The organism is Microlunatus antarcticus (assembly GCF_014193425.1).
Lineage (GTDB): Bacteria > Actinomycetota > Actinomycetes > Propionibacteriales > Propionibacteriaceae > Microlunatus > Microlunatus antarcticus.
This window is the reverse complement of the sequence record NZ_JACHZG010000001.1, coordinates 567415-682757: the sequence shown is the minus strand read 5'-3', so window position 1 is coordinate 682757 and position 115343 is coordinate 567415. Positions and strand designations below refer to the sequence as shown.

General features: G+C 73.6%; 100 protein-coding genes (2 of these 100 only partly in view). 32 read left to right on the top strand and 68 right to left on the bottom strand.

Going from position 1 to position 115343, the window contains the following annotated elements:
* The 3 genes in view from FHX39_RS03120 to FHX39_RS03110 are tightly spaced (at most 44 nt apart) and all read left to right on the top strand, a layout consistent with a single transcriptional unit that may run on beyond the window.
* Window positions 1-269: the 3' end of an SDR family NAD(P)-dependent oxidoreductase gene (locus tag FHX39_RS03120; RefSeq protein WP_183336733.1), read on the top strand. It extends 691 nt beyond the left edge of the window; the window shows 269 of its 960 coding nt (coding positions 692-960); its start codon lies off the left edge, out of view; its stop codon occupies window positions 267-269.
* 44 nt (window positions 270-313) lie between these two features.
* Entirely contained in the window at window positions 314-1126 is an 813-nt protein-coding gene (locus FHX39_RS03115) for a purine-nucleoside phosphorylase (protein ID WP_183336731.1), read from the top strand.
* 10 nt (window positions 1127-1136) lie between these two features.
* Entirely contained in the window at window positions 1137-2813 is a 1677-nt protein-coding gene (locus FHX39_RS03110) for a phospho-sugar mutase (RefSeq protein ID WP_183336729.1), read from the top strand.
* A gap of 11 nt (window positions 2814-2824) precedes the next feature.
* Here FHX39_RS03110 and FHX39_RS03105 read toward each other — a convergent pair whose 3' ends face one another.
* From FHX39_RS03105 to FHX39_RS03090, 4 genes are all read right to left on the bottom strand, one after another.
* On the bottom strand, window positions 2825-3691 hold the full coding sequence (locus FHX39_RS03105) for a hypothetical protein (protein WP_183336727.1): 867 nt from the start codon (window positions 3689-3691) through the stop codon (window positions 2825-2827).
* A gap of 111 nt (window positions 3692-3802) precedes the next feature.
* Window positions 3803-4129 (bottom strand): hypothetical protein, encoded by a 327-nt coding sequence (locus FHX39_RS03100; protein ID WP_183336725.1) that lies wholly within the window; start codon window positions 4127-4129, stop codon window positions 3803-3805.
* A gap of 528 nt (window positions 4130-4657) precedes the next feature.
* Window positions 4658-5320, bottom strand: coding sequence for a response regulator (locus tag FHX39_RS03095; RefSeq protein WP_183336723.1), 663 nt, complete (start codon window positions 5318-5320; stop codon window positions 4658-4660).
* The gene (locus FHX39_RS03090; protein ID WP_183336721.1) at window positions 5317-6648 is read right to left on the bottom strand and encodes a histidine kinase; all 1332 of its coding nucleotides are present in this window, start codon (window positions 6646-6648) and stop codon (window positions 5317-5319) included. The genes FHX39_RS03095 and FHX39_RS03090 overlap by 4 nt, the downstream gene beginning before the upstream one ends.
* Window positions 6649-6752: 104 nt before the next feature.
* On the opposite strand from FHX39_RS03090, the gene FHX39_RS03085 reads away from it, so the two are divergent.
* Both FHX39_RS03085 and FHX39_RS03080 read left to right on the top strand, forming a co-directional pair.
* A complete protein-coding gene (locus FHX39_RS03085; protein ID WP_183336719.1) occupies window positions 6753-8489 on the top strand; it encodes an ABC transporter ATP-binding protein in 1737 nt (578 codons plus the stop codon).
* Between the two features lie 364 nt (window positions 8490-8853).
* A complete protein-coding gene (locus FHX39_RS03080; protein ID WP_183336717.1) occupies window positions 8854-9714 on the top strand; it encodes a serine/threonine-protein kinase in 861 nt (286 codons plus the stop codon).
* Here the strand turns inward: FHX39_RS03080 and FHX39_RS03075 are convergent.
* Window positions 9677-10930 carry a sodium/calcium exchanger protein gene (locus FHX39_RS03075; protein WP_183336715.1) on the bottom strand — a complete coding sequence of 418 codons (1254 nt, stop codon included), beginning with the start codon at window positions 10928-10930 and terminating at the stop codon, window positions 9677-9679. The genes FHX39_RS03080 and FHX39_RS03075 overlap by 38 nt on opposite strands.
* Before the next feature lie 101 nt (window positions 10931-11031).
* On the opposite strand from FHX39_RS03075, the gene FHX39_RS03070 reads away from it, so the two are divergent.
* From FHX39_RS03070 to FHX39_RS03060, 3 genes are all read left to right on the top strand, one after another.
* Window positions 11032-11391, top strand: coding sequence for an ArsR/SmtB family transcription factor (locus FHX39_RS03070; RefSeq protein WP_183336713.1), 360 nt, complete (start codon window positions 11032-11034; stop codon window positions 11389-11391).
* Window positions 11392-11506: 115 nt separating this feature from the next.
* Window positions 11507-12841, top strand: coding sequence for an L-lysine 6-transaminase (gene lat / locus FHX39_RS03065; protein ID WP_183336711.1), 1335 nt, complete (start codon window positions 11507-11509; stop codon window positions 12839-12841).
* 34 nt (window positions 12842-12875) lie between these two features.
* The gene (locus tag FHX39_RS03060; RefSeq protein WP_183336709.1) at window positions 12876-13478 is read left to right on the top strand and encodes a uridine kinase family protein; all 603 of its coding nucleotides are present in this window, start codon (window positions 12876-12878) and stop codon (window positions 13476-13478) included.
* A 3-nt stretch (window positions 13479-13481) separates the two neighbouring features.
* On the opposite strand, the gene FHX39_RS03055 is transcribed toward FHX39_RS03060, so the two are convergent.
* From FHX39_RS03055 to FHX39_RS03040, 4 genes are all read right to left on the bottom strand, one after another.
* Window positions 13482-14660 carry an MFS transporter gene (locus FHX39_RS03055; RefSeq protein ID WP_269778571.1) on the bottom strand — a complete coding sequence of 393 codons (1179 nt, stop codon included), beginning with the start codon at window positions 14658-14660 and terminating at the stop codon, window positions 13482-13484.
* Window positions 14661-14881: 221 nt separating this feature from the next.
* The gene (locus FHX39_RS03050) at window positions 14882-15247 is read right to left on the bottom strand and encodes a DUF2256 domain-containing protein (RefSeq protein WP_183336705.1); all 366 of its coding nucleotides are present in this window, start codon (window positions 15245-15247) and stop codon (window positions 14882-14884) included.
* Window positions 15248-15342: 95 nt separating this feature from the next.
* Window positions 15343-15999: a hypothetical protein gene (locus tag FHX39_RS03045; RefSeq protein ID WP_183336703.1), complete on the bottom strand. Its 657-nt coding sequence runs from the start codon at window positions 15997-15999 to the stop codon at window positions 15343-15345.
* A gap of 141 nt (window positions 16000-16140) precedes the next feature.
* A complete protein-coding gene (locus FHX39_RS03040; protein WP_183336701.1) occupies window positions 16141-17049 on the bottom strand; it encodes a hypothetical protein in 909 nt (302 codons plus the stop codon).
* Between the two features lie 124 nt (window positions 17050-17173).
* Between FHX39_RS03040 and FHX39_RS03035 the strand changes: the two genes are divergently transcribed.
* On the top strand, window positions 17174-18028 hold the full coding sequence (locus tag FHX39_RS03035) for an NAD(P)-dependent oxidoreductase (RefSeq protein ID WP_183336699.1): 855 nt from the start codon (window positions 17174-17176) through the stop codon (window positions 18026-18028).
* Between the two features lie 33 nt (window positions 18029-18061).
* Here FHX39_RS03035 and FHX39_RS03030 read toward each other — a convergent pair whose 3' ends face one another.
* From FHX39_RS03030 to FHX39_RS03010, 5 genes are all read right to left on the bottom strand, one after another.
* Window positions 18062-19297: an MFS transporter gene (locus FHX39_RS03030; protein ID WP_332836928.1), complete on the bottom strand. Its 1236-nt coding sequence runs from the start codon at window positions 19295-19297 to the stop codon at window positions 18062-18064.
* Between the two features lie 131 nt (window positions 19298-19428).
* Complete coding sequence (locus tag FHX39_RS03025) at window positions 19429-19839, bottom strand: PPOX class F420-dependent oxidoreductase (RefSeq protein WP_183336695.1); 411 nt, start codon at window positions 19837-19839, stop codon at window positions 19429-19431.
* A gap of 57 nt (window positions 19840-19896) precedes the next feature.
* Window positions 19897-20748, bottom strand: coding sequence for a phytanoyl-CoA dioxygenase family protein (locus tag FHX39_RS03020; RefSeq protein ID WP_183336693.1), 852 nt, complete (start codon window positions 20746-20748; stop codon window positions 19897-19899).
* A gap of 227 nt (window positions 20749-20975) precedes the next feature.
* Window positions 20976-22766 (bottom strand): methionine--tRNA ligase, encoded by a 1791-nt coding sequence (gene metG, locus FHX39_RS03015; protein WP_408631478.1) that lies wholly within the window; start codon window positions 22764-22766, stop codon window positions 20976-20978.
* An 11-nt stretch (window positions 22767-22777) separates the two neighbouring features.
* Window positions 22778-23773, bottom strand: a complete 996-nt coding sequence (locus tag FHX39_RS03010) for a helix-turn-helix transcriptional regulator (protein WP_183336691.1) — start codon at window positions 23771-23773, stop codon at window positions 22778-22780.
* 89 nt (window positions 23774-23862) lie between these two features.
* On the opposite strand from FHX39_RS03010, the gene FHX39_RS03005 reads away from it, so the two are divergent.
* Both FHX39_RS03005 and FHX39_RS03000 read left to right on the top strand, forming a co-directional pair.
* Window positions 23863-24378 carry a DinB family protein gene (locus FHX39_RS03005; protein WP_183336689.1) on the top strand — a complete coding sequence of 172 codons (516 nt, stop codon included), beginning with the start codon at window positions 23863-23865 and terminating at the stop codon, window positions 24376-24378.
* 78 nt (window positions 24379-24456) lie between these two features.
* On the top strand, window positions 24457-25677 hold the full coding sequence (locus FHX39_RS03000; protein ID WP_198423241.1) for an ArgE/DapE family deacylase: 1221 nt from the start codon (window positions 24457-24459) through the stop codon (window positions 25675-25677).
* A 37-nt stretch (window positions 25678-25714) separates the two neighbouring features.
* On the opposite strand, the gene FHX39_RS02995 is transcribed toward FHX39_RS03000, so the two are convergent.
* The 8 genes from FHX39_RS02995 to FHX39_RS02960 form a co-directional block, all read right to left on the bottom strand.
* Complete coding sequence (locus FHX39_RS02995; protein ID WP_183336685.1) at window positions 25715-26137, bottom strand: hypothetical protein; 423 nt, start codon at window positions 26135-26137, stop codon at window positions 25715-25717.
* Entirely contained in the window at window positions 26134-27210 is a 1077-nt protein-coding gene (locus FHX39_RS02990) for an adenosine deaminase (RefSeq protein WP_183336683.1), read from the bottom strand. The genes FHX39_RS02995 and FHX39_RS02990 overlap by 4 nt, the downstream gene beginning before the upstream one ends.
* On the bottom strand, window positions 27203-27631 hold the full coding sequence (locus FHX39_RS02985; RefSeq protein ID WP_183336680.1) for a cytidine deaminase: 429 nt from the start codon (window positions 27629-27631) through the stop codon (window positions 27203-27205). The genes FHX39_RS02990 and FHX39_RS02985 overlap by 8 nt, the downstream gene beginning before the upstream one ends.
* Window positions 27621-28931 carry an ABC transporter permease gene (locus tag FHX39_RS02980; RefSeq protein ID WP_183336678.1) on the bottom strand — a complete coding sequence of 437 codons (1311 nt, stop codon included), beginning with the start codon at window positions 28929-28931 and terminating at the stop codon, window positions 27621-27623. The genes FHX39_RS02985 and FHX39_RS02980 overlap by 11 nt, the downstream gene beginning before the upstream one ends.
* On the bottom strand, window positions 28928-30142 hold the full coding sequence (locus tag FHX39_RS02975; RefSeq protein WP_183336677.1) for an ABC transporter permease: 1215 nt from the start codon (window positions 30140-30142) through the stop codon (window positions 28928-28930). The genes FHX39_RS02980 and FHX39_RS02975 overlap by 4 nt, the downstream gene beginning before the upstream one ends.
* On the bottom strand, window positions 30139-31743 hold the full coding sequence (locus FHX39_RS02970) for an ABC transporter ATP-binding protein (RefSeq protein ID WP_183336675.1): 1605 nt from the start codon (window positions 31741-31743) through the stop codon (window positions 30139-30141). The genes FHX39_RS02975 and FHX39_RS02970 overlap by 4 nt, the downstream gene beginning before the upstream one ends.
* 1 nt (window position 31744) lies before the next feature.
* The gene (locus tag FHX39_RS02965) at window positions 31745-32863 is read right to left on the bottom strand and encodes a BMP family lipoprotein (protein ID WP_183336673.1); all 1119 of its coding nucleotides are present in this window, start codon (window positions 32861-32863) and stop codon (window positions 31745-31747) included.
* Between the two features lie 168 nt (window positions 32864-33031).
* Window positions 33032-34282, bottom strand: coding sequence for an amidohydrolase (locus FHX39_RS02960; protein ID WP_183336671.1), 1251 nt, complete (start codon window positions 34280-34282; stop codon window positions 33032-33034).
* Window positions 34283-34446: 164 nt separating this feature from the next.
* Here FHX39_RS02960 and FHX39_RS02955 point away from each other — a divergent pair, with 164 nt between their 5' ends.
* Window positions 34447-35340 (top strand): siderophore-interacting protein, encoded by an 894-nt coding sequence (locus tag FHX39_RS02955; RefSeq protein WP_183336670.1) that lies wholly within the window; start codon window positions 34447-34449, stop codon window positions 35338-35340.
* 203 nt (window positions 35341-35543) lie between these two features.
* On the opposite strand, the gene FHX39_RS02950 is transcribed toward FHX39_RS02955, so the two are convergent.
* The gene (locus FHX39_RS02950; protein WP_183336669.1) at window positions 35544-37124 is read right to left on the bottom strand and encodes an acyl-CoA mutase large subunit family protein; all 1581 of its coding nucleotides are present in this window, start codon (window positions 37122-37124) and stop codon (window positions 35544-35546) included.
* A 46-nt stretch (window positions 37125-37170) separates the two neighbouring features.
* On the opposite strand from FHX39_RS02950, the gene FHX39_RS02945 reads away from it, so the two are divergent.
* The 3 genes from FHX39_RS02945 to FHX39_RS02935 all read left to right on the top strand — a co-directional run bounded on the left by FHX39_RS02945 (window position 37171) and on the right by FHX39_RS02935 (window position 40457).
* Window positions 37171-39075, top strand: a complete 1905-nt coding sequence (locus tag FHX39_RS02945) for a Na+/H+ antiporter (protein ID WP_183336668.1) — start codon at window positions 37171-37173, stop codon at window positions 39073-39075.
* 273 nt (window positions 39076-39348) lie between these two features.
* A complete protein-coding gene (locus FHX39_RS02940; protein WP_332836641.1) occupies window positions 39349-39948 on the top strand; it encodes an RNA polymerase sigma factor in 600 nt (199 codons plus the stop codon).
* Window positions 39945-40457, top strand: coding sequence for a hypothetical protein (locus FHX39_RS02935; protein WP_183336667.1), 513 nt, complete (start codon window positions 39945-39947; stop codon window positions 40455-40457). Before FHX39_RS02940 ends, FHX39_RS02935 begins: the two co-directional genes overlap by 4 nt.
* Before the next feature lie 190 nt (window positions 40458-40647).
* On the opposite strand, the gene FHX39_RS02930 is transcribed toward FHX39_RS02935, so the two are convergent.
* Complete coding sequence (locus FHX39_RS02930) at window positions 40648-41988, bottom strand: hemolysin family protein (protein WP_183336666.1); 1341 nt, start codon at window positions 41986-41988, stop codon at window positions 40648-40650.
* 219 nt (window positions 41989-42207) lie between these two features.
* On the opposite strand from FHX39_RS02930, the gene FHX39_RS02925 reads away from it, so the two are divergent.
* The 3 genes from FHX39_RS02925 to FHX39_RS02915 all read left to right on the top strand — a co-directional run bounded on the left by FHX39_RS02925 (window position 42208) and on the right by FHX39_RS02915 (window position 46865).
* Complete coding sequence (locus FHX39_RS02925; protein WP_183336664.1) at window positions 42208-43524, top strand: UDP-glucose dehydrogenase family protein; 1317 nt, start codon at window positions 42208-42210, stop codon at window positions 43522-43524.
* Between the two features lie 142 nt (window positions 43525-43666).
* Window positions 43667-45889: an NADP-dependent isocitrate dehydrogenase gene (locus FHX39_RS02920; RefSeq protein WP_183336662.1), complete on the top strand. Its 2223-nt coding sequence runs from the start codon at window positions 43667-43669 to the stop codon at window positions 45887-45889.
* Window positions 45890-45905: 16 nt separating this feature from the next.
* On the top strand, window positions 45906-46865 hold the full coding sequence (locus FHX39_RS02915) for a DNA polymerase domain-containing protein (RefSeq protein ID WP_183336660.1): 960 nt from the start codon (window positions 45906-45908) through the stop codon (window positions 46863-46865).
* Window positions 46866-46927: 62 nt separating this feature from the next.
* Here the strand turns inward: FHX39_RS02915 and FHX39_RS02910 are convergent, their stop codons facing one another.
* Window positions 46928-47503 (bottom strand): uridine kinase family protein, encoded by a 576-nt coding sequence (locus tag FHX39_RS02910; protein WP_183336658.1) that lies wholly within the window; start codon window positions 47501-47503, stop codon window positions 46928-46930.
* Window positions 47504-47588: 85 nt separating this feature from the next.
* Here FHX39_RS02910 and FHX39_RS02905 point away from each other — a divergent pair, with 85 nt between their 5' ends.
* The 3 genes from FHX39_RS02905 to FHX39_RS21640 all read left to right on the top strand — a co-directional run bounded on the left by FHX39_RS02905 (window position 47589) and on the right by FHX39_RS21640 (window position 49702).
* Window positions 47589-48590, top strand: coding sequence for a malate dehydrogenase (locus FHX39_RS02905; RefSeq protein WP_183336656.1), 1002 nt, complete (start codon window positions 47589-47591; stop codon window positions 48588-48590).
* Window positions 48590-48904 (top strand): hypothetical protein, encoded by a 315-nt coding sequence (locus tag FHX39_RS02900; RefSeq protein WP_183336654.1) that lies wholly within the window; start codon window positions 48590-48592, stop codon window positions 48902-48904. Before FHX39_RS02905 ends, FHX39_RS02900 begins: the two co-directional genes overlap by 1 nt.
* A gap of 72 nt (window positions 48905-48976) precedes the next feature.
* Window positions 48977-49702, top strand: a complete 726-nt coding sequence (locus FHX39_RS21640; RefSeq protein WP_198423240.1) for a hypothetical protein — start codon at window positions 48977-48979, stop codon at window positions 49700-49702.
* A 44-nt stretch (window positions 49703-49746) separates the two neighbouring features.
* On the opposite strand, the gene FHX39_RS20900 is transcribed toward FHX39_RS21640, so the two are convergent.
* The 5 genes from FHX39_RS20900 to FHX39_RS02870 are packed head-to-tail and all read right to left on the bottom strand — an operon-like array spanning window position 49747 to window position 54518.
* Window positions 49747-50061, bottom strand: a complete 315-nt coding sequence (locus FHX39_RS20900; protein WP_198423239.1) for a DUF3017 domain-containing protein — start codon at window positions 50059-50061, stop codon at window positions 49747-49749.
* On the bottom strand, window positions 50058-50912 hold the full coding sequence (locus FHX39_RS02885) for a bifunctional methylenetetrahydrofolate dehydrogenase/methenyltetrahydrofolate cyclohydrolase (protein WP_183336652.1): 855 nt from the start codon (window positions 50910-50912) through the stop codon (window positions 50058-50060). Before FHX39_RS02885 ends, FHX39_RS20900 begins: the two co-directional genes overlap by 4 nt.
* Before the next feature lie 48 nt (window positions 50913-50960).
* Window positions 50961-52538, bottom strand: coding sequence for a bifunctional phosphoribosylaminoimidazolecarboxamide formyltransferase/IMP cyclohydrolase (gene purH, locus FHX39_RS02880; protein WP_183336651.1), 1578 nt, complete (start codon window positions 52536-52538; stop codon window positions 50961-50963).
* Window positions 52535-53188 (bottom strand): phosphoribosylglycinamide formyltransferase, encoded by a 654-nt coding sequence (purN, locus tag FHX39_RS02875; protein WP_183336650.1) that lies wholly within the window; start codon window positions 53186-53188, stop codon window positions 52535-52537. Before purN ends, purH begins: the two co-directional genes overlap by 4 nt.
* 10 nt (window positions 53189-53198) lie before the next feature.
* On the bottom strand, window positions 53199-54518 hold the full coding sequence (locus FHX39_RS02870; RefSeq protein WP_183336649.1) for a cell division protein PerM: 1320 nt from the start codon (window positions 54516-54518) through the stop codon (window positions 53199-53201).
* Window positions 54519-54702: 184 nt separating this feature from the next.
* Here FHX39_RS02870 and FHX39_RS02865 point away from each other — a divergent pair, with 184 nt between their 5' ends.
* Window positions 54703-56415: a hypothetical protein gene (locus tag FHX39_RS02865; RefSeq protein WP_183336648.1), complete on the top strand. Its 1713-nt coding sequence runs from the start codon at window positions 54703-54705 to the stop codon at window positions 56413-56415.
* Window positions 56416-56466: 51 nt separating this feature from the next.
* Here FHX39_RS02865 and FHX39_RS02860 read toward each other — a convergent pair whose 3' ends face one another.
* The 4 genes from FHX39_RS02860 to FHX39_RS02845 form a co-directional block, all read right to left on the bottom strand.
* Window positions 56467-57699, bottom strand: coding sequence for an FAD-binding domain-containing protein (locus FHX39_RS02860; RefSeq protein ID WP_183336647.1), 1233 nt, complete (start codon window positions 57697-57699; stop codon window positions 56467-56469).
* 118 nt (window positions 57700-57817) lie between these two features.
* Entirely contained in the window at window positions 57818-58699 is an 882-nt protein-coding gene (gene sucD / locus FHX39_RS02855) for a succinate--CoA ligase subunit alpha (RefSeq protein WP_183336646.1), read from the bottom strand.
* A gap of 41 nt (window positions 58700-58740) precedes the next feature.
* Entirely contained in the window at window positions 58741-59925 is a 1185-nt protein-coding gene (sucC, locus tag FHX39_RS02850) for an ADP-forming succinate--CoA ligase subunit beta (RefSeq protein WP_183336644.1), read from the bottom strand.
* A gap of 73 nt (window positions 59926-59998) precedes the next feature.
* Window positions 59999-60439, bottom strand: a complete 441-nt coding sequence (locus tag FHX39_RS02845; protein WP_183336642.1) for a cobalamin B12-binding domain-containing protein — start codon at window positions 60437-60439, stop codon at window positions 59999-60001.
* 56 nt (window positions 60440-60495) lie between these two features.
* Here FHX39_RS02845 and FHX39_RS02840 point away from each other — a divergent pair, with 56 nt between their 5' ends.
* The 3 genes from FHX39_RS02840 (at window position 60496) to FHX39_RS21960 (ending at window position 63522) form a co-directional block, all read left to right on the top strand.
* Window positions 60496-61326, top strand: coding sequence for an esterase/lipase family protein (locus FHX39_RS02840; RefSeq protein ID WP_183336640.1), 831 nt, complete (start codon window positions 60496-60498; stop codon window positions 61324-61326).
* Window positions 61327-61425: 99 nt separating this feature from the next.
* Window positions 61426-62391 carry a M23 family metallopeptidase gene (locus FHX39_RS02835; RefSeq protein ID WP_183336638.1) on the top strand — a complete coding sequence of 322 codons (966 nt, stop codon included), beginning with the start codon at window positions 61426-61428 and terminating at the stop codon, window positions 62389-62391.
* Between the two features lie 222 nt (window positions 62392-62613).
* Complete coding sequence (locus FHX39_RS21960) at window positions 62614-63522, top strand: M23 family metallopeptidase (RefSeq protein WP_183336636.1); 909 nt, start codon at window positions 62614-62616, stop codon at window positions 63520-63522.
* Between the two features lie 210 nt (window positions 63523-63732).
* Here the strand turns inward: FHX39_RS21960 and FHX39_RS02825 are convergent, their stop codons facing one another.
* Window positions 63733-66177, bottom strand: a complete 2445-nt coding sequence (locus FHX39_RS02825) for a UvrD-helicase domain-containing protein (protein WP_183336634.1) — start codon at window positions 66175-66177, stop codon at window positions 63733-63735.
* Window positions 66178-66248: 71 nt separating this feature from the next.
* On the opposite strand from FHX39_RS02825, the gene FHX39_RS02820 reads away from it, so the two are divergent.
* Window positions 66249-67481 (top strand): phospholipase D-like domain-containing protein, encoded by a 1233-nt coding sequence (locus FHX39_RS02820; protein ID WP_183336632.1) that lies wholly within the window; start codon window positions 66249-66251, stop codon window positions 67479-67481.
* Window position 67482: 1 nt separating this feature from the next.
* Here the strand turns inward: FHX39_RS02820 and FHX39_RS02815 are convergent, their stop codons facing one another.
* The 3 genes from FHX39_RS02815 to FHX39_RS02805 all read right to left on the bottom strand — a co-directional run bounded on the left by FHX39_RS02815 (window position 67483) and on the right by FHX39_RS02805 (window position 69343).
* Window positions 67483-68373 (bottom strand): sulfite exporter TauE/SafE family protein, encoded by an 891-nt coding sequence (locus tag FHX39_RS02815; protein ID WP_183336630.1) that lies wholly within the window; start codon window positions 68371-68373, stop codon window positions 67483-67485.
* 111 nt (window positions 68374-68484) lie between these two features.
* On the bottom strand, window positions 68485-68931 hold the full coding sequence (locus FHX39_RS02810) for an RrF2 family transcriptional regulator (protein ID WP_183336629.1): 447 nt from the start codon (window positions 68929-68931) through the stop codon (window positions 68485-68487).
* 70 nt (window positions 68932-69001) lie between these two features.
* Window positions 69002-69343: a hypothetical protein gene (locus tag FHX39_RS02805; RefSeq protein WP_183336626.1), complete on the bottom strand. Its 342-nt coding sequence runs from the start codon at window positions 69341-69343 to the stop codon at window positions 69002-69004.
* A gap of 168 nt (window positions 69344-69511) precedes the next feature.
* Between FHX39_RS02805 and FHX39_RS02800 the strand changes: the two genes are divergently transcribed.
* Window positions 69512-69781, top strand: coding sequence for a GlsB/YeaQ/YmgE family stress response membrane protein (locus FHX39_RS02800; protein ID WP_183336624.1), 270 nt, complete (start codon window positions 69512-69514; stop codon window positions 69779-69781).
* Window positions 69782-69960: 179 nt separating this feature from the next.
* Here the strand turns inward: FHX39_RS02800 and FHX39_RS02795 are convergent, their stop codons facing one another.
* Entirely contained in the window at window positions 69961-70674 is a 714-nt protein-coding gene (locus FHX39_RS02795; protein WP_183336622.1) for a response regulator, read from the bottom strand.
* A complete protein-coding gene (locus FHX39_RS02790) occupies window positions 70671-72047 on the bottom strand; it encodes an ATP-binding protein (RefSeq protein ID WP_183336620.1) in 1377 nt (458 codons plus the stop codon). The genes FHX39_RS02795 and FHX39_RS02790 overlap by 4 nt, the downstream gene beginning before the upstream one ends.
* Window positions 72048-72221: 174 nt before the next feature.
* Between FHX39_RS02790 and FHX39_RS02785 the strand changes: the two genes are divergently transcribed.
* From FHX39_RS02785 to FHX39_RS02775, 3 genes are read left to right on the top strand one after another with little or no spacing between them, the layout of a single operon-like run.
* The gene (locus tag FHX39_RS02785; protein ID WP_183336618.1) at window positions 72222-73667 is read left to right on the top strand and encodes a PspC domain-containing protein; all 1446 of its coding nucleotides are present in this window, start codon (window positions 72222-72224) and stop codon (window positions 73665-73667) included.
* Window positions 73664-73840 (top strand): hypothetical protein, encoded by a 177-nt coding sequence (locus tag FHX39_RS02780; RefSeq protein ID WP_183336616.1) that lies wholly within the window; start codon window positions 73664-73666, stop codon window positions 73838-73840. The genes FHX39_RS02785 and FHX39_RS02780 overlap by 4 nt, the downstream gene beginning before the upstream one ends.
* A gap of 12 nt (window positions 73841-73852) precedes the next feature.
* Window positions 73853-74236, top strand: coding sequence for a PspC domain-containing protein (locus FHX39_RS02775; RefSeq protein WP_183336614.1), 384 nt, complete (start codon window positions 73853-73855; stop codon window positions 74234-74236).
* Between the two features lie 33 nt (window positions 74237-74269).
* Here FHX39_RS02775 and FHX39_RS02770 read toward each other — a convergent pair whose 3' ends face one another.
* The 5 genes from FHX39_RS02770 to FHX39_RS02750 are packed head-to-tail and all read right to left on the bottom strand — an operon-like array spanning window position 74270 to window position 81272.
* Window positions 74270-75964, bottom strand: a complete 1695-nt coding sequence (locus FHX39_RS02770) for a dipeptide ABC transporter ATP-binding protein (protein ID WP_183336612.1) — start codon at window positions 75962-75964, stop codon at window positions 74270-74272.
* Window positions 75964-77814, bottom strand: coding sequence for a gamma-glutamyltransferase family protein (locus tag FHX39_RS02765; RefSeq protein WP_183336610.1), 1851 nt, complete (start codon window positions 77812-77814; stop codon window positions 75964-75966). Before FHX39_RS02765 ends, FHX39_RS02770 begins: the two co-directional genes overlap by 1 nt.
* Window positions 77814-78728: an ABC transporter permease gene (locus FHX39_RS02760; RefSeq protein WP_332836640.1), complete on the bottom strand. Its 915-nt coding sequence runs from the start codon at window positions 78726-78728 to the stop codon at window positions 77814-77816. Before FHX39_RS02760 ends, FHX39_RS02765 begins: the two co-directional genes overlap by 1 nt.
* Window positions 78728-79681, bottom strand: coding sequence for an ABC transporter permease (locus FHX39_RS02755; protein ID WP_183336608.1), 954 nt, complete (start codon window positions 79679-79681; stop codon window positions 78728-78730). Before FHX39_RS02755 ends, FHX39_RS02760 begins: the two co-directional genes overlap by 1 nt.
* 4 nt (window positions 79682-79685) lie before the next feature.
* A complete protein-coding gene (locus FHX39_RS02750; RefSeq protein ID WP_198423238.1) occupies window positions 79686-81272 on the bottom strand; it encodes an ABC transporter substrate-binding protein in 1587 nt (528 codons plus the stop codon).
* Between the two features lie 272 nt (window positions 81273-81544).
* Between FHX39_RS02750 and FHX39_RS02745 the strand changes: the two genes are divergently transcribed.
* Entirely contained in the window at window positions 81545-82282 is a 738-nt protein-coding gene (locus tag FHX39_RS02745) for a YoaK family protein (protein ID WP_183336606.1), read from the top strand.
* Between the two features lie 288 nt (window positions 82283-82570).
* Here the strand turns inward: FHX39_RS02745 and guaA are convergent, their stop codons facing one another.
* From guaA to glmS, 21 genes are all read right to left on the bottom strand, one after another.
* Complete coding sequence (gene guaA / locus FHX39_RS02740; protein ID WP_183336604.1) at window positions 82571-84187, bottom strand: glutamine-hydrolyzing GMP synthase; 1617 nt, start codon at window positions 84185-84187, stop codon at window positions 82571-82573.
* Window positions 84188-84242: 55 nt separating this feature from the next.
* A complete protein-coding gene (locus FHX39_RS02735; RefSeq protein ID WP_198423237.1) occupies window positions 84243-84542 on the bottom strand; it encodes a chorismate mutase in 300 nt (99 codons plus the stop codon).
* 51 nt (window positions 84543-84593) lie between these two features.
* On the bottom strand, window positions 84594-87395 hold the full coding sequence (locus FHX39_RS21955) for a S8 family serine peptidase (protein ID WP_183336600.1): 2802 nt from the start codon (window positions 87393-87395) through the stop codon (window positions 84594-84596).
* Window positions 87396-87519: 124 nt separating this feature from the next.
* Window positions 87520-88629 carry a GuaB3 family IMP dehydrogenase-related protein gene (locus FHX39_RS02725; RefSeq protein ID WP_332836927.1) on the bottom strand — a complete coding sequence of 370 codons (1110 nt, stop codon included), beginning with the start codon at window positions 88627-88629 and terminating at the stop codon, window positions 87520-87522.
* 46 nt (window positions 88630-88675) lie between these two features.
* Window positions 88676-89557 carry a cytochrome c oxidase assembly protein gene (locus FHX39_RS02720; RefSeq protein WP_183336596.1) on the bottom strand — a complete coding sequence of 294 codons (882 nt, stop codon included), beginning with the start codon at window positions 89555-89557 and terminating at the stop codon, window positions 88676-88678.
* Between the two features lie 17 nt (window positions 89558-89574).
* The gene (gene guaB, locus FHX39_RS02715; protein WP_183340825.1) at window positions 89575-91137 is read right to left on the bottom strand and encodes an IMP dehydrogenase; all 1563 of its coding nucleotides are present in this window, start codon (window positions 91135-91137) and stop codon (window positions 89575-89577) included.
* Between the two features lie 85 nt (window positions 91138-91222).
* On the bottom strand, window positions 91223-91846 hold the full coding sequence (locus FHX39_RS02710; RefSeq protein WP_183336595.1) for a sigma-70 family RNA polymerase sigma factor: 624 nt from the start codon (window positions 91844-91846) through the stop codon (window positions 91223-91225).
* A 444-nt stretch (window positions 91847-92290) separates the two neighbouring features.
* The gene (groL, locus tag FHX39_RS02705) at window positions 92291-93904 is read right to left on the bottom strand and encodes a chaperonin GroEL (protein WP_183336593.1); all 1614 of its coding nucleotides are present in this window, start codon (window positions 93902-93904) and stop codon (window positions 92291-92293) included.
* 43 nt (window positions 93905-93947) lie between these two features.
* A complete protein-coding gene (gene groES, locus FHX39_RS02700; protein WP_091072411.1) occupies window positions 93948-94244 on the bottom strand; it encodes a co-chaperone GroES in 297 nt (98 codons plus the stop codon).
* 169 nt (window positions 94245-94413) lie between these two features.
* Window positions 94414-95598, bottom strand: coding sequence for a class I SAM-dependent methyltransferase (locus FHX39_RS02695; RefSeq protein ID WP_183340823.1), 1185 nt, complete (start codon window positions 95596-95598; stop codon window positions 94414-94416).
* 136 nt (window positions 95599-95734) lie between these two features.
* Window positions 95735-96787, bottom strand: a complete 1053-nt coding sequence (gene tsaD / locus FHX39_RS02690) for a tRNA (adenosine(37)-N6)-threonylcarbamoyltransferase complex transferase subunit TsaD (protein ID WP_183336591.1) — start codon at window positions 96785-96787, stop codon at window positions 95735-95737.
* On the bottom strand, window positions 96784-97365 hold the full coding sequence (locus FHX39_RS02685) for a GNAT family N-acetyltransferase (RefSeq protein WP_183336589.1): 582 nt from the start codon (window positions 97363-97365) through the stop codon (window positions 96784-96786). The genes tsaD and FHX39_RS02685 overlap by 4 nt, the downstream gene beginning before the upstream one ends.
* On the bottom strand, window positions 97362-98024 hold the full coding sequence (gene tsaB / locus FHX39_RS02680; protein WP_183336587.1) for a tRNA (adenosine(37)-N6)-threonylcarbamoyltransferase complex dimerization subunit type 1 TsaB: 663 nt from the start codon (window positions 98022-98024) through the stop codon (window positions 97362-97364). The genes FHX39_RS02685 and tsaB overlap by 4 nt, the downstream gene beginning before the upstream one ends.
* Window positions 98017-98955: a tRNA (adenosine(37)-N6)-threonylcarbamoyltransferase complex ATPase subunit type 1 TsaE gene (gene tsaE, locus FHX39_RS02675; protein WP_332836639.1), complete on the bottom strand. Its 939-nt coding sequence runs from the start codon at window positions 98953-98955 to the stop codon at window positions 98017-98019. The genes tsaB and tsaE overlap by 8 nt, the downstream gene beginning before the upstream one ends.
* Before the next feature lie 136 nt (window positions 98956-99091).
* Complete coding sequence (locus FHX39_RS20885; protein ID WP_183336585.1) at window positions 99092-101479, bottom strand: DEAD/DEAH box helicase; 2388 nt, start codon at window positions 101477-101479, stop codon at window positions 99092-99094.
* A gap of 397 nt (window positions 101480-101876) precedes the next feature.
* A complete protein-coding gene (locus FHX39_RS02665) occupies window positions 101877-102551 on the bottom strand; it encodes a nucleoside/nucleotide kinase family protein (protein ID WP_183336583.1) in 675 nt (224 codons plus the stop codon).
* The gene (locus FHX39_RS02660) at window positions 102548-103816 is read right to left on the bottom strand and encodes an alpha/beta fold hydrolase (protein WP_183336581.1); all 1269 of its coding nucleotides are present in this window, start codon (window positions 103814-103816) and stop codon (window positions 102548-102550) included. Before FHX39_RS02660 ends, FHX39_RS02665 begins: the two co-directional genes overlap by 4 nt.
* Complete coding sequence (gene alr / locus FHX39_RS02655; RefSeq protein WP_183336579.1) at window positions 103816-105006, bottom strand: alanine racemase; 1191 nt, start codon at window positions 105004-105006, stop codon at window positions 103816-103818. Before alr ends, FHX39_RS02660 begins: the two co-directional genes overlap by 1 nt.
* Window positions 105003-106430 carry an NAD(P)H-hydrate epimerase gene (locus FHX39_RS02650; protein WP_332836638.1) on the bottom strand — a complete coding sequence of 476 codons (1428 nt, stop codon included), beginning with the start codon at window positions 106428-106430 and terminating at the stop codon, window positions 105003-105005. Before FHX39_RS02650 ends, alr begins: the two co-directional genes overlap by 4 nt.
* A gap of 104 nt (window positions 106431-106534) precedes the next feature.
* Complete coding sequence (locus tag FHX39_RS02645) at window positions 106535-106885, bottom strand: holo-ACP synthase (RefSeq protein WP_183336577.1); 351 nt, start codon at window positions 106883-106885, stop codon at window positions 106535-106537.
* A gap of 143 nt (window positions 106886-107028) precedes the next feature.
* Window positions 107029-108873 carry a glutamine--fructose-6-phosphate transaminase (isomerizing) gene (gene glmS / locus FHX39_RS02640; protein WP_183336575.1) on the bottom strand — a complete coding sequence of 615 codons (1845 nt, stop codon included), beginning with the start codon at window positions 108871-108873 and terminating at the stop codon, window positions 107029-107031.
* Window positions 108874-108981: 108 nt separating this feature from the next.
* On the opposite strand from glmS, the gene coaA reads away from it, so the two are divergent.
* The gene (gene coaA / locus FHX39_RS02635; RefSeq protein ID WP_183336572.1) at window positions 108982-109944 is read left to right on the top strand and encodes a type I pantothenate kinase; all 963 of its coding nucleotides are present in this window, start codon (window positions 108982-108984) and stop codon (window positions 109942-109944) included.
* 221 nt (window positions 109945-110165) lie between these two features.
* Here the strand turns inward: coaA and FHX39_RS02630 are convergent, their stop codons facing one another.
* Both FHX39_RS02630 and FHX39_RS02625 read right to left on the bottom strand, forming a co-directional pair.
* Window positions 110166-110642, bottom strand: a complete 477-nt coding sequence (locus tag FHX39_RS02630; protein ID WP_183336570.1) for a hypothetical protein — start codon at window positions 110640-110642, stop codon at window positions 110166-110168.
* Window position 110643: 1 nt separating this feature from the next.
* Window positions 110644-115343, bottom strand: partial view of a DUF7507 domain-containing protein gene (locus tag FHX39_RS02625; protein WP_183336568.1) — the 3' portion only. 28186 nt of this gene lie beyond the right edge of the window; only the last 4700 of its 32886 coding nucleotides appear in the window; its start codon lies off the right edge, out of view; its stop codon occupies window positions 110644-110646.

The window sequence follows — 115343 nt, the reverse complement described above, 5'->3', positions numbered from 1 at the left end:
GCGAGGAGCAGCAGGGGCTGGGCTGGATCGACTCGAACGGCCACCCGCTCGTCGACTTCAAGAGCACCGAGCAGGGCGCGGCGACGACGGTGTGGGCGGCGACGAGCCCGCGGCTGGACGGGCTCGGCGGCGTCTACCTCGAGGACGTCGAGGTCGCCCGCGTGTCGACCGACGACCAGCCGGGCGTCCGGCCGTACGCGATCGACCCCGAGCAGGCGGCCTGGCTGTGGGACCTCTCGGTCGAGCTGGCGGGCGTCAACGCCTTCTGAACCCTTGGGCGGGCTCCGGGAACGTACGTCGCTAGGGTCGACCCATGCCTTCGCCGACCGGACCCGACCCGTACGAGCTCGCGAACCAGGCCGCGCAGGCGATCCGGGAGCGCTTCGGGATCGACGGGATCGACGTGTCGTTCACGCTCGGCTCGGGCTGGGCGGCGGCGTCAGACGACCTCGGCGAGGAGATCGGGAGCTGCCCGCTGGGCGACCTGCCCGGCTTCAGCGCACCGGTGGTGATCGGCCACGGCGGGCTGCTGCGGATCGTCCGGACGGCGTCCGGCAAGACGGCCGCGGTGCTCACCGGACGCACGCACTACTACGAGGGCCGGGGCGTCGCGCCGGTCGTGCACGGCGTCCGCACCGCGATCGCCGCAGGTGCGACGACCGTCGTGCTGACCAACGGCTGCGGCGGGCTCAAGCTCGACCGTCCCGCCGGCACCGTCGTGCTGATGCGCGACCACATCAACCTCACCGGGGCCAACCCGCTCGTCGGGGCCCGGTTCATCGACATGACCGAGGGCTACTCGAAGCGGCTGCGCGACCTCGCCCGCACCGTCGACCCCGGCCTGCCCGAGGGCGTCTACGCGCAGTTCCACGGCCCGTCCTTCGAGACCCCGTCGGAGGTCCTCATGGCCGGCGTGCTCGGCGCCGACCTCGTCGGGATGTCGACGGGCCTCGAGACCATCGCCGCCCGCGAGCTCGGCGCGGAGGTGCTCGGGCTGAGCCTGGTGACCAACCTGGCCGCCGGCATCTCCCCCACGCCGCTGCACCACGAGGAGGTGCTCGAGGCCGGCGCCGCCGCCGCACCGCGCCTCCGGAGCCTGCTCGCCGGCATCGCCGCCGCGCTCTGAGGAGGTCCGCGTGAGCACCGTCCCGCCGACCCTGCGCGAGGCCGTCGAGGCCTGGTCCGCGCAGGACCCCGACCCGCAGACCCGCGCCGAGGCCGAACGGCTGCTGCAGTCGGCCGAGAGCGGCGACGCCCAGGCCCTCGCCGAGCTGACCGAGTCGTTCACCGGTCGGCTCGCCTTCGGCACCGCCGGGCTGCGCGGCCGGCTCGGTCCCGGCCCGAACCGCATGAACCGCGTCGTCGTCACCCAGGCCGCGGCCGGCCTCGCCGCCTACCTGCGCGACCAGGTCGCGCTGCGCGACGCGCACGGCACGAAGGTGCTGGTCGGCTACGACGCCCGGCACGGCTCGGAACGGTTCGCCCGCGACACCGGCGAGGTGCTGGCGGCCGCCGGGTTCGAGGCCGTGGTGACCGCGGGTCCCGTGCCGACCCCGGTCGTGGCCTTCGGCATCCTGCACCTCGGCTGCGTCGCCGGCGTCGTCGTCACCGCGTCGCACAACCCCCGCGAGGACAACGGCTACAAGGTCTACCTCGCCGACGGCTCCCAGATCGTGCCGCCCGCGGACGCCGAGATCGCCGCCCGCATCGACGACGTGGCCCGCCACCCGCTCGGCCACGTCCGGCGCAGCGACGCGTACGCCCGCGTCGGCGCCCCGCTGCTCGACGCCTACGCCGCCCGCGCGGCCTCGCTCGTCGACGCGGACGCCCCCCGCGCGCTGCGCTGGGCCTACACACCGCTGCACGGGGTGGGCGGCGGCCTCGTGCTCGACGTCGTGGCCCGGGCCGGCTTCGGCGCGCCGTCGGTCGTGGCCGAGCAGGCCGAGCCCGACCCGGACTTCCCCACCGTCGCCTTCCCCAACCCCGAGGAGCCCGGCGCGATCGACCTCGCCCTCGCCCTCGGCGAACGGGTCGACGCCGACGTGGTCGTGGCGAACGACCCCGACGCCGACCGCTGCGCCGTCGCCGCCTCGTTCCCGGGGTCGGGCTGGCGGATGCTGACCGGCGACGAGCTCGGTGTGCTGCTCGGCGAGGACGCGCTGCGCCGCGGGACCACCGGCACGTACGCGTGCTCGGTCGTCTCCAGCACGCAGCTGGCCACGGTGGCGGCGGCGTACGGGCAGCCGAGCGCCACGACGCTGACCGGCTTCAAGTGGATCGGGCGTGTGCCGGGGCTGGCCTTCGGCTACGAGGAGGCGATCGGCTACTGCGTCGACCCCGCCGCGGTCCACGACAAGGACGGCATGACCGCGCTCGTCCGGGTGCTGGCCCTGACCTCCGCGCTCAAGGCGGCCGGGTCGACCCTGGCGGAACGCCTCGACGAGATCGCGACGACGTACGGCGTCGTGCTGACCGGTCAGCTCTCGGTCCGGGTCGAGGACCTCGACCAGATCACGCAGGCGATGGCCCGGCTGCGGGCCCGGCCGCCCGCGACGCTCGTCGGCGAGCCGGTCGCGGTGACCGACCTGTCGGGGGGCCTGGGTGACCTGCCGCCGACCGACGCCGTCCGGCTCGAGGGCGCGACCGTCCGGGTGGTCGTCCGGCCCTCCGGGACCGAGCCCAAGCTCAAGGCCTACCTCGAGGCGCGGGTACCGCTCGACCAGACCCGGGGCCTCGAGGACGACCGCAGGCGGGCCAGCGGGACGCTGACCCGCCTGCGGCAGGAGATGTCGGCCGCGCTCGGCCTGGGCTGAGCGCCGGCGCGTCAGCCGCCGATCGGGGTCGGGTTCGTCGGCAGCGGCGGGACGGGCAGCGAGCCACGGACCTGGTTCTGCGCCTGGCACTGGCTGGTGCAATTCGTGGCGCCCGCCGAGAGCTCGATGGCGTCCTCGCCCAGAACCCCACCCAGGCGTCCGCCGGGCTGGACGACCCACGTCGTGGTGGTCCGGTCCTGGCTCGTCTTCGTCGCCACCTGGGGGCTGTCCTTGCCGAGCAGCATCTGGTGCGCACCGCTGCCGGAGGTCACCGGGTCCAGGCCGTCGCCGAAGTTGATCTTGTTGGTGTACGGGTTGACGAAGTAGAACAGGTTCGGGCCGAGCACGTGGGTCAGCGTCACCGGACCGGCGAACTCCGGCTCCATCTGGAAGATGCCGCCGGCCGGGGCGTCCTTTGCCTGGACCTTGAGCTTGCCGGCCGAGGTGGTGAGGATCGCGGTGAGGGTGTCGTCCCTGACCTCGAGCTGCGACAGCCGCGCGCCGGAGCGCTGGGCTGCGGTCAGGGTGGGCACCTTCGACGCGAAGACGACGGTCGGCGTGGTGACCATGCGGTCGGCCGAAGGTGCTCCGGTCAGCGTGTAGTCGTAGACGCCGAAGGTCGACACGTCGAGGTCGAAGCGGACGTTGACGCCGCGTACGGCGATCCGTCCCGAGGGGGTGACGTCCTTGAGCTTGACGTCCTTGCCCGGCGCGGGGTTGTAGGTGGTGCCGTTGACGGTCACGGCGAAGTCGCCGGTCGGGTCCGCCTTGGCCGAGGCGGTCGGGGCGGTCGCCACGCCGAGCGCGGCGGTGGCGAGGACGGTGGTGGCCACGAGGGCGGCACGCAGGGCGGGCACGAGGGGGCGGGCGAGGGGCACGGGAGGCTCCTGGGTTCGGGGGGGCTGGCGGCGAGGTCTCGCCGGCCCGGCCATCCTCCAGACGTCGAGGTCGTAGCCGCCAGTGGACGATGGGACTACGACCCGCGGACGTCAGGAGCCCGACCCACCGCTCCCGCCGTCGCGCTCGCCGCCGGCGTCCTTGCCGGAGTGGCCCTTCCCGGACTCACCCTTGCCGGACTCGTCCTTGTCGGAGCCGCCCTTGCCGGAGCCGTCCTTGCCGCTCGAGTGCCCGCTCCCCGAGCTGCCGCGGCCCGAGCCACCGTCGTCGGCACCACCCCCACCGCTCGACCCGTGGTGATCGGCACCGCCGCCCGACGAGCCGCTCGACCCCTCGTCGTCGGACCCGCCGCCGTGGCCGCTCGAGGAGGAGGTCGAGTGCCTCGTCGGACGGTGGGAGTCGTCCGAGCCGGAGGCCAAGCGGGAGCCGGACGACGAGCCGCCGGAGGGCCCGTGGCCCCGCCGTCGCCGTCCGGTCCGCGTGGTGCGCCTCGCTGCTACGAGGCGCCACGGGGTGCGGCCCCGAGGTGGGGGCGGTCACCGGTGCCGGGGACACGCGGCCGGCGGTGGGGACCGGGGACGGCCGCGACGACGGCCTGGAGGCGTCGACCGCCCGGGCCTCGTCGACGGGCAGCGCGTCCGGCAGCCACAGGGGGACGGAGGCTCCCGCGGTCGGCGGCGCGATGACGTGCCAGGCCTGCACCGCGTACGCGAGGGTGAGGACGGCGGCGACCGAGGCCAGGACGAGACCGGCGGCGCGCCACGCGCTTCCGGAGCCTCTGCGACCACGCGTCGGGGACGAGCCCGCCGACCACACCACGGTCCTCCCGCGGACGTCCGGTGCGGGGTCGACGGGTGGGGTGGGCCTGCTCATCCCTCCAGCGTCCTCGGGTGCACCGCCGCTGTCTGCTGGACCAAGGTGCTAGTACCTGCCCGCGGTCGGGGCGCTCAGGACCCGGCGTCCAGGTCCCGCCGCTGGTGCCACAGGGCGGCCTGGGTGCGGTCGGCGACGCCCAGCCGGGCGAAGACGTTCGTGAGGTGTGCCTTGACCGTGCGCTCGGTGATGCCGAGCCGGCGCCCGATCGTCTTGTTGGGCAGCCCCTCCGCGACCATGGCCAGCACCTCCTCCTCGCGCTCGCTCAACGGCGAGGTCGCCCGGGTCGACGCGGGGACCGGCGCCGACCGCCGGCTGGTCAGGAGCGTCCGGGCGGCCTTCGGGTCCAACGGCGAGCCGCCGGCGACGACCTCGCGGATGCCGGCCATGATCACCTCGGGCTCGCTGTGCTTGAGGAGGTAGCCCTCGGCCCCGGCCTCGAGCGCGTCGAGGATCCAGCGCTGCTCGGCCAACGAGGTCAGGACGAGGACGTGGGCCTCCGGGTGCACGACCAGCAGGGCCGCCGTGGCCCGGACGCCGTCGGTCCCGGGCATGGACAGGTCCATCAGCACGACGTCGGGTCGCAGCTCCCGGGCGAGGCGGACCGCCTCGTCGGCGTCGCCCGCCTCCCCCACGACCACGAGGTCGGTGGTCGTCGAGAGCAGCGCGCGCAGCCCGCCGCGGACGATGGCGTGGTCGTCGACCAGCAGCACGGAGACGGTGCCGGTTCCGTTCATGCGACCGGCACCACGATCTCGACGCGCGTCCCCTGGCCCGGGGCGGAGCGGACGGACAACGTGCCCCCCGAGTCGTCGATCAGGTCGCCCAGCGACCGCAGCCCGATGTGCCCCTCGGCGAAGCGGCGGTCGAGGTCCGCCGCGTCGAAGCCGCGGCCGTCGTCGTCCACCACGAGGCTCGCCACCCCGTCGCGCCGACCGGCCTGCAGGGCGACGTGCCGGGCGTCGCTGTGCGCGACGACGTTGCGCAGCACCTCCTGCCCGCTGCGGAAGAGCACCGACGCCACGTCCAGCGGCAGGTCGGCGGAGTCCTCGACGTCGAGGTCCACGCGGAGACCCGCGCGCTCCAGCCCCGCGGCGAGATCGGTCAGCGCGGCGGGCAGCCCCTCGACGGCGAGGTCCGGCGGGTAGATCTCGACCAGCAGCGTGCGCAGGTCCGCGACGCTGGCCCGCAGCTGCTTCGCCGCCCGACCGACCAGCTCGCGGTGCCCGTCCGGCCGGTCGGGACCGAGTCGCGCCGCGTCGAGGGCGTACGTGAGGCCGGTCAGGTCCTGGACGACGCCGTCGTGCAGGTCCCCGGCGATGCGACGTCGCTCCACCTGGGAGGCGTCGACCGCCCGCTGGAGCAGGCGCTGACGCTCGCGCTGCTGACGCTGGAGCCGGCGGGCGAGCGACCAGGCGAACGGGATCTGCACCAGCTGGAGCGCGAGGAGCCCGGCCAGCGTGGGCGGCGCGTACTTGCGCCACTGCGCCTCGGCGGCGGTGACCACGGCGTCGTAGCGGAAGTACGCCTCGAAGAGCAGCCGCTCCCCGCTGGCGGAGGTGAGTCCGACGTACACCTCGAGCAGCTTGCCGAACGGCCGCTCGTAGACGTTCTCGGGTGCCGAGAGGTCGCTGATCTCGGAGTCGACGAGCCCCTGCTCGAGCGCCTCCGTCTCGTCCTCCTGGAGCGGGAAGCCCTGCCCCACCAGGCGCGGCTCGTCGGAGTAGAGGATGCGCCCGTCGGCACGCCAGAGCTTGACCCGCACCAGCGAGCCCTGCAGCACGTAGCGGTGCAGGTCGACGTCGAGCGCACGCAGGGCCGCGGGGTCGCCGGCGAGCACCGCGTCGGTGAGGCGGGGCTCGGCGATGCCTCGCCCGGCGACGTACGCCACCTGACGGGCCGAGTCGACCGCCTGCTCGGTCCCCGCCTGCCGGGCGAGCACGGCCAGCACCGTCCCCAGCAGCGCCATCACCACGAGCCCGGCCAGGCTGAACCGCAGCACGAGGCCGGCCACGGACACGGGCGCCTGCGGGTCGGCGCGCCGTCGCCGTCGTGGATCGACCATGGTCAGCGAGCGTAAGCCCGCGGACGTCCCCGCGCCGTCGGACGATCGGACTAGCCCGAAGGTCCGATGGCGGGCTGCACCGGGCCCGACCGAGTGTGGATGCCGTGAGCACCTCCTCCCTCCTCCGCCTCGTCGTGGAGCCGGCCCGAACGCACCGTCGTGCGCTGGTCGCCTCCTGCGGCCTGTCGGTGCTGCAGGTGGGGGCGGAGCTCGCCCGGCCCTGGCCGCTGGCGCTCGCCGTCGACTGGGCCATCGAGCGTGACGGCATCCCGCCCGTCCTCGCCGGCGTCGACCCCGCGCTCCTGCTGGTCGGCGCCGGGGTCACGACGCTCCTCACCAGCGTGCTGGTCAGCCTGCTCGACCTCGGCGCGACCCGCTCCGCCGAGCGGACGGCCGAGCGGCTGGGTGCCGGTCTGCGCCACGACGTCCTCAGCCGCAGCCTGCGGCTCTCCCTGCGCTGGCACGCGGGCACCCGCAGCGCCGAGGTCGTCTCCCGGCTCACCTCGGACGTCGGCCGGGTCCTCGACGCGGTCGCGGCCACGACGCTCAGCCTCGTGCCCGACGTGCTCATGCTCGTCGGCGTCACCGTCGTCCTGGTCGCGCTCGACCCGTGGCTCGCGCTGCTCGGCCTGCTCGTCGTCCCGCTGCTCGCGGTGCTGGCCGTCCACCAGCGCCGTCGCGTCCGCTCCAGCCAGGTCGCGGCCCGTTCCGCGGCCGGTCGGCTGAGCACGACGGCGACCGACCTGCTCCGCAACGTCGTCGCCGTCCAGGCCTTCGGCCGCGTCGACCGCGCGGTCGGCGACTTCGGCAGCACGAACGCCGACCTGCTCCGGACGAACGTCGCCGCCGTCGACGTCGAGACCCGCTGGACCCCGTACGCCGACCTCGTGCTGGCGCTCGGCGCCGCCCTGGTCCTGGTCGCCGGCGGCCTCCAGGTCACTAACGGGTCGCTGAGCACGGGCGGCCTGCTCGTGGTGCTCGGCTACCTGCGCGACCTCTACTCCCCCGTCCGCGCCCTCACCCGCCTGTCCGGCGTCTGGGCCCGGGCCGGCGCGAGCGCCGACCGGATCAACGACGTCCTCGAGGCCGAGCCGGAGGGACCCGACGCGGCCGGGGCCGTGGTGGCCCCGGCGCTGCTCGGGCCGGTGGAGTTCCGGGGGGTCGGGTTCGGCTACGAGCCCGGGCGCCCGGTGCTCGCGGACGTGGACCTGACGATCGAGCGCGGCGAGACCGTGTGCCTGTTCGGCCCGAGCGGGGTCGGCAAGAGCACCCTGCTCCTGCTGCTCCTCCGGCTGTGGGACCCCGAGACCGGGACGATCCTGGTCGACGGCACCGACCTGCGCCGCTGGACCCGGCAGAGCGTCCGCGAGCAGATCGCCTACGTGCCGCAGGACCCCTGGCTGCTGGACGCGACCCTCGCCCAGAACGTCGCCTTCGGGTCGCGGACCGCGACCCGGGCCCAGGTCGTCGAGGCGTGCGCCCGGACCCACGTGGACGAGTTCGTGGACCGGCTGCCGCTGGCCTACGACACCCCGCTGGGCGAGGGCGGCCTGCGGCTGTCGGGCGGTCAGCGACGCCGGGTCGCCCTGGCGCGGGCCGCCGTCTCGCCGGCCCGGCTGGTGCTGCTCGACGAGCCGACCGCCTCGCTCGACGCGGCCTCCGCGGCGCACGTGATCGACGCGGTCCGGGCCACGACCGCCCGGCGCACGACCCTCCTGGTGACCCATGACCCGGCCCTGGCGCGCGTCGCCGACCGCATCGTCCACCTGACCCAGAGCTCGACCGCACCGCTCGGTGCCGTCGCCCGCCACGAGACCCGGGAGGGGGTGATGACCTCATGATCATCCGCATCAAGCGCCTCGCGGCCGACCGGAAGCACGGCCGCTCGCGCAGCCGCAGCCGGTCCCGCAGCCGCAGCCGTTCGCGCTCCTGACGGGTCGGGCGGTCAGCCCCGGACCCCGGGAACGCCCGCTCGCCAGCACGTCCGACCAGTCCACCAGCTCACGAGGAGGTGAACACGCATGAAGATCATCCGCATCAAGGCCCTCGTGGCCGACCGGAAGCACGGCCGCTCGCGCAGCCGGAGCCGCAGCCGGAGCCGGAGCCGTTCGCGCTCCTGACGCACCCGACGGGCCGTCCCCACCCCGGGACGGCCCGTCCTACGCACGAGGGGCACCCCAGATCTCTGACGAGGAAGAGCAGGCGATGACGGTCGAGCAGCGGACCTCGACGACCGAGGTCGACGACGACGGCGACCCGGTCTGGGTCGTGGCGGAGGGAGCACCCCTGGTCCCGGACGTGCAGGCGTGGCGCCGGCTGGGGGTCGGTGGCCGCTGCGAGGCGTGGCTGGGCTGGTGCGGGCTCCTGTGGGCCCCGGTCGTGGTCAAGCTCCCGCGGCCGCACCAGGTCGACCACCCGCGCGCCCGGGCGTCCCTCGGCCGCGAGGTCCGGGCGCTGGAGGGCATCCTCCACCCGCACCTCCCGCACCTCTACCGCCACGACCTCGGCGCCGGGCTGCCGTACGTCGTGCAGGAGCACGTCGGCGGCTCCGACCTCGACGACCTGCTGGCTCGTCGTCGTATCCCCGCGGGGGCGGCGGCGCTGCTGGGCAGCCAGCTGCTCAGCGCGCTCCTGCCCCTGCACGCCCGCGGGGTCGCCCACCTCGACGTCACCCCCGCCAACGTCGTGGTCCGCGACGGCCACGCCGTGCTGATCGATCTCGGCAGCTCCCGTCGCCTGGGCAGCCGCCAGCCCGCGGGCCGTCCCGTGGGGACGCTCGGCTACGCCAGCCCCGAGATGGAGGCGTGCGAGCCGGTCAGCGCGGCCATGGACGTCTACGGCGTGGGCGCGGTGCTCCGCGAGACCCTGGCCCGACGTTGGCCGGGTCCGGGCTCGGCCGCGCTGGCCGACGCGGTCGAGCGCCTCACCGCGCCCGACCCCTCGACCCGCCCGTCGGTCCGGGCGGCGCTGGACCTCGTCGCGCGCTGCCTCCCGCGGCAGCGACCGGCGTGGCCGGGGTGGGCGAGGCCTACCGACCCGCCGATCCGCTCGGCTGAAGCTCTCTGACGTCCGCCGCAGCCGCGCTGACGACGCTCTGCGTCCGCCGGAACGGCGCGGCGAGGGTGGGCAGGACGCTGTGCCGGTTGATCACCAGCGCGACCGTTGCGAGCACGAGGTAGACGCCGGTCAGGACCAGCCGGCCACCCGTCCCGGGCACGCCGAACTGGATCCCGAACAGCGCCAGCAGGGTCCACGCGGCCCAGCGCGGGAAGCGCAGCGTGATCAGCACCGCGATCCCCATCAGGGTCTGCGCGACGGTCAGGGCGAACTCCTCGACCTGGCGGGAGTCCAGCACCAGGCTGGTCGAGCCGCCGCCGGCGAGGTAGGCGATCGGCAGGCTGCCGACGAGCAGCGTCCACTGGTTGACCTTGGCCGACACGAGCAGGCCGAGGGCGGCCCCGCCCTTGCCCCGCAGCGCGAAGATCATCGCGATGATCAGCTCCGGCGCCTCCGAGGACAGCGGCGCGAGCCACTGCACGAGCAGGAACTGGTCGATCCCCAGCGCCTGGCCGCTGTGCACCAGGGCGTCGGCGAACGGCTCGGCCGAGGCCAGGATGACCAGCGCGGCCACCACGAACATGGCCACCACCGTGATGCGTCGCGTGCGGGTGGGCAGGGCGCCGATCCGGGCCGCGGGTCCGACGAGGTCGTGCTCGTCGTCGGAGCCCGAGCGCGCCATGCGGACCAGGTAGAAGACGAAGACACCGAGCAGGACGAGCCCCAGCCAGAGGTGGATCTCCCCGGTCGCGGGCACGACGAGCGCGAGCAGCGACGCGAGCGCGAGGAACCCGATCTCGATGCGGTACGCGGGGTCGAGGACGAGCTCCTTCACCGGGCGGCCGGTGCGCCGCCGGGCCACGTAGAGGGCCAGCAGCACGACGAGCGACCAGCCGAGGCCGAGGAGCAGGCGGTTCGAGCCGGTCATGTTGGCGGCGGCGAACTGCACGTACTCGGGGCGCGAGCCGGCGGTGTAGGCGAAGTAGAGGTCGACCGCGTACTCGGGCAGCACGGCGATCACGGCGAGCACGGCGATGGCCAGCCCGCCCGCGATGTCGACCTCGGCCGCCTCGGCCGCCCAGGCCAGCACGAACGACGACGCCACGACCGCGATCCCGAACGTCAGCAGGGCCACGCCCGGGGCCACCTCGGTCCCGGTGAGCCGCAGGGCGACCGCAGGGACCGCCAGCAGCAGGCAGAGGAGGACCGGTCGGAGCGCGCGCATGCCCCCACCCTGTCACGTTTCGTCGTTCGCGCAAGTATCGAAGTGACGTGACGCGAGCCACGGACGCCTGACCCGGGGTGGGCGGCGGGCATGATCAGGGGGTGACGACCGAGCCCACCGGTGACCAGCTCGACGTCGCCGCCCGGACGTTCGCCCTGCTCGGGACGCCGGTGCGGCTGCACCTGGTCGCCCTGGCCGCCGCCGGGGAGCACGACGTCGGCACCCTCTCGGAGAAGGCCGGGGTGAGCATCGCCACGGCCAGCCAGCACCTGACCAAGCTCCGGCTCGCCGGGCTGGTCAGCGCCCGCCGGGACGGCCGCCGGCAGATCTACACGGTCGACGACCCGCACGTCCTGACGCTGGTGCACCAGATCTTCGACCACATCGCACCCGACGGCTCGCTCGCCCCGGACCCCGAGTTCCCGCTGGCCGACCCCCGAGCCGCCCTGCCGCCCACGTGACGGTCCCGCCACAGCCGGGTTAACTCTTGTCGTACGGGGCCTCACCCGCCGATTTTCCCGCGCTCCTCTGGTCTGGCAGGATATCTTTCTGCCAGACACGACCCAAGGAGCAGACATGGCCGAACAGACCCGACTGACGCCCGCCGAGGTGCACGAGGTGCTCGCCACGCACCTCCTGACCGACCCCGCCGCCCTCGTCGTCGACCTCGAGCGCAGCCGCGGCTCGCGCATCGTCGACTCCCGCACGGGTCGGCGCTACCTCGACCTCTACACGTTCTTCGCGTCGTCGCCGCTGGGCTTCAACCACCCCGGCCTGGCCGACGACCCGAGCTTCGTCGCCGAGCTCGGCCAGGTCGCGCTGCACAAGCCGGCCAACCCGGACGTCTACAGCACCGCGTACGCCGACTTCGTCGCGACGTTCGCGCGGGTGCTGGGCGATCCGGCCCTGCCGCACCTGTTCTTCGTCGAGGGCGGGGCGCTCGCCGTCGAGAACGCGCTCAAGGTCGCGTTCGACTGGAAGAGCCGCTGGAACGAGTCCCACGGCCGCAGCCGTGAGCTCGGGACCAAGATCATGCACCTGAGCCGGGCGTTCCACGGGCGCAGCGGCTACACGATGTCGCTGACCAACACCGAGCCGAACAAGACCGACCGCTTCCCGAAGTTCGACTGGCCGCGCATCGACGTGCCCGCCGTGCGCTTCCCGCTCGCCGACCACCTGGACGAGGTCGAGGCCGCCGAGGCGCACGCGCTGGAGCAGGCCGAGCGCGCGTTCCGGGCCCACCCGCACGACATCGCCGCCTTCATCGCCGAGCCGATCCAGGGCGAGGGCGGCGACAACCACGTCCGGCCCGAGTTCTTCGCGCGGATGAAGCAGCTCGCCCACGACCACGACGCCCTGATGATCTTCGACGAGGTGCAGACCGGCGTCGGCACGACCGGCAACGCGTGGGCCTACCAGCAGCTCGGCGTGACTCCCGACGTCGTCGCGTTCTCCAAGAAGGCGCAGGTCGGCGGGATCATGGCCGGCGGCCGGGTGGACGAGGTCGAGCAGAACGTCTTCGTCGTCCAGGGCCGGATCAACTCCACCTGGGGCGGCGGCCTGGTCGACATGGTCCGGTCTCGCCGGATGCTCGAGATCATGGAGTCGGACGGGCTCTTCGAGCACGCCGCGGCCATGGGCGAGCACCTCCTCGCGGGGCTGCAGCGCGTCGCGGCCGGCTCGCCGGTCATGGACAACCCGCGCGGGCGCGGCCTCTTCGCCGCCGTCGACCTCGCCGACCGGACGACCCGCGACTCCGTGGTCGTGGACCTCTTCGAGCACGAGCAGGTCGTCGCCCTCCCCTGCGGCGAACGTTCCATCCGCTTCCGCCCGGCGCTGGTCGTCACGGCGGAGGAGCTCGACGAGGCCGTCACCGCCCTCGAGCGCTCGGTGGCGCGCGTCTCGGCCTGATCCCGCGGGCGCCGGGCGGGCCTAGGATCGCCCGGTGCCCGCGCTCGTCCTGCTCGCCGGTCCCTCGGGGAGCGGCAAGTCCCGGCTCGTCTCCGTGGTCGCCTGCCCGCGGGTCAACCTCGACGACTTCTACCGCGACGAGGACGACCCGGCCAACCCCCGGACGACCACCACGGTGGGGGCCGACGAGGCCCCCGCCGTCGACTGGGACGACCCGGGCAGCTGGGACGCCGGGGCGGCGCTCGCGGCGCTGGTGTCGCTCTGCCGGACCGGGTCCGCGGAGGTGCCCGTCTACGACATCGCGACCAGCCGCCGTACGGGGCTGCGCACGGTCGAGCTCGGGGACGCAGCGACGTTCGTGGCCGAAGGCCTCTTCGCCCCGGACCTCGTCCCGGCCTGCCGCGCGGCCGGCCTGGAGATGGACGCGATCTACCTCGACCGGCCCCGCCTGCAGACCCTGCTCTTCCGCTTCGTCCGCGACGTCTCCGAGCACCGCAAGCCGGTCCCGGTCCTCCTCCGGCGCGGGCTGGCCCTGTTCCGGGCCGAGCCGGCACTGCGCGCCCACGCCCTGGCGTACGGCTGCCGCCCGGTCGGCTTCGGCGAGGCGCTCGCCGTCGTGCGCGGCACCCGCGCCTGAGCGCTAGACGCCCGCGCCGACCAGGTCCTCGACCGGCGCCTGCGTACGGCGGCCGAGGCGGCGAGCCAGGACCGCCATCCCGACCAGCGCGAGCGCGCTGAGCACGGCGGGGACCACGAAGACCCCCGGGATCCCGAGGCCGGAGACGAACGCGCTGCCGAGCAGCCCGCCGAAGGTCGAGGAGAAGACCAGCGAGCTCATGAACGTCGACGACGCCACGCCGACCCCGCTCGGGTAGAGCTCCTGGGCCACGGACACCCCGAGGCCGGCCATCCCGGCCCACATCGCGGAGAGCAGCACCTGGGCGACGACGAGGCCGACCACGGTCGTGCTCGTCGCGTAGCAGAGGTGCGCGGCGACGGCGCAGACCGTGCCCGCCATGACGACCTTCATCGGTCCGTACCGGCCGGCCAGCCGCGCCGCCAGCGGCATGAGCGCCAGCTCGCAGACGGGTTGCAGGGCGATGACGCCGCCCCGGACCGCCGCCGGGAGGTGGAGCTGCTCGCTCATGTAGAGCGGCAGGTAGGCGAACTTGACCGTGTCCCCGCTGGCCGCGACCATCACCAGCCCGCAGAAGGCGAGCAGCGGCAGCAGGGCCCGTCGGGAACCCCGCCGGGTCGGAGCGACGCCCGGCGCGGTGGGCGCCACGAAGCGCGGCGCCCGCACCCCGATCATCGGGACGAGCTGCAGGAGCGAGAGCGCGGCGGTCATGAAGAGCACGGCGCGCAGCCCCAGGACGCTGCCGACGACCGTGCCGAGGACCGGCCCGACGACCCAGCCGAGGGTGAAGCCCATCCGCACGGTGGAGATGACCTGGACGTCCAGCCCGGGAGCGAGCTCGGCCGTACGGCGGCTCAGCTCGTCGCGGACGGCCGCGTACACCTGGGCCCCGGCTGCCCCGGCGACGCCGAGCGCGACGACGCTGATGACGAACGGCATCCAGAGCGAGGTGACGAGACCCATGGCGGTCCAGCCCACCGCGCCGACGACGGCGCCCAGGCGGAAGAGGGTCAGCCGGTCCGGGCGCTGGTCCGACAGCCGGCCCAGCGCGAAGCCGACGACCGGCGCGGTGACGTTGGTGAGGTAGTAGAGCCCGGCCTGCGGCAGCGTCGCACCGAGCTCGGTGACGAAGAACGTCGTGAGCTGCGGGACCGCGGCGGACGTCGCCATCCCGGACAGCAGGAGGGCGAGGAGCGCCGACCGGTAGAACCGGTGGTGCAGGACGAGGGCGACGGGCAGGCGGGTGGACGTGCGTGCGGCAGACGTGGCGGGGTCTCGATCGGGCTCGACGACGGGGACGGGCGAGGCGGCTTCGTCGCGGCCAGCAGCCCGAGACCCGACCGCTTGCTTAGCCAGGCTCTCTTAAACGTTTTACCACACCGGGCAAGACCCGAACGGCGGGCTCAGGCCGGACGGATCCGAACGGCGCCCTTCGCCGTCGACGGGTCGACGACCCGTCCGTTCTGCACCATCACCGCGACCTCGGCCGCCACGAGCCGACGGGCGGCACGGCGGGCGGGCTCGTGCAGCGCCTGCCACGCCTGTGGGTCGACGCAGCGGGCGGCGTCGTCGGGGTCGACGCCCTGCCGGCCGCCCTTGCGGACGAGCACACGGAGCAGCTCCTCCAGCCGGACGTCCACCGAGGTGAGCTTGCGACGGCGGCAGGCGTCGCTGCAGTAGCGCACGTCGTCCCAGTTCTTGGCCCACTTCTGCCGCCACTCGATCCGACGGCCGCAGCTCGCGCAGGTCTTGTCCTCCGGCACGGCCACGCCACCAGTGTGGCGCGACGGTCGAAGGACCGGACGTGCTCCGCCCCGGCTGGTCGCAGCCGAGACGGAGCCTGCCCCGAGACCAGGGCGCTCGGTCAGCGCTCGACGGCCTGAACCGCCTTCTGCAGGCGGGTCGCGCTCGTCCGCTTGGCGCTCCGCCCGTCGATGACGGGCACGGAGGAGTCGAAGAAGAGCTCGCCACCGGTCAGGTCGAGCGTGACGTGGCTGGTGGAGGTCGCGAAGATCCGGACCGTGTAGCTGTCGCCGGTGGTCCCGAGCCCGACGAACGCGCTGTTCGTGGTCGTCTCATCCTTGCGGTAGGTGACCGTCGTGCCCGTCGGCTTCTCGCCCGGTTCGCTCACCACGAGCGAGCCGCCCTTGGTCGAGGCGAGGCTCTTGAGGTTGACGAACACCGCGACGAGGTCCAGCTCCGGGTCCTCGGCGGTCGTCGCGACGGCCACGTCGATCCAGGCACCCCCCTTGAGGCGGTTCTTGGAGTCCAGCGCCCCCTTGGAGGACGCCACGATGGCCTTCAGGCCCTCGGCGCTCCGCGTGTCGAGCAGCCGCTGCGGCGGGACGGGGATCGTGATCGACGCCCCGCCGAAGGGCAACGGTGCTGCGCTGGCCGGGAGCGCACTGGTGGCGCTCGCCGCGACAGCGCCACCGGCTGCCGCCGCCAGCAGGGCTCCACCTCGGAGGAAGCCGCGGCGCTGGAGGACGGCTTCGTCGGCGGCGGAGAGGACGTCGGACATTAGTGCTCCTGGGGGTTCGGGGGAAGCGAGGGCGGATATCTCGCGTCCCGAACGATAAGAGAGACCTGAGTGCCGCGCTGACATTTGGCCAGATCGCCGCCCCGGACCTGGTCCGAGGACCGGGGCAGCGACCGGCTCAGGTCATCGGGCCCGGCGCGCCTTGCGGACGGCAGCCCGACGGGCCGAGGAACCGGACCGACGCACGTCTGCCGCCCCGGTGTAGTCGGGCCCGGGGAAGCCGTAGCTCGTCAGCCCGCTCAGGTCGACGGTGACGTACGTCGTCTGGGACGCGTAGACGCGCACCGTGAAGGACGTGCCGTCGACCCCCAGCGCCGCGTACGCCGTCCCGGACATCGTCTTGCCCTTGAGGAAGAAGGCCGAGACCGTCCCGGTCGGCCGGTCCCCGGGGAGGTAGGCGCTGAAGAAGCCGTCCTTGCTCGACCCGCTGCTGGCCAGGGTCAGGAACGCCGCGACCGGCGAGGTCTCCTCGTTCGTCCCGGCGACCCGGAGGTCGACCCACTCGCCCTTCACCAGCCGACCCTTGGAGTCGATCGCCTTGGACGACGACTTGCCGACGACGGTGCCCTTCTTGGCCTTCGAGTCCCAGATCCGGCGCGGCTGGACAGGTGCGGTCGTCGTCAGGGCCGTGACGTCGTCCGCGGTGGCGAGATAGCTGAGGTACGTGCCGCCCTCCCCGTCCGAGACGCTGATGTAGGGGCCGTAGTCGCTGTTGACGATCGACCCGATCGGCAGGTCGAGGTCGCCGACCTCTTCGCCGTACGAGGTCAGCCGCAACGTGGCGCCGTTGGCGTTGGTCAGCTGGAGCGCCGCGACCTTCTCGCCGCTGGTGCTCAGGCCGGTCGTGGCCGTGCCCGCGTCGTTGAGCGCGCCGAGCTTGAGGTCGTCCCCGGTCGCGGCAGAGGCGGGGACCGCGGACGAGGCGGTCGCCAGCACGGCGCCTCCAGCGGCGGCAGCCGCCAGGGCCCCTCCGCGCAGGAAGCGGCGGCGCTGGACGACGGCGGCGTCAGCGACGGACACGAGATCGGACACGGGGCTCCTCGAGCTGAGGCGGGAGCCCGTCGCCCCCGCGCATAGGAACCCTAAGAGATCCCTGAGCCCTTCGCAGCCCGAAGCCCACATCCGTCGCCCCCGGAGCCCTGGAAGGATGACGAGCATGCGAGCAGCGGTCCTGGGGACGGGTGTCATGGGTGCGGGGATGGTGCGGTCGCTGCGGCGGGCCGACATCGAGGTGAACGCGTGGAACCGCACCCGCGACAAGGCGGAACCGCTGGCCGACGACGGCGCCCGGGTGTACGCGACCGCGGCCGAGGCGGTCGCCGATGCCGACGTCGTGCTGGTGATGCTCTTCGACACCGAGGCCGTGCTCGAGGTCATGGCCGAGGCGCTCCCCGCGACCGGGAACGGGGCGGTCTGGGTGCAGTGCAGCACCATCGGGCCGGAGGGGACGGAACGTGTCGCCGACCTGGCGAGCCGCTTCGGCGCCCCGTTCGTCGACGCCCCGGTGCTGGGGACGAAGCAGCCGGCGGAGCAGGGCGCGCTGGTCTTCCTGGCGTCGGGCGCCAAGGAGCTGCGCGAGCGGGTGGCCCCCGCGTTCGAGGCCATGGGGTCGAAGACCATCTGGGTTGGCACCGAGCCCGGCCGCGGGTCGGCGCTCAAGCTCGTCTGCAACGCGTTCGTCGGGACCCTGACCGCCGCGGTGGGTCAGTCCGTCGGGCTGGCCACGCAGCTCGGGCTCGACCCGCAGCTGTTCCTGGACGCCCTCGACGGGGGTGCGAGCGACTCGCCGTACGTGCACCTGAAGGGCGCGATGATGCTGAAGGACGCGTACCCGGCGTCGTTCGCGCTCGACGGGGTCCGCAAGGACCTGGGGCTGATCCGGGCCGTCGAGGAGCAGTCCGGGACCCGGACGACGCTGACCGAGGCGGTCGTGGCCTGCTTCGACGCCGCCGCCGCGCAGGGGCACGGTGCCGACGACATGGCCGCGGTGGTCACCGCGTTCCGCGACTAGCGCTCCCCAGGGGTACGACGATCCGCGGGCCGCTCAGCTGTCGGCGGCGGTGAGGACGGCCGCCTGCTCGTCCACCGGCTCCGGCTCGGGGTGGGCGTCGAGGTGCGCCAGGTGCTGCCGACCGACCAGCAGGACGCCGATCGCGACGACGAGCGCAGCCGCGCCGACCACGTACGGAGCGGCCGGGCTGATGGCCGCGGCCAGCACGCCGGCCAGGGCCGGGGCGATGGCGCCTCCGACGAAGCGGATGCCGGAGTAGGTCGACGAGGCGACGGCGCGGGGCAGCTCCGTGGCCTCCATGGCCGACTCCGTCAGCACCGTGTTCATCACGCCGAGGAAGAGGCCGCCCCCGATGGTGCAGCCGACCAGCACCCAGAGCCGGTCCACGAGCACGGCCATCGCGGCCAGGTCGAGGGCCAGCAGCACGAGCATCGCGTAGAGGGTCCGCTGCCGCCCGAGACGGGCCGTCAGCCGCGGCGCGACGAAGACCGAGGTGATGGCCACGCACAGCCCCCAGCCGCAGAAGATCAGGCCGAGCTCGTGCGCGCCGAAGTCGGCGTAGCCGGCGCTCTTCGCCGCGGTCTCGAGCGGGAAGGGCGTGTAGGCGAGGAGGGAGAAGAAGCCGAAGTTGTAGAAGAGCGCCGTCAGCCCGAGGGTCAGCAGCGCCGGGTTCCGCAGCGCTCGGAACGTGGCGGACAGCGGCACCCGAGTGGTCGGCGCGGGGATCTTCCCCAGCAGCACGACGATGGCCAGCAGCCCGACGCCCATCAGCACTGCAGTGCCGAAGAACGGCCCCCGCCAGCTGATGCTGCCCAGCGCTCCACCCAGCAGGGGGCCGATGGCGATGCCCAGGCCGAGCGCGGCCTCGTACAGGATGATCGCGCGGTCGGCGCCGCCGCTCGCCGCGCCGACGATCGTGGCCAGCGCGGTCGAGATGAACAGCGCGTTCCCGAGCCCCCAGCCCGCCCGGAAGCCGATGACCTCGTTCACCGAGCCGCTCGCGCCGGCCAGCGCGGCGAAGAGCACGATCAGGGCCAGACCGACGAGCAGCGTGGGCTTGGCGCCGAGCCGGCTGGAGACGAAGCTCGTGAAGAACATCGCGAGGCCGGTGACGAGCAGATAGCTGGTGAACAGCAGCTCCGTCTGGGCCGTCGTGGCGCCGAGCTGGGCGCTGATCGCCGGCAGGATCGGGTCGACGAGGCCGATCCCCATGAACGCGATGACGCACGCGAACGCCACGGCCCAGACCGACTTCGGCTGCCGCAGGATGCTGGGGGGCGCTTCCGCGCTCCTCGTCGTGGTCGTCGTGCCGGTCATCACCGCGGTCCTTCGCTCTCGTTCGTTAGCCTGACTATGTATAGTCTAGCGGACGAAGCCTGCGGGCGACCCGCGGGCCGGGCTCAGTAGGGCGAACGCACCTTGTCGACGGCAATCGTGACGATCAGGCGGACGCTCGGGCGGCCGCCGTAGTTCTGGTACGGACCGCCGGTGTAGCGCTGCGAGAGCTGCTCGATGTGCTCCCAGCCGCCCTCGGCGGTGATGTCGACGACGTGCCCGCGGACCTCGTAGTAGCGGCTGACGTCCGTCGGGTCGCAGACGTTGAGCGAGACGCGGGGGTCGCGGCGCAGGTTGCGCACCTTCTGGAAGCCCTCGACGGTGTTGATCACCACGTGCTCGCCGTCGGTGTCGACCCAGGTCTCGGTCAGCTGCGGCGAGCCGTCGGGCATCACTGTCGCGACGAAGCAGGGCGCGGTCCCGCGCAGCAGGGTCAGCAGGGCGTCGGGCAGGGGCGAGAGGGTCGGCGCGGTCACGAGCCCACCGTACGAGGCGGGACCGCGTACGGCGGGGCGTTCGGGGAGCTCGGGGGCCTACCCCATCACCAGGCCCTCGATGTCGTGCTTCTGCACGATCGGCACGAGCTCGTCCACCACGCGCGCGTGCAGGTGGCGGCGCAGCTCGGGCGGCAGCGCGTCGTGGAAGGCCCGCGTGACCATCGGGTCGTGCAGCGCGTCGTGCCCGGCGCCCGGCGCGTCGACGCCCAGGACGACGACGGGGCGGGCGAGCTCGGAGCGGTTCGCCGTGCCGCGGTGGATCGTCAGGGCGGAGCGGGCCGAGACGTCGCCACGCTGGGGCGTCTTGTAGACGCTGCCCGCCTCGTAGCGCGGCCACTCGGCGCGGTCCGGGAACTGCTGGTGGTCGAACTCGAGCCCGGCCTCGAACTGGGTGCCCAGCGAGATGTTGAAGGGACCCATGTCCTCGGTGGTGTCGACCGTGGTCACGTTGAAGGCGAGCGAGGTGAGCCGGCCCTGCTCGTACGTCTCCGGCGGCGACGGGAAGTCGCGGTGCCACGGCTGGTCCTTGGCCCCGGCGAAGGGGATGTCGAAGCCGATCTCCACGATCTCGTAGTCGGGCCCCAGCACGGTCTCGCAGACCTTCGTCACCCATGGGTGCGTCACCAGGTCGACGAAGCCCCGCAGCTGCTCGGGGTGCACCTCGACGTAGTAGCGGTTCGGGCCACGGCTGACCGCCCCGCCCTCGCGCTGCCGGGCCTCCTCGAACGCGGCCAGCACGTCCTCGTTCAGCTGGTCGACCCACGCGGTGGAGAAGGCTCCCTGGCGCGCGACGATCCCGTCGCCGTAGAGCCCCGCGACGATCGCGCGGGCCTCCTCGTCGAGGCCCTCGAGGGACGGTCCGGGCCTGGTCTGAGCGACGTCGGTCATGCGTCTGATGCTAGGACGCGACCCTCGTACGCGCAGGTGCGCCTCCTGCCCTGGCGTCCGCTTCCGGCACGCTCCCCCGTACCGGAGCGCGAGTCACAGGACTTTCACGTTCACGTGAAAAACCGGCACTTACCACGGCATATCTGCCGTGGTGAGTACCGGACTTTCACGTTGACGTGAAAGTCCTGAGGCCAGAGGGGACTCGGCTTGGGAGAGGTTGACGCCGGTCAGGCGGGAGGGGCAATTGGGGCCCAGGAGGGACCCGTCCGGCCGAGCTCCTCGTCGAGCTTGGTGAACAGCGGCGTCGGCTTGACCAGGGGCGTGCCGACGACGATCGGGCGGCTGGCCCAGACGGCCTGCTCGTTCGCGTAGTCGCCCATCAGCACCGGGTAGTCCGGGCCGCCCTCCTCGGCGACCGTCCGGATCTCCGGCTGCGCGGCCCACACTCCCTCGCCGCCCAGCGCCTCGAACACCTTCTGCGCCGCGTGCGGCAGGAACGGGGTCAGCATCGTGTTCGCGTCGCTGACGACCTGGAGCGCGGTGTGCAGGACGGTGTCGCGCCGGGCCGGGTCGTCCTTGAGCTTCCACGGCTCGGTCTCGGAGAGGTAGCGGTTGGCCGACTGCACCAGCCGCATCGCCTCGCTGATCGCGGCCTTGAACCGGTTGCGCCCGAGCAGGCCGCCGACCGTCTCGTACGACTGCGCCGCGGTCTCCAGCAGCGCGCGGTCGACGTCGTGCAGCTCGCCCGGCTCCGGGATCGCCCCGTTGTTCTTCCAGGCCAGCGAGATCGAGCGGTTGACCAGGTTGCCCCACTCGTTCGCCAGCTCGAAGTTGGTGCGGCGCACGAACTCGTCCCAGGTGAAGTCGGAGTCGGTGGTCTCCGGACCCGCGACGGCGATGAAGTAGCGCAGCGCGTCCGGGCCGAACTCGCGCAGGAAGTCGCCCACGTAGATGACCTGGTTGCGGCTGGTGGAGAACTTCGCGCCGCTCATCGTCAGGTACTCGCTCGAGACGACCTCGCTGGGCAGGTCGAGCACGCCGAAGCCGCCCGGTTCGCCGCCGTGGTCGCCCTCGCCGTTCTGCCCGAGCAGGATGCCCGGCCAGATCACCGAGTGGAAGACGATGTTGTCCTTGCCCATGAAGTAGTAGCTCCGGGCCTCGGGGTCGGTCCACCACTGGCGCCAGGCCTCGGGGTCGCCCGACCGCTTCGCCCACTCGATCGCGGCGGAGAGGTAGCCGATCACCGCGTCGAACCAGACGTAGAGCCGCTTCATCGGCTGGTCGCGCCAGCCGTCGAGCGGGATCGGCACCCCCCAGTCGATGTCGCGGGTGATGGCGCGCGGCTTGAGCTCGGCGATGAGGTTCTCGCTGAACTTGAGCACGTTGGGCCGCCAGTCGGTCCGGGTCGCGAGCCACGCACTGAGCGAGCCGGCCAGCGAGGGCAGGTCGAGGAAGAAGTGCTCGGTCTCGACGAACTCGGGCGTCTCGCCGTTGATCTTGGACCTCGGGTCGATCAGGTCGATCGGGTCGAGCTGGTTGCCGCAGTTGTCGCACTGGTCGCCGCGCGCGCTGCCGTAGCCGCAGATCGGGCAGGTGCCCTCGATGTAGCGGTCCGGCAGGGTGCGGCCGGTGGACGGGCTGAGCGCACCCATCTGCACCTTGGCCACGACGTAGCCGTTCTTGTGCAGCGCGAGGAACAGCTCCTGCACGACGGCCGCGTGGTTCAGCGTCGTCGTGCGGGTGAAGAGGTCGTACGAGAGCCCGAGCCCCTGCAGGTCCTCGACGATCACGCGGTTGTACTTGTCCGCCGCCTCGCGGTTGGTCAGCCCCTCGCGCTCGGCCTGGACGCCGATCGGGGTGCCGAACTCGTCCGTGCCCGACACCATCAGGACGTCGTGCCCGCTCATCCGCATGAAGCGGCTGAAGACGTCGGAGGGAACACCGAAACCGGAGACGTGACCGATGTGTCGGGGGCCGTTCGCGTACGGCCAGGCGACAGCGGTCAGGATGCGAGCCACGACGGTCGAGCCTAGTCGTGCGCGACGGCGGCAGCCTCCGAGTTCCGCGCGGCAGCGGTGAAGCGGTCGGCCCAGGCCCGGACCCTTGTGGCGAGCTCGGGCGGGCGGACGACGGTGAAGGGGGCGCCGATCATGGCAAGGGCGATCAGTGCGCGCCCGAGGTCGTCGGTCTCCATCCGGAACGTGCACGTCTGGTCGGTCCGTTCCTCGACCCGGGCCCAGCCCCCGATCCGTGCGGTCACCGCGGCCGCCGGGGCCTCGACGACCGCCTCGACCTCATGGGTCCCGGCACCGCGGGCCTCGGCCCCCTGCACGCCGGCGAGGACGAACGCGGCGACGTCGTCGAAGGGCGGCGTACGCGGCGCGAAGGGCACCCCGGTCCCCTCCGCGGCGCTGATCCGGTCGATCCGGAACGTCCGCCAGTCCGCCCGGTCCAGGTCGTAGCCGACGAGGTACCAGCGTCGGCCGAGCGGCACGAGCCGCAAGGGCTCCAGGCGCCGGAAGGAGGACCCTCGGGACACCGTCGCGTAGCTGAAGCGGACGCGTTCACCGTCGCGGCAGGCGAGAGCGAGCACGGCGAGCACCTCGTGGTCGAGGTGCTCGGTCGGCTCGTCGCCCCACCGCGCCGGCGTGGTCGCGGCCTGCACGGCGTCGAGGCGGAGCCGCAGCCGGCGCGGCATCACCTGCACCACCTTCGTGAACGCGCGGACGGCCGCCTCTCCCCCGGTGCCGGCGACCAGCTGGGACTGGATCGCCACCGCGAGCGCCATGGCCTCCTCGTCGTCGACGACCAGCGGCGGCAGGGCGGTCCCGGCCGCGAGCGCGTACCCGCCCTCGACCCCGGGCGCGGCGTCCACGGGGTAGCCGAGCTCGCGGAGCCGGTCGACGTCGCGGCGCAGGGTCCGCGGCGACACGTCGAGACGTTCCGCGAGCAGCGGTCCGGGCCACCAGCGCCGGGTCTGCAGCAGGGAGAGCAGGCGCAGGGTGCGCGAGCTGGTGTTCGCCATGCGCTGAGTCTGCGGCCATCGCGGTCAGGAAGTGGCCGCAATGGGTCCTAGCGTGGGTCTCGTCCTGATCGAGCCCGAAGGAGACGCAGATGAGCAGCACCGAGCGCGACGAGATCGTCGCCGTCCTCACGAAGCACCGCGGCCTGTTCCTGGTCACGGTGCAGGGGCTGGACGACGAGCAGGCCCGGCTGACCCCGACCGTGAGCGCGCTGAGCCTCGGCGGCCTGGTCAAGCACGTCACGGCCACCGTGGCGCAGTGGCTGGACTTCGTCGAGCACGGTCCGCAGGGTGGCCAGGAGATCGACTGGGAGAACCCGGACCCGGCGCTGTTCGAGGCGTTCAAGGACGGGTTCCGCCTGCTGCCCGACGAGACGCTCGCGGGCGCGATCGCCGCGTGGGACGCGGTGGCCGCGCGGACCGACGCCCTCGTGCGCGAGGTCGACCTGGACGAGACGCACCCGCTGCCGCAGGCGCCGTGGTTCCCGCCGGACGAGGTCTGGAGCAACCGGCGCGTGTTCATCCACCTGGTGGCCGAGATCGCCCAGCACGCCGGCCACGCCGACATCCTGCGCGAGACGATCGACGGCCAGAAGTCGATGGGCTGACGCCCTTCGGGCGGAACGATGCGGATCAGGCCCCGTACTCGGTGACGGATGCTCATCGTCGTCCGCCATGATCGGACCGTGCCGCTCCCACCACCCGTCGAGGGGATCCTGCGCGACCTGGTCGCCGTGCCGAGCGAGGGTGGTTCCGCGGACGAGGTGGGGATCCAGCACCTGCTCGCAGAGCGGCTGGGCGACCTCGGGCTGACCGTCGACCTCTGGCCGCTCGACCTCGACGCGCTGCGCTCAGACCCGGGCTACCCCGGCGAGGAGGTCGACCGGTCCGAGGCGTGGGGGCTCGTCGCGGTCAACCAGCCCGGCGAGGACGTCGGGCTCGTGCTGTCCAGCCACGTCGACGTGGTGCCGCCCGGCGACCTGACCGCCTGGAGCGGGGCGCCGTACGCGCCGGTCGTCTCCGCCGGCCGCCTCGTGGGCCGCGGCGCGTGCGACATGAAGGGCGGGCTCGCCGCCGTCCTCGGCGCGGTCGCGGCGCTGGGACCCGACGTCGCCGGGGTGCCGCCGTTCGCGGTGCACTGCGTGGTCGGCGAGGAGGACGGCGGGCTGGGCGCGTACGCGACCCTGGTCCGCGGTCACAGCGGCCGGGCGTGCGTGATCCCCGAGCCGACCGACCTCGGGCTCGTGACGGCGAACGCCGGGTCGCTCACGTTCCGCCTCGAGGTGCCGGGCCTCGCCACCCACGGCAGCACCGCGTACGCCGGGGTGTCGGCGATCGACGCCTACCTGCCGCTCCACGCTGCGCTGGCCCGGCTGTCCGAGCGGCGCAACCGCGTCCGCGAGCCGCTGCTGGACCACCTGCCCGTGCCCTACCCGCTCTCGGTCGGACGGCTGCAGGCCGGCGACTGGGCCAGCAGCGTGCCCGACCGCCTGGTCGCGGAGGGCCGCTACGGCCTCCGGGTCGAGGAGGACCCGGCGGCGGCAAGGGCGGAGCTGGAGGCCGCGGTCGCCGAGGCGGCGGACGAGCACCCGTACCTGCGCGACCACCCGCCGGTGGTCACGTGGCCGGGCGGCCGGTTCGCGGGCGGTCACCTGCCGACGGGGCACCCGTTCGCGGCCCAGGTCGGCGCGGCGCACGCGGCGGTGACGGGCGGTGAGGTCCCGGGGGTGCTGGGCGCGCCGTGGGGCAGCGACCTCCGCCTCTACAACGGGGCCGGCGTCCCGACGCTGCACTACGGCCCCGGCGACGTCCGCCTCGCGCACGGCCCGGACGAGAACGTCCCGGTGGCGCAGGTGGAGACCACGTCCGCGGTGTTCGTCGACCTGCTGCGCACCGGCGTGGCCTGAGGCTCGGGACCCAGGGCCCACGGTCCGAGAGACCGGGCTAGGTCCGCAGCAGGTGCCCGACCCAGAGGAGCACGCCGAGCACCACGAGGGCCAGGACCGTGCGGAGGACGACCAGCGACCAGGACCGCGTGTGCCGTGACGGCCAGCCCCGCCCGTCGGTCAGCCAGTTCTGCCGCGGGACGCCGCCGAGACCCACGAGCTCCACCGCCCGCTGCTCCTGCTCCGGCAGCAGCACGGCCCAGAGCTGCTCGCCGGCGCCCGTGCGGACCACGAGGTCCGGGTCGAGCCCGGCGAGCCGCGCAGCCACCCGGTCGGTCGCCGTGCGCTCGTCCTCGGCGGACACGACGAGCAGGTGGGGCTGCTCGGTGGTCACGTCCCGTACGCGGTAGACCGATCCGTCCGGCCCGAGCGCGAGCCGGTACGACACCCGGTAGGGAGCGATGCGCGGGGCCCGGCTCACCCGTAGGCCGGGAGGATCACGTCCTCGATGAGGCGACGGCGCTCGGGGTAGGACCAGAAGACGCTCTCGGCGGCATTGAGGGTCAGGCGGCGCAGGCCGGCGAGGTCGTAGCCCAGCTCGCTGACCAGCAGGCCCATCTCGCGGGTCAGGGTCGTGCCGCTCATCAGCTGGTTGTCGCAGTTGACGGTGACCAGGAACCCGAGCTCGTCGAGACGGGCGATCGGGTGGGCGGCCACCGAGGGCACGGCGCCCGTCTGGACGTTCGACGACGGGCACAGCTCGAGCGGGACCCGGCGGTCGCGGACGTACGCAGCGACCGACCCGAGCGCGGCGTCCCCGTCCAGGCCGGTGATGTCCTCGACGATCCGCACCCCGTGCCCCACCCGGTTGGCGCCGCAGGCGAGGACGGCGCCGGCGATCGAGTCGACGCCGGCGGCCTCGCCGGCGTGGATCGTGTACGGCCAGCCGTGCGTGCGGAGGTGGACGAACGAGGCGAGGAAGCGCTCGGGCGGGAAGCCGTCCTCGGCGCCCGCGATGTCGAAGCCCGCGACCGTCCCGCTCCGGTCGGCCAGGACCAGGTCGGCGGCGGTGAGGTTGGGCTCCACGTGACGCATCGAGGTGAGCAGCTGGCGGACGACGATCGTGCGGCCCCGGGCCCGGCTCGCCTCGATCCCGTCGCGGAGACCCTCCGACACGGCGGCGACGGCCTCGGCCTGGGTCAGCCCCTGCTGCGTGTGCTGCTCGGGCGCCCAGCGCGTCTCGCCGTAGACGACACCGTCGGAGGCGAGGTCCTCGACGAACTCCCGGGCGACGCGGCGCAGGTTCTCCCGCGTCTGCATGACCGCGACGGTGTGCTCGAAGGTCTCGAGGTAGCGGACCAGCGAGCCGGAGTCGGCGGCCTCGACGAACCAGCGCCCGAGGGCCTCCGCACCGGCGGCCGCGGCCGGCGGCAGCTCGTGCCCGACCTCGGCGGACAGCTCCAGGACGGTCGCGGCGCGCACGCCGCCGTCGAGGTGGTCGTGGAGCGAGACCTTGGGCAGCGCGCGGAGGCGTTCGACATCGAGCTCAGGCATGTGGGTCAGTCTCTCGCGGACCGACCTTGGCCAGGTCCTCCGTCCCGAAGGCCTGCGGGAGGACCTCGGTCATGGGCAGGACGCCAGCCGGGGTGTCGACGAGCAGCTCGGCGCCGCCGTGCTCCCACAGGAGCTGACGGCACCGGCCGCACGGCATCAGGCGCTCGCCGTTGGCGTCGCAGCAGCTGAACGCGACGAGCCGCCCCCCGCCGCCGGAGACGAGGTCGGAGACGAGCCCGCACTCGGCGCAGAGCGTGACCCCGTACGCGGCGTTCTCGACGTTGCAGCCGCCGACGAGCCGACCGTCGTCGACGAGCGCGGCCGCACCGACCGGGTAGCCCGAGTACGGCGCGTACGCCCGCTCCATCATCTCGACCGCCCGCGCCCGCAGGAGGTCCCAGTCGATCTCGTCACTTCTCATAGGGGACTCCGTCGGCCGCGGGCGGGCGTACGCGACCCACCAGCCCGGCGACGGCGATGATCGTGGCGATGTAGGGCAGGACGAGCAGCAGCTGGCTCGGCATCGGGGTGCTGAGGGTCTGCAGCTGCGAGGCCATCTGGGTCACGAAGCCGAAGAACAGGCACATGATCGTCGCCAGCACCGGCCGCCAGCGGCCCATGATCAGGGCGGCGAGGGCGATGAACCCGTTGCCGACCGTGAACTCCTTGGTGAACTGCCCCGTCGAGGCCAGGGTGAAGAACGAGCCGCCCAGCCCGGCGAGCACGCCACCCGCCAGCACCGCCGACCAGCGGACGCCGCGGACGCTGATCCCGACCGTGTCCGCGGCCTGCGGGTGCTCCCCCACCGACCGGACCCGCAGGCCCCAGGTCGTGCGGTAGAGCAGGACCCAGACCACGACGACGGCGATGATCGCGAGGTAGGCGAGGACGTTCTGGTCGAAGAGCACCCGGCCGAAGAACGGGATCGACGAGAGCCCGGGGATCGCGATGGGCTCCAGGACCGGGGCGTTGTTGTACGTGCTGGACGCTGGCTGCACGAGCTGGTCGAAGAGGAAGCCCGTGACGCCGACGGCGAGCAGGTTGAGCACGACGCCGAGGACGACCTGGTTGACCAGGTAGTTGATCGAGAACAGCGCCAGCAGGGCGGCCATGGCCAGCCCGGCGACGACCGCGGCGATCATCGCGGCGGGCACGGACTGGGTGATGCTGCCGACGACGGCGGCTGCGAAGGCGGCGGCGAGGAACTGGCCCTCGATGCTCACGTTCACCACGCCGGCCCGCTCGCAGAGCACGCCGCACAGGGCGCCGAAGACCAGCGGCGTGGCCAGCGACAGGGTGCCGGCGAACTGGTTGCTCACCGGGAACGGCAGGTCCCGTCCGGCGGCCGCCCAGGTCAGGAAGCCGAGCAGGACGGCGACGCCCGCGACGACGGCGGCGATGACGGCCCACCGACCGCGGACCCGGCCGCTGAGGAACGCGGCCGCCGCGGCGAGGCACAGCACCGCGCAGACGACGACCGTCGCGACGCCGGGCAGCGGGACGGTCGGCAGCTGGACCTCGTCGAAGGCGTCGGACAGGGCGAAGCGCGCCTCCCCCCGCGTCGAGCCCAGCGCGATCAGCAGCAGCACCCCGACGACGCCGATGAGCACGCCGGTGGAGAGCCGCTGGCGCCGCTTCTCGCCCGACTCGACGACCTCGGCGGACGGGAGGGCGGTCGAGGACGCGGCGTCCGTCCGCGGGGCGGGGTCGAGGGCGGTCACGCGAGGCCTCCCTCGGGCACGGGACCGGACGCGTGGGCCTTGCGGGTCCGGACGAACGGGATCAGCTTCGTGACCAGCGCGGGGGCGGCGACGAAGAGGACGATCAGCGCCTGCAGCGCCGTGGTCAGGGTGAGTGGCGTCTGCGCGACGCTCTGCATGGCCAGGCCACCGGCGTGCAGGGCCCCGAAGAGCAGCCCGGCCAGCACGGTGCCGAGCGGCGTGGACCGGCCGAGCAGGGCGACGGTGATGGCGTCGAAGCCGATCGAGCCGACGATGCCGGCCGAGAGCGGCACGGGCAGCCCCGACGCGGACGGGCCGAGGGCTGCCTGGACGCCGGCGAGGCCCGCGAGGCCACCGGCGACGGCCATCGTGATGATCGTGGTCCGCGCGACGCTCATGCCCGCCGTGGCCGCGGCGTGCGGGTTGGCCCCGACCGCGCGGATGGCGAAGCCGGTCGTGGACCGCTCCAGGAACCACCAGACGAAGACGGCGGCCAGGATCGCCAGGCCGAAGCCGAGGTGGAGCTGGCCCCCGACCAGGCGCGGGAAGGTGGCGCTGAAGTCGACGATCGGCGAGATCGGGTCGGTCCGGCCCGGGCGCTGGAACACGGTGGTGGTGAGGAGGTAGTCGAGCAGCCCGGCGGCGACGTAGTTGAGCATGATCGTGACGATCACCTCGTGCGCCCCGGCCCCGGCCTTGAGCCAGCCGACCAGCCCGCCCCAGATCGCACCCCCGAGGAGCCCGAAGACCACCGCGACCAGGAGGTGGATCCCCGGCGGCAGGTGAAAGCTGAAGCCGACGTACGCGGCGAAGATCGAGCCGATGATCGCCTGGCCCTGGGCGCCGATGTTGAACAGCCCCGCCCGGAAGGCGAGCGCGACGCCGAGCCCGGCGCAGATCAGCGGTGCGGCCTGCGCGGTCGTCTCGGTGATCGGCCCGTAGCCGCCGACGGACCCGGCGACGAGGGCCCCGTACGCGCCCCCGACCTTGTCGAGCGACGCGACGACGGCGTCCGAGGGTCGCGCGAAGAAGTAGGTGAACTTCGAGCGCACCTCGGTGTCGGACACGATCATCAGCACGGCGCCGACGAGGAACGCGAGCACGAACGCGGCGACGGTGGTGACCACGTCGGTCCACGGGAACGGCTTGCGCGGCCGCGGACGCGGTGCGGGTCTCGGCGCCGTGGGCCTCGGGGCCGTGGTGGTGCTCATCGCTGCCCTTCGACGGGTTGGGGAGACGTGCGCCCGGGAGACGCCGTGGCGAGGGCCTCGTCGGCGGGCACGCCCGCCATCATCAGGCCGAGGACCTCCCGCGAGGTGTCCGGGGGGACGACGCCGACGATGCGGCCGCGGTACATGACGGCCACACGGTCGGCGAGCGCGGCGACCTCGTCGAGCTCGGTGGAGACGATGAGGACCGCGGTGCCGCGGTCGCGCTCGGCGACCAGGCGCGAGTGCAGGAACTCGATCGCGCCGACGTCGACGCCGCGGGTCGGCTGGCTCGCGACGAGCGCGGCCAGGGGCCGGGACAGCTCCCGGGCGAGGACGACCTTCTGCTGGTTGCCGCCCGACAGCGAGCTGACGGGGGTGTCGATGGTCTGCGTCCGGATGTCGAACTCCCCCACCCGCTCGTCGGCGTTGTCGCGGATCCGGCCGAGGTCCAGACGGATGCCGTGGGCGTACGGGGCCTCGTCGTAGGTGTTGAGGACGAGGTTCTCGGCGACGGTGAAGCTGCCGACGAAGCCGTCGTGCTGGCGGTCCTCGGGCACGAAGCCGAGGCCGGCGTCGATGATCTCCTTCGGCGTACGCCCGCTGATCGGTCTGCCGTCCAGGGTGATCGAGCCGGAGGTGACGGGCAGGGTGCCGAGCAGGGCGTCGGCGAGCTCGCTCTGCCCGTTGCCCTGGACGCCCGCGACGCAGACGATCTCGCCGCCGTGCACGTCGAGGTCGAGGTCGTCGACGACGACCTGGCCCGCGGCGTTGGCGACGGAGACGCCGGACAGCTGGAGCCGGGCCGCAGCGCTGGGCTGCGCGGGCTCCTTGTCGACGACCAGGTTGACCGCGCGGCCGACCATGAGCTCGGCGAGGCGGGCCTCGGAGTCCTCGGGGCTGGCGGTGCCGACCACCGCACCGCGCCGGATGACGGTGATCTTGTCCGCGATCTCGCGGACCTCGCGGAGCTTGTGGGTGATGAAGACGACGGCCTTGCCCTCGTCGCGCAGCGCACGCATGACGTCGATCAGCTCGTCGATCTCCTGCGGCGTCAGCACCGCGGTGGGCTCGTCGAAGATCAGGAACCGCGCGTCGTTGGCGAGGGCCTTGAGGATCTCCACCCGCTGCTGGACCCCGACGGGCAGGTCCTCGACCACCGCGTCGGGGTCGACGTCGAAGCGGTAGCGCTCGGACAGCTGGCGCACCGTACGGCGGGCGCGGCCCATGCTCAGGCCGATGCCGCCCTCGCGTCCGAGCACCAGGTTCTCCGCGACGGTGAAGACCTCGACCAGCATGAAGTGCTGGTGGACCATGCCGATCCCGTCGGCGATGGCCTCCTTCGGGTTGCGGATCACCACCGGCGAGCCGTCGACGAAGATCTGGCCCTCGTCGGGGCTCAGCAGCCCGTAGAGGACGTTCATCAGCGTCGACTTGCCGGCGCCGTTCTCCCCGAGCAGGCAGTGGATCTCGCCCGGCACGATGTCGAGGTCGACGCCGTCGTTGGCCACCAGCGAGCCGAAGCGCTTGGTGATGCCCCGCAGCGCCAGCCCGGTGGCGGGCGGCGGTGCGGGGTCCACGACCTCGGAGGAGGAAGCAGTCACCTCAGGAGGTGGGCTGCGACTTGGACTCGATGGTGATCTTGCCCGCGACGATGTCGGCCTTGAGGGCGTCGACCTCGGTCTTCAGCTCGGCCGGGACCTTGGCGTCGAAGTCGTGGTACGGTGCGAGGCCGGTCCCGTCGTTCTCCAGCGTGCCGACGTACGGCTTGTTGTCGAACGAGCCGTCCTTGGCCGCCTTGATCGCGTCGGTGACCGAGACGTCGAGGCCCTTGGTGACGCTCGTGATGATGCTCGAGCAGTAGGTCTCGGCGCTCACGCAGCCGTCGGTGTCGACCCAGATCGCGTTGGCCTTGCCGCCGCTGGCCTTGGTGGCCTGGAGGGCGCCGAGGCCCGCGGGACCCGCGACCGGGAGGACGATGTCGGCCCCCTGGCTGATGAGGCCCTGGGCGACGCGCTGGCCGCCCTTCTGGTCCTCGAAGCTGCCGACGAACTGGCCGTCCTGCTTGGCCGAGTCCCAGCCGAGGACCTGGACGTCGGCCTTCTTCTGGGTGTTGTAGTACTCCACGCCCTGGGCGAAGCCGTCCATGAAGATCGTGACGGTCGGGAACTTCTGCCCGCCGAAGGTGGCGACCTTCTTGGTCTGGCTCATGCCCGCGGCGAGGTAGCCGGCGAGGAAGCTGGACTGCGCGGTGTTGAAGACCAGCGGCTTGAGGTTCGTGGCGGCCGGGTAGGTCGTCGGGTCGTTGTTGTCGACGATCGCGTACTTGATGCTCGGGTTGGCCTTGGCGGAGGCCAGGGTGTCGTCGCTCAGCGCGAAGCCGACGGTGACGATGATGTTGCACTTCGCGTCGACCATCGACTGGACGTTCTTGGCGTAGTCGGCGGCGGCGTTCGACTCGACCTGGCCGGTCTCGATGCCGAGCATGGTCTTTGCGTCGGTGAGGCCCTTGTACGCGGTCTGGTTGAACGACTTGTCGTCGAAGCCGCCCGAGTCGGACACCATGCAGGCCTTGAAGCCCGCGGCGTCGGTCCCGCCGGACGAGGCCGCACCGCTCGGCGCGGCCGAGGCGCCCGGATCGGTGCCGGGGGCCTGCGCGCAGCCGGACAGGGCCAGGGCGGCGGACGTCGCCAGCACGCCCACCAGGGTCAGGGTCTTCTTCACGGGTGGGTCTCCTCGTTCGGGTGCTGCGTGCGGGCGCTCGGTCAAGAGATCATGCGGCCGGCAGTGGCCACGGCGAGGAAACCTCGCGTCACCAGGGTCGACCCCCGGCGAAGAGCACTCTAGCGGCTCGCGACCCCCCGACCTCGAACCGTGAGGGTCACCATCCGGTCACGACGCGGGCGGCACCAGGGGCGTGGGCGTGGCCTCGACGCCGTGGCTGCTGGCCAGGTCGGCCAGCACCTTGACCCCGACGGCGATGCAGCTCTCGTCGACGCGGAAGCTCGGGTGGTGGATGTCGGGCCAGGTGGCGCTCCCGGCGGTGCGCACACCGAGGCGGGCCATGGCGCCGGGCACCTGCAGGAGCATCCAGCTGAAGTCCTCGCCCCCGAGCGACTGCTCGGTCGCGGTGACGCCGTCCGGGCCGAGCATCGCCTCGCCGGCGGCGGCCAGCCGGTCGACGCCGGACTGCGCGTTCACGGCGGGCGGCGTGCCCTCGTTGATCGCGACGCGGGCCTCGACGCCGAACGGGGCGACGAGCTGGCCCACCAGCTCGGGCAGCAGCGCCTTGGCCTGCTCCCAGCCCGGGAGGTCCAGCGCCCGGAGCGTCCCGAGGGCCTGGCCGCTGCTGGGGATCGCGTTGGGGGCCGAGCCGGCGGTGACCTTGCCCCACATCATCGAGACGCCGCTGCGCGGGTCGACCCGGCGCGCGAAGACCAGCTGCAGCTGCGTGACGAGCACGCCGAGGGCGGCGACGACGTCCTGCGTGAGGTGCGGGCGTGAGGTGTGGCCGCCGGTGCCGTTGAGCGTGACGCCGATCTGGCTGACCGCCGAGGTGACCGGGCCGACCTTGAGGGCGATCTGGCCGGCGTCCGTCCGCGGGTCGCAGTGGAGCGCGTAGACCTCGGTGACGTCGGTGAGGACGCCGCCGTCGATCGCGTCGACCGCGCCGCCGGGGCTCGTCTCCTCGGCCGGCTGGAAGATCAGCCGTACGCCGCGGGTCAGCAGGCCCTCCTCGCGCAGCCGGGCCAGCACCATCCCGACGCCGAGGACGATCGTCGTGTGGACGTCGTGCCCGCAGGCGTGGGCGACGCCGGGCACCTTGGAGGCGAAGTCGACGGCGCTGCCGTCGGGGATCGGGAGGGCGTCGAGGTCGGCGCGCAGCCCGACCAGCCCCTCGCTCTCGTCGTAGCCGTACGGGAGCACGTCGCACCACGCGCCGGTGCCGATCGGCAGGATCTTGGCGACCAGACCCACGGACTCGAGGACCTCCACCACCCGCGCGGTGGTGCGGTGCTCGGCGTTGCCGACCTCGGGGTGGGCGTGGAGGTCACGGCGGATGGCGATCAGCCGCTCGTGCAGGGCGTCGACCTCGGCGACGATCCGGGCACGGCGCACATGGTCGTCGACGGGAGCAGACATCGCCGTGCAGTCTGTCACGCGCCGTCCGGGCCGCGGGTGAGTTGGGACGACCCGTAACCAGACGGGAACCGCCGGTCCGTGGACCGGGACCGTTCGCAAGGTTAGGCTCTCCTAACTCGACCGGCGGCGACCGCGCCACCGGTCCCCCGAGGAGCAGGAGCACCGTGGGCTACTACGACGTCTACCACCGCGCGGAGGTGCTCGCCACGCGCCGGCTCACCCCGCACCTGGTCCGCGTCGAGCTGGGCGGTGACGGCCTGCGGACGTGGGAGTCCAGCGGCGTGCCCGACGAGCGCCTGGTCCTCGTCCTGCCCGCCCCCGGGTCGCGCGAGGTCGCCCGCCCGGTCACGATGCCGGACGGGACGCAGGACTACCCCGACCCCGACGACCAGCCGCCGATGCGCAGCTACACGGTCCGGCGCTGGGACGCCGACACCGGGCGGATGTGGGTCGACTTCGTCGTCCACGAGGGCGGCATCGCCTCGACCTGGGCCCAGAAGGCGGAGCCGGGCGACGTGATCTACCTGACCGAGGCGATGGGCTGGTACCGGCCGCCGGCCGACGCGACCTGGCAGCTGCTGGTCGCCGACCTGGCCGGGCTGCCTGCCCTGGCGCGGGCCGTCGAGGAGCTGCCGGCCGGCACCCGGGCGTACGTCCTGGCCGAGGTGCCGGAGGCGGCGGACCGGATCGAGGTCCCGACCGCCGGGGACGTGACGTGGACGTGGCTGGAGGGTTCCGGGAACGACTCCGGCCCGAGCCGGCTGGCCGAGACGGTGGCCCGGCTCGTGACGCCGGACGCCCCGGGCTACGTCTGGTTCGCCGCCGAGGCGAGCGCCTCGCGCGCCGTCCGCAAGCACCTGCGCCACGAGCGCGGGATGCCGGTGGCGCGCTGCACCCTCCTCGGCTACTGGCGCCTCGACTCCGAGCGCTGGGACGCCCGCTACGCCGAGGTGGCCCCGACGCTGGAGGCCGTCTACACCGAGGCCGTCGCCGCCGGCGCGACGAGCGAGGACGCGCTGGAGCTGTACGACGAGGCCCTGGAGCGGGTGGGTCTGTAGGCGCCCCGCCCGGTCGCGCGGCATACCCGTCCCGCGCTCCCGGGTACAGGGAAGGGGCGCCGGTCACGACCTGACCCGCGCCGGATCGCGCGCCGACGCGTTGAGGAGGAGCGCGTGACGACACGTCTCTCCGTCGTCACGCGCGACGACGAAAGCGTCGGGTCAGAGCGCGATCCGCGTCCGAGCGGGCGAGGACAGAAGACTCAGAAGTGCTCCGACGGGCGGTACACGCCCCAGACGTCGCGGAGGGCGTCGCTGACCTCGCCGACGGTGGCGCGGAGCGAGAGGGCCTGCTTCATCGGCGGGAGGACGTTCGCGGAACCGCGCGCCGCGGCCTTCAGCTGCTCCAGCGCGGCCCGCACGCGGACGTCGTCGCGGCCCGCCCGGATGCGGGAGACGCGGGCGATCTGCGCGGCCTCGAGGGCCGGGTCCATGCGGACGAGGTCGTACGGCTCGTCCTCGTCGAGGGTGAAGCGGTTGACCCCGACGACCACCCGCTCGCCGTCGTCGATCTGCTGGGCGATCGCGTACGCGGAGCTCTCGATCTCGCCCTTCTGGAAGCCCTGCTCGATGCCGGCCACCGCGCCGCCGCGGTCCTCGACCGCCTTCATCAGCGCGAGCGCGGCCGCCTCGACGTCGTCGGTGAGCGACTCCACGACGTACGAGCCGGCGAAGGGGTCGACCGTGTTCGTGAGATCCGTCTCGTACGCCAGCACCTGCTGGGTGCGCAGCGCGAGCCGCGCGGCCTTCGGGGTGGGCAGCGCGAGCGCCTCGTCGAACGAGTTCGTGTGCAGCGACTGCGTGCCGCCCAGCACCGCGGCCATGGCCTGCACGGCCACGCGCACGAGGTTGAGCTCCGGCTGCTGGGCGGTCAGCTGCACCCCGGCGGTCTGGGTGTGGAAGCGCAGCATCTGCGACCGGGGGTTCGTCGCGCCGAAGCGGTCGCGCATCACGTGCGCCCAGATCCGGCGCGCGGCCCGGAACTTGGCGACCTCCTCCAGCACCGTCGTGCGGGAGACGAAGAAGAAGGACAGCCGCGGCGCGAACTGGTCGACCTCCAGCCCGGCCGCCAGCGCGGCCTCGACGTAGGCGATCCCGTTGGCCAGGGTGAAGGCGATCTCCTGCGCGGGCGTCGCCCCGGCCTCGGCCATGTGGTAGCCGGAGATCGAGATCGTGTTCCACCGCGGCAGCGCCTGCGCGCAGTAGGCGAACGTGTCCCCCACCAAGCGCAACGACGCCTGCGGCGGGTAGATGTACGTGCCGCGGGCGATGTACTCCTTGAGCACGTCGTTCTGGATCGTGCCCGTGAGCAGCGCGGGGTCGATCCCGTTCTCCTCCGCGACCAGCTGGTAGAGCAGCAGGAGCACGGCGGCCGGCGCGTTGATGGTCATCGACGTGGAGACCTTCGCGAGGTCGATCCCGGCGAAGAGCACCCGCATGTCGTCGACCGTGTCGATCGCGACGCCGACCTTGCCGACCTCCCCCGCGGCCAGCGCGGCGTCGGAGTCCATCCCCATCTGCGTGGGCAGGTCGAAGGCGACCGACAGCCCGGCCGTGCCGTGCGCGATCAGCTCGAGGTAGCGCGCGTTCGACTCCGCCGCCGTGCCGAAGCCCGCGTACTGGCGCATCGTCCAGGGCCGTGACGTGTACATGCCCGGGTGCACGCCGCGCGTGTACGGGAACGCCCCCGGCCCGCCCAGCGCGACGGCCGGGTCGAAGCCCTCGGGGTCCCCCGGGCCGTAGACGTCGGAGAACGGCGTTCCCGACTCGGTCTGTCCGCTCACCCCTCGATGGTCCCACCGCCCTTGGTCCCCCTGACAGCATGTGCCCGTGGAGATCGCTCTGGAGGTGCTCGGGATCGCGGCCGTGGTGGTCGCGGTCAGCGGCCTGGCCGACCGGCTGCGCTTCTCCGCGCCGCTCCTGCTGCTCCTCGTCGGGGTGGGCGCGTCGTACATCCCGTTCATCGACGAGCCGGTGCTGACCAGCGAGGTCGTGCTCCTCGGCTTCCTGCCGCCGCTGCTCTACTCGGCGGCGATCCGGACCTCGATCATCGACTTCCGGCACAACCTGCGCCCGATCGCGTACCTGTCGGTCCTGCTCGTGGTCATCACCGCCCTCGGGGTCGGTCTGGTCACCTGGTGGCTGCTGCCCGTGAGCTTTCCGATCGCGCTGGCCCTGGGCGCGGTCGTCGCACCGCCGGACGCTGTCGCCGCCACCTCGATCGCCCGCAGCGTCGGCCTGCCCCGGCGCGTGGTGACGATCCTCGAGGGCGAGTCGCTGGTCAACGACGCGACCGCCATCACCTGCCTGCGGGTGGCCATCGCCGCCATCGGCGGCACGTTCTCGATCGCCGACGCGGGTCTCGGCTTCCTCATCGCCCTCGTGGGCGGCGTCGCCGTGGGCCTGGCCGTCGGCCTGCTGGCGGCGCTGATCCGGGTGCGGGTGCGCCGGCCGGTCTACGACACCGCGATCTCCTTCATGGTCCCGTTCGCCGCCTACCTGCCCGCGGAGGAGCTCGGCTACCACGAGTCCCACGGCTCCGGTGTCATCGCCGTCGTCACCGCCGGGCTGCTGCTCGGGCACAAGTCGCAGATCATCCAGAGCGGTCAGAGCCGGCTGAACGAGCGCGTCAACTGGGGCACGATCCAGTTCCTGCTCGAGAACACCGTGTTCCTGCTGATCGGGCTCCAGGCCCGCCGTACCGTCCTCGCCCTTGGCGCCTCGCCGCTGTCGGGCGGCCAGATCGCCGGCTTCTGCCTCGCCGTCCTGGCCACGGTCGTCGTGCTGCGCATGGCCTGGGTGTTCCTCATGCGGATCTCGCTCTTCCGACGCCGTCGCGACAACGACGACGACGAGGTGAAGGTCCCGTGGCAGGCCACGCTCGTGGTCGGCTGGGCCGGCCTGCGCGGCGTCGTCACGCTGGCCGCGGTGCTGCTGATCCCGGACAACGAGTTCACCCACGAGATCCGCCCGGTGCTGATCTTCGCGGCGATGGTCGTCACCTTCAGCACGCTGCTGCTCCAGGGCCTGACCCTGCCGCCGCTGGTCCGCAAGCTCCGCCTGCGGGGGCCCGACGCACGCTCCGACGCGCTCCAGGCCGCGACCGTGCTCACCACCTCGACCACCGCGGCCCTCAAGGCGCTCGAAGACCTCAGCGGGTCCGCCGACAACCCCGAGGTCGTGACCCGCGTCCGGGACCGTCTCAACGCCGGGCCCGAGCGGCTCTGGGAGCGCCTCGGCGACCACAGCAACCGCGAGACGCCGGCCGAGGCCTACCGCCGGCTGCGGCTGCAGACCCTCCAGGTCCAGCGCGACGCCGTCCTCAAGGTGCGGTCCAACGGCACGGTCGACCACGAGGTCGTCGAGGAGGTCCTCGACTCGTTCGACATCGAAGAGTCGATGCTGACGATCTCCGGCGAGCGCGCCGACGAGATCGACGAGGCCGACGACGAGGTCCGGACGCCGGTCGACCCCATCGGTCCGTGCCAGCACCTCGAGGACGCCCCGACCGAGGTCGAGCCCATCGGTGACGGGCGCTGCCTGGACTGCGTCCGCGAGGGCACCACCCCCGTGCACCTGCGGATCTGCCTGGCCTGCGGCAACGTCGGCTGCTGCGACTCCTCCGTCGGCCGCCACGCCGACAAGCACTTCCACGCCGAGAAGCACAAGGTCATGCGCAGCTTCGAGCCCGGCGAGGACTGGCGTTGGTGCTACGTCGACGAGCGGTTGGGGTGAGAGGGACCGCGCGCACGAGCGCCTGAAGACGACCGCCGCCGGACCAGGCGCCGGTGCCTGGACGAGGAGAGCGTGACGACACGTTCTTCCGTCGTCACGATCGACGAGGAAGGCATCGGGTCAGAGCCTGGGCCGCGTCGGAGCGGAGCGGAGACAGAAGGCACGTATCAGGGACTGTTGCTCGCGCCTCTGCTGCGGTATGAATCAGGACAGGTCGGGGCCGTCGGGCTCGAGGAGCCCGTGAGCCGCAAGGCTGGAGGCTGTCGTGCGGACGTGGTCGTGGTGACCGGCGGTGCGGTCGAGGACAGCCTCGCCGTACGGGCCGGCCGGATGTTCGCCGCCTACCGGGCCGGCGACGGCTCGGCGATGGGCGACCTGGTCCGGACCCTGACGCCGCTGCTGTGGCACACCGTGCGCGCGACCCGTCTGGACGCCGCGGCCGCCGAGGACGTGCTGCAGACGGTCTGGCTGAGCCTGGTGCGCCACGGCGACACGATCCTCGAGCCGAACGCGGTCCTGCAGTGGCTGGTGGTCTCGGCCAAGCGGGAGGCGTGGCGGGTCTCGCGTGGCCAGGACAAGGTGCGGCCCGAGGACGTCGAGACCACGCGGGCGAGCGAGACCGACGGCGCGCCCGAGGTCGGCGAGCAGGTGGCCGGGGCCGAGGCCGACGACGTCCTCTGGCGCCACGTCCAGCAGCTCCCGGAACGCTGCCAGACCCTGCTCCGCGTCATCGCCTTCGCGACGAAGCCGGACTACGCCCAGATCGCGCGCGCCCTCGGGATGCCGGTGGGCAGCATCGGGCCGACGCGCGGCCGGTGCCTGGCCAAGCTGCGGCTCGCGCTCGCGGCCGACCCGCAGTGGGGTGCCGCGTGAACGCGTCCACCCCCGGGGGCGGCGCCACCCCGGAGGAGCTGGCGGCCGCCGCGGAACCGGTCTCGGCCGAGGACGTCGCCCTGCTCGAACGGCTCGGCGCCCTGTGGCAGCAGCACGACCCGGTGCCCGACGGGCTGGTCGACCGGATCGAGTTCGCGCTGACGCTGGACGCGCTGGAGACCGAGGTCGCGACGCTGACGCTCGTCGACCTGGCCCCCTCGGGCTCACGGGCCGGCGAGACGGAGTCCGTCCGGACGGTCACCTTCACGAGCGAGACGCTCGACACGATGGTCACGCTGACCGACGCCCCCGACGGCACGGTCCGTGTCGACGGATGGATCGCGCCGGGCGCCGCGATGCGGGTCGAGCTGCTGCTCGACGGCGCCACGCTCGAGGTCGACGCGGACGAGGACGGTCGGTTCGTGCTGGAGTCGGTGCCGAAGGGCCTGGCGAAGTTCGCCCTGCACCCGCCCGGCCGTACGGTCCTCAGCCCCGCGATCGAGCTCTGACCGCCCGTCCCGCTCGCCCCGCCGCTCATCCCACGAGCCCCAGGAGTTTCACGTTTACGTGAAAAACTCCTGCTTTGCGCACCAGATCTGCCGTGCTGAGCAGCAGAGTTTCACGTGAACGTGAAACTCCTGAGACCGGACCCGAGGACAAGGGCGACGGACCCGGAGCGCGGCGAACTCGGGGCGCGGGCTACTCGGGGGGCGGGGTGAGCTCGCTGCCGTCGACGCGGTGGACGACGAACGCGGAGGCGCGGCGGCCGTCGAGCTCGCTCACGCGCAGGGAGAGGCTGACCGGGTCGGCCTCCTCGTCCCCGACCGGGCGCCCGTCGGCGACGGCCGAATCACCGAGGGCGGGCAGCTGGCCGAGCTGGGCCATGAAGAAGCCGGCGACCGTGTCGTACGGCCCCTCGGCCAGCTCGAGACCGGTCAGGTCGGCGAAGTCCTCGAGCGTCGTCAGGCCGTCGACGGTGAGGTTGCCGCGCACGCCGGGACGCTCCGGCACGACGACGTCGTACTCGTCGCTGATGTCCCCGACGAGCTCCTCGACGAGGTCCTCCATCGTCACGATGCCGGCGGTGCCGCCGTACTCGTCGACCACGATCGCCAGGTGCGAGCGGTCGCGCCGCATCTCCGACAGGGCGTGCAGGACGCGCACCGTGTCGGGCATCCGCAGCACCGGGCGGGCGAGGTCGGACACGCGGGTGTTGCGGGTGCTGACCTCGGGGTCGAGTAGGTCGCGCACGTGGACGAAGCCGAGGACGTCGTCAGCCGACTCCCCCGTCACGGGGTAGCGCGAGTGCGGGGAGCGGAGCAGCTCCCGGACGGCCTTGTGCGCCGGCATGTCGCCGGAGATGAAGTCGACCTCGGTGCGCGGCAGCATCACCTCGCGCAGGCTGCGCTCCCCGGCGTCGAAGACGTCGTCCACGATCCGGCGCTCCTCCGCGCCCAGGGTGCTCGAGCCGCTGACCAGCGCCCGGATCTCCTCGTCGCTGACCTCCTCGCGGCCCGCCCCGGGGTCGCCGCCGAGCAGCTTCACCAGGAAGTTCGTGGACACGCCCAGCAGCCAGATGACCGGCCGGAGCACCCGGGCCACCAGGTCGACGATCGGGGCGAGCGCCATCGCGTACGCCTCGGTGCTCTGCAGGGCCAGCCGCTTGGCCGTCAGCTCCCCGAGCACGATCGAGACGTAGGCGATGAGCACCGTGATGACGATCAGCGCCACCGTCGAGGAGACCTGCTCGCTCCAGCCGAACCAGCGGATCAGGAGCGGCGAGACCGCGGCCTCGAGCGTCGCCCCGCCGAAGGCCGCGCTCAGGAAGCCGGTCAGCGTGACGCCGATCTGCACGGCGGACAGGAACCGGTTCGGGTTCTCGTTCAGCCGGGCGACGGCCTTGCCACGGCGGCCCCGGTGGGCCATCTGCTTGATCTGGCTGTCGCGCAGCGAGACGAGGGACATCTCGGCGGCGACGAAGACCCCGCTGATCAGGATCAGGAGGAGGACGACGAGGGCGTTGACGAGCGTGGGGTTCATCGCGGATGGTCCACGGGGGACTCAGGTGCTCCTTCGGAGGCGGACGACGAGGATATCGACCACCGGCCAGGCGCGCCGGGAACGTCCGGCACGGTCCGTCGTGAAGTCGCTACCACAGGGGGCGGCAACGGTGCCACTTGAGCCGGGTGACATCATTCACCCGCGCGAGGGGGCCTGAGGAAATACCCTCTGGCGTACTAAGCATGCCAAGATGCCGCCATGACTCTTCGCGTCAGCGTCATCGGCACCAGCTACCTGGGAGCCACGCACGCCGCCGGCATGGCCGAGTTCGGCCACCAGGTGGTCGGCATCGACATCGATGAGGACAAGGTCAAGATCCTCAACGCCGGCCAGTCCCACATCTTCGAGGTGGGCCTCGAGCCGCTGCTGGAGAAGCACACCTCCACCGGCCGCCTCCGCTTCACCACCGACTACACCGAGATCGCGGACTGGGCCGACGTCCACTTCCTCGCCCTCGGCACCCCGTCCCAGCCGAACGGCAAGGCCGACCTCCGCCAGCTCTACTCGGCGATCGAGAGCCTCGCGCCGCTGCTGACCGAGCCCTGCCTCGTCGTGGGCAAGTCCACGGTCCCGGTCGGCACCGCGATGCAGCTCGAGGCCCGCATCCGCGAGCTCGCCCCCGCCGGCGACGCCGTCGAGGTCGCCTGGAACCCCGAGTTCCTGCGCGAGGCGTACGCGGTCGAGGACACCCTGCATCCCGACCGGCTGGTCTTCGGCACCCACTCCCAGCACGCGCTCGACGTGCTCGCCGAGATCTACGCCCTGCCGCTCAGCGACCGGACCCCGGTCGTCCGCTGCGACATCGCGACCGCCGAGCTGATCAAGGTCGCGGCCAACTCGTTCCTCGCCACCAAGATCAGCTTCATCAACGCGATGGCGCAGATGTGCCAGGCCGCGGGCGGTGACGTCGTCCTGCTGGCCGACGCGATCGGCTTCGACAAGCGCATCGGCCGCGAGTTCCTCAACGCCGGCCTCGGCTTCGGCGGCGGTTGCCTGCCCAAGGACATCGCCGCCCTCGCCGTCCGCGCCGAGGAGCTCGGCGTCAACGTGCTGAGCGAGTTCATCCACGCGGTCGAGGCGATCAACACCGGCCAGCGCAACGAGATCGCCGACCTCGCGATCGAGCAGGCCGGCGGCGACGTCGCCGGCAAGCGCATCGCCGTCCTCGGCGCCGCCTTCAAGCCGGGCACCGACGACACCCGCAACTCCCCCGCCCTGACCGTCGCCGACCGCCTCCACGAGGCCGGTGCCGACGTCCGGATCTACGACCCCGAGGCCCGGCTCCCTCCCCGCGAGGGCTTCACCCAGGTCGCCAGCGTCGAGCAGGCCATGCTCGGCGCCGAGATGGTCCTGCACCTGACCGAGTGGCCCGAGTTCCGCCAGCTCGACCCGGAGAAGCTGTCGCACCTGGTCAAGGCCCAGATCATCATCGACGGCCGCCTCAAGCTGCACGCCCCCACCTGGCGCAACGCCGGCTGGAAGGTCGTCCAGATCGGCCGCGCCGCCACCATGTGACCCAGCTCGTCCCACCCGTCTGACCTGCCCGCGAGCGGTAGGTTGCGGTGCATCTACTGCGGTAGATCGCGCGGCAACCTACCGCTCGCGCGGGTTTGCGGGGGTGTGGGGTGCGCGCAGACGCGCGCGATAGGTTCTTGGGGTGAGCGACGCGACGATCATCTACACCCACACCGACGAGGCGCCGATGCTGGCGACCTACTCCCTGCTGCCCGTCATCCAGGCCTTCACGGCCCAGGCGGGGGTGGAGGTCGAGACGCGGGACATCTCCCTCTCGGGCCGCATCATCGCCCAGTTCGCGGACCGGCTGCCGCCCGAGCAGCAGCTGCCGGACGCACTGGGCGAGCTCGGCCGACTGGCGCAGACGCCGCAGGCCAACATCATCAAGCTCCCGAACGTCTCCGCCTCCGTCCCCCAGCTCAAGGCCGCGGTCGCCGAGCTGCAGTCGCAGGGCTTCGCGCTCCCCGACTACCCCGACTCCCCCTCGACCGACGAGGAGCGCGACGTCCGCGCCCGCTACGGCAAGGTCATGGGCAGCGCGGTCAACCCCGTCCTCCGCGAGGGCAACAGCGACCGGCGCGCCCCCGCCTCGGTGAAGCAGTACGCCCGCTCGCACCCGCACTCGATGGGCGCCTGGTCCTCCACCAGCAAGACCAACGTCGCGCACATGGCCGCGGACGACTTCCGCTCGAGCGAGACCTCCGCCGTGATCGACGAGGCCGGCTCCCTGCGGATCGAGCTCGTGGGCGAGGACGGCACCACCACGGTCCTCAAGGACAAGGTGGCGGTCCGGGCCGGCGAGGTCGTCGACGCCACCGCGATGCACGTCGCCGCGCTCGACGCCTTCCTGGCCGAGCAGATCGCCCGCGCCCGCGCCGAGGGCGTGCTGTTCTCGGTGCACCTCAAGGCCACGATGATGAAGGTCTCGGACCCGATCATCTTCGGCCACGTGGTCCGCGCGTTCCTGCCCGACGTCTTCGCCGCGTACGGCGACGTCCTCCTCCCTGCCGGGCTCAACGGCAACAACGGCCTCGGCGCGATCCTGGCCGGGCTCGACGCGCTGCCCCAGGGCGCCGAGATCCGCGCCGCGATCGACGCCGGCCTGGCCGCCGGCCCGCCGCTGGCGATGGTCGACTCCGACCGCGGCATCACCAACCTGCACGTCCCGAGCGACGTCATCGTCGACGCCTCCATGCCGGCCATGATCCGCATCGGCGGGCACATGTGGGGCCCGGACGGCGCGGAGGCCGACACCCTCGCGGTCATCCCGGACTCCTCGTACGCCGGCATCTACCAGGTCGTCATCGACGACTGCCGGGCGCACGGCGCGTACGACGTCACGACGATGGGCTCCGTGCCCAACGTCGGGCTGATGGCGCAGGCCGCCGAGGAGTACGGCAGCCACGACAAGACGTTCGAGGTCGACCGGCCCGGCACCGTCCGGGTGGTGGCCGAGGACGGTTCCGTCGTCCTGCAGACGCCCGTCGAGACCGGGGACGTCTGGCGCATGTGCCAGACCAAGGACGTCGCCATCCGCGACTGGGTCAAGCTCGCCGTGACCCGCGCGCGGGCGACCGGCAAGCCGACGGTCTTCTGGCTCGACGAGGGCCGGGCGCACGACGCGAACCTGATCCGCCTCGTGCACATCTACCTGGCCGACCACGACACCGACGGCCTCGAGATCTCGATCCTGCCGCCGGTGGAGGCGACCGCGTTCTCGCTGGAACGGATCCGCCGCGGCGAGGACACGATCTCGGTCACCGGGAACGTGCTGCGCGACTACCTCACCGACCTGTTCCCGATCCTCGAGCTGGGGACGTCGGCCAAGATGCTCTCGGTCGTCCCGCTGATCAACGGCGGCGGGCTCTTCGAGACCGGGGCCGGCGGCTCCGCGCCCAAGCACGTGCAGCAGCTGGTCCGCGAGGACTACCTGCGCTGGGACAGCCTGGGCGAGTTCCTGGCGTTGGCGGTCAGCCTCGAGCACCTCGCGCAGACGACCGGCAACGCCCGGGCGCAGGTCCTCGCCGACACCCTCGACCGCGCGACGGGGACGTTCCTCAACGAGAACCGCTCCCCCGGTCGTCGGCTCGGCACCATCGACAACCGCGGCAGCCACTACTACCTCGCCCGCTACTGGGCCGAGGAGCTCGCCGCGCAGAGCGACGACCCCGAGCTGGCGGCGGCGATGAAGGACACCGCCCGGCGGCTGGCCGAGGGCGAGGAGACGATCGTCGGCGAGCTTGCCGCGGTGCAGGGCCACCCGGTCGACATCGGCGGCTACTACCGTCCCGACGTCACAAAGGTCCGTGAGGTCATGACCCCGTCGGCCACGCTGAACGGGGTCCTGACCGACCTCAACGCCTAGGGCGCAGGGCAGACCGGTGGCCGGCGAGCAGCGTCACGGGATCTCGCTGAGCTCCCTCGACGACGCGCTGTTCGCCGGCGCCGACGCCACCAAGCGCGACCTCCTCGACCACCTCGAGGCGGTCGCGCCGGTGATGCTGCCGGAGCTGGCGGACCGGCCGCTCTCGGTGGTCCGGGTGCGGCCGGGCCAGCCGCCCTTCATGCAGAAGAACCTGCCCGCGTACGCCCCGGAGTCGGTCCGGCGGGTGCCGCAGTGGTCGGAGGCGTCGCACCGCGAGGTCGTCTACGCCGTGGCCGAGGACGTCACGACGCTCGTGTGGTTCGGGAACCAGCGGGCCGTGGAGTACCACGTCCCGCTCTACCGGCTGGGCGAGCCGGACCGGCCCACCGCCCTGGTGCTGGACCTCGACCCGCCCGAGGGCAGCGGCTTCGACGTCGTCGTGGCGGCGGCGCGGGTGGTGCGTCAGGCGCTCGACGAGGCCGGGCTGGCCGGAGCGGTCAAGACCAGCGGCTCGAAGGGCGTGCACGTCGTGGTGCCGCTCGTCCCGGGGACGACGGGCGACGCGGCCGCGGCCACGCGCGCGCTGGCCGTCCGGGCGGAACGGATCGACCCGACGCTCACGACCACCGCCTATCTCAAGGAGGACCGCGCGGGGAAGGTCTTCCTCGACCCCACCCGGGCCGGCGGCGGGACGCTGGCCGCCGTCTACAGCCCGCGCGTCCGACCCGGCACGACGGTCTCGTTCCCGCTGGGCTGGGACGAGCTCGACGACGTCACCCCCGCCGACTTCACCGTGCGGACGGTGCCCGGGCTGCTCGGGTCGCGCCCGAGCTGGGCCGAACGGCTCCCCGCGCCGCAGACGCTCCCGGCCGACCTGGTCGCCGAGGGCCACACGATCCCCGTCGCCCGCGTCGCCGCGATGCACGAGGGCAAGCGGCGCAAGCGCGCGCGTGAGGCTGACGCCAGCGAGGGCTGACGGCCGTCCGCCGGATTTCTGACCCTCGTGGCCATGTCTGAGCGCGCAGTCCCGCAGAGACCTCAACGAGAGGCAGAAAACCGGAGGAAGTCGTCGACGACCACGGCGTCGACGCGCTCCTGCGGGCGCTGCGCGGCCTCGTACGCCTCCTCCGCCGGCCTCCACCGCTCGACCCACTGCTCCCGCATCGCCTCGCCGTCACGCGCCAGCGCGCGAGCGAGGCGGACCTCGTCCGGGGCGTCCACCCACAGGGTCACGTCCCAGGGAACCCCGAGGCGCACGTCGGTGCTCGACACGCCCTCGACCACGACCGGGAGGCCGGGGGCGACGTCGACCCAGCCGAGAGACGCGTCGGAGGCCCAGTCCCAGCGCTCGTAGCGCGCGGGCCGCCCGACCGCCAGCGGTTCCAGGACCTGGGCCACGAACCGGTCCCGCTCCCACGTCTCCACCGAGGGCCGCGCGAAGTCGTCGACGTGCACCACGACGGATCCCGGCAGGGCCGCGGCCACCGTCGCCGCAAGCGTCGTCTTGCCGGACGCGCCGAGGCCGTCGATCCCCACCCAGCGGGTCTCGCTCCGCCCCGCCAGCCGGCTCCGGACGAAGGCCGCCGCCTCGTCCGCCCTGATCCGGACCGCCACCTGACCTCCGCACGGCTCGTCACGTCGACTAGCGTCGGTCAGGTTAACGGCGCCCCGGGGCGCCGGCACCGACCGAGGGAGACCCGTGAGCACATCCGTCCAGCAGCCCGTCAAGATCGCCGTCACCGGAGGCGCGGGGCAGATCTGCTACAGCCTGCTGTTCCGGATCGCGAGCGGGGAGCTGCTCGGCCCGGACCAGCCCGTCCAGCTGCGCCTGCTCGAGATCACGCCGGCCCTCAAGGCGCTCGAGGGCGTCGTGATGGAGCTCGACGACTGCGCCTACCCGCTGCTCGAGTCCGTGGTGATCGGCGACGACCCCAACCAGGTCTTCGACGGCGTCAACCTCGCCTTCCTCGTCGGCGCCCGGCCCCGCAGCAAGGGCATGGAGCGCGGCGACCTGCTCGAGGCGAACGGCGCCATCTTCAAGCCGCAGGGCCGTGCGCTCAACGACCACGCCGCCGACGACGTCAAGGTGCTGATCACCGGCAACCCGGCCAACACCAACGCGCTCATCGCCCTGAGCAACGCGCCGGACATCCCCGCGGAGCGCTTCAACGCCCTGACCCGGCTCGACCACAACCGCGCCGCCGGCCAGCTGGCCATCAAGGCGGGTGTCCCGGTCGCCGACGTCAGCCACGTGACCATCTGGGGCAACCACTCGGCCACGCAGTACCCGGACATCTTCAACGCCCGGATCCGCGGCGAGCAGGCGTCGAGCGTCATCGACGACACCGCCTGGCTCGAGAACGACTTCCTGCCGACGGTCCAGAAGCGCGGCGCCGCCATCATCGAGGCGCGCGGGGCGAGCTCCGCGGCCAGCGCGGCGAAGGCGACGATCGACCACATGCACGACTGGGTCCTCGGCACACCCGAGGGCGACTGGGTCTCCATGGCCGTGCCGTCCGACGGCTCGTACGGGGTGCCCGAGGGCATCGTCAGCTCGTTCGCCTGCACGACCACGGGCGGGGAGTACACGATCCTGCCGGACCTCGAGGTCAGCGACTACTCGCGGGCCAAGATCGACGCCACGGTCGCCGAGCTCAGCGAGGAGCGCGACGCGGTCCGGTCCCTCGGCCTCGTGGGCTGATGTCGGCGGGCACCCCGGTGCCGGCCGACCCGGCCGACGCCGTCCGGGTGCCCCACCCGCTGGCCCCACGGGCCCTGCTGATGGGGATCCTGGGCGTCGTGCTCGGCGCCCTCTGCGGGGTCGGCGGCATCGTCGGCCTCCTCGGGGTGCTGACGGCCCGCGAGGCGCAGCGCGACATCGACGCCTTCCCCGACCGCTACGACGGCCGGGCGATGGCGACGGCCGGCCTCGTCACGGGCGCGGTCGGGCTCGCCGTCGGACTGGTCGTGTCCGTCGTGGTCGTCGTGGTCGTGCTCACCGGCCGCGCCTCGTAGACGTCACATCCGGCTCGTGTCCTGCGCGCGGTCACGCCGCGCGAGACCCGTGCGTACGGAATGATGTCCGCCATGAGTGAGCCGAACGACCCGAACCAGGGCCCCAGCGGTCAGTCCAACCCGTACGAGCCGCCGAGCTCGGGCGAGACGAACCCGGGCCACGCCTCGGGCGAGTCCTCCCCCGCGCCCGACCAGGGCCCGAGCGGCTACGGCCAGCCGTCGGAGTACGGGAAGCCCTCCGAGTACGGCCAGCCCTCCGAGTACGGGCAGCCCCCGGCCTACGGCCAGCCGGGCGGGTACGGCCAGCCGCAGCCCGAGTCCGGGCCGCCGCAGGGCGGTGAGTACGGCCAGCAGGGCTACCAGCAGCCGGGCGAGTACGGCCAGCCGCAGGGCGGCGAGTACGGCCAGCCCCAGGGCCAGTACGGCCAGCCCGCCGACGCGGCCCCCTACGGACAGCCCGCCCCGTACGGACAGCCGGCGCCGTACGGCCAGCCGGCTCCCTACGGCGCCGCCTACCAGGGTGGCTACGGGATGGCTCCTCAGCCGCACCCGTCGGGCACGACGGTCCTCGTCCTCGGCATCGTCGGCCTGGTCGTGTGCGGTGTGGTCGGGATCTTCGCGATCACCTCGGGCAACAAGGCCCTCAAGGAGATCGACGCCAACCCGGCGGCCTACAACAACCGCTCGACCATCACTACCGGTCGGATCCTCGGCATCATCGCCGTCGTGCTGTGGGGCATCTTCGTCGTGATCTACGGCCTCATCGCCGTCGTCGCCCTCGCGAGCGGCTCGAACTAGGCCTCAGCAGCGGCACGGCCGCAGCACGTCGCGTCCCCGTCGGCCTAGCGGCCGGCGGGGACGACGACGCTCAGGACGAGGATCGCCCCACCGGCGAGGAGCATGACGCCGACGTCGAAGGCCTTGCTCCGCACGCGCAGCAGCCCCGCCCGCCGCGTGGTCAGCACCAGGCGCAGGACGGCCCCGAGCACGAGCGCACCGCCGACGACGAGGCAGCCCGCCCGCCACGTGTCCGGGCCGAGCAGCGCCGCGACGACCCCGCCCAGGACAAGCGCCGATACCAGGAGCAGCGGCCACTGCCGCCGTGGCCGGGCCGCACCGCCGCCCGCGGGGTCCCGCTGACGCGGCACCGCGTTCACACCCCGGCGAGCGCCTCGGCGCGCTCGACGACGTTGGTCAGGAGCATGGCCCGGGTCATCGGGCCCACGCCGCCGGGCACCGGGGCCACCCAGGAGGCGACCTCGCGGACGCTCGGGTCGAGGTCGCCGACGAGGCCGGCCTCGGTCCGCGTGATGCCGACGTCGACGCACACCGCGCCGGGCTTGACCATGTCGGCGGTGATGAGGCCGGGCCGCCCGGCGGCGGCGACGACGATGTCCGCCCGGCGGGTGTGCTCCGCCACGTCGACCGTGCCGGTGTGGCACAGCGTGACCGTCGCGTTCTCGCTCTTGCGGGTCAGCAGCAGCCCCAGCGGACGCCCGACCGTCGTGCCGCGGCCGACGACGCAGACCTCCGCGCCGCTCAGCCCGATGCCGTTGCGGCGCAGCAGCTCGACGATGCCGCGCGGGGTGCAGGGCAGCGGCCCGGGCTCCCCCAGCACCAGCCGGCCGAGGTTGACCGGGTGCAGGCCGTCGGCGTCCTTGCCCGGGTCCACGAGCTCGAGGGCCCAGCCGTCGTCGAGGGCGCCGGGCAGCGGCAGCTGCACGATGAAGCCGGTGCAGGCCGGGTCGTCGTTGAGCTCGCGGATCCGGCGCTCCAGCTCGGCCGCGCTGGTCGACGCGGGGAGCTGCACCTCGATCGAGGCGATGCCCACCTGCGCGCAGTCGCGGTGCTTGCCGCGCACGTAGGAGTGCGAGCCCGGGTCGTCGCCGACGAGCACGGTCCCCAGCCCGGGGACGATGCCGCGCTCGGCCAGCGCGGCCACCCGCTCCTTGAGCTCGGCCTTGATCGTGGCGGCCAGCGCCTTGCCGTCCAGCGTCTCTGCGGTCATGCGTCCTGCCTCTGTGATCTCGAGCGTGTGCGGGGGTCGGGGACGTGCTCAGTGGTAGAAGTGCCGCGCGCCGCTCAGGTAGAGGGTGGCGCCGGCCGCGCGGGCGGCCTCGACGACCGCGTCGTCGCGCACCGACCCGCCGGGCTGGACGACCGCGCGGACGCCGGCCTCGAGGAGGATCTCGAGCCCGTCGGGGAAGGGGAAGAACGCGTCCGAGGCCGCCACCGACCCGGCGGCCCGCTCGCCCGCCCGCGTCACCGCGAGGCGGCTGGAGTCGACCCGGTTGACCTGGCCCATCCCGATCCCGACCGAGGCGCCGTCGTGGGCGAGCAGGATCGCGTTGGACTTGACCGAGCGGCACGCCTTCCAGGCGAACTCGAGGTCGGCCAGCGTCGCGGCGTCGGCCGGCTCGCCGCAGGCCAGCGTCCACCCCGACGCCTGGTCGTGGTCGGCGTCGACCGTGTCGCGCTCCTGGACCAGCAGCCCGCCGTCGATCCGGCGGAACTCGGTCCCGCCGTCGGCGAGCGGGTCGACGACGAGGATGCGGATGTTCTTCTTGCGCGCCAGCACCTCGACGGCGCCGTCCTCGTACCCGGGCGCCAGGATCACCTCGGTGAAGACCTCGGCGACCTGCTCGGCCATGGCCACGCTGACGGGGACGTTCGTGGCGATGACGCCGCCGAAGGCGGACACCGGGTCGCAGGCGTGCGCCTTGCGGTGCGCCTCGGCCACGTCGGCGCCCACGGCGATGCCGCACGGGTTCGCGTGCTTGATGATCGCGACGGCCGGTCCGGCGAAGTCGTACGCGGCCCGCCGAGCGGCGTCGGCGTCGACGTAGTTGTTGTAGGACATCTCCTTGCCGTGCAGCTGCTCCGCGCCGGCGAGCGGACGGCCCTCGCCCGGCGAGCGGTAGAGCGCCGCGGCCTGGTGCGGGTTCTCCCCGTAGCGCAGGGTCGAGGAGAGGTCCCAGGTGGCGCCGACCCAGCCGGGGAAGTCCCCGTTCCCCGAGCCGGTCGACGGGCCGGTGAGCACGCTGCCCATCCAGGAGGCGACGGCGACGTCGTACGAGGCGGTGTGCACGAAGGCGGCTGCGGCCAGCCGCTGGCGCTGCTCGAGCGTCGTGCCACCGGCACCGAGCGCGTCGAGGAGCTCGGCGTACTGGTCGGGCGAGGTGAGGACGGTCATGCTCGCGTGGTTCTTGGCGCTGGCCCGGACCATGGCGGGCCCGCCGATGTCGATCTGCTCGATGCACTCCTCTTCCGAGGCGCCCGAGGCGACGGTCTGGGTGAACGGGTAGAGGTTGCTCACCAGCAGCTGGAAGGGCGCGATGCCGAGCTCGTCGAGCTGGCTGCGGTGCGACTCCAGGCGGAGGTCGGCCAGCAGGCCGGCGTGGACCTTGGGATGCAGCGTCTTGACGCGGCCGTCGAGGCACTCGGGGAAGCCGGTGACGTCCTCGACCGCGGTCACGGGTAGCCCCGCGGCGGCGATCGTCTTCGCGGTCGAGCCGGTGGAGACGATCTCGACGCCGGCCTCGACCAGGGCGGCGGCCAGCTCGGCCAGCCCGGTCTTGTCGTAGACCGAGACGAGGGCGCGGCGGACGGGGATGCGGTCAGAGGTGGAGCTCATCGGTCCCAGTGGACCTTCCTGCCGAGCACGCGCCAGGGGCGGGTGACCAGCGCGTGGGTGGTGGAGACCAGCAGGTCGCGTTCGGCGACCTTGATCCGTTCGTGGAGCGAGTCGACCGTGTCGTCGTCGAGGACGTCGACCACGGCCTGGTCGAGGACGACGCCGGTGTCGACGCCGGCGTCGACGAGGAACACCGTCGCACCTGTGACCTTGACCCCGTACGCGAGGGCGTCCCGGGGGCCGTGCATCCCCGGGAACGCGGGGAGCAGGGCGGGGTGGGTGTTGATCGTGCGACCGCCGAAGCGGGCGAGGAAGCCCGGGCCGACGAGCTTCATGAAGCCGGCGCTGACGACGAGGTCCGGCTCGTACGCGGCGACCCGGTCGGCCAGGCCCTCGTCCCAGGCCGCGCGGTCCGGGGAGCCGGCCAGCGGGTGGACGAACGTCTCGACGCCGGCCGCCGCGGCGCGCTCGAGGCCCACGGTGCCCTCGCGGTCCGACCCGACGGCCACGACCCGGGCGCCGTACGCGGGGTCCGCGCTCGCGTCGAGGAGGGCCTGCAGCAGGGTGCCGGTGCCGGAGAGGAGGACGACCAGCCGGGCCGGGGAGGCGCCGCCCCCGTCACCGGGGACACGCTGGGCGGGGTCGGGCACGGCGGCCACCCTACCGAGCGATGACCTCGGTCTCCTCGGTCTCCTGCGTCGGGTCGCCCGCGTCGATGACCTCGGTCTCCTCCGCTCCCCCGTCCTCGGCCTCCGCCGACGGGCGCGCGAGGTGACGGACGACCCCGATGACCGCACCGGCGACCATCCCGGACAGCCCGAGCGTCGTGGTGCTCATCACGAGCAGGGGCACCAGGCGCGGGCCGAGCCCGGTCAGGCGCTCCACCCCGAGGTCGCCGCTCGTGGTCCAGGCCAGGACGGTGAAGACGAGGCCGGAGACCACGCCGGCCAGGCCGCCGAGCAGGGTCGAGGCGTCGAAGCGCCGGGTGACGCCGCCGCGCAGGACGAGCCAGGCGGCGAGCGCCCCGGCCACCGCACCGAGCGCGAGCCACCACAGCTGAAGGGTGCTGCCCGGGCCGGCGGCGGGCAGGGCGCCCAGCAGCGGCAGGCCCGGCAGGACGCCGACGGAGGTCGCGGCGGGCGCGACGACGGACCCGCTGCCCAGGCTGAAGCCGGACCCGAGGGCGTACGAGCCGGACCAGACGAGGGCGTTCGGCAGGACGGTCGCCTGGACGAGGACGAGCAGGACGGTGCCGACGGCACCGGCCTGGAGCGCGTCGTTCAGACCGACGACCCGGTCCCAGCCCGTGACCAGGCCGAGGACCAGCACGGCGGCTCCGGCCAGCAGCAGCACGCCCACGGCCCCGGCCACCGCGCGCGGCAGACCGGTCAGCAGCGTGGGCCAGGACGACCCGACCGGTCGGCCGACACGCGAGCCGGCCCCGGCCCAGGCGGCAACGAGGAGGACGAGCACGATGACGGCCCAGCGACCCGGCGCGCGCCACGGCTCGCCGAAGAGCCCGGCGGCGACGAGCACGGGCGCCGCGTACGCGAGGGTGACGACGGCCGCGACCGCGAACGGTCCCGTCCGGCTGCCCGGCGCGACCCGCCGCGCCGCGTAGCCGCCGAAGCGCCAGAGCAGTCCGGCGGTCACCACGGTCAGGCCCCAGGGCACGAGGCTGACCTCGAGCCCGCCGACGGTCACCGGCACGCCGCCGCCGAGGAGCCAGAGCCGGGTGCCGAGCCGGAGCGCGTCCGGCAGCCCGGCGTCGTCGCCCATCAGCCAGCCGCAGACGACCAGCCCGGTCACGACCACCCAGCCGACCGCGGCGGTGGCGAGGCCCCCGACGACGGCCGCCACGGGCCAGCTGACGGGGTCGACGTCGGTCCGGTCGACGTCGCGGACGGCCTCGGACGCCTCGAGGACGACGCGGTGCCGCTCGGTCGCGTCGGGACGGCGGGGGGAGGTCAACGAAGCCATGTCCCGCTCATGGTTTCCCACGGTCGCACCGCGACCGGGGCGGGACACGCGAGAGCAGGGGTAAAGTTTGGTGGTCTTCGCCCGGGGTGGATCCGCTGCCCGGGGCTCAGCACCGACGACGGCGTGGCGACGCGGTGCGCCCGTAGCCACCACGTTGCACAGCCACGAGGAGCACGTCCCGCCCATGGCCGACCGACCTACGAACCGCCCGCGCCGAGCCTTCGGTGCGGACGAGCCGACGCCGGACACCGGCGCCGGGCTCGAGGGCCGCTTCACCGAGGACGAGGCGCGCCCCATCTTCCGCGAGGACGCCGCCGACGCCGACGCGGCCACCGTCCGCACCCCGGGCGACGCGGACCCCGCGACCCCGGACAAGCCTGGGACCCCGGCCGAGGCCGCCGCGTCAGACCGGGCCGAGGGCGAGGACGCCACCGCCGCGCCGCGCACGAAGCGCCTGAACTTCACGCCGGCGACCCGCCCCGCGGAGGACGACGCCACCACCCTCCTGCCGCGGACGACCGGTCGGCCCGAGACCGCGCCGCTCGGCCTCTCCGGTGACCGGAGCGACGACGAGGACCTGGACGAGCGGCCCCGCCGGCTCGGCCGTCGCGGTCGACTGGCCGTCCTGGTCGGGGCGGTCGCCGCCGTCGTGGTCGTCGGCATCGCCATCGGCACCGCCGTCATCGGCGTGCGCGACCAGCCCGGCGCGGGCGGGGACCCCGGCCCCTCGTCGAGCGCCCCGGTCACCCCGAGCGCGACGGCCCTGCTCGACGACACGTCGATGCTGTCGGTCGAGGGTGCCCAGCTGATCGCCGGCAACCGGACCTGGACCGCGGGCAGCACCGTCCGGGGCCCGGTCCCGGACGGCTCCGGGGCGGCGTGCCTCGGCAGCGACCCGCTCGAGGGCGCGCCGACCGCGCAGCAGACGATCACCCGCACGCTCACCGCGGACGGCTCCGGTGCGCAGTCGGCGGTCCACGTCGCCCAGGCGTACGCCTCGGTGGAGGACGCGACGCAGGCGTTCGCGACCACGAGCCGGGCCCTGGGGAGCTGCGCGGTGGCCGGCGACTGGCTGTTCACCGGCCGCGTCGTCGAGGGTGTCGGCGACGAGGCGACGGCCGTGGCCGTCCACTCCACGGTCGGCGGAGAGCGCACGCAGCACTGGGTGGTGGCGAGCCGCACCGGCCGCGTCCTCGACGTGGTCGACGCCTCGACCCCGGGCAAGACCGCCCTCAACGTGAACGACGTGACCAAGGCCGTCGCCTCCGTGGTCACCGGCCAGTGCGGCCCGGCGGGCGGCGCCTGCGCGACGACCGTCAGCACCAAGGACGGCCCGCCCCCGGCCGGCGGCGACGAGCCGGGCTTCCTCGCCACCGGCGACCTGCCGCCCGTGGGCTCGGTCACCGCCCCCTGGGTGGGCACGCCGGTCCAGGCGCCGAGCGAGGACTTCTCGGGCTCGCAGTGCGAGTCGGTGAACTGGTCGACGACCGCCGCCACGGCGAAGAGCTCGCGCGTCTACCTCCTCCAGGACGTGCCCGGGATCTTCGGCCTCAACGAGATCGTCCTCACGGTGAAGGACGCGGACACCGCGTCCAAGCTGGCCGAGAAGGTCCGCAGCGACTGGTCGAGCTGCAAGGAGCGCAAGCTCACCGCGACCGTCGACTCCCCCACCAAGGTGACCGGGGTGGCCGCCGAGGGCGCCGCCGTCACCGGCTGGACGACCGAGGTCGAGCAGAAGGCCGGTGGCACCACGACCCGCTTCCGCGTCGGGATCGCGTCGTCCGGCGACAAGGTCGCCTTCGTCTTCCTCAACCCGCAGAAGGGTCTCGACGTCGACGGCGACGACTGGAACACCGTCGCCGTCCGCGCGGTCCAGCGCGCGACCCAGCAGCAGTGAGCCCGGCCCGGTCCGGCCTTCAGCCGATCCGCGTCGGGCAGGTCGGGCCCCTCAGACCTTGAGATCGCGCCGCCAGGCGGTGTAGCTGCCGACCGACGCCGGCCGGGGCCGGGCCAGCCAGGGCCAGGGGTGGACCTCGACCGGCTGCAGGCGGGCGGAACGTTCCTGCCAGCCCGGCACCGGGGTCCAGGTCGCCGCCAGCCGTCGACCGTCGAGCTCGTCGACGACGTCGCCCCGGCGGACCTCGAGCTCACGTCGGGCGGCCAGCTCCCCGAGGGTCTGCGCGAGGAAGACCAGCCGCTTGCCCGAGAGGCGCAGCCGGGCCAGCAGCGGCTCGTCGAAGACGAACACGGCCGGGCGCGTCTCGTCGGCCGCCAGGGCCGGGTCGTCGTCGCCGAGCAACTCCGCGGTCAGCCAGACCGCCTCCCCACCGTCCCCCTCGACCTCGGCCGGACCGGCCGGGATCGGCCCGCGCGTCAGGTCGGCGCGGTCAGGCACCCGGTCCAGGCTCACCTCGGGCCACTCCTCGATCGGGCAGGCGTCGCGCAGCGGGCAGCGGCGGCAGAGCTGCGGGGCGCGCTTCTGCACCTGCCAGCGGCTGAACCCGTACGCCTTGCTGCTGCCGGTCCCGGTCGTCCACTGCCAGCCCAGGCCGTTGGCCGCGCGGGAGCCGTCGAGCAGGTGGGCGAACATCTCCTGCTCGCCCTCGCGCCAGTCGGCGCCGGCCCGGACGGCCCACTGCGACGCCAGCCACATCCGGGTCTGGTTCACGACCCAGCCCTCGTCGTGGAGCTCGCCGACGACGAAGTCCATGCACGCCATCGAGCGGTCCCAGGCCGGCCGGTCCCAGCTCTGGCGGCCCTCGGTCGGGGACGCGTTGCGCAGCGACGACCGCAGCCGGCGCCCGAGGCGGGAGTAGAGGTGGCGGGCGTACTCCTGCCACAGCAGCTCGTCGCGGAACCGCTTGCGGTCGAAGGACGGCGCGTCCTGCACGGCGGCCCACACCCGCGGCAGCGTGAGCAGGCCGTAGCGGATGTAGGGAGAGAGCCGGCTCGAGCCGCGACGCTCCTCGGGGAGGACGGTGCTGCGGGTGTTCGCGTAGCCGCTGATGTCCAGGGTGGCCAGGGCCGTGTCGGCCGCGGCCTGCCCGCCGTCGAACCCTCCGGCCCGTACGCCGTCCGGACCCTCGAGCGTCAGGTCACCGAGGTGCTCGGCCACCCACCGCTCGACGTCGGCCACGCTCGCGCCGTCGGCCGTGGACGGGGGGACGGGGAGCAGAGGCACGGGTGATGTTTCGCCCGCCGCGTCGCCCGTGGATGCCCGACGAGGTCCGAGAACCGCAACGGGCGGGATCCCGCACCGTGGAGGTGCAGGATCCCGCCCGTTGTCGACGGACGTCGAGCTAGAGCGCCTGGATGACCTCGCGCATGATCTGCGCCGTCTCGCTCGGGGTCTTGCCGACGCGCACACCGGCGGCCTCGAGGGCCTCCTGCTTGCCCGCCGCGGTCCCGGCGCCGCCGGAGACGATGGCCCCGGCGTGGCCCATGGTCTTGCCCTCCGGTGCGGTGAAGCCGGCGACGTAGCCGACGACGGGCTTGGTGACGTTGGCCTTGATGAATTCCGCCGCACGCTCCTCGGCGTCGCCGCCGATCTCGCCGATCATGACGATCGCGTCGGTGTCGGGGTCGGCCTGGAACGCGGCCAGCGCGTCGATGTGCGTCGTCCCGATGACCGGGTCGCCGCCGATGCCGACGGCCGAGGAGAAGCCGATGTCGCGGAGCTCGTACATCATCTGGTAGGTCAGGGTCCCGGACTTGCTGACCAGGCCGATGCGTCCCGGCGGGGTGATGTCGGCGGGGATGATGCCCGCGTTCGACTGCCCGGGAGAGATCAGCCCGGGGCAGTTCGGCCCGATCAGGCGGGTGTCCGAGCCCTGGGAGAGGGCGTAGAACTCGGCCGTGTCCTTGACCGGGACGCCCTCGGTGATGACGACGGCCAGCGGGATCTTGGCCTCGATGGCCTCGACGACCGCGCCCTTGGTGAACTTGGCCGGGACGAAGATGACCGTGACGTCGGCGCCGGTGGCCTCCATGGCCTCCCCGACCGAGCCGAAGACGGGCACGCTCGTCCCGTCGAAGTCGACGGTCTGACCGCCCTTGCCCGGCGTCACCCCGCCGACGATCTGGGTGCCCGAGGCCAGCATCCGCGCGGTGTGCTTGCGGCCCTCGGACCCGGTCATGCCCTGGACGATGACCTTGCTGTCAGCGTTGAGGAAGATCGACATGTTCTGGTTGCTCCTGTTGCTCTCTGCGCTCGTGGACCGGGTCAGGCGGCCTGGGAGGCCAGCTCGGCGGCGCGGGCGGCGGCGCCGTCCATCGTGTCCACCTGCTCGAGACCGGGCAGGCCCGCGTCGACGAGGATCTGGCGGCCCAGCTCGGCGTTGTTGCCGTCCAGCCGGACGACCACGGGCTTCGTCACGGCCTCGCCGCGGCCCTCGAGCAGCGCGTACGCCTGCACGATCCCGTTGGCGACCGCGTCGCAGGCGGTGATACCGCCGAAGACGTTGACGAAGACGCTCTTCACCTGGACGTCGCCCAGGATGATCTCGAGGCCGTTGGCCATGACCTCGGCGCTCGCGCCGCCGCCGATGTCGAGGAAGTTCGCGGGCTTGGGCTCGCCGGGGAGCCCGGAGCCGGCGTACGCGACGACGTCGAGCGTGCTCATGACCAGGCCCGCGCCGTTGCCGATGATGCCCACCGAGCCGTCGAGCTTGACGTAGTTGAGGCCCTTGGCCTTGGCGGCCGCCTCCAGCGGGTCCTCCGCGGAGGTGTCGGCCAGCGCCGCGTGCTCGGCGTGCCGGAAGGCCGCGTTCTCGTCGAGGGAGACCTTGCCGTCGAGGGCGACGATGTCGCCGGAGCCGGTGAGGATCAGCGGGTTCACCTCGACGAGCGTGGCGTCCTCGCCCTCGTAGACCTGGCCGAGCGTCTGCATCACGCGCCCGATCTCCTCCGCGACGTCGGCGTCGAAGCCCGCGGCGGCGACGATCTCGGCCGCCTTCGCGGCGTCGATGCCGACCAGCGGGTCGACGGGGATCCGGGCCAGGGCCTCGGGGCGCTCGACGGCGAGCTGCTCGATCTCCATGCCGCCTTCCTTCGAGGCCATCGCGAGGTAGCGGCGGTTGGCCCGGTCGAGCAGCAGCGAGAAGTAGTACTCCTCGGCGATGTCGGCGCCCTCGGTGACCATGACGGTCTCGACGGTCAGGCCCTTGATGTCCATGCCGAGGATCTCGGCGGCCCTCTCGCCGGCCTCCTCGGGCGTGCGGGCCAGCTTGACCCCGCCGGCCTTGCCGCGTCCGCCGGCCTTGACCTGCGCCTTGACGACGACGACGGGCGTGCCCAGCTGCCGGGCGGCCTCGACCGCCTGCTCCGGCGTGGTGGCGGTGATGCCGCGCAGCACCGGCACCCCGTGGGCCTCGAAGATGTCGCGTGCCTGGTACTCGAACAGGTCCATCCGTGGTCCTCCTGAGGCGCCCGCGTGCGCGGCGCCGAGTCGTTCGTGGTCGATCGACGAGCCTACTGGCCCGCTAGCCGGCCTCCCGCTCCGGGACGTGCGCCCGGACCCAGGCGACGATGTCGGCCATGCTCGCGCCCGGCCCGAAGACGCCGGCGACACCGCGCTCGAGCAGCTCGGCCCGGTCGGCCTGCGGGATGATCCCGCCCCCGAAGACGACGATGTCCGAAGCGTCCTCCGCGGCCAGCAGGTCGAGCACGCGGGCGAACAGCGTGAGGTGGGCGCCGGACAGGACGGACAGGCCGATCGCGTCCGCGTCCTCGGCCAGGGCGGTGGCGACGATCTGCTCGGGCGTCTGGTGCAGCCCGGTGTAGATGACCTCCATGCCGGCGTCACGGAGCGCGCGGGCGACGATCTTGGCCCCGCGGTCGTGCCCGTCGAGCCCCGGCTTGGCGACGACGACGCGTCGCGGGACCGTGCCCTGCGGGCTGCGCAGCTCCGGCCCCGGCACCATGGCGTCGAGCCTAGTCAGCGCCGTGGCGCCGACGTCGCCGCGGGTACCGTGGGCCGATGGTCCGTGCCCTCCCCGGTCTGGTGCGCGAGGCAGCCTGGATCGGTGCGCACCTGGTCGCGTACCCGCTCGGCGCCCTGCCCGGCTCGGTGGAACGCACCCGGCGCCGCCGGGGCAACGCGAGCGCGGCCGGGCAGCGCGGCCTGGTCCGGCACGACCCGGGCGCCGCCACGACCCCGATCCTGCTGGTGCACGGGATCGTCGACAACCACTCGATCTTCACCCGCCTCGACGCCACGCTGCGCGGCCGCGGCTTCGCCACCGTCGCGGCGCACGACTACGGCCTGCTGACCGCCGACGTCGCCGAGGCGGCCACGGCGCTCGGGACGAGGGTCCGGGCGCTGGCGACGGCGACCGGCCACGACCGGGTGCACGTGGTGGGGCACAGCCTCGGGGGCCTGATCGCGCGCTGGTTCGTGCAGCGCCAGGGCGGCGACGACGTCGTGGACACCCTCGTCACCCTCGGGACGCCGCACGGCGGCACCGAGCTGGCCCGCCTCTCCCCCCTGGTGCCGCTGCTGCCGATGACCCGCGCGCTGACCCCCGGCAGCGCCGTCGTCCGCGCCCTCGCCGAGCCGGCGCCCGGGTGCCGCACGCGCTTCGTGGCGTACGCGAGCGACATCGACCACCTCGTCCTGCCGCACCGCAACGCGCGCCTCGAGCACCCCGACCTCGACGTCACCAACGTCGACGTCCACGGGGTCGGGCACCTCTCGATGCCCCACCACCGCCCCCTCGCGTACGAGGTCGCCGACCTCCTGGCGAACGGACGGGAACACGTGGGTGGCGAATCGGTGACGAAGACCGCAGAAGGCCCGGTTCGCGCCTAGAATCGAGGGCGTCGAGGAGTGGGGCCCACGCACGGCTGGGTTGGCCTTCCGGGAGCCCTTCGACGGCCTTCGTCCCGGTTGTTCGAGCAAGGAGAGTGCGTGTCCACGACCGCTGCTCTGTCCCGCCTGCCCCACCGGGGCGCCAGCGAGCAGCGCACGCTGGCGACGAACACCATCGTCGCCCTCCTGATCGCCGTGGTCGGCCTGCTGGCCGCCGGCTCCTCCTCCCTCGTCACCAGCGCCGACGAGGGCACCGCGCGGACGACGCGCGTCCAGCCCGCGCCCGTCGACCCGGTCGCCGCCGGCCGGCGCAGCGCCGCTGTCCAGTCCGCCCTGCTCGCCGAGGTCGCGGCCCAGCGCGGCGACGCGCTCGCCCGTGAGGCGCAGGTCGTCGTCCGGACCTCGCTCAGCGCCGCCGGCACCGCCCGCCAGCAGCGGCTCACCACCGCCCAGGCCGCCACGCAGGCGGCCGCCGTGCAGATCGCCGCCGACCGGCTCAAGGCGGCCGTCGCCGCCCGCCAGGCCGCGGTCGACGCGGGCCTCGCGGCCGACCCGACGCTCGCCGACCCCACGCTGACCGACCCGACCCTGAGCACCCAGGCCACCACCCCGGTGACGGGGACGGCCGGCACGCTGCCCGCCGGCACGACCGGCACGCTGCCGATCTCGACCGGTGTCGTCGGCTCCAAGTTCGGCGAGTACGGCCACTGGTCGCGCTACCACACCGGGCTCGACTTCCGGGCGGCGTACGGGACGCCGATCCACTCGGTGCTGCCGGGCGTCGTCGTCTTCGCCGGTAACACCGGCGACTGGGCCGGCAACCACGTGGCCGTGCGTCACGCCGACGGACAGACCACGATGTACTCGCACATGTCGCGGATGGCCGCGACCACCGGTCAGACCGTGCAGGCGGGCCAGGTGATCGGCTACGTCGGTCAGACCGGCCGGGCCTTCGGCGCGCACCTGCACTTCGAGCTCTACCCCGTCGGGGTCAAGTACGGCGACGTCTACAAGGCGGTCGACCCCACCCCCTGGCTGCAGAGCATCGGCGTCCGGACGCACTGATCCCGGACCGCCGTCACGTCGAGGGCACAGCCCCAATGGAGTGGTAGTACCAGTTTCAACGGTGGTACGCCGTCACTTGGCCTCCCGTTACGGTTCCGTTATGGTTCTCGCGGCCCGCTCGTCGCTCCCCCCTGGTGGCGAACGGGACCCATCCCGTCCGCGAGACCCCCCACGAACCGCGGCGGCACGGCGTCGAGCCCTGCCCGCTGCACGAGGTGATCAGTGCCGAGAACGCTTCCGCCGCAGCGCGACCACGCCAAGCGAGCGCTCCTCGAGGACGTCCGCTCCGACCGGCGTGGCTGGGTGCAGCACGGCGCCGCGGCGCTCGCGGTCTCGGTCCTCGGCCTGGGGGTCGCTGGATCGTTCGCCCTGACGGGCAACGCGCAGGAGACCGCCGGCCCCGTGCCGCAGACCTCCGCCCCCGCCGTCTCCGGGGCCCGTGACGGCGCGTCGCTGACCAGCCGCTCGATCACCCGCGAGCCGCTCGACCCGGCCAAGGTCAAGAGCCTGGCCGACCAGCGCGCCGAGGAGCTCGCGAAGACCGACGACAAGATCGACGCCGCCGCGGCCGGCAAGCAGGTCGACCAGCGGGAGAAGGAGCTGGCCGAGACCTCCGACGAGGCCCAGAAGCAGGCCCGTCGGCTCGCCGCCGGCGAGAAGCCGTCGACCACCACGACGGACGAGCCGGGCGACACCGCCGGCGCCAAGGGCAAGAGCTGCCTCCCCGCGGCCAGCTACCGCGTCGCCGCCACGTTCGGCCAGGTCGGCAGCTGGGCGCGTTACCACACCGGCTTCGACTTCGCCGCCCCGATCGGCACCACCCTGCGGGCCCCGGCCTCCGGCGTCGTGACCAACGCCGGGCGCGGTCCGGCCAGCGGCTGGGCCGGCAACTACGTGGCGATCAAGTACTCCGACGGCACGCAGAGCCTGATGGCGCACATGTCGACGGTGTCGGTCCAGGTCGGCCAGAACGTCACCGGCTGCGAGACCGTCGGCGCGATCGGCATGACCGGGCGCACCTTCGGCCCCCACGTCCACTTCGAGATCTACCCCGCCGGCGTCACCCCGGGCGACGTCTACCGCGCGGTCAACCCGCTCTCCTGGCTGAAGGCGCACGACCTCAACCCGTAGGTCGTCCGGTTCGCGGAAGTTTTTCGAGGACGTCGGAATACCGCCGCCGCCAACCGCCTTGTACCTCGCGTCGGCCGGTGCAGGACCCCCGGGCTTCACCCATAGCCGCCACGAGCGGCCACTCGCCGAGAGGCGTCTGCCGGCCGACACCCAAGCCACGCCTTCGGGCCGCTTCCCTCACGGGGAGCGGCCCGATCTCGTTCTCGAGGGCTAGAGCTTTTCCAGCGGCGCGTACTTGAGGGCGAGCCGCTTGACGCCGCTCGAGCCGAAGTCGACGTCGGCCTTCACGTCCTCGCCGTCGCCGGAGGTGCTCAGCACCTTGCCCATGCCGAAGGTGGCGTGCAGGACGCGGTCGCCCGCCGCGACGACCGGGATCGTCCGGACCCGGGCCTTGACGCCGCTGGGCCCCGACCGGTCGCGCCAGGCGCCGCCGCTCGACGTCGCCGACGTGTTCCGCCAGCTCGTCACCGCGCGCTCGGTGCGCTGCCAGTGGACGAGCGTCGCGGGGATCTCGTCCAGGAACCGGCTCGCCGGGTTGTGCTGCGGCGTGCCCCACGCGGCGCGCGTGATCGCGCGCGAGACGTGCAGCCGCTTGCGCGCACGCGTGATGCCGACGTACGCCAGCCGGCGCTCCTCCGCCAGCTCGTCGGGGTCCTGCAGCGCCCGCTGGTGGGGGAAGATCCCCTCCTCGAGCCCGGTGAGGAAGACCTGGTCGAACTCCAGGCCCTTGGCCGTGTGCAGGGTCATCAGCGTGACGACGCCCTGACCGCCGTGGTCGCTGGGGATCTGGTCGCTGTCGGCCACCAGGGCCACCCGCTCGAGGAACGCACCCAGCGACGGGTCCGGCTCGGCCGCGCCGGCCGCGAGGTCGGCCTCCGGGTCGAGGACGTCGTCCGACAGGGCCGGCAGATCGGCGAGGTCGGTCGCGTCGAAGCCGTCGGCCGCGAGCGCCGCGACCCCGTCCACGAACTCGCGCGACACGTTCACCAGCTCGACCAGGTTCTCCAGCCGGGTCTGGTCCTGCGGGTCGGCGGAGTCCTGCAGCTCGGACAGGTAGCCGGACCGGTCGAGCACGCTGGTCAGGATCGCGTCGGCCGGCGCGTTCTCGGCGACCATCGCCTCGTGCGCGTCGAGCAGGGCGGCGAAGCCCCGGATCTGGTTGGCCGACCGGGTCGCGAGCCCCGGGATGTCGTCCACCCGGCGCAGCGCCTCGCCGAAGCTGATGCGCTCCCGCGCCGCGAGCTCCGACACCGCGCCCTCGGCCTTGTCGCCGATGCCGCGCTTGGGCACGTTGAGGATCCGGCGCACGGAGACGTCGTCGGCGCGGTTGCTGATCGCCCGCAGGTACGCGATCGCGTCGCGGACCTCGCGCCGCTCGTAGAAGCGGACGCCGCCGACGACCTTGTACGCCAGGCCGCTGCGGATGAACACCTCCTCGAAGGTGCGCGACTGCGCGTTGGTGCGGTAGAAGACGGCGGCGTCGCCGAGGCGGCCCTCCCCCGCGTCCCGCAGGCGCGCGACCTCGCCGGCGACGAACTGCGCCTCGTCGTGCTCGGTGTCGGCGACGTAGCCCTGGATCAGCGGCCCGTCCCCGGCGTCGGACCACAGGTTCTTGGGCTTGCGTCCCGGGTTGAGCCGGATCACCGCGTTCGCGGCGCTGAGGATCGTCTGCGTCGAGCGGTAGTTCTGCTCGAGCATGATCACCTCCGCGCCCGGGAAGTCGGTCTCGAAGTCGTTGATGTTGCGGATCGTCGCGCCGCGGAACGCGTAGATCGACTGGTCGGAGTCGCCGACGACCATCAGCTCGGGGGCGGAGATCGCCCGGCCGTCGGCGCCACCCGCCGGGCTGCCCTCCTCGTCCTCGCCGCAGAGCTCGCGGACGAGGACGTACTGGGCGTGGTTGGTGTCCTGGTACTCGTCGACGAGCACGTGGCGGAAGCGGCGCCGCAGCGTCTCTCGCAGGTCCGGGAACGCCTGGATCAGGTGCACCGTCGTCATGATCAGGTCGTCGAAGTCGAGCGCGTTGGCCGCGGTCAGGCGCCGCTGGTACTCCCCGTACGCGGCCGCCAGCTCGATGTCGAGGGGCGTCTCGGCCCGGCTCTTGGCCGTCTCGTGGTCGACGAGCTCGTTCTTGTTGTTCGAGACCCAGCTCATCAGCATCCGCACCGGGAACTTCTTGGTGTCGAGGTCGAGGTCGTTGGCCACGAGCTGCATCAGCCGCTTGCTGTCGGCGTCGTCGTAGATCGAGAACGACCGCGTCAGGCCGAAGCGGCCGATCTCGGCGCGCAGGATGCGCACGCACGCGGAGTGGAAGGTCGAGACCCACATCAGCTTGGCCCGGTTGCCCACGAGCTCCAGCACGCGGCCGCGCATCTCGGCGGCGGCCTTGTTGGTGAAGGTGATCGCCAGGACCGACGCGGGGTGCGCGTGGCGCTCGGAGACGAGGTACGCGATCCGCCGCGTCAGCACGCGGGTCTTGCCCGAGCCGGCGCCGGCGACGACGAGGACCGGTGCGCCCTCGTGCAGGACGGCGTCGCGCTGGGGCGGGTTGAGGCCCTCGAGGAGCTCGTCCCCGCGGGGTCGTCGGGCCCGTGCGGGCTGCCCCGTCCCCTCGTGCTCGGCGGTGGCTGCGGGCGCGACGGTGGGGCTACTCATGACCGTCCCAGACTAGTGCCGCCCTCTGACGTCGGACGTCGACGCAGCCCGCGGCTGCGTACGCTGAGACCATGCGGTGGCGACGGTGGACGGTGGCCTCCGTCGTACGCCGGACCGCTCTCGCGGTCGCCGCCGTGCAGGGCGCGACGATGCTGACCCTCGTCGCCGTCGACGTCTACCGCAAGCGCGGCCGGCGTCCCGTGCACTTCCCGCGGGTGCCGCCGCGCGTGATCACCGCGGGCGCCTCCGAGGTCACCGTCTACACCTACGGCGAGGACCTCTACCGCGACATGCTCGACGCGATCGGGCAGGCGAGGTCGCGCGTGTTCTTCGAGACGTTCATCTGGAAGGGCGACCCGATCGGGCAGGCCTTCAAGGACGCCCTCGTCGCCGCGGCCGACCGCGGGGTGAAGGTCTACGTCGCGTACGACCACTTCGCCAACCTCGTCGTGCGGCCCAGCTTCTACAAGCTCCCCCGGAACGTCGCCGTCCGGCGCCACCCGCTGATCGCCTCGCCGTTCCGCCCGCTGCGCAACAGCGGGCGCGATCACCGCAAGATCCTCGTGGTCGACGACGCGGTGGGCTTCGTCGGCGGCTACAACATCGGCAGCCTCTACGCGACCGACTGGCGCGACACCCACGCGCGACTGACCGGCGACGCCGTGTGGGAGCTCCAGAACGCGTTCATCGACTACTGGAACCTGTACGCCTCCCGCCGCCGCGCCTCGCTGCCCGACCTCGGTGGCCACACCTGGCACCCGGACCTGCGGGTGCACCGCAACATCCCGCGCAACCTCGTCTACCCCATCCGGGCCATGTACCTGGAGGCGCTCGACCGGGCCTCGCACCACATCTACATGACGCACGCCTACCTGATCCCCGACTCCGACATGGTCCGGGCGCTCGTGCGCGCCGCCCGCCGAGGGGTCGACGTGCGGATCATCATCCCGGCCGAGTCCAACCACGTGGTCGCCGACTGGGTCTCCCGCGGCTTCTACGGCGTGCTGCTGCGCGGCGGCGTCCGGCTCTTCCTCTACCAGGACGCGATGGTGCACGCGAAGACCGCGACCATCGACGGGCAGTGGTCGACCATCGGCACGGCGAACATCGACCGGCTGAGCCTGCACGGCAACTACGAGATCAACGCCGAGATCTACAACGAGGCGGTCGCGCAGCAGCTGGAGACGATCTTCGAGGTCGACTCGTCGAACACGGTCGAGATGACGTGGGAGAAGTGGCGCGCGCGGCACCCGCTGGCCAAGGTCAGCGAGACGGTGCTGACGCCTTTCCGGCCCCTGTTGTAGGTCAGACCTCTGCGGAGACCTTCTCCTCGGCCGTCGCCTCGGCCTTGCGACGGTGGCGCTGGGTCGCCACGTAGAGGCCGACCAGGGTGACCAGGAGGATCGCGCCGTAGACGGAGAAGCGGGCGGCGTCCCCGGCGTCGGCGGACTTGAGCAGGGTGCGCACGTTGCTGAGCAGGATCATCCCGCCCACGGCGACGCCGAGCAGGTGGGTCGGGGCGACGCGGACGAGGTACGCGGCCAGCGGGGCGGCGACCAGGCCGCCGGCCAGCAGCGCGAGGGCGAGGCCCCAGCTGATGCCGGCGGCGCCGAGCCCGAAGAGGAAGCCGAGGCTCGCCGCCGCGCTCACCGCGAACTCGGAGGTGTCGACCGAGCCGATCACCTTGCGAGGCGCGAGCCGACCGTCGGTGAGGAGCGCCGGCGTGGCCACCGGGCCCCAGCCCCCGCCGCCGGTCGCGTCCACGAAGCCCGCGACCAGGCCGAGCGGGGCGAGCAGCTTCATCCCCGGGTGGCCGGCGATCCGCGGGCGGACGCCGAGCACGAAGCGGACCAGGATGTACGCCCCCAGCAGCGCCAGGATGACCGCCATGACCGGGGCCGCCGCCTCGGTCGAGAGATGGGAGAGGAGTGTCGCCCCGAGGAACGCGCCGACCGCGCCCGGTCCGGCGATGCGCGCGACCACGCGCCAGTCGACGTTCTTCAGCCTCCAGTGCGAGAAGCCGGAGGCGAGGTTCGTGCCGAGCTCGGAGAAGTGTACCGAGGCCGACGCGGCCGCCGGCGTGAGGCCCGCGATGATCAGCAGCGTCGACGAAGTGACGCCGTACCCCATCCCGAGGCTGCCGTCGACGAGCTGGGCGAAGAAGCCGACGACGGCGAGGACGATGAGCTTGCGCATCGGACGTTCCTTGGTCGAGGTTCCCCAGCACGCCGCTAGGAATAGTCGCCCATCGTAGACGCCGTCAGGAGGTCGTCGCGGATCCTTCCGAGGACCGGGCTTCCGCGGAGATCAGCTCCAGGCCGCGGGGTCGGCGACCAGGCCGGCGACGAGCTCGGGCATCTCGTTGCGGGCGACGTGCGCCAGCGAGACGCCCTCGAGGATCTGGCGCTCGGAAGCGCGCAGGGCGATCCAGACCTGCTGCAGCGACTGCGCAGCGCCGGCGTACTCGAGGTTCTCCGGGCGGCTGCCGCGGACGTTGGCGAGCTCGCCGTCGAGGGCGCGGATGACGTCGGCGATGCTGATGTCCTCGGCCGGACGTGCCAGCCGGTAGCCGCCCTCGGGCCCGCGCTGGCTCCGGAGCAGCCCGTCGCGGCGGAGCTCGCCGAGGATGCTTTCCAGGTACTTGTTCGGGATGTGCTGCGCCGCCGCGAGCTGGTCCACGGTCCTCGGCGTGCCGGCGGCCGCGAGCTCGCTCATGGCGCGCAGCGCGTAGTCCACGCGGGCGGACAGCCTCACAGACCCTCCTCGGGGACGTCGACACCGATCGGGTCGACCTCCATGATCCCCCGGCCGGATGCGGCTCTGCTCACCAGAACACCGCGACGGCCGCCTCGGCGAGCACGAGCAGCGTGATCAGCCGCAGCAGGCCGGGCGGGATGGTGAAGAACCGGCGGTTGAGGACGACGAGCAGCGTGACGAACGCGGACACCGCGGTCTTGACCACCATCGCCCACAGCTCGACCCGCACGTCGAACGTCCCGGCCAGCACCCACAGCGCCACACCGCTGGCCAGCGCGACCCACGCACCGTGCAGCATGGCCGTGCTGATCTCGGGATCCCGGCTGCGGAGCTGCACGAGCGCGCCGCCGAGCAGCGCGGCGAAGGCCACCAGGTGCAGCAGCACCAGCAGGTGGTGCGCCACATCCATGGCGCAAACCTACGGGAAAGACCTGATCAGCCCTGGTTGCGACATGGACGCGCCCCTGAGGACGCGAGGTCCGGAGGGGCTGATGCCCTAAAGTTATGACGCGAGAACCGCGCCCCGGCTCAACGCCGAACCCCACCCGGCGCGGTCCCACCAGCACAGGAGAACCACATGCTCGGACTCATCATCAGCCTCATCGTCATCGGCCTCATCGCCGGCGCGCTCGCGCGTCTGATCGTCCCCGGCCGTCAGTCGATGTCCATCCCCATGACCATCCTGCTCGGGATCATCGGGTCGTTCGTCGGTGGCTTCATCGGCTACCTGATCTTCAAGAACGGCAACAGCTTCCTGCAGCCGGCCGGCATCATCGGGTCGATCATCGGCGCGATCATCGTGCTCCTCATCTACACCCGCGTGCGCGCCCGGGGCGCCCGCGCCTGACGCACCACCCCGTACGCACGAACCCCGGCTGGTCCTCGGACCGGCCGGGGTTCTGTGCTTCCTGGGCCCGACCCACGTCTGCTCGCTCTTGGGTCATCTGCGCGCGTTCGAACGCGTGCAGACTTCCCGAGAGCGAGCAGACGCGTACGGACGCCCTTCCGTACGAGGGCGCGGCCGGTTCAGACGAGACGGCGGTCGGTGGCCCAGCGCGTGAGCTGGTGGCGGTTGGAGAGCTGCAGCTTGCGCAGCACGCTGCTGACGTGGGTCTCGACGGTCTTGATCGAGATGAACAGCTCCTTCGCCACCTCCTTGTACGCGTAGCCGCGCGCGATCAGGCGCATGACCTCGCGCTCGCGGACGGAGAGCCGGTCGAGGTCCTCGTCGACGGCGGCGACGTCGATGGCGCCGGAGAAGGCGTCGAGGACGAAGCCCGCGAGGCGCGGGGAGAAGACGGCGTCGCCCTCGGCGACGCGGCGGACGGCGTCGACGAGCTCGGGACCGCTGATCGACTTGGTGACGTAGCCGCGCGCTCCCCCGCGGATGACGCCGATGACGTCCTCCGCGGCGTCGGAGACCGACAGCGCGAGGAAGCGCTGGTCCGGCTCCCGCTCGTGCACCCGGCGCAGCACCTCGACGCCGCCGCCGCCGGGCAGGTGGACGTCGAGCAGCACGACGTCGGGGTGGGTCGCGACCACGACCCGGACGGCAGACTCGACGTCCTCGGCCTCGCCGACGACGTCCAGGGAACGACCGATCTCGGCCTTGACCCCCGTACGGAACATCGCGTGGTCGTCGACGACCACCACGCGCAGCGGACCGCGTGCGGGCTGCGTCGTCTCGTCGGACGCCGCGGGGCTCGCGCCGGCCTGAGCCAGGCCGTCGGGCTGCGTCATCGGGTGACCTCCAGTCGTACCTCGGTGCCGTCCCCGGGCCGGGAACGGATGCTCGCCCGGCCACCGTGCCGGGTCATGCGGTTCAGGATGCTCCCGCGCACGCCGTAGCGGTCGTCGGCCACGGCGTCGACGTCGAAGCCCGCCCCGCGGTCGCGGACGAAGACCTCGATCTCGGTGTCGGTGACCTCGGCGTAGACGTCGATCTTGTCCGCCCCCGAGTGCTTGGCCGCGTTGACCATCGCCTCGCGGGCGGCCCGGACCAGGGCCTGGACGGCGTCGGAGGTCTCGCAGTCGCCGACCATGACGACCTCGACCGGCACGCCCCGCTCGTCCTCGACCTCGGCGGCGGCCGCGGTGAGGGCGGCGCGGAGGCTGGCCTCGGGGACGTCGTCGGCGTAGAGCCAGCCGCGGAGCTCGCGTTCCTGGCGGCGGGCGAGCTGCTGGACCGCGCGCGGGTCCTCGGCCTGGCGCTGGATGAGCGCGAGCGTCTGGAGCACGGAGTCGTGCAGGTGGGCGGCCATGTCGGCGCGCTCGTCGGCGCGCACCTTCTCGGCCCGGGCCTCGTTCAGCGCGCTGCGCGAGCGGTGCAGCCAGGGAGCGAGCACGACGGCGAGCCCGGCGAGGGCCAGCAGGGTCATGGCCAGGACCTGCGGGAGCTGGGAGAGCTGGTTGTACTGCGCGACGACCAGACCGAACGCCGCGCCGACCAGGCCGAGCCCGACGATCACGCGGACGAGGGCCGGCCAACCGCCACGGGCGACGAGGGGCGCGAGCCACACGCGCCCGCCGGCCTCGGCGCGCCACCGCTGCTGCGCGGAGGTGTCGGCCTGGCGCCACACGAGGGCGGCGCCGGCGCAGGCGAACGCGACCGGCCAGAAGAGCCGCTGCGACACCCCGAGCCCGCTCGTCTGCACGAGCCACAGCAGCCCCGTGCCGAGCGCGGCCAGGGCGAGGACGGTGCCCCAGTCCACCGGTCGCCGCGTCTTGCCCCCGGGCCGCAGACCCGTGCGCGTCGCCGACTCCAGACCGGGGGCGGTGGCGGTGGTGGCGGCCGGCATCAGGAGCCAGAGGGCCCCGTACGCGAGCACCCCGAAGAACTGGGCCAGGGCCAGCCCGACGAAGACGATCCGGACGACGAGCACCGGCCAGCCGAAGTACTGCGCGAGCCCCATGCAGACCCCGCCGAGGACGGCGCCCTCGCTGACCCGGACGGCGCGCCGGACCGGCGGGGTGGTGGGCGCGGCGGGAGCGCCCGCCTCGAGCCCGGCCCCGGGGGTCGCGGGGGCAGGCGGGCGGGCGGCGTACGAGGCGGGTGCCGGCTCGGCGGCAGCGGTGACCTGCTGCGGCGCGCGTCCCGGCTCGAGTGTCGTCATGGCCTCTCCAGGGTCCCACCCGCACCCGCGTGCGACCAGCAGGGACGTCCCCGAGCGACCCCGGAACGCGGGGACCACCGACGACGGCGACGGGCGGTCCGAGGGTGCCGGCTACGGGGCGGACGGGGGTCGTCCCCGATGCCCAGCGCGCCCCCGGATGGGCAGGATGGACCCATGCCCACGTTCAGCACGGTCCAGCGCTCCGCCGGTGACACCAAGCTGGCCGGCGTCTGCGGCGGCGTCGCCGAGCGATGGGGTCTCGACCCCGTCCTCGTCCGCGTCGGGTTCGTGCTGCTGGCGCTCACCGGCGGCGTCGGCGTCGTGCTCTACCTGGCCGCCTGGCTGCTGCTGCCGGTCGCCGGCACGCAGCGCGCCGCGGTCGACGACCTGCTCGGCGGTGCGGCCGCCCGCTGGCCCCGCGAGCTGTGGATCGCCCTCGTCGTGGTCGCCTGCATCATCTCCTTCGGCATCTTCGGCGCGGTCAGCCCGTTCGGGGTCGCCCCCGCGCTCGCCCTCGCGGCGCTCTGGTGGTTCGGCTACCACCGGCCCCGGGCGCGCCGGGCCCGCGACGCCGGCCGTGGTCAGCCCGGTGCCTACGGTCCGGGGTCCCCGGCCGCGCTGGCCCCGGCCGCCCCGTCCGTGCCCTGGTCGGGTCCCGTCACCCCCTTCACCCAGGCCGCCGCCGCCTGGCAGACCCGGGTCCGCGAGGTCCAGAGCGGGGTCTGGAGCCCCGGACCGGCCGCGCCGGAACCCCTCCCCACCCTTCGACTGGCTCAGGACACCGCCCTTCGACACGCTCAGGACACCGCCCTCGGACAGGCTCCGGAGACGGGCTGGACGCCCGTGCCGACCGCTCCCCAGGCGTACGCCGGGGCGGACCCGGTCCGCCCGCCGGACGCCGACGAGCTGGCGCGGGCGGCGTTCCTCGCCGAGGCCGACCCGGTCGGGCTCTACACCGAGCCCGAGCCCGTACCCCTGCCGGCGGTCCGCCGCGGGACGAGCCTCGCGGCCCGCCGCCTGCGTCTCGGCACGGTCCTGGCGCTCGGCCTCGCCTGGCTCGGCCTGGGCGTCGCCGACCAGCTCGGCGCCACCGTCGACCTCGCCGTCTACGCCGGCGTCGGCCTGGCGGTCGTCGCCCTCGGGCTCCTGGCGGCCACGCGCTGGGGTCGTGCCCGTGGGCTGCTGCCGGCCGGGGTGCTCCTCGCCCTCGCCACGGTGGTCGTGTCCGGCCTGCCCGGGCCCACGGCCGGCCCGGCGACCCCGGCCACGGGCCTGTTCGACCACCCGGTCGCCTACACCTCGGCCGCCGCGTTCCCGGTGGCCGGCGACCGCCTCGACGTGGGCGACCTGCAGGTGGACCTGACCGGGCTCGCACTGACGTCCGACGCGGCCTACCACGCCCAGGTCGACACCGGCCGGATCGTGGTCCAGACCCCGCCCGGGACGGGGGTCGTCCTCCACTACGCCGTCGACACCGGGGACGTGCAGGCGTACGACGCCCACGTCGCGTCCGGCTCCGAGCTGGTCGGCGACAAGGTGCTCGTGCCGACGGCCGCAGGGCAGCACACGCTCACCCTCGACCTGATGCTCGACACCGGCGTCGTCGAGGTCCGCTCGTGAAGCGCTACGACGTCGTCGCCCTCGTCACCGGGGTCTGCTTCCTCGGCCTGGCCCTCGCGGTCCTCGCGGACGCCCTGGTCGCCCCCGTCAGCTGGGGGCTCGTCAAGATCGTCACCCCCGTCGTCCTCGTCGTGGTCGGCGTCGCCGGCCTCGTCCTGTCCCGTCGCTCCTAGGAAAGGCACCTCATGAACCAGCCGCCCTACGGCCCCAGGCTGCTCCGCCGCAGCCGCACCGACCGCTACATCGGCGGTGTCTGCGGCGGGGTCGCCTCGTACCTCAACATGGACGCGACCCTCGTCCGGATCCTCACGGTCGTCCTCACGCTCTTCACCGGCGTGCCGGTCGTCCTCTACCTCGTCGCGCTGTTCCTGATGCCCGAGGAGAACCTCGCCCCCACCGCACCGATGGGCCAGGTCGGCGACCCCGTGTGGGGCGCCGGCGGCCCGCCGTGGTCCCAGGCCCCGGGCGCCCAGGCTCCGACGCAGGCCCCGGCCCCCGCGCCGTGGGAGGAGCCGGTCGCGGCACCGCGCCCGACCGACCCGCCGCGGCGCGAGGACGGCACGTTCTGAGGAACGTCCCCTGAGGTCAGCGGCCCGGGCGGGTCAGCCCTTGGACGCCGCGAAGAACTCGGCCCCGGGGATCGCGTCGAGCAGGCTGCGCGTGTAGTCGGTCTGCGGGGCGGCGAACACGGCGTCGACGCTGCCCCGCTCGACGACCCGGCCCTGCTGCATGACCAGCACCTCGTCGGCGAGCTGGCGCACGACGGCGAGGTCGTGGGTGATGAAGAGGTACGTCAGGCCGAGCCGGTCCTGCAGGTCCGCCAGCAGGGTGAGGGTCTGCTCCTGAACCAGCACGTCGAGGGCGGACACCGCCTCGTCGCACACCACCAGCCGCGGCTCGAGGGCCAGCGCCCGGGCGATCGCGACGCGCTGCCGCTGGCCGCCCGAGAGCTCGTTCGGCCGGCGCTGCGCCAGGGACCCGGGCAGCGCCACCTGGTCCAGCAGCTCCCCGACCCGGCGCCGGCGGGACGCACGGTCCCCGACCCGGGCCACCCGCAGCGGCTCGTCGACGACGTGCTCGATCGAGTACGTGGGGTCGAGCGAGGCGTACGGGTCCTGGAACACGGGCTGCATGGCCCGCCGGATCGCGCGGCGGCGGGCACCGCGCGCGGTCTCGACCACCTCGCCGTCGATGCGGACCTCGCCGGCGGTCGGCCGTTCGAGGCCGAGCACGATCTGCGCCGCGGTCGTCTTGCCCGAGCCCGACTCCCCGACGACGGCGGTCGTCCGGCCCCGGCCCACGGAGAACGAGACGTCGTCGAGCGCGGTGACCTCCTGACCGCGCTGGCCGCGGAGCCGGTAGCGCTTGGTCAGGCCCACCGCCTCCAGCAGCACGTCCTCGGCCGGCGACCCGGACTCGGACGCGGGACCGGCGGGCCGGTCCGTGGCGCGGACGGAGGCCCGGGCCCGTGCGGACGTCACCGACGGGGCGGCCGCGACGAGGCGGCGGGTGTACTCGTGCTGGGGGTCGCGCAGGATCTGCGCCGTGGGACCCGCCTCGACGACGTGGCCCTGCGACATGACCACGACGGTGTCGGCCCGGTCGGCCGCCAGCCCCAGGTCGTGGGTGATGAGCATCAGCGACGTGCCGTGGGCGGCGCGGAGCGTCTCCAGGTGGTCGAGGATCTGGCGCTGCACCGTCACGTCCAGCGCCGAGGTCGGCTCGTCGGCCACGAGCAGCTCCGGGGAGCAGGCCAGGCCGATCGCGATCAGCACGCGCTGCCGCATGCCGCCGGAGAACTCGTGCGGATACTGCCGCGCCCGGCGGGCGGCGTCGGGGATGCCGGCCTCGCCCATGAGCTCGACGGCCCGGTCCCGGGCCTCCGCGCCGGTCGCGAGCCCGTGCGCGACAAGGGTCTCGCTGATCTGACGCCCCACCCGCAGCACGGGGTTGAGGTTGGACATCGGGTCCTGCGGCACGAGCCCGACCTCGCGGCCGCGCAGCCGCAGCAGGCGCTGGCCGGTGGCGCGCGTGATGTCCTCGCCCTTGAACCAAACCGACCCGCCCGTCACCCGGCCCGAGCCGGGCAGCAGCCCGAGGACCGCGGCGGCGGTCGTGGACTTCCCCGAGCCGGACTCCCCCACCACGGCGAGACGTTCGCCGGCGCCGATCATGAACGAGACGCCGTGCAGGACGGTGCGCAGCTCGCCCTCGGTGCGGTAGCCGACCTCGAGGTCGCGCACCTCGAGCACGGGAACCTCGGGCACGGGACCCCCGGACGCGCGCTCGGCGCTCATCAGCGCCCCACCGCGTAACCCTGCTCGCCGCGCGGGTTCGCCGCTGCGCCGAGCTCGCCGGTCGCCGGGTCCCGGGTCACCGACGACAGCCGGCCCAGGGTCCAGCCGGGCACCGTCGTGACGACGTGGCCGCGCGCGGCCAGGCCCTCGATCACCTCGGTCCCGAGCCGGTCCTCCGCGACGACGCCGCGCGGGACCCACAGCCGCGGCCAGAACGAGCCCGCCATGGCCGTGGTGTGCAGGGTCGGCGCGTCGATCGCCTGCTGCGGCGTCCAGCCCCCGACCAGGGTGCGCAGCAGGTAGGCCAGCTGCCACTGGTCCTGCTGGTCGCCGCCCGGCGTGCCCAGCGCGGAGACGCCGACACCGTCGCGCAGCAGCAGGGTCGGGCTCAGCGTGGTGCGCGGCCGGCGGCCGGGGCGCAGCGCCGAGGGCGAGTCCTCGTCGAGCCATGTCATCTGCAGACGGGTGCCGAGGCAGAAGCCGAGCTCGGGGACGTGCGGCGACGACTGCAGCCAGCCGCCGCTCGGCGTGGCCGAGACGAGGTTGCCCCAGCGGTCGACGACGTCGACGTGGCAGGTGTCACCGCGGGTCTCGCCGCTCTTCGCGACCGTCGGCTCCCCCACGCCCTCGGCGTCCGGGTCGGGCGACTCCTCGCGCAGCGGGGCCTGGTACGGGGTCCGGTCTGGCACGGCGCCCGGCGTCGGGCGCTCGGACGCCCGCTCACCGATCAGCGCGCGACGCTCGACGGCGTACGCGTCGGAAAGCAGGACGTCGAGCGGCACGGCCAGCTCGTCGCCGGCCGGGTCGGGGTCGCCGTACCAGGCGTCGCGGTCGGCCAGCGCGAGCTTGAGCGCCTCGATCAGGTGGTGGGCGCCGACGACGGTCTGCGGGTCGAGCTCGTCGTCGGGGTAGCCCTCGAGGATGCGCAGCGCCTGGAGCAGGACGGGCCCGGAGCCCCAGGGCCCGTTCTTGGCCACCGTCCACCCGCGGAACTCGGCCGTCGCCGCCGGCTCCCAGGTCGCGCGGTGCGCCGCGAAGTCGGCCGGGGTGATCACGCCGGCGTGGTCGGCGCCGTCGGAGTGCCGGTGCGGGCGGGCGAGCAGCGCGCTGGCCGCGCGCGGGACGACGCCGGTCGCCCACGCGGTCCGGGCCGCCTCGATCCGCCCCTCGCGGCCGCTCGCGGCGAAGCCGGCGTCGAGCAGGCCGCGCAGGACCGCCGCGTAGGCGGGGTTGGTCATGAGGGTGCCCGTCGGGCGGGGCTGGCCGTCCACGAGCCAGAAGTCCGCCGAGGTCGGCCAGTGCCGCTCGAACAGCTCGCGCACCGAGGCCACGGTCGCCGCGACCCGCTCGACGAGGGGGTACCCCTGCTCGGCGTAGGACAGCACGTACGACCAGACGTCGGCCAGCTCGAACGTCCCGTGGTCGCGCAGCAGCAGCAGCCAGGCGTCCACCGCGCCGGGCACCGCGGCCGCGAGGCCCCCCGCCCCGGGGACGAGGTCGAGGCCCTCGGCGCGGTAGTGCTCGACGCTCGCCCCGGCCGGGGCCGGGCCCTGCCCGACGAGCACCTGCGGCCCGGCGGTGTCGCCGGCCACGCTGATCAGCGCGCTGAGGTCGCCGCCCGGGCCGTTGAGGTGCGGCTCGACCAGGTGCAGCACGAAGGCCGCCGCGACGGCGGCGTCGAAGGCGTTCCCGCCGCGTTCGAGGACGGACTGGCCGGTCGCGCTGGCGAGCCAGTGCGTGCTGGCCACCATCCCGAAGGTGCCGCGCAGGTCGGGGCGCGTGAGCGGAGCGGGCGGAGCAGACGAGAAGGGTGCCGAAGAGAAGGCGGAGGTGACGGGCGTGGAGGGCATCAGCGGCTCGCGGTGCTCGGGTCGAGGGCGTCGCGCAGCGCGTCGCCGAAGAAGTTGAAGGCGAGGCAGATCAGAGCGATCGTCACGCCGGGGATGACCGCGGCCGAGGGCGCGCGGAAGATGTACTGCTGGGCGTCGGAGAGCATGATCCCCAGGCTCGGGGCGGGTGGCCGGATGCCGAGCCCGAGGAACGACAGCGTCGCCTCCCCGATGATGGCGACCGGCATGATCACCGTGGCCTGCACGATGACGGCCGAGGCCGAGTTCGGCAGGATGTGACGGAACAGGATCCAGCCGCTGCCGGCGTCCATCGCCCGGGCTGACGACACGAAGTCGGCCCCCCGCCAGCGCAGCGTCTCCGCCCGCACGACGCGGATCATCGTCGGCACCTGGGCGATGCCGAGCGCGAGCGCGGCGTTGGTGAGGCTCGCCCCGCGGATCGCGGCCAGACCGACCGCGAGGATGAGGAACGGGAAGGCCAGCAGCAGGTCGGTCAGCCGGGAGACGAAGGCGTCGAGCGTGCGCCACCAGCCCGAGACCAGGCCCAGCGGCACCCCGACGACCATCGCGAGCGCGACCGAGAGCACGCCCACCTCGAGCGAGGCGCGGGTGCCGTAGATGACGCGGGACAGCGTGTCGCGGCCGAGGTCGTCGCTGCCGAGCCAGAAGCCGACCGTGCCGATCCGCTGGAACGGGGTGTCGAAGTGCACCTGGCTGGGCGGGTAGGGCGCGAGGACGGGGGCCAGCACCGCGACGAGGACGACGACCAGCAGCAGACCGCCCCCGACGAGACCGAGCGGGTTGCGCAGCAGGCTGCGCAGCACCCGGCGGCGCCCGTCGCCGAGGCCGGCCGGTCCGGCCGGGCCCGTGCTCGAGGCCGCGACGGCCTCGGCCGGGACCACCTGGATCGCCACTAGGACTCCCCTCCGACGCGGATCCGCGGGTTGATCACGCTGTAGAGCACGTCCACCGCCAGGTTGATCAGGATGTACGCGGCGGTGACGACGACCACCACCGCCTGGATGACCGGGTAGTCCCGGCTGAAGACCGAGTCGAGCGTCAGCTTGCCGAAGCCGGGCAGCCCGAAGATGCGCTCGGTCACGACCGCGCCGGAGATCAGACCGCCCAGTTGCAGCCCGATGATCGTCACGACGACGATCAGGGAGTTGCGCAGCGCGTAGTCGCGCAACACCTTGCCGCGAGGCAGCCCCTTCGCCCGCGCCGTCCGGACGTAGTCGGTGGAGAGCGTCTCCAGCATCGACGAGCGGGTCTGGCGCATGACCACCGCGGCGAGCCCGGTGCCGAGGATGACCGCGGGCAGCGTGAGGTAGTAGAGCGCGCGCAGCGGGTTCTCGGAGACGGGCACGTAGCCCGAGGCCGGGAAGAGCCCGAGTGAGACCGCGAGGTAGAGGATCGCCAGCAGCCCGAGCCAGAAGTGCGGGACCGAGAGCCCGGCGAGGGAGAAGCCGTTCGCCAGCCACTCCGGCCAACGCCCGCGGTAGGTCGCCGCCAGCGCGCCGCCGGCCACGCCGATGATCACCGCGAGGACGGTGGCGTACAGGGCGAGCCAGACCGTCACGGGCAGCGTCGCGGCGAGCAGGTCCGTGACCGGCGTGCCGGTGCGGATCGAGGTGCCGAGGTCGCCGTGGGCGAGGTTGACCAGGAACCGCCAGAACTGCACGACGACCGGCTGGTCGAGCCCCAGGTCGGCCCGCGTCGCCGCGAGCGTCGCCGGGTCCGCCTCCTCGCCGGCCAGGGCGAGGGCCGGGTCGCCCGGCAGCGCGCGGACGCCGACGAACACGACCAGCGCGGAGAGCAGCAGGGTGACCAGGGACTGCCAGAGCTTGTTCAGCAGGTAGCGCGCCACGTCCTCAGCCCTCCTGCAGGTAGGCGACGCGGCTGAGCCGCACGACGCCGTCGGGGTAGACCTCGGCGCCACCGACGGTGCTCGTGTACGCGGCGAGGTTCCGGACGCGGTAGAGGTAGATGATCGGGTTGTCCTTCCGGACCTGCTCCATGACCCTGCCGTAGATCTGGGCCCGCTCCGCGGTGTCGGTGGACCGCGCGGCCTCGGCCATCCCCTCGTCCACGACGTCGTTGCTGTAGCCGGCGTAGTTGTTGCCGCCGCCGGTGACCAGGAAGCTGTTCATGTTGCCGTGCGGGTCGATGCGGCCCGACCAGCCGAGCAGGATCGCGTCGAAGTCGCCCGCGGTCTGCTGGTCGAGCAGCGTCGAGTACTCCACCGGCTCGATCCGCATCGCGAACCCGCCGGGCTCCAGCGCCGCCTGCAGGGCCGCCGCGTAGCGCAGCGCCTCCGCCGTGTTCGACGTCTTGACCGTGATCGGGAACGGCACGGGCACGCCGGCCTGGGCCAGCAGCTCGCGGGCCCTGGCCGGGTCGTGCGGGACGCAGGCCTCGCCGCCGGGGCTCGCGTACGGCGAGGTGGGCGGGATCGGCGAGCAGGCCGGCTCGTACCAGTTGTTGAAGACGGAGTTGACGAGCGCGTCGCGGTCGACGGCGTACGCCAGCGCGAGCCGGACGCGCGGGTCGCTCGCCAGCGGGGTGTCGATCTGCTTCGGCGGCTCGCCGGCGCCGTCGGTGTTGGCGAGGTTGATCGTCATCGCCTGGTAGCCCAGCGAGCTGGTCTGCAGCAGGCCCACGTCGCGCTCCTTGACGAGCGCGTCGACGTCCTGGGTGGAGATCGAGTCGGCGACCTGGATGTCGCCGGAGCGCAGGTTGGCCGCGCGGATGTTGGCGTCGGACATGATCCGGTAGGTGATCGTGTCGAGGTGCACCTGGTCGGCCGCGTAGTAGGTCGGGTCGCGGCGGACCGTGATCGACGTCTGCGGGACGCGCGACACGAAGCTGAACGGGCCGACGCAGGTCGGGTGCTCGCTGAACTTGTCGCCGAGGTCGGACAGCGCCTTCGGCGACATGATCATCCCGGCCCGGTCGGCGAGCGCGGCGGTCAGCGGGGCGAACGGGGTCGCGTAGCGCACCACCACCTCGCGGGCCGACGGCGCCTCGACGGACTCGACCGGCCCGAGCTCGCTCTTGCGCGCCGAGCCCTTGAGGGTGAGGTTGCGCTCGAGCGTGGTCTTCACCGCGGCCGCGTCGAGCGTGGTGCCGTCGGCGAACCGCACCCCGTCGCGGACGCCGATGGTGACCGTACGACCGCCGTCGCTGATCTCGGGCAGTGCGCTCGCGAGCTGCGGCACGACCTTCCCCGAGGCGTCGATGTCGTAGAGCTTCTCGCAGATCGTGTTCATCACGTAGCGGGTGTAGAGCGACGACGACGTCGTCGGGTCGAGCTTGTCCGGCTCCGCCGACAGGCCCATGACCAGGTCGCCGCCCTCGCGGACCGCCCGGTCGCCGAGCGCGTCGGTGGGGCGGTCGGGGCGCGGCGGGGCGGGCTCGGGGTACTGCACCGCGTAGCAGCCGGGCAGCAGGAGCAGCACGGCCGCGACGAGGGCCAGGAGCGGACCCAGTCGTGCGCCTCCGGACGTCGGGGCAGTGCCTGGTGGGCTCGTCAGGACGGGCTCCTCGGGTCGCGATGCGGGCGGCGTTCGGCGAATCGTTCAACGAAACCTGGCACGCCTCCCCCGCCGAAGGGAAGGCTTTTCAGCAGATCCTTGGCTTTCGTCCGTGGCCACGGCGGCACACCGACGGCGGCCGTACGGGCGGTAGTGTCCGGCGCCGGACGCAGGAACTCGAGGCGGGTGGACCCACGATGGCGACGAGCGGGCAGACCTGGGCGGAGCGCGAGTACACGGCGGCGCTGCTGGTCCTGACGGCGGCGACGGGCGCGGTGGACGGCGTCAGCTATCTCGCGCTGGACCGCGTCTTCACCGGCAACATGACCGGGAACGTGCTGTTCATCGGCTTCGGGCTCATGGGCGTGCAGGGCATCCCGGTGCTCAACAACCTGGTCGCGCTGCTCACGTTCCTGCTCGGTGCCGCGCTGGGCTCACGCCTCACGCGCCGCGGGTCGGACGGCGCGGTCAAGCTGCCGCGGTCGTCCATGGCGGTGCTGCTCGGCACGACCATCGGAACCCTGGCGCTGGCCGGCGTGTGGTTCGCCCTCGGCCGGCTCGGGACGACGGAGATGATCGTCATCACCGGCGTGCTCGCCCTGCTGCTCGGCGCGCAGGCCTCGGCGGTCAAGCACGTCGGCATCCGCGACCTGTCCACCGTCGTCGTGACGATGACCATGGTCAACCTGGCCGCGGACAGCCGCCTCGCGGGCGGCGCTGGGACGGCGTGGTTCCGGCGGGTGGGCGCGATCGTGACCATGGGCCTCGGGGCCCTCGCCTCCGCCGCGGTCGTCCGCTACCTCGGCGGCGCGTACGCCCTGGTCCTCGCCGGCGTGCTCATGCTCGTCGCCCTCGGGCTGCTCCACCGCGCCCGCCGGGCCGACCACCGCTACGTCGAGGCGACCGCCACCAGCGCAGCGCCGTCCGCCGCCTGACCCACCCGCTCACCCGCGAGGCGTACCTTCCGCCGCGAGGCGCACCCTGCAGGGTGCGCGCGAGCGCAGAAGGTGCGCGTGGCGGATCGAGCCCCGCCCACAACGGTGCGGACGCGAGCGCGTCTGCCCGGTCGGATTCGCGCACTCTCGCCCACCGTTCCTGCCGGGAAACGCTGACTCCCGCCGGCTCACGACTCGATCCCGGTGACGGACGTCAGCGTTTCCTTGCCCACAGAGGGCGCTGGGGAGGAGCGGAGCGGACCGGATGGGGCGGGGCCGGGCGATCCCCTACTCCCACTCGATCGTGCCCGGGGGCTTGCTGGTGATGTCGACGACGACCCGGTTGACCTCGCGGACCTCGTTGGTGATGCGCGTGCTGATCGCCTCGAGGACCTCGTACGGCAGGCGGCTCCAGTCGGCGGTCATCGCGTCCTCGCTGGTGACCGGGCGCAGCACGACCGGGTGGCCGTACGTCCGCCCGTCGCCCTGGACGCCGACCGAGCGCACGTCGGCGAGCAGGACGACCGGGAACTGCCACACGTCGCGGTCGAGGCCGGCGGCGGTGAGCTCGGCGCGGGCGATCGCGTCGGCGGCGCGCAGGATCTCGAGGCGGTCGCGGGTGACCTCGCCGATGATGCGGATCGCCAGGCCCGGGCCGGGGAACGGGTGGCGCCAGACGATTGCCGGCGGCAGCCCGAGCTCCAGCCCGACCGCGCGGACCTCGTCCTTGAACAGCGTCCGCAGCGGCTCGACGAGCGCGAACTGCAGGTCGTCGGGCAGGCCGCCGACGTTGTGGTGGCTCTTGATGTTGGCCGCGCCCTCGCCGCCGCCGGACTCGACGACGTCGGGGTAGAGCGTGCCCTGCACCAGGAACTCGACGTCGCCGCCGTCGCCGCCCTCCGCCGCCGCCCGCTCGACCACGCCGCGCGCCGCCGCCTCGAACGTGCGGATGAACTCGCGCCCGATGATCTTGCGCTTGGTCTCGGGGTCGGTGACCCCGGCGAGCGCGTCGAGGAACTGGTCGGCCACGTCGGCGACCACGAGGTCGACGCCGGTCGCGGCCACGAAGTCGCGCTCGACCTGCTCGGCCTCGCCCGCCCGGAGCAGGCCGTGGTCGACGAACACGCAGGTCAGCTGCTTCCCGACCGCGCGCTGCACGAGGGCCGCTGCGACGGCGGAGTCCACCCCGCCCGACAGCCCGCAGACGACCTGCTTGTCGCCGACCTGGGCGCGGACGGCGGCGATCGCGTCGTCCAGGATGCTCGCGGGCGTCCAGTCGGGCGTGCAGCCGGCGATGTCGAAGAGGAACTGCTCCAGCACGCGCTGGCCCGCCTGCGTGTGCAGGACCTCGGGGTGCCACTGGACGCCGGCGAACCCGCGCTCGGTGTCCTCGAACGCGGCGATCGGGGCCCCCGCGGAACCGGCGAGCGCCGTGAAGCCGGGCGGCACGGCCGCCACCGAGTCGCCGTGGCTCATCCACACGGCCAGCTCGTCGGGCAGGCCCTGCAGCAGCGTGCCGGGCACGTCGACGCGGGCCTTCGTCCGACCGAACTCGCTCAGGCCGGTCTGCGCGACGTCCCCGCCCAGCGCGGACGCCATGGCCTGGAAGCCGTAGCAGATCCCGAACGCCGGCACCCCGGAGGCGAAGAGCCCGGCGTCGACCTGGGGCGCGCCCGGCGCGTACACCGACTGCGGTCCGCCGCTGAGGATGATCGCCTTGGGGCGGCGTGCCATCACCTGCTCGACGGTCGCCGTGTGCGGCATGATCTCGGAGAAGACGCGGGCCTCGCGGACGCGGCGGGCGATCAGCTGCGCGTACTGGGCGCCGAAGTCGATCACCACGACGAGGTCGTGGTCGCCCACCCGCTCCAGCGGCGTCGGCTCGATCGGGGCGGTGGTGCTCATGCGGACGTCCTTCTTCTCGGGCGAGGGCCGAGTCTAGGGGTGGGGCCGCGGCCGCTCAGGTGGCGACGTCGCGCAGGACGGCCTCGTGGTGCCGCACGACCTCGGCGACGATGAAGCCGAGGAACTTCTCGGCGAACTCGGGGTCGAGCCGGGCCTCCACGGCGAGGGCGCGCAGCCGGGCGATCTGCTGGGCCTCGCGGGCCGGGTCGGCGGGCGGCAGCCCGTGCTCGGCCTTCAGCAGACCGACCTGCTGGGTGACGGCGAAACGTTCCGCGAGCAGGTGGACCAGGGCCGCGTCCATGTTGTCGATGCTGTGGCGCAGCCGCCCGAGCTCGGCCGACACGTCCTCGTCCATGGCGGTCATCGTAGTGAACCGTCCGGGACCGGCGCCCCGCCGTCCGCGGCGTCAGCGCCCGACGACGGCCTCCTCCGCGTCGACGAGCCCGTGGCCGTCGACGCGGGTGAAGCCCGACCCGAGGTCGTTCCGGAGCTGGCCGCTGGTGCGCTTGCCCCCCGTCGTCCGGACGGTGAAGGTCAGCCCCGCCTTGTCCTTCTTCCCCGACGGCAGGACGGTCGCCCCGCCGAGCTCGTCGGCGCCGTTGCCCTCGTCGGCCGTCCCGTCCCCGGAACGCGCCAGGTCGCGGTCGACGCCGAACTCGAGCGTGTCGCCGCGGCGCAGGCCGTCGGCGAAGGTGAGCGTGAGCCGGCGGAACTGGCCGTTCCCGGTCGAGCCCGCGTACGACGCGGTGACGTCCGCGGCGTCCAACCCACCGTCGGTGTCCCCGACGACGAAGGGGAACCCGACGCGCTGGCGGGGCTCGGCGGCGTCGTACGGGCGCGGGTCGAAGACGATCCCGCCCGAGGGCGTCGACCCGGCGAGCCCGAGCGCGGTGGGGCTCGCGGTCGTGCCGTCGAGGGTCACCGAGCGCATGGTCTTGCCGCTGCGGTTGCGGAGCGTGAAGAAGTGCGCGTCCGTCATCGAGCCCGGGACCAGCCCGGACTCCGGCGAACCGGTCCCCTCGGCGCGCAGCTCGACCCCCGCCGCGGTGCCGTCGGCCGAACCGGGGTCGCGGTCGTGCGCGAACGTCGCGTCCTCGAGCCGCGAGCGCAGCGTCGACGGGCTCAGCGTCTTCCGCTTCTTCTCCGCCTGCTGCACGGCCAGCGCCGCGATCCCCGCCACGTGCGGCGCGGCGGCGCTCGTGCCGAAGAAGTTGGGCCGGTCGTCGACGTCGGCCGAGGTGTCCGACCCGAAGAACGTCGAGTTCCCGCCGTCCGTCCCGGCGACCTGGGGCACCGTGCGCTGGCGTCGGCTCTTCTTCAGGGGCTCCCCGTCGGAGCCGTACAGGACCTCGAGCGTGCCGCCGGTCGCGCTGTACGGCTCGGGCAGGAAGGGACGGAACGGGTCGTACGCCGCGACAGCCGTGGCCCCGCGGGCGGTGGCGTGCCCGAAGATCCCGGGGTCGCTGGCCACCGCGTGCTCGGCGAGCTCCGCGTCGCCGAACAGGACGGTCCGCAGCCGGTGGGCACCCACCTCGCCCCGGCCACTCCGGGAGACGACGATCTGCACCTTCGGCACGCCGGAGATCGGCAGCAGCTCGAGCGGCCGGCCGGTCGCGACGTTGATGTCGGCGGAGTCGCCCAGGAACGTCCCGTCCTCGTCGAAGACGAGCAGGTTGAGGTCGGTCGTGACGGCCGACGGCGCCAGCACGGGGCTGACGTCGACCGTGAAGTCGCCGGTCTCGTCCTCGTAGCCCGCGACCTCGACCGTGTACGGGCCCGGCCGGGTGAGCCGGGTCGACCAGACCTCGCCCGCCCCGGCGTCGGAGCGGACGAGCTGCCGGCCGTCGGGGTCGGTGATCGTCATGACCAGGTCCGTGGTGCCGCTCGGCACGCCCTCCGCCCGGAACTGGACGGTCCGGCCCAGCTGGTCGGCCGTCGGGGTGACGGTGAACGTCGTCGTGCGCTCCGCGCTGGTGACCGTGCCCTCGCTCGAGAAGAACGGCGCGCCGATGGTGGGGCCGTCCAGGTCGACGGGGTCGTCCCACTGCAGGTCGATGACCCCGCCCGCGGGGCCGAGGGCGACGTCCTGCGCCACGTCCACCCCGGCGCCCTGCCGCAGGTCGGCGAAGCCGCCGTCGTAGAGGCTCGGGTCGACGGCGGCGAGGTCGAGGTTCGAGCCCGCCCGCGCCGTCTCGGCCGAGACCAGGCGCAGCGGTGCGTCCCAGGCCTGGTGGCTGCCCTGGTTGCCGGCCGAGGTGACGTAGTGGACGCCCTGCGCGGCGACGTCGTCGACCGCGTCGCTGATGATCCCGTCGGAGAACATCGGCTCGTCGAAGTACACGACGTCGTCGACGACCACGTCCGCCGCGCACGCACCCTTCGGGTCGGCCAGGCGCCGGATGTTCTCGGCGAAGCGCACCTCCCCCGCCTGCGCGGTGGCGAAGCAGAGCTTGGCCGCGGGCGCGACGTCGTGCGCGATCTGGAGCATCGCGCGGCCCTCGTCGACGCCGCCGAGACCGCGGCCGTACTCGTCCAGGACGACGACGGGGGTCGGGTGGGCCGCGTTCCCGGCGCCGGGGAGGTCGCCGCTGGCGACGTCCTGCGCGGCGTGCACGGTGAGCGGCTCGCCGTCGAGGGTGGTCGTCGCGACGTCGTACGAGTCCGAGAGCGCGCCGATCGTGACGCCCCGGCCGTCGAGGCCGGCCTTGCGGAGCGCGTCCACCCGCTGGAGCGCGACCCCCTGCGACGTCGTCGCCCCGACGTTCGTGCCGGGCCGGACCGCCTGCGCGAGGGTGGCCCGTCCGGGCAGCGCCGCGAGCGTGGGGACGGCCTCGAGGGCGACGAAGCCCTCGAGGGTGCCCCGCCCGGCGTCGGTGCTCTGCACGACGAGCCCGGCGGCCTCGGCCGACCGGCGGAACGCGGCCCGGTCGACGCCGGCCCGGGGCGTCAGGTCCACCAGCACGCGTCCGTCGGCGTCGCGCACGGCGAGCGACTCCTGGTCGACGCGGAAGCCGCCCGTACGCCGCTGGGCCCCACCGGAGCCCGGGGCGAGGAGCCGACCGAGGCCGCTGCCCAGCGAGCGGTCGACCTTGCCCGGCCCGGACGCCGGCGGGGGTGCCGCCTGCGTCGTCGTCGGGACGGTCACGACGGTGACGCCGACGAGCACGCCCGCCAGCACCGCCGCCCAGGTGCGCCCTGCTGCAGCCACGGTTCTCCCTCGGTCGCGCACGGTTTTGTCGCGGACGAACCTAAGGGAGATCGGCGGGTTCTGCTGGTGGTTCTGCGCTCGGGAACTGTGTGCTCACGGGGTTCTAAGCTCAGGAGTTCTGCACTCAGGGCCGGTCGAGCACGACCTCGACGCGCTGGAACTCCTTGACGTCGGAGTAGCCCGTGGTGGCCATCGCCTTGCGGAGCGCGCCGACGAGGTTCATGGTGCCGTCGGGCACGGTCGACGGGCCGTGCAGGATCTCCTCCAGCGTGCCGACCGTCCCGTAGTGCACCCGCTCGCCGCGCGGCAGCGTCGCGTGCCAGGCCTCGGGCCCCCAGTGGAAGCCGCGGCCCGGTGCCTCGACGGCCTTGGCCAGCGGCGAGCCGACCATGACCGCGTCGGCGCCGCAGGCGATCGCCTTGGCGATGTCGCCGGAGCGGCCCACCGACCCGTCGGCGATGACGTGGACGTAGCGCCCGCCGGACTCGTCGAGGTAGTCCCGGCGCGCCGCGGCGACGTCGGAGGTGGCCGACGCCATCGGCACGGCCAGGCCGAGCACCGAGCGCGTCGTGTCGGCCGCTCCCCCGCCGAAGCCGACGAGGACGCCCGCCGCACCGGTCCGCATGAGGTGGAGCGCGGCCTGGTAGGTCGCGCAGCCCCCGACGATCACGGGCACGTCGAGGTCGTAGATGAACTGCTTGAGGTTGAGCGGCTCGACGTCGCGCGAGACGTGCTCGGCCGACACCGTCGTCCCGCGGATGACGAAGAAGTCCACGCCGGAGTCGACGACGTGCTTGGCGAAGGCCTGGGTGTTCTGCGGCGAGAGCGCGCCCGCGGCGACGACGCCGGCCGCGCGGATCTCCGCGATGCGGGCCCCGATCAGCTCGGGCTTGATCGGCTCGGCGTAGATCTCCTGCATCATCCGCGTGGCCGCGGCCGGGTCGGGCTCCGAGGTGATCGTGTCCAGCAGCGGCTCGGGGTCCTCGTAGCGGGTCCACAGGCCCTCGAGGTTGAGCACGCCGAGGCCGCCGAGCCGGCCGAGCAGGATCGCCGTCTGCGGGGACATCACCGAGTCCATCGGGGCCGCGATCAACGGCAGGTCGAACGTGCCGGCGTCGATCCGCCAGCTCAGCGAGACCTCCTGCTCCCCGCGTGTGCGTCGCGAGGGCACGATCGACACGTCGTCGAACGCGTACGCCTGCTGGGCCCGCTTGTTGCGGCCGATCTCCACCACCATGCGCCCAGTCTGGCGCAGACGGCCCACCCTGCGCGACCGCGCGTCAGCGACCGCCCCGCAGGTGCGCCTGCACCAGGTCGTCGAGCTCGGCCTCGGTGAGCCCGTCCGCGCGGTCGGCGTGCCGGGCGTCCGAGCGCACCCAGCGCACGAACAGGAGCAGCAGGATCGGCAGGTCGGCCACCTCGGCGATGGACCAGAGGACGTCGCCCGACCAGTGCTGGTCGGTCAGCGGCGACGGGAACCACCCCGGCCGCGTCCCGACGACCGCGCCCACCCCGTCCAGCACGTGCCCGGTGAGGCGCAGCACCAGGCCGGGGATCGCGTCGAGCACCAGCTCGACGAAGGCGAAGGCGAACTCCGCGGCGATGAAGACCTCGCTGCGCAGCCCGGTGTGCGCGGCGATCGGCAGGACGAAGAGCAGCCCGAGCACCGGCAGCACCAGGCCGGTCCCCTCCTCGGCCAGCGCGCTGGTCCGCCAGGCACCGGCGAGCGGGGTCAGGAACACGCAGAAGACCGCGCAGCCCACCACCGGCGCGACGATCGCGTTGCCCAGCAGCCGGACCGGCCGCGAGCCGAGGAACGTGCGGACCCCGGCGGCCCCGCCCGGCGGCAGCGCCGCGTACGCGAGGTCGAGCGGGCGCCCGAGCAGGGTCAGCAGCGGCACCACGAGCAGGAGCAGGGCGACCCGGGTGGTGAACGCCCAGCGCAGGTCCTCGCTCCGTGCACCGAGGAACCCGAAGGAGATGACCGCGTACGACCCCAGCCCGGCCAGCACGAAGCCGAGCGTGCGCCGCACCGGCCAGGTCCCACCGGTCCGGCGGACGCGCCGCACCCCCGCGACGTACGCGAGCAGGACCAGCGCGAGGGCCACGGCCGCGACCGGGTCGATCCGCCAGGTGGAGAAGAAGGTCTCGGCGGGAGGCATCAGGGGGCTACGGCGCGCTAGCCGGCGTAGTTCGGGGCCTCGACGGTCATCTGGATGTCGTGCGGGTGGGACTCGCGCAGGCCGGCCGACGTGATCCGGACGAACGATCCGCGCTCCTGCAGCTGCGGGATGGTGGCCGCGCCGGTGTAGAACATCGACTGCCGCAGCCCCCCGACGAGCTGGTAGGCGACCGCCGCGAGCGGGCCGCGGTAGGGCACCTGGCCCTCGATGCCCTCGGCGATCAGGTTGGAGTCCGAGGTCACGTCGCCCTGGAAGTAGCGGTCCTTGGAGTACGACGCGGAGCGTCCGCGCGAAGCCATCGCCCCGAGCGAGCCCATGCCGCGGTAGGTCTTGAACTGCTTGCCGTTGACGAAGACGAGCTGGCCCGGGCTCTCGTCGCAGCCGGCGAGCAGCGACCCGAGCATGACGGTGTCCGCGCCGGCGACGAGCGCCTTGGCGATGTCGCCCGAGTACTGCAGCCCGCCGTCGCCGATCAGCGGCACACCCGCCGGTCGGCAGGCGCGGGAGGCGTTGTGGATCGCGGTGACCTGCGGGACGCCGACGCCGGCGACGACGCGGGTGGTGCAGATCGAGCCCGGCCCGACCCCGACCTTGACCCCGTCGACGCCGGCCTCGACGAGGGCCTTGGCGCCGGCGTACGTGGCCACGTTCCCGCCGACGACGTCGACGTGCGCGGCCGCCGGGTCCGCCTTGAGGCGGCGGACCATCTCGAGGACGCCCTGGGAGTGGCCGTGCGCGGTGTCGACGACGAGCAGGTCGACGCCCTCCTCGACCAGCGACATCGCCCGCTTCCACGACTCGCCGAAGAACCCGACCGCCGCACCGACGCGCAGCCGGCCCTGGTCGTCCTTGCTGGCGTTCGGGTACTGGTCGGCCTTGACGAAGTCCTTGAGCGTGATGAGCCCGCGCAGCCGGCCCGTCGCGTCGACCAGCGGCAGCTTCTCGATCTTGTGGGTGGCGAGCAGGCGCATGGCGTCCTCGCCCGAAATCCCGACCTCGCCGGTGACGAGCGGCATCGGGGTCATCACCGCGCCCACCAGGCGCGTCGGGTCGTTCTCGAAGCGCATGTCGCGGTTGGTGATGATGCCGAGCAGGCGCAGGTCGCGGTCCACCACCGGCACGCCGGAGATGTGGAAGCGCGCGCAGAGGGCGTCCGCCTCGCCGATCGTGGCGTCGGGGGTGATGGTGATCGGCTCGTCGACCATCCCGGCCTCGGACCGCTTGACGAAGTCGACCTGGTGGGCCTGGTCCTCGATGGAGAGGTTGCGGTGGATGATCCCCAGCCCGCCCTGGCGCGCGATGGCGACGGCCATCCGCGACTCCGTGACGGTGTCCATCGGCGACGAGATCAGCGGGACCTTGACCTGGATCCGCTTGGACACCCAGGTCGACGTGTCGGCCTCGGACGGGATGACGTCGCTCTCGTGCGGCTGGAGCAGCACGTCGTCGAAGGTCAGGCCCAGGGCCGCGAACGGGGCCGGCACGCCCGGGCCCGAGGCCCAGTCGTCCTCCTCCGGACCACGGTCCGAAGCGCTGGAGGGCAGCTGCCCGGGGAACATCGGCACGGCACAGTCCTTCTCGCACGACGGAGCCCCGAGTCTAGCGCCGCGACCGACGCGCCCCCTCCGCCGAGACGGGCGTGGGTCAGGCGGCGACCGGCCGGGTGGGACGGTCCGCGAAGCGCTCGCGGCTGTCGGCCGAGTCGGCCACCAGGCGCCGGAGCCGGGCGAGCGCGCGGTGCTGCGTCACCCGTACGGCGTTGGCGGTGAGCCCCACGATCGCGCCGACCTCGTCGGCGCTGAGACCCTCCGCGCGCAGCCGGACGACCTGGGCCATCCGCGGCGGCAGCCGCTCGAGCAGCGCCAGGGCGGCGGCGACGTCCGAGCGGGCCATCGTCTGCTGCTCCGGACCGAGGGCCGGCTCGGCCCGGTCCGGGAGCTCGTCGACGACGTGGAACGGGGTGCGGGCGTAGCGGCGCTGGGCGTCGGCGACCTTGTTGGAGGCGATGGCGTAGACGAGGGCCGCGAACGGGGCGCCGCTGTCGGTGTAGCGCGGCAGCACGTCCACGACGGCGAGGCAGACCTCCTGGGTCACGTCCTCGGCCACCTCGGCACCGCCGCTGTAGGTGGACAGGCGGGCGCGGGTGTAGCGGAGCACCGCCTTGCGGACGGCGGTGATCAGGAGGTTGATCGCGACGTTCTCGCCGGCGCACGCGCGGGCGACGAGGTCGTGGTCGGAGAGGGCCTGGCTGAGGTCGGTGGTTGTCACCGGGGACTCCATCTACTCCCCGAGTGGATGGCTGTGGGGCGAGCTCCCGTGCCGCTCCGGTGGCCCCGCCGGAGATGTCACAGGCCGTACGGAGTCAGGTGCGACTCCTCGTCCTACGTGAGCGATCCCCCGACCGCTTCATGGGCAATCTTCATTGTCCAACGTTGTCAACGCCACAGCTGCACCACTTCGTTACCGAAGTGTGATCGTTCACCTGTTGCGCTACTTGACTACACGGGTTGTTACCTGATCGAGCCGTCCGACCGACCGGGCGACCACCCTCGTACGGTGTGACGATCTAACCACCGCGGGCTCGATTTTGCGACTGCTCAGAATAATTTGGCGCGTTCTGGGTAACCCTGGGTGCCGATGCTGCGCCGAGAACGCAGGAGGCCGCCCCGCCGGGTGGCGGGACGGCCTCGAGCAGGCGTCGGAGACGTCAGGTCAGTGCGAGTGACCCGCCCCGGCCGGAGCCGGCTCCTCTTCCTCGGGCTTCTCCACCACGAGGGTCTCCGTGGTGAGGAGCAGCGCGGCGATCGACGCGGCGTTGGCCAGCGCGGAGCGCGTGACCTTGACCGGGTCGATGACGCCCCAGGCGATCAGGTCGCCGTACTCGTCGGTGGCCGCGTTGTAGCCCGAGCCGGGCTCCATCTCGGCGACCTTCGCGGTGACGACGTAGCCCTGGACGCCACCGTTCTCGGCGATCCAGCGCAGCGGCTCGACGACCGAGCGGCGGACGATGCCGACGCCGGTCTTCTCGTCGCCGGTCAGACCCAGGTCACCGTCCAGCGCCTTGACGGCGTGGATGAGGGCGGCGCCGCCACCGGCGACGATCCCCTCCTCGATGGCTGCACGCGTCGCGGACACGGCGTCCTCGATGCGGTGCTTCTTCTCCTTGAGCTCGACCTCCGTGGCCGCGCCGACCTTGATGACGCAGACCCCGCCGGCGAGCTTGGCGACCCGCTCCTGCAGCTTCTCGCGGTCCCAGTCGGAGTCGGTCCGCTCGATCTCGGAGGAGAGCTGGGCAACGCGAGCCTTGACGGCCTCGGCCTCGCCCGACCCGTCGACGATCGTGGTGTTGTCCTTCGTCACCACGATGCGGCGGGCGCGGCCCAGCTGCTCCAGACCGACCTGGTCGAGCTTGAGCCCGATCTCCGGCGCCACCACGGTGCCGCCGGTGAGGATCGCGATGTCCTCGAGCATGGCCTTGCGACGGTCACCGAACGCCGGCGCCTTGACGGCGACCGAGGTGAACGTGCCGCGGATCTTGTTGACGACCAGCGTCGAGAGCGCCTCGCCGTCGACGTCCTCGGCCACCACGAAGAGGGTGCCCGACGCGCCGATGACCTTCTCCAGCAGCGGGAGGAGGTCCGACATCGAGGATATCTTGCCGGAGTTGATGAGGATGTAGGGGTTGTCGAGAACCGCCTCCATCCGCTCCGGGTCGGTCACGAAGTACGGCGACAGGTAGCCCTTGTCGAACTGCATGCCCTCGGTGAACTCGAGCTCGGTGCCCATGGTGTTGGACTCGTCGACGGTGATGACGCCGTCCTTGCCGACCTTGTCGAACGCCTCGGCGATCAGGGCGCCGATGTCGGCGTCCCGGGCGGAGATGGTCGCGACCGACGCCATGTCGGAGGTCGTCTGGATCTCGCGGGCGTCGGCGTGCAGACGCTCGGTCACCGCGGCGACCGCCGCGTCGATGCCGCGCTTCAGCCCGACCGGGTTGGCCCCGGACGCGACGGCGCGGAGGCCCTCGTGCACGAGGGCCTGGGCGAGGACGGTCGCGGTCGTCGTGCCGTCACCGGCGACGTCGTTGGTCTTGGTCGCGACCTCCTTGGCGAGCTGGGCGCCGAGGTTCTCGTACGGGTCGTCGAGCTCGACCTCACGGGCGACGGTCACACCGTCGTTCGTGATCGTGGGAGCGCCCCACTTCTTGTCGAGGACGACGTAGCGGCCCTTCGGGCCGAGCGTCACCTTCACGGTGTTGGCGAGGACGTCGACGCCACGCTCGAGAGAGCGGCGCGCCTCCTCGTCGAACTGGAGGATCTTGGCCATGTGTGCTTGTTCCTCTGTCCTGGGTCTTCGGCTGCTGCCGGACTTACTTGGTGACGACCGCGAGGATGTCGCGGGCGTTCAGCAGCAGCAGGTCGTTGCCGTCGTAGCGCACCTCGGTGCCGCCGTACTTGCTGAAGATGACGACGTCGCCCTCGGCGACGTCCAGCGGCACGCGCTGTCCGTTGTCGTCGATGCGGCCGGGCCCGGTCGCGATGACCTTGCCCTCCTGCGGCTTCTCCTTGGCGGTGTCCGGGATGACCAGACCGAAGGAGGTGGTGGTCTCGGCTTCGAGCGGCTGGACGAGGATGCGGTCCTCGAGCGGCTTGATCGTGCTCGCCATCTCAGGCCCCTTTCGCGTAAGTGTGCGGATGTCAGGGTGGTCGGGGCGTCGTCGCGGTGCCGTCCCGTCCGTCAGTCCGGACCGTCGGTCCGGGCTGGCACACTCCGGGTCGGAGTGCTAATTCCGACATTAGCACTCGGCCAGAGCGAGTGCCAGAACGCGTCCGGCGCTACCCCGGCGCGACGACGCGGTGCACGACGAGCGCGACCGTCCCGGTCGGCGCGCGGCTGAGCAGCAGCGTCGCCGAGCCGTCCCCCTTCGGCCTCAGGTCCCGGCGGAGCTGGGCGGGGTCGACGTCGAGGCCGCGCTTCTTGACCTCCAGCCGCCCGATCCCGGCCTCGCGCACCCAGCGGCGCAGGGCCTTGAGGTCGTACGGGAGCACCTGCTCGACGGCGAAGGCGGTCGCGTACGGCGTCTCGACGAGCGCGTCGGCCGTGAGGTAGGCGATCTGCTCGGCGAGCAGACCGGCCCCCAGCCGTTCCCCGAGGACGCCGACGGCGCCCGAGCGGACGACCGCGCCGTCGGGCTCGAAGACGTAGGCGCCCGGCGCCCGGACGTCGAGGTGCGCCGGCCCGGCGACCAGCCGACGGTCGGGCGCGAGCAGCGCGCTCCGCCGTCCCGGGACGCTGCCGGGACCGTGCCAGAGCGCGACCTCCACGACGTCGCCGTGGTGGCTCACCCACTCCGCCTCGGCGTCGGGCGGCACCAGCGCGTGCGGGAGCGCGGGGCCGAGCTTGAGCCCGAGGACGCGCTCTCCCCCGCTCACGCCGCCGGCCAGCGCGAGGAGGGAGCCGAGGTCGGGGCTGAAGTCCTGCGCGCGCCACACCCGGCCACGGGCGTCGCGCCGGGCCGGGTCGGCGAACACCCCGACGCCCGGCTCGATCCCGGCCGCGATCACGTCGGCGACGTCGGCCACGACCACCTCGGCGTGGACGGAGCCGCCGGCCGCGGCGACCGCGGTCGCGAGGTTGGCCCGCGCGACGTCCGCCGTCGCCGGGTCGCGCTCGACGGCGAGGACGTCCAGCCCCGCCCGGACGAAGGCGACCGCGTCGGAGCCGATGCCGCAGCCGAGGTCGACCACGCGGCGTACGCCGGCGGCGACGAAACGCTGCGCGTGCAGGTCGGCAACTTCGGGCCGGGTGGCCTGCTCGAGCCCGTCGCGGGTGAACCACAACGACCCGGCCGCGTCCCCGAACTTCGTCCGGGCCCGGCGCCGGAGGGCCGCCTGGGTCAGGGCGGCCGCCGCGAGCTCGGGGGCGAAGCGGGCGCGCAGCCGGGTCCCGGCGGCGAGCGACTCGAGGTCGGCCTCGGCCTCCGCCGCGGCGAGCGCCTCGGCCGACAGCCCGTACGGCATCCCGCTCACCCCCACGTCGTGCCCCTTCCGTCGATCTCTGCTGACCACTGGTCGCTCCGGGCCGTCTCCAGCGCTGCCCCGGACCCCGCAGTGACCACTGGTCGGAGAAGAAGGGCGCGGAGGGCTGCGGGGCGGGTCAGACCAGGACGCGGGAGACCGGGAGGCCGGAGTCGGCGCCGAGCTCCGGGCCCGAGGGGCGGCCGCCGGCCCGGATCACCTCGGTGCCGAGCACCGCGATCATGGCCCCGTTGTCGGTGCACAGCCCGGGGCGCGGCGTGCGGAGGGTGATCCCGGCCGCCGCCGCCCGCTCGGCGAGCAGGGCCCGCAGCCGACCGTTGGCCGCCACCCCGCCGCCGATCAGCAGGTGCTGCGCGCCCGTGGCGAGACAGGCGTCGACGGCCTTCGCGCTCAGCACGTCGCAGACCGCCTCCTGGAAGCTCGCGGCGACGTCGGGCAGCGGGACGTCCAGGCCGGCGCGCTCGCGCGTCTCGACCCAGCGGGCCACCGCGCTCTTGAGCCCGGAGAAGGAGAAGTCGAAGCGGTGCCGCTCGAGGTCGCGCGGCGACGTCAGGCCGCGGGGGAAGGCGATCGCCCGCGGGTCCCCCGTCGCGGCGCGGTCGATGACCGGGCCGCCGGGATAGGGCAGGCCGAGCAGGCGCGCGACCTTGTCGTACGCCTCCCCCGCCGCGTCGTCGATCGTCGCGCCCAGCTCGGTGATCCCGCGGCCGCGGACGCCGGCGATGTCGTCGACCAGCAGCAGCGACGTGTGCCCGCCGGAGACGAGGAGCGCCACGCACGGCTCCGGCAGCGGGCCGTGCTCGAGCAGGTCGACGGCCACGTGCCCGGCGAGGTGGTTGACCCCGTAGAGCGGCTTGTCCAACGCGTACGCGAGCGCCTTCGCCGCGGCGACCCCGACGACCAGGGCGCCCATCAGCCCGGGACCGGCAGTGACGGCGATGGCGTCGACCTCGGTGAGGTCGACGTCGGCGGTCGTGCAGGCCCGTTCCAGGGTCGGCAGCATCGCCTCGAGGTGCGCGCGGCTGGCGATCTCGGGCACGACGCCGCCGAAGCGGGCGTGCTCCTCGACGCTCGACGCGACCTCGTTGGCCAGCAGCTCGTGACCGCGGACGATGCCGACGCCCGTCTCGTCGCACGAGGACTCGATGCCGAGCACGAGTGGGCCGCTCACGGTGCCTCCACCGGCAGATCGGGTTCGAGCTGGACGTCTGCGCGTTCGGCCCGCAGATCGGCCTCGGTGTCGCGGACCGCCTCGCCGAAGCGGCCGGGCCAGGTGTCGAGGTCGTACAGCCGGAGGATGAGTGCGTCCCGCCCGGTGCCGTAGTAGTCGCGCCGGACCCGCACCTGCTCGAAGCCCAGCTGCTGGTAGAGCGCGATGGCCCCGAGGTTGGTGTACTCGACCTCGAGCATCACCACCCGCGCCCCGAGGTGGCGGACGGCGAGCAGCCCGGCACGGACCAGGCGCAGGGCGAGGCCCTGGCGCCGGTACGCGGGGGCGACGACCACGCGGTGCAGGTCGGCCACCTCGCCCACCGTGGAGAGCGTGATCACCCCCGCGGGCTGTGCGCCACGGGCGATGAGGACCGTCCGACCCTCGCCCAGCAGCTCGCCGGACCAGCTGCGCTCGCTCCAGCGCTCGTCGGGTCCGAAGCCCTCGGCCTCGAGCCGCAGGATCGCGGGCAGGTCGTCGAGGCGCGCGGGCAGCAGGCTGTAGCGCAGGGACGCGGGGCTGGGCTCGAAGGTGCTCATCGGCGGATGTCCTGCCCGGGGAGGATCCGCAGCACCGACTTGCGCTTCGCCGATTCGGCGGCGTCGGGACGCCGGAGGTAGAGGGGCTCGGTCCCGGCCGACGGCAGGTCGAGCCCGTACGCGGCGAGGAGCCCGGCGTCGAGGACGCGCGGGCCGGCGACCGTCTGCAGCCGGTCGGGGTAGACGTCGGCGCCCGGTCCGACGGTGGGCAGGCGCGGGACGGCGTCGGGGCTGCTGACCTCAGGCCCTCCGAGGCGGGTGCCGTCGGCGCCGTAGCGCGCCCAATACACCTCCTTGCGCCGCGCGTCCGTGGCGACGACGAACGCGGAGGCGGTCCCGGATCGTGCGTGGTCCAGGGCGATCACGTCGAGGCTGCAGACGCCGTGCAGGTCGACGCGGCGGACGTGGGCCAGGACCTGCGCCGTGACGATGCCGACCCGCAGCCCGGTGAACGGTCCCGGTCCGAGACCCACGACAACCCGCTCGACGTCGGCGAGCCGGACCCCGGCGGCGGCGAGGGTGCGGTGGACGAGCGGCATCAGCTGCTCGACGTGGGCCATCCGGTCGGTCACGCGACCGTTCGCGAGGACCTCGCGGCCGCGGGCGACGCCGACGGTGACGTCGGTCGTGGTGTCGATCGCCAGGACGAGCTCAGGCACGGGCGACGTCCTCGTACGCGGCCAGGTCGGACAGGTCCACGGCGGCCCACCGCTCGCCGACCGGGCGGACGAGCGCGACGCGGCCGCCCTCCGGGTCGTGCAGCAGGTCGATCTCGAGGCGGTCGTCCCAGGCCTGCTCGACGAAGCCCTTGCCCCACTCGACGACCGTGACGCTCGTCGGGGCGCTCAGGTCGAGGTCGAGGTCGTCGAGCTCGCCGGGACCGCCGAGGCGGTAGGCGTCGACGTGCACCAGGGTCGGCCGACCGTCCGCGGTCGGGTGCACGCGCGACAGCACGAAGGTCGGGGAGATGACGGCGCCGCTCACCCCGAGCGCCTCGCCGAGGCCCTGGGTGAGGGTCGTCTTGCCCGCCCCCAGCTCCCCGCTGAGGACCAGCAGGTCCCCGGGCCGGACGAGGTCGGCCAGCCGGCCCCCGAGCGCGCGGGTGGCGTCGGCGTCGGCGAGCGGGAGGGCGTACGGGAGCCGCTTGCTCAGGACCACGCCGTGCGGCGCGAGCCGGGCGACGCGGAAGCCGCGGTGGCTCCAGAAGGTGATGACCTCGGTGAACTCCTCGCGGGCGAAGAGGTCCACCCGGTGGTGGCCCTGCAGCGCGGCCAGGTCCTCCGCCGCGGCCACCATCGCGGAGGCGATGCCGTGGCGCTGGAAGTCGGGGTGCACCGAGACGCGGGCGAAGGTCGCCGCCCCCTCGGGGGTGCCGCCGACGAGGATCGCGCCGGCGGGCCGACCGCCGACCGAGGCGTAGACCCCGCCGCCGCGGCGCAGTGCCTCCGCGACCGACGCGACGGTCTCGGCTCCCGCCGTCGACGGCGGCTCGACCGGGGGCCGCGCGCCGAAGGCGGCGTGGACGACCTCGACCATGGCCGGGGCGTCCTGCTCGGACGCCACGACCACGACGGGTTCGGGCAGGCTCACGGCAGCGAGGTTACTGGCGGGGGCTGCGTGCTCCCGGACGGCGCCCGGTCCTGAAACGTCTGACGCGGCACCCACCCAGGAGGTGGATGCCGCGTCAGTCGTCGGCTCAGGGCAGATCAGCCCAGGTCAGGCCGGATCAGGCCGAAGCGCCCCAGGTCTCGTTGCGCGCCGGACGGTCCGTACGGGGACCGCGACGCGGCGGCCGGGCGCCACGGGGGCCGCCCTGGCCACGACCCGCGGGACGACCGCGGCCGGGACGACGGGCCGGCGGGTCGACGATCGCTCGGAACTGCGCGTCGCCGATCGGCTCGCCGGTGGGACGGTGCCCGCCGGTGAGCGCCTCGAGCTCGGGCGAGCCCTGGCTCCCGATCATCGTGTCGGCGTGCACGTCGGCCTGGCCGAGCAGCCGGGTGACCTCACGACGCTGGTGCGGCAGCACGAGGCTGACGACCAGGCCGGTGCCACCGGCGCGCGCCGTACGGCCGGCGCGGTGCAGGTAGTCCTTCGAGCCGGCCGGCGGGTCGATCTGGAGGACCAGGCCGACGTCGTCGACGTGGATGCCGCGGGCGGCGACGTCGGTGGCGACGAGGACGGGCAGCTGCCCTTCCTTGAACGCCTCGAGGATGCGGGTGCGGGCGCCCTGGGTCAGGCCGCCGTGGAGCGCACCGGCGAGCACGCCGGCGTCACGGAGCTGCTCGGCGACACGGTCCGCGCCGCGCTGCGTCCGGGCGAACACGATGGTCCGGCCCTCGCGCGCCGCGATCTCGGCCGTCAGGGGCGCCTTGTCGTGCGGGGCGACCTGGACGAGCAGGTGGGACATCGTCGTGACGCTGGCCCGCGCCGAGTCGACCTCGTGGGTGACCGGGTCGCTCAGGTACTGCTTGACGATGCGGCCGACGCCGGAGTCGAGCGTCGCCGAGAAGAGCAGACGCTGCCCGTCGCCGGGGACGGTGTCGAGGATCGTCGTGACGGCCGGCAGGAAGCCGAGGTCGGCCATGTGGTCGGCCTCGTCGAGGACGGTGACCTCGACCTTGCTCAGGTCGAGCTCGCCCTGCTCCATCAGGTCGATGAGGCGGCCCGGCGTGGCGATGACGATGTCGACGCCGCGCGAGAAGGCCCGCAGCTGCGGGACGTACGACATGCCGCCGGCGATGAGCACGGTGGACAGGCCGGCCGCGCGGGCCAGCGGCTCGAGCGCCTCGTTGACCTGCATGGCCAGCTCGCGGGTCGGGACGAGCACCAGGCCGCGCGGCGGCTTGCCGGTGCCACCGGTCAGGTTCGCGATCATCGGCAGGCCGAAGGCGAGCGTCTTGCCCGACCCGGTCTGGCCGCGGCCGAGCACGTCGCGCCCGGCCATGGCGTCGGGGATCGTCGCCGCCTGGATCGGGAAGGGCGTGGTGATGCCCTGGCCGTCCAGGATGGCCACGATGTTGGCGGGCACGCCGAGGTCGGCGAAGGTGCCCTCGAAGGCGGGCGTCGGGGTCACGGTCTCGGTCGTCATGTCGTCCACGTTCTCGGGCTCACGGTCGGTGTCACGCTCGCGGGGCGGGCGGACCTTGTTGATGTTCGGGCTCGACGCGTGGTGGGCACGGTCAGAGCGGTCGGCGTACGCGCGGTTGCCGGCCTTCTTGTCGTCGTAGGAGTCGAAGAAGGAGGGGCGACCCGACGACGTCCGCTGCGGGCGGTCGTCGCGCTGGGGGCGGTCGTCGCGGTTGTAGGCCGGACGGTCGCTGCGCTGGGGACGGTCGTCCCGGTTGTACGCCGGACGGTCGTCGCGGTTGTAGGCGGGACGGTCGTCGCGGTTGTACGAGGGACGGTCGCTGCGCGAGCCGCGGTCGTCACGGTTGAACGACGGACGGTCGTTGCGCGCGCCGCGGTCGTCGCGGTTGAACGACGGGCGGTCGCTGCGCTGGGGACGGTCGTCGCGGTTGAACGACGGGCGGTCGCTGCGCTGGGGACGGTCGTCGCGGTTGTAGGCCGGGCGATCGTTGCGCTGCGCGCCGCGGTCGTCCCGGTTGTACGCGGGTCGGTCGTCGCGGTTGTAGGCCGGACGGTCGTTGCGCTGCGCGCCGCGGTCGTCGCGGTTGTACGCAGGACGGTCGTCGCGGTTGTACGACGGACGGTCGTCGCGGTTGTACGACGGACGGTCGCTGCGCTGCGAGCCGCGGTCGTCACGGTTGTACGCAGGACGGTCGTCGCGGTTGTACGACGGGCGGTCGTCGCGCTGGGGACGGTCGTCGCGGTTGAACGCGGGACGGTCGCTGCGCTGGGGGCGGTCGTCGCGGTTGTACGCCGGACGGTCGTCGCGCTGCGGGCGGTCGTCACGGGGCGGGCGGGTCGACCACTCGCCGTTCACGCGGCCGGAGCTGTTGCTCCGCGAACCACCCTGGCTGGGCGGACCGCCGCGGAGGGGCGCCCGGGGGACGCCGCCGCTGCGACGAGCGGTGTGGCCGCGGGCGGCGCGCTCGGCGGCCGACCAACGCTTCTTGGGGATGCCGTCGGCACCCTGGGACTTCGGGGACATGCGTATCTCACTTCTCTCCCCGGGGTCGGGGGATCTCGGTCAGGTACGTCAACGACCGTGATCGACTGCAACGACACTGTGCGCAGGAGAGGGAAGACGAACCCAGGTGCGCCACACTCGGTGGAGGGCGCGGGTGTCCCGAAGGTGAATTTGCCGCTCGGGTTGCACCGAGTCTACAGTCCTTCGCCCCTGAGCGCGAAACGGCGTGTCGGGCGGCGTCCCAGACCGCTCCCGCCGTCGTCTGTGCCGACCCCTCCCCGCAGCCGCGGACCTGCGGCACAGCCGCGCAGGACGCGGCCTGTGCGGCTAGGTCCGAGGTGCGCGGCTGTGTGAGGACGGCGTACGAGGCGGAGGTCGCGTCCGCGCAGACGACGCGCGTACGGCCGCGTTCTGACGGTCAGTCGACGAGGGTGACGACCAGGTCGGCGCGGTTCCGGCCGCGGGCGACGACCTCGGCGTTGGCCTGGTCGCTGCCGAGCGCCCAGGCGACCGCCTCCTCGTGGGGGTTGCCGTAGCCCTCGCGCCGGCGGACGAGCCGGTCGACGCGGACGTCGTCGGGGAGCTGGATGTACCAGCTCTCGTGGAGCAGGGGCTCGACCTGCACCCACGCGCCGTCGGTGGTGAGGAGGTAGTTGCCCTCGGTGACCACGAGGGGGACGTCGCGCGGCACGGGGATCGCCGAGCCCAGCGACGCCTCGAGCGCGCGGTCGAACTCGGGCGCGTGCACGACGTCCTCGGTCTGGTCGCGCAGCCGGTGGAGCAGCGACACGAAGCCGCCGGCGTCGAAGGTGTCCGGTGCCCCCTTGCGGTCCCGGCGCCCCCAGGCGACGAGGGTCGGGTCGGCGAGGTGGAACCCGTCCATCGGGACCAGGACCGCCCGTTCCGGGCCGAGCGCGTCGACCAGCGCGCGAGCGAGCGTGGTCTTGCCCGCTCCCGGCGGCCCGGTCAGCCCCAGCAGCCGCCGCTGACCGGCGTCGGCCAGGCGACGGGCCCGCTCGACGAGGTCGGCGACGCTCAGCCGGACGGGTTCGGCGGAGGTCGGGGTGTCGGTCGCGGCCGGCGTGGTGCTCATGGCTCCACCCTGCCATCGTCGCGTCCCGGGGCGCCCGGGCCCTCCCCCGCACCCGGGACGTCCGCGGTGCCGAGGACGCGGGCGTACAGGTCGTCGATCGCCCGCGAGAAGACGGCCGGGTGCTCCATCAGGCCGAGGTGGCCGCAGTGCTCGACGCGGACCGCTGCCGCCTCGGGCAGCAGCTCGATGATGCGGTCGGTGTGCTCGATCGGGGTGAAGACGTCGTCGATGCCGCTGACCACCGCGCAGGGCACGCGCCCGATCACGTCGAACGCCTCGTACGCGTCGAGCTCGGAGAAGGTCGGGTAGAAGTCGGCGACGACCTCCAGCGAGGTCTCGCCGAGCATCTCGCTCACCAGCTCCACGAGCGGGCCGGGCACGTCGGAGCCGAAGGCCATCCGCCGGGTCGCGACGAAGCCGAGGTCGCTGCCCGCCTGCCGGGTGCGGCGGACCAGCTCGGGCACGCGATTGAGCGCGGTGAGCATCGGCGGCGCGACCCGCGAGAACACGTGGCCCGGCACGACCCGCAGCGGGGAGAAGTCGGCCAGCGAGCCCGCCGAGGTGGAGAACAGCGCGACGCCCTTCACCTGCGGGCCGAAGAGGTCGGGGTGCGACAGGGCCAGGTGCATGATCGTCATGCCGCCCATCGAGTGCCCGGCCAGGATCACCGGTCCGTCGCCGGTCACCTCGGCCAGCACCTGGCGGAGGTCCTCGGCGAGCTGGGGGACGCGGCAGTACTCGGCCGACGAGTGCCCGGAGCGGCCGTGCGAGCGCTGGTCGTAGAGCACCTGCCGCACCCGCCCGCGGAAGTGCTCGCGCTGGTAGAGCCAGCAGTCGAGGTTCAGGGCGTAGCCGTGCACGAGCACCAGCGTCGGGGCGCCGTCCGGCAGCGGAGGGTCCTCCGTCCCGTACGCGGGCCGGGGGTCGTCGGCCCGCTCGTCGATCTCGGTGTGCAGCGGCACCCCGTCGGGGGTCCGGACGGTCGGGCCCAAGGAGCGGGGCAGGACGATCTTGTCGCCGCCGCCCGCGGCCCGGCCCACCCGCTTGCCGATCATGCGCTGCTCGAGCTCGAGCCCGACCGCGACGCCGCCGGCCGCGAGCGCGAGGACGCCGGCGACGAGGCCGACCCCGGTGCCGAGGTGCGTGGTCCAGGCGGGCAGGCCGCGGGTCGGGCCGGACGGCGTACGGAGGCGACGGACGGGGAGGCGGACGGGCCGACGTGGCGTGAGCCGGGCCGGCAGGCGCGCGGGAAGGTGGGGAGGCATCAGCCGGCCGGCGTCGGGCGGAGGTGGTGCCGCGGGACCCGGGCCCCGACGCGCGTCACGATCTCGTAGCCGATGGTGCCGCACACCTCGGCCCAGTCCGCCGCCGTCGGCGCGTCCGGACCAGCCCCGAAGAGGGTGACCTCGTCGCCCGGCTCCGCCCGCGAGCCGGGGCCGAGCTCGACGACGAGCTGGTCCATGCAGATCCGCCCGCGCACCGGGGCGCGACGGCCGCCGACCTCGACCTCGGCGACGTTCCCGGCGTGGCGCGGGACGCCGTCCGCGTAGCCGAGCGGCACCAGCCCGACGACGGTGTCCTCGGGGGCGGTCCAGGTCCAGCCGTACGAGACCCCGGTGCCGGCCTCGATCCGCTTGACCAGGGCGAGCTGCGCGCGCAGCCGCATCACCGGGGTCAGGCGTACGCCGGCCAGCTCGGCGAGGCCGGGCGCGGGCTCGATCCCGTACGCGGCGATGCCCACCCGGACGAGGTCGAAGCGGGCCTCGGGCAGCAGGAGGGCGCCGGCCGAGTTGGCCAGGTGGCGCAGCTCCGGCTGGACGCCAGCGAGCCGCGCCGCGGTGTAGGCGCGGTCGAACGCGGCCAGCTGCAGCGCGACCGACGGGTGTCCGGGCTCGTCGGCGGCGGCGAGGTGCGACCAGAGGCCGACCACCCGCAGCGCGCCCGCGTCCACCGCCTCGGCGGCCGCGGCGAACAGCTCGGCCCAGCCGGGCTCGGGCGCCCCGTTCCGGGTCAGGCCGGTGTCGACCTTGAGGTGGACGCGGGCAACACGTTCCGTGACGGCCGCCGCTGCGACCAGGCGCGAGACGTCCTCCGCGCTCGAGGCCGAGACGTCGACGTCGGCCGCGACGAGCGGGCTCAGGTCCTCGGCCGGGCCGTAGAGCCAGCAGAGCAGCCGTCCGGCGTCGCCGGCCCCGCGCAGGGACAGCGCCTCGGTCGGGGTGGCGACGCCCAGCCAGGACGCCCCGGCGATCCGGGCCTCGCGGGCGCAGGCGACGGTGCCGTGCCCGTACGCGTCCGCCTTGACCACGACCATGAGCGCGGCGGGGCCAACGTGGGCGGCGAGGGTGGCCACGTTCTCGCGGAACGCGGCGAGGTCGATCTCCGCGCTCGCGGTGACCGGGTCGAGGCCGGGGCTCGCGGCCGGGGACGAGTCGGGGAAGACGTCGAGGCTCACGGCTGCCGCTCCCGCCACCAGGCGCCGAGCTGGTCGGCGCAGCGTTCCGCGAGAACGTGCGGCGGCAGCGGGCCCGGGTGGGCGGCGGCGGCGACCGCCTGGAGGGACGCGGCCAGCACGGCGGCCTCGTGCGCGGGGCGCCCGGCGGCCAGCACCGCGGCGCACAGCCCGGCGAGCGTGTCGCCGGAACCCGCCTGGCCGGTCCAGGCCGGACCCGGGACGGCGAGCTCGACGGTCGTCGTGCCCGGTCGGGCCACGAGCTGGGTGGCGCCCTTGAGAAGGACGGTCGCGCCCGTCTTGTCCACACCGGCGCGGACGGCGGCGAGCGGGTCGTCCTCGACCTGGGTGCGCTCGACCCCGAGCAGCTTCGCCAGCTCGCCGGCGTGAGGAGTCAGGAGCCAGGAGCCCGGCAGCGTGTCGGGGCGGTGGCCGAGACCGTCCGCGTCGAGCACCCCGGGCACGCCCGAGCCGACGGCGTCGGCGACGACCTGGGTGCCGTCGGGGCGCTCGCCCCAGCCGGACCCGAGGAGGTGGGCCTGCACGCGCCCGGCGGCGAAGACGACGTCGGGCAGGTTCGTGGTGATCATGGGGTGCGCCGACTGCGGCCCGAGGAACCGCACCATCCCGGCCCCGCCGTGCACCGCCCCGTACGTCGCCATGATCCCGGCCCCCGGATAGGTCTCGGAGCCGGCGTCGACGCCGACCACGCCCTTGCCGTACTTGTCGCTGCTCGCCCCCGGCCACGGCCAGGCGTCGGCGACGCGGTCGGCGTCCCAGGCGTCGATCTCCGGAGTCTCGGTCGTGGTGTCGAGGCCGATGTCGACGAGGACGAGGCGGCCCGTACGGCTGCGCGCCGGCTCGAGCAGGTGGCACACCTTGACGACGCCGAAGGTCACGGTGACCGCTGCCGCGACGGCCTCCGCGGGCACCGCGCCGGTGTCGGCCGCGACGCCGCTGGGGAGGTCGACCGCGACGACGGGGACGTGGGCGGCGTCGAGTCGGGCCACCAGCCCGGCCACGTCCTCCGGCAGGCCGGGGCGACCGCCGATGCCGAGGACGCCGTCGAGGGCGAGGTCGTAGCGGGCGAGGTCACCGAGCGCGTCGGCGTCGAGGAGACGGCCTCCCGCGGCGAGGAGTGCGGCCAGGCCCTCGGCGTGCGGCCTGCCGAGCACGCTCACCGCGCTCACCCGGGCGCCGCGGCGGGCGAGCCGGGCCGCGGCCCAGAGGGCGTCGCCGCCGTTGTTCCCGGGGCCGACGAGCACGAGGACGCGCGCGCCGTAGACCCGGCCGGTGCGGCGTACGAGCTCGGTGGCGACGACGGCGGCGAGGCCGGCCGCGGCACGCTGCATCAGGGCGCCCTCGGGCACCACCCGCATGGCCACCGCCTCGAGGCGACGGACCTGCTCGACGGTGAAGGCCTGCACGCCCGCGACCTTATCCAGTGCCGCGGCACGACGAGCCGGAGATCGGCGCGGATCTGACCGCGTCTGCCCGGTCGGATCCGCACCAATCCTGGGGCTCGGTCCGGTCAGCCCTCGCAGACGACCACGGCGGAGGCGATGCCGGCGTCGTGGGAGAGGCTGACGTGGATCGAGACGACCCCGGCGGCCTCGGCCTGCGCCGCGACGGTTCCGCGGACGACGAACGACGGCCGCCCGGCGTCGTCGGTGACGATCTCGGCGTCCTGCCACGACATGCCCTGCGGCGCGCCGAGCGCCTTGGCCAGCGCCTCCTTGGCCGCGAACCGGGCGGCGAGCGAGGCCGGGGTGCGGAACGCCTCCGCCGGCGTGAAGAGCCGAGCCACCAGACCAGGGCGACGTTCCAGGGTCTGCGAGAACCGTTCGACGTCGCAGACGTCGATGCCCACCCCGATGATCACGGCCGGGCCCGCGGGCGTCGTGCGGGTTCTGCTATACCCGGAAAACTGTCGCTAACCACGGCAGATCTGCCGTGGCCAGGTCCGGTTTTTCACGTGAACGTGAAAAACCCGTGACCCGTGGGACGAGAGTGAGAGCCGGGCGGTCACTCGACGGTGACGGACTTGGCCAGGTTGCGGGGCTGGTCGACGTCGTGGCCCTTCTGCGTCGCCAGCTCGCAGGCGAACATCTGCAGCGGGACGGTCGCGACCAGGGGCTGCAGGAGGGTCGAGACCTTGGGCAGCGGGACGAGGACGTCGGCGTACGGGAGGACCTCGTGGTCGTCGGCCTCCGCGAGCACGACCGTCCGGGCGCCGCGGGCGCGGATCTCCTGCAGGTTGGACAGCACCTTGTCGTGCAGCTGGTCGCGGCCCCGCGGCGGGATCACCACGAAGACGGGCAGGCCCTCCTCGATCAGCGCGATCGGGCCGTGCTTGAGCTCGCCGGCGGCGAAGCCCTCGGCGTGGATGTACGCCAGCTCCTTGAGCTTGAGCGCGCCCTCGAGCGCGACCGGGTAGCCGACGTGGCGGCCCAGGAACAGCACCACCCGCTGCTCGGCGAAGTCGGCGGCCAGCTTGAGCACCGGGTCCATGTCCTCGAGCACCCCGGCGATGGCGTCGGGCATCGTCGCGAGCTCGGCCATGACGTTGGCGATCTCGTCGTCGAACTTCGTCCCGCGCACCTGGGCGAGGTAGAGCCCGAGCAGGTAGCAGGCGACGACCTGGGTCAGGAAGCCCTTGGTCGACGCGACCCCGATCTCGGGCCCGGCGTGGGTGTAGATGACGGCGTCCGACTCCCGTGGGATGGTCGAGCCGTTGGTGTTGCAGACGGCCAGGACGCGGGCGTGCTGCTCGCGGGCGTGCCGGATCGCCATCAGCGTGTCGGCGGTCTCGCCGGACTGGCTGATCGCCACGACCAGCGTGGTCGGGCCGACGATCGGGTCGCGGTAGCGGAACTCGCTGGCCAGCTCGACCTCGCACGGGATCCGCGTCCAGTGCTCGATCGCGTACTTGGCCACCATGCCGGCGTAGAAGGCCGTGCCGCAGGCGATGATCACGATCTTGTCGACGCGGCGCAGCTCGGCCTCGGAGATCCGGATCTCGTCGAGGGTCAGCCGGCCGTCGGCGTCGTGGCGGCCCAGCAGCGTGTCGGCGACCGCCTTGGGCTGCTCGTAGATCTCCTTGCGCATGAACCAGTCGTAGCCGCCCTTCTCCGCGGCGGAGAGGTCCCAGTCGACGTGGAACGGGCGGGTCGGCGCCGGGGCGCCGTCGAAGTCCGTGACCTCGACGCCGGACTCGGTGATCACGACGACCTGGTCCTGGCCGAGCTCGATCGCGTCGCGGGTGTGCTCGATGAAGGCGGCGACGTCGGAGGCCAGGAAGTGCTCGCCCTCCCCCACGCCGACGACGAGCGGGGAGTTCCGGCGGGCGGCCACCACGGAACGTGACCCCTGCGCGTCGACCGCGACCAGGGTGAACGCGCCGTGCAGGCGGCGACAGACCGTGCGCATGGCCTCGGCGAGGTCCAGGCCCGACGAGACCTGCTGGCCGAGCAGGTGCGCCACGACCTCGGTGTCGGTCTCGGAGACGCAGGTGATGCCGTCCTCGGCCAGCTCGGCGCGCAGGGCGGCGAAGTTCTCGATGATGCCGTTGTGCACGACGGCGACGCGGCCGTCGGCGGAGACGTGCGGGTGGGCGTTGACGTCGGTCGGCCCGCCGTGCGTGGCCCAGCGCGTGTGCCCGATCCCGAGGCCGTCGGCGGGCAGCGGGTGCGCCGCCAGCTCGGCGTCGAGGTTGGCGATCTTGCCGGCCTTCTTGGCCACGTGGAGCCGGCCGCCCTCGACGACGGCGACGCCGGACGAGTCGTACCCGCGGTACTCGAGGCGTCGCAGACCCTCGACCACGACCCCGAGAGCCGGTCTCGGACCGACGTAGCCGACGATTCCGCACATGCCCCTGAGGGTACGGGAGCAGGCCCGGCCCGACCCGGAACGCACGTTTCCTCCGCCGCGTCGGTCGGTGGGGGTGGGAACCTGTCGCGCGCACTACTGTGACGGACCGTGGTCACGCAGTCGCAGGCGCTCCGGGGCCACGCCAGCCCGTACGTCGAGCGGAGCCGCGCCGACTGGGCCGCGCTCGCCACCTCCGACGCGCTCGGCCTGGACGTCGACGCCCTGGAACGCGCCCGCGGGCTCGACGACCCGACGTCGCTGCAGGACGTCCGCGACGTCTACGTCCCGCTCAGCGGGCTGCTCACGCGCTACGTCGACCTGACCGGGGAGCTGCACCGCAGCACCGGCAGCTTCCTGCAGCTGTCCGTGGACCGGACGCCGTTCGTCATCGGCATCGCCGGCTCGGTCGCGGTCGGCAAGTCGACGACCGCGCGGCTGCTGCGCGAGCTCCTCGCGGCGTGGCCCGGGCACCCACGCGTCGCGCTGGTGACGACGGACGGGTTCCTCCACCCGAACGCCGAGCTCGAGCGCCGCGGGCTGATGGACCGCAAGGGCTTCCCCGAGTCGTACGACCGGCGGGCGCTGCAGCGCTTCGTGATGGCGGTGAAGTCCGGCGAGCCCGAGGTCGCGGCCCCCGTCTACAGCCACCTCGTCTACGACATCGTCCCCGGCGAGCAGGTCGTGCTGCAGAGCCCGGACATCCTCATCGTCGAGGGCCTGAACGTGCTCCAGCCGGCCGTCGCGCGCGCGGACGGCACCAGCGGGCTGGCCGTCAGCGACTTCTTCGACTTCTCCGTCTACGTCGACGCCGACCCGGCGGACATCCGCGCCTGGTACGTCTCCCGGTTCCTGTCGCTGCGCGAGACCGCGTTCCGCGACCCGCGCTCGTTCTTCGCCCGCTACGCCGAGCTGACGCGCGAGCAGGCCGTCGCGCGGGCCGAGCACCTGTGGGACACGATCAACGGCCCGAACCTGCACGAGAACATCCTCCCGACCCGCGGCCGCGCGACCGCGATCCTGCGCAAGGGCCCCGACCACCGCGTCGAGTGGGTCCGCATCCGCAAGGTCTGACCCGGTCGCGGGACCCGGCTCGACCCCGGAGGTTCGCGAGTCCTGCGCCCCAGCCGCCCCAAGTTTTTCACGTTCACGTGAAAGACCCGCGCTGAGCACGGCAGATCTGCCGTGCTCAGCACCGGTTTTTCACGTGAACGTGGGAAACCGGCGATCGCACCCCCGACACTCCCCACGGCCCTGCGTACGGCGGCGCCCGCAGGCCCCGGGGGCGCCGCGGGTCAGCCCTTGATCGCCCCGCGGCGGGCGGAGAGGACGCACTGGACCTGCTGGTCGATCTTGACGTTGCTGGCGACCTTCCAGTCGTGGGAGGAGCCGGGCTCGGCGTCCTTGACCACCGCGACGCCGCGGGCGACGACGTCGGAGCCCTGCGGGACGATCCAGGAGACGACGACCACGAGGTCGCTCTTGTCGTCGCCGGTGTTCTTGACCGTCCCGGTCGCCTCGACCGGGCCCTTGGCCGCGGAGCAGCCGGTCATCGTGGTGTCGGCCGCGATGCCCTTCGGCTTGCTCAGCGTGGGCACGGTCGTCAGCTTGGGCGGCGAGATCACGCCGGTCGACGAGGCGGCGGGGGCCGGGGCGGGTGCGTCAGCCGCCGGCTCCTGCTTGTCGCTGCTGCAGCCGGCGAGCCCGGCCACCAGCAGTGCCGTCGCGGCCGCCAGCGCGGCGAGGTCCTTGGTGCGTCCCGAGGTGATCATGTCACTCCTTCTTCTTCCCGAGGGGTCCCCGAGGCCTGAGGATCAGGCACCCGGCCAGCACGAGGAGGATCCCCAGTGCCGGTAGTGCAGGGCCGAACGGCGCGCCGGTGTTCGGCAGGTTCCCATGATTCGTGCCGCCGCCGTCGTTATTTCCGCCGTTGTCGCCGCCGTTGTTGTTGCCGCCGGTGTTGCCGTTGTTGCCGTCGCCGCCCCCGCCGGTGCCACCCCGGCGGTCGACGGTGATCGTCACCGCGTCGGTGTCGAGCACGCCGCCGTCGCCGAGGCCGGTCGCCCGGACGCCCGCCGTGTTGCGGATCTGGCCGGCGCGCTCGTCGGCGGCGGTGATCCGGTAGGCGCCCGAGGTGCAGACCACGGTGGCGCCCGGGGCCAGCGTCGTGGACGGGCAGGTCACGTCGATCCCGTCGTCGGCGAGCATCGCGTCGTCGATGCGGACGCCGGTCAGGGTGACCGTGCCCGTGTTCGTCACGGTGAAGCTGAACGCGACCCGGTCGCCCGCGTCCGTCCGGCCGTCGCCGTTGCGGTCGTCGACCGGCAGGGCCGCCTTGACCAGGGTGGCCGAGACGCCCCCGGCGAGGGCGGTCTCGACGCTGGCCGGGCTGGAGACGACGGCCTCGCCGTCCGGCCCGGTCGCGCGGGCGGTCGCCGTGTTGCGGACGGAGCCGGCGTCCACGTCGGCCTGCGTGATGACGTGGTCCCGCACCGTCGCGCACTCCGTCGCCGCCCCCGCGACGAGCTCGGCGGCGGCGCAGGTGACCGGTCCGGCCTTGGCGTCGAGGACCGCGACCGCGGTGACCGTGCGGGCGCCGCTGTTGGTGACCGTGAAGGTGTAGGCGATCGTGTCGCCGACCCCGATCGTCCCGTTCCTGTCGACGTCGACCGGGGCCCCGGCCCGCTTGACCAGCGTGAGGCTCACCGCCCCGAACGGCGTGCTGGTGGTGTCCGGCGCCGACGTCACGTCGTCCCCGGCCGGCGACGTCCCGGTCGCGGTGGCCGCGTTGTCGACCGACCCGAGCTGCTCGTCGTTCGCGGTGACCGTGTAGTCGGCGGTGCAGGTGGTCGACGCCCCCGGTGCGAGCGTGGTGGCGGGGCAGTCCGCGCCGTCGTCGAGCCGCGCGTCGTCGATCGCCACCGTGTCGACGGTGGTGGCACCGGCGTTGGTCACCAGGAACGTGTAGGTGATCGTGTCGCCCGCGCCGAGGACCTGGTCGCCGTTCGTGTCCACCGGGGTCGCGGTCTTGTCGACCGTGAGCCGGGAGACCGCGCGCAGCGGGGTCGTGGCGGAGGCGTCGTCGCGCCGGACGGTGCCGTCGGCGTCGGTGCCGGCGGCCGTGGCCCCGAGGACCACGTTCCCGGCGTCGATGTCGGCCTGGGTGACCACGTACGGGGCGGCGTCGCAGGTGGCGCTCTCCCCCGGCGCCAGCGTGGCGATCGTGCAGACCGTGGCCCCGGTGGCCGGGTCGACGACCGTGACGCCGGTCAGGGTCAGCGTCCCGGTGTTGCGCAGCCGGAACGTCCGGGCCACCGTGTCCCCGGCGTCGAGGCCGTTGCGGTCGACGTCGGTCGGCTGGCCCGTCTGGATGGTCACGTCGAGGCCGCCGGTGCCGCCGGTCGGCGTGGTCGTGGTGTCCGCGGGCGACGTGAACGTCGTCCCGTCGGGCCCGGTCGCCGTGGCCGTCGCCGTGTTGGTGAGCGTGCCGCCGTCCAGGTCGGCCTGGGTGAGCACGTACGTGCCGGTGCAGGTCACCGTGGCCCCGGGGGCGAGCGTCGTCTGCGGGCAGGCCGTCGCCGGCAGCAGCGCGTCGACGACCCGGACCCCGGTCAGCGTCAGCGTGCCGCGGTTCGTGATCGCGAAGGAGTAGGCCACGGTGTCACCCGCGTCGAGCCGCTTGTCGTTGTCGGCGTCGACCACGGGCCCCGCGGTCTTGTCGAGGGCCAGCTCTCCGCGGCCACCGGTGAGGGTGGTCTCGGTGTCGCTGTTCGAGCCGACCGCCCGACCGGTCGGGCCGGTGCCGGACGCGACCGCGGTGGTCACGACCCGACCGGCGTCGACGTCGGCCTGCGTGACGGTGTAGGTGGCGGTGCAGGTCGTGGAGGCGCCGGCGGCAAGGCTCACCGACGCGCAGCCGAAGCCGGCCGGCAGGTTCTTCGCGGCGACCAGGATCCCGTTGACGGTGACCGAGCCGGTGTTGGTGACGGTGACGGTGTAGGCGATCGTGTCGCCGGCGTCGACCACGCCGTTGCCGTCGACGTCGGTCGGGACGCCGCCGAGGTCGGTCGTCAGCGCGGCGCTCTGGTCGAGGGCGGTGCGGGCGGCGGCCCCGGCCGAGCCGACCGGGCGGCCCGCGCTGTCGGTCGCGGTCGCGTTCGCCGTGTTCACCAGCTCACCGGCGTCGACGTCGGCCTGGGTGATCACGGACGAGGCGGTGCACGTCAGGCTCGCCCGCGGGGCGAGCGTCGTGGCCGGGCAGCCGACGGCCACGCGGGGGTCGTTCACCGCGACCGCGGACACCGAGTCCGTGCCCGTGTTGGTGACGACGAACGTGTAGCCGACCGTGTCGCCGGCGTCGGCGCGGCCGTCGCCGTTCGTGTCGGCCGGGGCGGCCGCGGTCTTGGTCAGCGCGAGCCCGGAGACCGGGCTGATCGGCGTGTCGGTGGTGTCGCGGTTCGACGTCACCGTGACGCGGTCCGGGCCGGTGCCGACCGCCACGGCGCTGTTGCGCACGGTGCCGGCGTCGACCTCGGCCTGCGTCAGCACGTGGGTCGTGGTGCAGGTCGTGGTGGCGCCCGGCGCGAGGGTGGTCGTGCGGCAGGTCGGGTTGCCCAGGGCCGCGTCCACGGCGACCCCGCTGAGGGTGACGGCACCGGTGTTCGTGAGCGCGACGGTGTAGCCGACGGTGTCACCGGCGTCGGTCACCCCGTTGCCGTTCGCGTCGACCGGCACCCCGGCCCCGAGGTCCAGCAGCAGGGACGCGGCGGTCGAGGTCGGCGTCCGGGTGCTCGACGGCAGCGAGGTCACCGTGCGCCCGCCCGGGGTCCGGCCGCTGACGGTCGCGGTGTTGTCCACCGAGCCGCGGTCGGCGTCGGCCTGGGTGATCCGGTAGGTGGCCGTGCAGGTCGTCGTGGCCCCGACGGTCAGCGTCGCGACCGGGCAGGCGACCGCGCCGGCCTTCGGGTCGGAGACGACGACCCCGGTGACCGTCACGGTGCCCGGGTTGGACACCGTGAACGTGTAGGCGACGGTGTCGCCCGCGTCGACGCGGCCGCTGCCGTTGGCGTCCACCGGCGCGGCAGCTCGCTTGACCAGGCTCAGCGCGCCGGACTCGACCAGCGGGGTCGTCGTCCGGTCGGCGTTCGAGGTGACCGGGGTCCCGGCCGGCCCGACCGCGGTCGCGGTGGCGGCGTTGCGCACGGTGCCGGCGTCCAGGTCGGCCTGGGTCAGCACGTACGTGAGCGTGCAGGTCGTCCGCTCCCCCGGGGCGAGCGTGGTGACGGCGCAGACCGGCGTGCCGGGCAGGCTGTCGTCGACCACGAGCCCGGTCAGGGTGCTGTCGCCGCCGTTCACCACGGTGGTCGTGTAGGTGACGGTGTCGCCGGCGTCGACCCGGCCGTCGCCGTCGGTGTCGGCCGCGGCGCTCGCGGCCAGGTCGAGGCTCAGCACGCCGGTCACCCGGACGGGGGTGCTGGTGCTGTCGGAGCCCGAGCGCACCGGCTGACCGGTCGGGCCGGTGGCGCGCGCGGTGGCGGTGTTGTCGACGGTGCCCGCGTCGACGTCGGCCTGGGTCAGGGTGTGGACGGCGGTGCAGGTGGTCGAGCGGCCCGGGGCGAGCGCGGTCGCCCCGCAGGTCAGGCCGGTGACGCTCGGGTCGTCGACCGTGACGTCGGTGAGGCTGACCGTGCCCGTGTTCACCAGCGTGAACGTGTACGTGATGGTGTCACCGGCCGCGATGCGACCGTTCCGGTCGGTGTCGACCGGGGCGGCCGCGGCCTTGTCCAGGCTGAGGCCGGTGCTCCCGGCCAGCGGCGTGGTCGTCGTGTCGGGGTCGGAGACCGTCGTCGTCGCGCCCGGGGTCGTGCCGACCACCGTGGCCGTGTTGACGAGGGTCCCGGCGTCGAGGTCGGCCTGGGTCAGCGTGTGGACGCCGGTGCAGGTCGTGCTCGCGCCCGGGGCCAGCGTGAGGGCGGCGCAGGTGGCGGTGCCGACCAGGTCGTCGCGGGCGGTGAGCCCGGTCAGGGTCACCGTGCCGGTGTTGGTGGCGGCGAAGGTGTAGGTCACCGTGTCGCCCGCGTCCAGCCGGCCGTCGCCGTTGGCGTCGACGGGGGCGCCGGCCGTCAGGTCGAGCAGCAGCGTGCTCGTCGTCGCGAGCGGCGTGGTCTCGGTGTCGGGCAGCGCCACCACGGCGGTGCCGTCCGGCGCCGTGCCGGCCGCGGTGGCCCGGTCGACGACCGCGCCGGCGTCCAGGTCGGCCTGCGTGATCGTCGTGGTGGCGGTGCAGGTGAGGGTGGCGCCCGGCGCGAGGACCGTGCCCGGGCAGCTGACGACCCCGACCCGGCTGTCCTGGACCGCGGTCGCCGACACCGTGACCACGCCGGTGTTGGTCACCACGAAGGTGGAGGTGAGCGTGTCGCCGACCTCGACCCGGCCGTCGCCGTCGGCGTCGGTCGGGGTGCCGGGGCGCAGGT

Excerpts from the sequence above, each read along its gene's own strand:
- FHX39_RS03115 (WP_183336731.1), top strand. The coding sequence starts at position 314 with ATGCCTTCGCCGACCGGACCCGACCCGTACGAGCTCGCGAACCAGGCC.
- FHX39_RS03095 (WP_183336723.1), bottom strand. The coding sequence starts at position 5,320 with ATGAACGGAACCGGCACCGTCTCCGTGCTGCTGGTCGACGACCACGCC.
- FHX39_RS03090 (WP_183336721.1), bottom strand. The coding sequence starts at position 6,648 with ATGGTCGATCCACGACGGCGACGGCGCGCCGACCCGCAGGCGCCCGTG.
- FHX39_RS03080 (WP_183336717.1), top strand. The coding sequence starts at position 8,854 with ATGACGGTCGAGCAGCGGACCTCGACGACCGAGGTCGACGACGACGGC.
- FHX39_RS03075 (WP_183336715.1), bottom strand. The coding sequence starts at position 10,930 with ATGCGCGCGCTCCGACCGGTCCTCCTCTGCCTGCTGCTGGCGGTCCCT.
- lat (WP_183336711.1), top strand. The coding sequence starts at position 11,507 with ATGGCCGAACAGACCCGACTGACGCCCGCCGAGGTGCACGAGGTGCTC.
- FHX39_RS03045 (WP_183336703.1), bottom strand. The coding sequence starts at position 15,999 with ATGTCCGACGTCCTCTCCGCCGCCGACGAAGCCGTCCTCCAGCGCCGC.
- FHX39_RS03035 (WP_183336699.1), top strand. The coding sequence starts at position 17,174 with ATGCGAGCAGCGGTCCTGGGGACGGGTGTCATGGGTGCGGGGATGGTG.
- FHX39_RS03020 (WP_183336693.1), bottom strand. The coding sequence starts at position 20,748 with ATGACCGACGTCGCTCAGACCAGGCCCGGACCGTCCCTCGAGGGCCTC.
- FHX39_RS03010 (WP_183336691.1), bottom strand. The coding sequence starts at position 23,773 with ATGGCGAACACCAGCTCGCGCACCCTGCGCCTGCTCTCCCTGCTGCAG.
- FHX39_RS03005 (WP_183336689.1), top strand. The coding sequence starts at position 23,863 with ATGAGCAGCACCGAGCGCGACGAGATCGTCGCCGTCCTCACGAAGCAC.
- FHX39_RS02990 (WP_183336683.1), bottom strand. The coding sequence starts at position 27,210 with ATGCCTGAGCTCGATGTCGAACGCCTCCGCGCGCTGCCCAAGGTCTCG.
- FHX39_RS02985 (WP_183336680.1), bottom strand. The coding sequence starts at position 27,631 with ATGAGAAGTGACGAGATCGACTGGGACCTCCTGCGGGCGCGGGCGGTC.
- FHX39_RS02975 (WP_183336677.1), bottom strand. The coding sequence starts at position 30,142 with ATGAGCACCACCACGGCCCCGAGGCCCACGGCGCCGAGACCCGCACCG.
- FHX39_RS02960 (WP_183336671.1), bottom strand. The coding sequence starts at position 34,282 with ATGTCTGCTCCCGTCGACGACCATGTGCGCCGTGCCCGGATCGTCGCC.
- FHX39_RS02930 (WP_183336666.1), bottom strand. The coding sequence starts at position 41,988 with ATGAACCCCACGCTCGTCAACGCCCTCGTCGTCCTCCTCCTGATCCTG.
- FHX39_RS02925 (WP_183336664.1), top strand. The coding sequence starts at position 42,208 with ATGACTCTTCGCGTCAGCGTCATCGGCACCAGCTACCTGGGAGCCACG.
- FHX39_RS02900 (WP_183336654.1), top strand. The coding sequence starts at position 48,590 with ATGTCGGCGGGCACCCCGGTGCCGGCCGACCCGGCCGACGCCGTCCGG.
- FHX39_RS21640 (WP_198423240.1), top strand. The coding sequence starts at position 48,977 with ATGAGTGAGCCGAACGACCCGAACCAGGGCCCCAGCGGTCAGTCCAAC.
- FHX39_RS02885 (WP_183336652.1), bottom strand. The coding sequence starts at position 50,912 with ATGACCGCAGAGACGCTGGACGGCAAGGCGCTGGCCGCCACGATCAAG.
- purH (WP_183336651.1), bottom strand. The coding sequence starts at position 52,538 with ATGAGCTCCACCTCTGACCGCATCCCCGTCCGCCGCGCCCTCGTCTCG.
- FHX39_RS02870 (WP_183336649.1), bottom strand. The coding sequence starts at position 54,518 with ATGGCTTCGTTGACCTCCCCCCGCCGTCCCGACGCGACCGAGCGGCAC.
- FHX39_RS02865 (WP_183336648.1), top strand. The coding sequence starts at position 54,703 with ATGGCCGACCGACCTACGAACCGCCCGCGCCGAGCCTTCGGTGCGGAC.
- sucD (WP_183336646.1), bottom strand. The coding sequence starts at position 58,699 with ATGTCGATCTTCCTCAACGCTGACAGCAAGGTCATCGTCCAGGGCATG.
- sucC (WP_183336644.1), bottom strand. The coding sequence starts at position 59,925 with ATGGACCTGTTCGAGTACCAGGCACGCGACATCTTCGAGGCCCACGGG.
- FHX39_RS02845 (WP_183336642.1), bottom strand. The coding sequence starts at position 60,439 with ATGGTGCCGGGGCCGGAGCTGCGCAGCCCGCAGGGCACGGTCCCGCGA.
- FHX39_RS02840 (WP_183336640.1), top strand. The coding sequence starts at position 60,496 with ATGGTCCGTGCCCTCCCCGGTCTGGTGCGCGAGGCAGCCTGGATCGGT.
- FHX39_RS02825 (WP_183336634.1), bottom strand. The coding sequence starts at position 66,177 with ATGAGTAGCCCCACCGTCGCGCCCGCAGCCACCGCCGAGCACGAGGGG.
- FHX39_RS02820 (WP_183336632.1), top strand. The coding sequence starts at position 66,249 with ATGCGGTGGCGACGGTGGACGGTGGCCTCCGTCGTACGCCGGACCGCT.
- FHX39_RS02815 (WP_183336630.1), bottom strand. The coding sequence starts at position 68,373 with ATGCGCAAGCTCATCGTCCTCGCCGTCGTCGGCTTCTTCGCCCAGCTC.
- FHX39_RS02805 (WP_183336626.1), bottom strand. The coding sequence starts at position 69,343 with ATGGATGTGGCGCACCACCTGCTGGTGCTGCTGCACCTGGTGGCCTTC.
- FHX39_RS02800 (WP_183336624.1), top strand. The coding sequence starts at position 69,512 with ATGCTCGGACTCATCATCAGCCTCATCGTCATCGGCCTCATCGCCGGC.
- FHX39_RS02795 (WP_183336622.1), bottom strand. The coding sequence starts at position 70,674 with ATGACGCAGCCCGACGGCCTGGCTCAGGCCGGCGCGAGCCCCGCGGCG.
- FHX39_RS02790 (WP_183336620.1), bottom strand. The coding sequence starts at position 72,047 with ATGACGACACTCGAGCCGGGACGCGCGCCGCAGCAGGTCACCGCTGCC.
- FHX39_RS02785 (WP_183336618.1), top strand. The coding sequence starts at position 72,222 with ATGCCCACGTTCAGCACGGTCCAGCGCTCCGCCGGTGACACCAAGCTG.
- FHX39_RS02775 (WP_183336614.1), top strand. The coding sequence starts at position 73,853 with ATGAACCAGCCGCCCTACGGCCCCAGGCTGCTCCGCCGCAGCCGCACC.
- FHX39_RS02770 (WP_183336612.1), bottom strand. The coding sequence starts at position 75,964 with ATGAGCGCCGAGCGCGCGTCCGGGGGTCCCGTGCCCGAGGTTCCCGTG.
- FHX39_RS02765 (WP_183336610.1), bottom strand. The coding sequence starts at position 77,814 with ATGCCCTCCACGCCCGTCACCTCCGCCTTCTCTTCGGCACCCTTCTCG.
- FHX39_RS02745 (WP_183336606.1), top strand. The coding sequence starts at position 81,545 with ATGGCGACGAGCGGGCAGACCTGGGCGGAGCGCGAGTACACGGCGGCG.
- guaA (WP_183336604.1), bottom strand. The coding sequence starts at position 84,187 with ATGAGCACCACCGCCCCGATCGAGCCGACGCCGCTGGAGCGGGTGGGC.
- FHX39_RS02735 (WP_198423237.1), bottom strand. The coding sequence starts at position 84,542 with ATGGACGAGGACGTGTCGGCCGAGCTCGGGCGGCTGCGCCACAGCATC.
- FHX39_RS02720 (WP_183336596.1), bottom strand. The coding sequence starts at position 89,557 with ATGCCTCCCGCCGAGACCTTCTTCTCCACCTGGCGGATCGACCCGGTC.
- guaB (WP_183340825.1), bottom strand. The coding sequence starts at position 91,137 with ATGTTCCCCGGGCAGCTGCCCTCCAGCGCTTCGGACCGTGGTCCGGAG.
- groL (WP_183336593.1), bottom strand. The coding sequence starts at position 93,904 with ATGGCCAAGATCCTCCAGTTCGACGAGGAGGCGCGCCGCTCTCTCGAG.
- groES (WP_091072411.1), bottom strand. The coding sequence starts at position 94,244 with ATGGCGAGCACGATCAAGCCGCTCGAGGACCGCATCCTCGTCCAGCCG.
- FHX39_RS02695 (WP_183340823.1), bottom strand. The coding sequence starts at position 95,598 with ATGCCGTACGGGCTGTCGGCCGAGGCGCTCGCCGCGGCGGAGGCCGAG.
- FHX39_RS02685 (WP_183336589.1), bottom strand. The coding sequence starts at position 97,365 with ATGAGCACCTTCGAGCCCAGCCCCGCGTCCCTGCGCTACAGCCTGCTG.
- FHX39_RS20885 (WP_183336585.1), bottom strand. The coding sequence starts at position 101,479 with ATGTCCCCGAAGTCCCAGGGTGCCGACGGCATCCCCAAGAAGCGTTGG.
- FHX39_RS02665 (WP_183336583.1), bottom strand. The coding sequence starts at position 102,551 with ATGAGCACCACGCCGGCCGCGACCGACACCCCGACCTCCGCCGAACCC.
- FHX39_RS02660 (WP_183336581.1), bottom strand. The coding sequence starts at position 103,816 with ATGCCTCCCCACCTTCCCGCGCGCCTGCCGGCCCGGCTCACGCCACGT.
- glmS (WP_183336575.1), bottom strand. The coding sequence starts at position 108,873 with ATGTGCGGAATCGTCGGCTACGTCGGTCCGAGACCGGCTCTCGGGGTC.
- FHX39_RS02630 (WP_183336570.1), bottom strand. The coding sequence starts at position 110,642 with ATGATCACCTCGGGACGCACCAAGGACCTCGCCGCGCTGGCGGCCGCG.